Origin of the sequence: Pyrobaculum islandicum DSM 4184, assembly GCF_000015205.1 — an archaeon.
In the GTDB taxonomy this organism is placed as follows: domain Archaea; phylum Thermoproteota; class Thermoprotei; order Thermoproteales; family Thermoproteaceae; genus Pyrobaculum; species Pyrobaculum islandicum.
In genome coordinates, this window is sequence record NC_008701.1 from 1,398,270 (window position 1) to 1,508,857 (window position 110,588).

Consider the following 110,588-nt stretch of genomic DNA (forward strand, 5'->3'; position numbering starts at 1 on the left):
GGGCGCTAAATTGAAGTTGGCACTCCTAGGCATAGAAAGGCGGAGGGGCGAGGAGCCGGCCTATGACAAGTTGTATGTTGCCCGCGCCGTCGCCAGAGAGGTGGCAAAGGCCATAGACAATCCCAGGTACAACGGCGACGTCGTCCCCGGCCTAGCCTACAAAATCGTAGCCACATTCGCAAGACACCTCTACCCCCTCGCCAAGGCCTACGTCGAGAGGCAGCATCTGAAACGCACTACGGATCGCCCACAGCCCCCAAAATCTTCATAGCGAGATCCACAAGTCTCCTATACTCCCTCCTGGCCAAAATCCCGGCGACGCGGCCTACGTCCACCTCCAGATAGCCATGCACCACCACGTTCCTAAACCCAACTACAGCTCTATAGAACTTAAGATCTTCCTGCGAAAATACACCCCGCCGCGCCAACACTACGCCAGCCAACACGTAGCTATTGGTGGGCTCCCCAAGGAGAGCCGCAGCCCTCTGCGCCATGTCGATAAGAGCCTTTGACTGCATCTGCAGAACATGTAGAAACTTAAGAAGTTGGGAAAAGTCGCTAAGGTCAAATCCTCTGGAGACCTCCTGGTCTAGATACTCCGCCAACTTGGCGATATACTCAGCAAGCGTCCTCAGCCGCGCCATCTCCCCAACAGAATCTCGTGGATCTGGAGCTTCCTCGCGTCGATTTCCCAGTCCTGGCAGACGTTGAAAAACCTAAACACCAGATCCCAATCCTCCACGTAGAGGGGGACTCCCCGGAGCGCCTCAAGCACAATGGGACAGGGCGTCTCCTCCCAAATCTCCACAAGGTCGAGGAAGTCCTCATTGACGTCGAGCCAAACCGCCAGGTCCCCCAGCAACTCCGAATACCTCTCCAGGTCAAGCCTCGGGATGGCTATGTCCAAATCCCCCGCCGGCCCCCCAGACGCCGCCGATCCAAACAAAAAGGCAAACTTGACGTAACGCCCCCACGGAAACGCCTTAAGCCTATCCAGCGACACCCTATAGCACCTCCCCACCAAGATCTCCACATAAACCAACATTTCCCACCTTATAAACCAACCTGCCGTTAATACACGTCGGAAAACAGCGCTGGTCCAACTCTCCCACGTAAACAAACTCAGAGACATATAGAAATCCGACAAAACCTGAGACTCCTCTACACGCTCGAGGCGCCGCTAGACGCGGTATACAGCCCAGCCGTAGAGGGGGGCCGCATCTACGTAGCGGGACAGAAAGCCGTGAGGTACACAACCGCGGCGCTTGACGGCGGCGGCGCGGCTGAACTACCACTACCAGCCGCCTCCGCGGTACTAGCCACAGCCCTTCTCCTCAAGAAGCGCCGAAAAAGCCAGCCACAGAGAAAAACAGCCCTCTGAAGGCCCCAAACAAATGCCGGTTTTGCCCAGGTCGACTTGGCGATCCGTGCCCGGATAGCTTGGGTGTTGCGCAGTGCTTCCCGTAGAGAAGTGGGAGGCGCAGATGTCCTCCCGCCTCGCCTAGGCTTCTATTTAAACCGGGAGAGGAGCTTCCATATGCGTCTGTTGGAACAGCTTGATAGGGTGAAGAGGTATCTGGATCTGCTGAGGGAGAGGTTGGAGGAGGCGGGGACTTGTTTGCCCTCGAGCGACTCGCGGAGCTCGTGGCCCAGTCTGTTCTTGACCTGGCGGCTATGTGGGCGGCGGCTGAAGGGGGCGAGAAGCCGGCTACCTATAGGGATCTGGCGGCGTTCTTGGCCCGGAGGATCGGGGGCTATGGGGAGTTCCTGAGGCGCCTCGCCTCTTTTAGGAACATAATCGTGCACGGATACCACCAGCTGGACGAGGCTAGCGAGCTGGAGGCCTTCCACGAGATCGTCTCCACGATGCCGCAGATAGTGAAGGTCCTTGAGGCGAAGTTGCCGGCGATACCTGTATAGACGACGTCAAGAGGCTGAGAGAGGTGTTCGAGAGGCACGGCGTGGTGTACGCCGTCGTCTTCGGCTCCGTCGCCAAGAGGGGGTGCGGCCGCGATCTGGACCTAGCCGTCAAGTTCGCGAGGTCGATAGGTCTGTGGGATCTTACGGGCTTCGTGGCCGACGTGGCTGAAGCACTGGACCTCGACTACGGACAAGTGGACGTGGTGGACGTAGACGCGGCGCCCCCCGGCATCCTCCTATCTATCCTAGAGGGAATCCCTGTGTACAACGAGGAGAGGGCAAGAGAGGACTTGGCGCGGAGGCACGTAGAGCTTCTGGACGTCGGCGAGGCTTGGCGCGCCGCACAGCGAAGACTCGCGAGACAGTGAGGACGCGCACAGACAGATTCAGCCCCGACGCCCCACTCTTGATTAATCCGCCCCTAGCTCATCCACTATGTTTCCTCAGAGTAAGCCGGACGCCACATAGGTCCCTGCCGAGCTCGCCTGTGTGTCCGCACCGAGCCGGTGGTTGTGTGAATTCGCCGGCCCGCCGGACCTCTTGGCGGCGTACGTGACCCCCACTGCGTCGGGGGCAGGCTTGGAGGCGGCGAGGAGGGCGTGCTCCATATGTCTCCGACGCGAATTGGCTAGCCTCGTCTGGCGTTTTCCAGCGGCCTCTCTGAACCCCTTCAACTACGGTTCTCAAAGGGGGTGACTACCTTTACGCCGATTTTTGAGGCGATTTCTGCTTGTGTTTTGTCTAACGTGAGGAGCGGCACGCCCTTCCGCATGGCGAGGGATATGTAGAGCGCATCGTATATAGCGATGCCGTGCGTCAAGGCGATATCGAAGGCGTAGCCGAGATACGCCAACTCCGGCTCTAGCTTAATGTTCTTCTCTAGCAGGCTCAACAAGATTTGAAATAGCTTATAAGCCGTCTCTCTAGAGATTAGTCCCCTTCTATAGGCTTTCCATATTGTGTTGGCCGCCTCTTTCGCGGCCAAATCTATCGAGACAGATTGCCGTATGTACGCGGCTAGTTTTTCCCAGCTTGGCTCTTTTAGTAAAAACGCCGCGAGGACGGAGGCGTCAATCGCGATCACGATCCTCCCTGATGGAGGTCTGGGAAAACCCCGCTGGGACTTCTACGTCGAGGCTCTCCAACTCCTTGACAACTTTCTCCATATTCTCCTCGGCTTCTAGCTCTCTAATCTTCTCCTCTACAAATTTTCTCAACTCCTCTCCCCAATTCACCTTGTCTTTATACTTCTCCATCTTCTCTTTCAACTCGCGCCCAACTTCGAAACTCACGACGGCCACGGCTTAAGAGGCATACCTATTTATAACCTTTTTGGTCTACCCTCACCGCGCTTCCAACCCCAGACTTTGGTCTGCGCCCTCGAGCCGCCGTCTGCGCTTGGCAGCTACAACGCATCCGCGTCGCTGTAACGCCTGCGCGCTCACGCGGACGAAGTCGTCTAACCGGCGGCTTCGTGGTGGAGGGGCCGCCATAGCCCGCGTAGTCGGCCGAGATGTGCGGCAGGCTACGTCTGTCCTACAGCCGTCTGGCGGCAAGATCGGCGTTTGCCTGTGTTTTTCTCTAGCCCCCAGGCGGGGGTATGCGAAGCCGTGGAGGAGAGCCGCGTAGAGATCCACAGGGGCAAAACTGTGAGCCGCATACGCGCCAACTGCGTCCGCATCTACTACCGCTTTATACCGCCTCTGACGAACCACACTCACCTGGCATTGGACTAAGCCCTGACGATACCAACATAGAAGAGGCTAGACACACCGCCGAGAGGCAAGCGCCATACGCTAAATCACCTGGTCAATATTCTATTCCGCGGTGATGCCCCCAGCCGCCCTGGAAACTATTTAAAACACCGACACGGGTAGCTGACATGGAGTTTTTGACGTACGACGAGAGGAACATCCTCACAATGTTGGTGACTGAGAGCTGTGCCAGCTCCATTGCGAAGAGGCTCGGCGAGCCCCAGCAACCGGCCTGGTACACGCCTAGCAGGCTGAGGGAGGCGAGAGCCGCCGGCGAGCCCATGCACTACGTCAGGCCAGACCACGCCGGGCTTCACTACGCCTTTTTCCAAAGCCCCACAGAGCCGGGCGACGGCGCCGTCCCGAAGTTCGAGACACTGGAGGGGACATACATCTTCGCCATGCCGTTTAGAACTGAGGAGAGATGATCCTGCTTTTTTTATTAGTTTTATTTTTTTCCCTTATTGCTTTGGACAATGTGTTGTTTGCGTGGCGGATCTGCGGTGGACGAGGCGGCTTGGTCAGGGGGCACCTCCTCTTTGGCGTTCTCACCCTAGTGGTAAACTACGAGTTCGTTCTTATACTTATGTCTACTGGCATACTGCTCTACATGCCGCTCTCCCCAGAGGATTCCATCACCTACATCATGGTATATCTCGTTCCGCCGTCTCTCGCGCTTCTGCAGTCGGCAATTTCTATCGCCAGCTGGATATACGCCAGCAAATGTGTGGAGAAAGCCAAGCGATACGCCTATATAGCTTTAACTATCGCCAACATACCTGCAGTTTTAATTTACTACACTGCAGTTTTATTTTACTACATAGTATTCTCCAACTCTATCGAACCACTCGCCGTTTTCTGAAAGAGGCACTGTTAGGTGCTACTGCGCGAGGCACAGCTGTATAACAGTCGCCGTGCCTATAGCGTTGAAACTCGCCAGCGCCGTGTTCTGGACGTCTACGTAGAGGCTGATTAGCAACCAACTGAGAGCTGAATACCAACATCGCCTCTACATATGAACTAACCTCAAAAGTTGCCAGTGTTGATGGCCAGGGGCCTTCCGGCGGCGCCGTAGTTACGGTTTTAACACACGGCAGGTTCACGCCGATGTTTCTACTCTCCCGCATTAGCGCTCCACAGGACAGTTGAAATATTCTCTGTTAACGTCGCATTTCAACACACGCCGGGGATTCCCGCGGTGTTAGCTGGCACGAGCTAACACGCTCTACAAACACAAAAACACCCCCAGACAAATAAAAAACCACAAAAAACACATCCCACAACAACACAACACACAACCCACAAAAACCCAAAAACCAATAATACACAAAAAACACAAAACAACGACAAGGAAAAACAGACACAACACAGACAAAACAACCCAAAAAACACAGCAAAAACACTGACACAAAAACAAGAAACTCTAATTACACACCAAGAAAAACTCCCTAGCCGCCGTCTAGTATCTTTTTGGCGGCGCTTGGCCAGTACATTGCGAGGGCGGTGGCGGCGTACTCAATGGCTATTGCCGCCTCCCAGGCGCGTATCTTCCAACGCGGCGAGTCCCGGCAGCGGCTGGCGACGTAGTAGGCCTTCCTGAGGGCGTCCACCAACGCAGCCACGAGTTGCCTAACGGGGAGGGGCCTCGGGACGAGCCGCCTAACCCTCACGGCGACGCCAAGAAGATCGTCCACAGAGCCGAGGTAGACAGTGTCCCGAGGGCGCCAACTACGCTTCAGATAAAGCCGCCTGCCCAAAAGCCACAGGTACCCCACGAGAGGCCCAACCCTCACACGGCCGAAGTAGAGATACACACCAGCCACGAAACCACCCCATTAAAACATTCCCATATATGTCAGTAAAGGATGTAATATACTTTAGACAAGGGGCTAGACAGCCAAACGCGAAGAATGGCGCTGGGTTACGCAGTCTCTAAGGCGTGTGTATGATGGTAAAGGCGAAGAATGGCGCACGCCGGAACCCAGACAGGAGAATGTGTGAATGTAAAGGGGCGTTTGAAAGCGACCCCCGAGGGAACAAAAAACCACGAAAAAACTTAAAAACCCAAAAGATCCATAGACACAAGCCCCAGAAATCAAAAGATAGTAGAAACCAGAACACGTCTGGGAATATCATGATGTCCTCCAGTTCCCAACCAGAAATCAAAAGATAGTAGAAACTCAAAAAAGACGTGCTTGTCAGAGTACCCAACTATCCCCCTCCTCCAGAAATCAAAAGATAGTAGAAACATCATGTGCATAATCCACCTTAAGTTTGTCTTTGTTGTCAGAATAGTAGAACTGTGCGGTGGCAGTTTCTCAATTGGTGGTGGTTTAGCGCGGGGTGGTGTGTGGTTGTGCGTTGGGGGTGTTGGGCGTTTTTGTGTTGTGGGGTTGGGTGTATTGTTTTTATATGTGTTTCTTTGTTTGTATATGCGGGTTTGGTTTAGGGGGGTGCATAGGCTGCTGGATTCTTCGCTTCATTTTCGGGATCTGAGGGGGAGGAACGTCTTGCTTAATGTGGCTAGGTGGCTTGTGGCCGCGGCTTGTGGCGGCCGGGCCCACGTTCATGTTGACTGTGGGCGGGAGCCGCCGGGGGAGCTCCTCAGGGCTGTGTCGTACCTCATATATCCCGCGAGGCTGGAGCCGGGCGTGCCGTTTGACGGCTCGCCGGCGGAGGGTGGCGTATGTTCTCTCTGCGGCAGGGGGCCGGCGGCTGTGTTGACTGGAGGCCTGAGCTGTTTTCCGACGTGAAGGTGCTGGATTTCCCCTGCTATGCGGCTAGGTTGCTGGGGGAGAAGGCTAACAAGAAGGCCCTCCTCTTCGCCGTGGCCAACCGGCGCTGGGCGCGCAGGCTGGGGGGGAGGGTGGTCGGCGTCTACGGGGGGCTGGAGCTCGTGGAGGTGAAGGACGACATCCGCGACGCGGCGCTCCTGTGTTGGGAGTGCGCGTGCGCGGGGGTGGTGGCTGCGGCTGGGGAGAAAGAGGAGGGGCTGTCCTCCGAGGTGGAAAAGGAGGCTCGGTTCTACGTCGGAAGGGTTGGGGATCTCTTAAGGGACAACATAGGGCGGTGGGACATCTATGCTGTGCCTGGCGTCAGGAAGGAGTTCTTGAGATGGCCCGCGGTGGGCGACGACTCGTCCGTCCTTGCCTATCTCCCAGCTAAGGCGTTTCTGTCTCCAGTGGCTGAACCGTATCTTTACGCCTTATTGCAAGCAGAACTAAGTCTAGGTACGGCTTGGCTACACTGAGCAGTTTCAGTGCCTTATCCAGCTCTCTAGAACTGGGGTACAGCAAGATGGGGTCTTCACCGATGCCGAGCCGCTTCATTGTATCTATCAGCTTTTCCAGCTCGTCTTTTCTCCTTACACACACGTAGGCGTAATAAACCTTGAGCTGTAGACTTCGCTCACGTAGCCTGGTCGCCGGTGCCCTATGTTGCTTGATCTCAAGCGTCTCATATCTAGCCGCCAGCGAGGACAGAATATAGAGCTCCCTAGTCCACTCCTCAAGTTTCACGTAGGGCATCGTAAATGGATCCAACACCTTCTCAAAGATTTGGAAGTTCCAAGCGCTATATAGGTTCTTGAGATCAACCTGTGCGCCTCCGCACTCAGGAGGCTCAAGCGCGACGACGTCTGATTCTATAGCGCCAGCTGCTCTATACCTTTTCGCATGTAGCTCCAAGCCCTCTACTGCCCTTCTGTATAGATATAGGAGAGGCACGTGGTCGCGGTCTATAGCGGCAGATAGGGAAAGCGTAAGTGGGTAGAGAGCGGCCCTAAGAGAGCGGTGTAGCTTGGCAAGGTAGTAGAGCAGATGGCTCCACTTGCCATACAAGCTCAAGTCGTCCCCCCCTGCGTACAGGGGAATCACGTCGAGGAGCCTAAATCTCTTCGCGTTTTCGTTACGCCTCTTCACTTCATCGACAACGGTGAGGTACCCCTTGCCCATCAATACCATGTTGACGTAGTCCGACAGGGTAACCAACCTAGACGGAGAGAATGCATACATAAGCCTTACGTCGCCAAATCTATCAACATCCATCTTGGCAAGGCCAATTATCTCATATTCGTCGATCGTTACCAACTCGTATCTCCCCCTTTCCGCGTTGTAGACGGCGGGGTGATAATATGCAAAAAAGTCGAACCCAATCTCCACATCTGCAGAGCCCAGCAGATCCCTAATCTTTGCACTAAGCTCCTCAAATGCGTTCTTGACGTCAACGTCTTCTGCCTTGGTCAGAATAAAGGCGTGCGGGGCATTCACAATCTTTATGTCAATATACGTCCCCCAACCCCTCCTACCATCGGTAGCGGGGTTCCCATTCTCTCTAAGGAGCTGCGTAAGTTCATCAAGCAATTTGGCGATGCCCCTATAGGCGGCGGCCAACTGTTTTGGATCTCTTACGTCGTAGACAGGGCTGTTTCTCACGGACAGCAATAAATAGACCGACCTAACCGGCAACAGAGGGACAACGGCCACCTCAAACTCATCTACGTAGCCGTGAAGACACGTGTGACGACAGTTGCCGAACAGCTTACTGCTCAATTTCTTTACAAAACTTTCGACGTCATCCTCGGAGGCGCTTCCGAACAGGTGAATCCCGATAACTCCAGCGAGACCACGACCAGCAGAGCCGGCAGCTAGACTCATATGGGTAACACCGGCTAACACATCGCCAACCTGGAGCTTGCCGGGGCCCGCAACGCCGTCGAAATAATCACTATCCTCCTCGCCCACCTTGACGGAGAATTTATCGCCGTCAAGAATCGCCTCCTTAGTCAACGAATCATAGCCACCTACCTTCTTCCACCAACTCTCAGACCTCCTCAGAACTGCCTTCTTTTTGGCAAGCTCCCTCTCAAGCTCCGTCAAAACACTCATTATGCCATAGGTTCTCCTCCCGCGAGTTTTTCCCCCCTCCATGGCCCCGTAAAAACTAAGCCATGCCTTAAGGTATGTTATATGATTAAGGCCACGGGGTTTGGTATATGCGACAATGAATCGAATGTCGCTACCCAAGAAGTCAGAAAGCTTCGCTGCCACCTCCTCAAGGGTATTCAACCTCTCCCTGTCCTCCTTTGAAATGCTGTCTTTTCTCCTCCTTTTCTTTTTTGAGTTGTCGTCCTCCATCCTCCTTACCGGCAGAATCAGATCAACAGCACCGCCCTTTTCCACAAGCACATTTGTCTTTGGTACCTCGAAAAGATGAAGGGCATACTTCGTTAAGGCGTCGAGCGCCAGAATAACGATGAGACTACGCCCCCTCAAGATGCGGGATGCGGCGGCCGGCTCTCTCGGCGAGGCCACAAACCTCTGGACCCCCATCGTGTCTATAGTGAGCATAATAAACGAGTCTCTCATTTCACACACTGTACTAAACGCCGCCGTCAGTCTGCTGTGGCTATAGAGACTGATGTCCGGAACCAAAGCCGCCCAATGCGCAGATGGCACAAACATCGTAGTCGCCTTGAGGATGTTAAGTACCGTATTTATCAATCCATAGGAAACCCTTCTATTATAGACATTTCCAGCCCAGACAAGCATAGAAATCAGCCTCCTAGCCACCTCAGGATAGTCACTTCCATTAAGGGCCTCCTTGTAAGTCATACCTCTGAGGTTGATAATAAACTCCGGATCAAGAGGCTTCACAGGAACCCAGATCTCTTTATCAAATAAATAACATAATAATTCTTTATATTTTTCTAAGAATTTATCTTTATTAGACTTATTAAGATCTTTTAAGATCTCAAAGATATCTTTCAGGTTTTCTATGAATTCCTTTCTTCCCATTTCGTAGTTCCAGGACTTCTGTGAACTACATAGACCAACGCTGTTCAAATACTTCGTTTTCAAGAGCATCCACTGGGGTAGCAACATAGGAGTAGTTTCACCGTACTTAAAGCCAGATTCTTGCAGTTGCTTTTTCAATTCATCCATTACATCCCCAGACCCCACTCTTTCCATCGCGGCTTTCCGATCGGCCTTCTTAGTGCAATCCTTTTCAGGTTTTATTCTACTTGCCTCCTCTGGCGGAAGTAGCAAGTTCAATATTAGTTGTGTGAACTCTGTATGTGCAACAGATCTCTTTCCGATTTTACTTGCTGTATCATGTAAATTTCTAAGTTCAATATTTTGTGATTTTTCAATTTCTTTTATGTTTTCCAATAGCTTGTCTCTGTCTGCTAAGCCAGCTCTCCTTATTGGCTTACCTACGTCGTGAAGGAGCGCCCCCAATACCTTTTTTAGGTCAGGCATATTTCACACCAGCCAACTCCCAACTGTCTTCCATCTATTTCCACAAGCTTTAGGGTATTAAAGTCATGCCTCTTGTGAAAATGTTTCTCCAACAGCATCTCGTAGACATCCGGCATCTTCTCCCTTATGATTGATATAACCGTCTTAGAGTATATTCCGGTCATCCGCCCCATCCTCGCGATTACACACGCCTCGTCTGCTTTGCAGTATTTACTCCTCCACTTCTCCAGCGCCTCAACATAGGGGGCCAATTTCTTATGTCTCTTAGCCTGCTCTATTTCGTTTTCCAGCAACCTACAGCCGAACTGCCTAAGCGCCTCTCGGATGTGGTCTACGCCGAGATGAGGCAACTTTTCCAACAGCTTGATTGCGTTGGCAAGCTCTTCCGTTTGGCCTCTGACTTTAGGTCTAAAGGGCGTCAACTCTATGCCGTATCTCAGCTCGCCCCCCACTAAGGCAACCGCCGACACCTTTGCCACAGAGGAAAGGGAGGGCAACCTTTTCACGTGGATATCTACTATCGCGGTCTCCGCCTTGGCTTTAGTCTCCCAAATCCTCAAGCTTTGCATTACATCAACTCTTGGGCTTCGCATCCTCATAAGCCTATCCTCAAGTAGCGACCCGATCGGCCTCCGGTCTTGTTTCACCGCCTGTTCTATGAGCCTCATAGCGTCTTGCCGCTCGCCTAGCCATTTGTACAAGAGGGCGGTGCGGATGTAGCCCTTCAGCGTGGAGGCGGGGACGTACCACGGGCTGATGTCGTAAACTAATTTGCTCGACAAATCCGAGCGGAGCTTCAAGACACGGCTACATTTCACCTTGTCCGCGTATCTATCCAACGGAGCTAGGTCATCTGCCACTTTCTCGATAACCTCGGTGGGCAGTTGGTTTACGTCTACTATACACGCATCGCCATCCTTCACCACTATGTCGTATCCCACCACCAACACATCTCCGCTCCACACATGGACAGGCGTCAGGGGAGAGAGCTTAATCTCCATGCCTCTAAATGCCATACGTCAGCGGGTTAAAAACCACCGTTGCGCTTGACTCGGCCTTCTCCTCCCTCCACTCATCTCTGACGTAGCTCAAGACAACGCCATCGCACTTTTCCTTAGCTTTGACAACGCCTCCGGGCGATATGGCGCGTATCCGCGGTAGCATATAGCTGTTGTAGGGAGGCCCCGAGTACCCCTCAATCCACACCTCTCTCCCATAGGCCTTTTCTATACAGCCAAGGAAGGGGTATGAGCCCAGGAGGTACCTCCACCCCCCGTCGAGGCCCTCGAGACGGTATGTGCTGTCCAACCTCTCCACACTGAACCTTCCCCACCCCCTACTCCTCATGCCCCCCAGCCCCACCTCCCCCAACACCCCCAGGAGGGCATCTGCGTTATCGAGCCCCTCTATTGCGAGCCAGAGCTTAGTCCTAGGTCTCACCCACTCTACTATAAAGACGTCTGAAGCCGGGGTTGCCCGATCCAGTCTATTCCTGTACTCAACAACCACCTCGTAGAGTTCTCCGCTTACCTCGATATGCACGTCTTCGTCGTATACTACGGGGCCGGTTCGTTTCAATTCCAGCGTCTTCCTCTTTCCCAGATTCCTCACCTTAACCTTATCATCTGTGGTCTCTTTGACAAAGCAATCTTCGCTACCTGAGCACACCCTAAGCACCTTCTCGACAGCTCCCAGCGTAGCCCACAGATACCTCACCTCTTTGGACTTAGACGGTATATGGGGAAACGGGACAAGGGGCAGATTTTCTCCCACGACAGGAAAAAGACCCGTCGCCCTAACCTGACCCTCTTCGATTTTCTTCGCGGCGTCTAGATCGCCGATCATATGCGCCACATAGATAAGCGCCCTGAGAATCGACGTGTGATCCACAACCGGAGTAACCTCCCTCCACCCAACGTGATAACCCTTAAAGAACTCCACCAAGAAAAAGTCAGTCATAAACTACCTCGCTCAAAGACGCGCATAACAGCTTTAACTACTTTTTCTTCATCGTCGATACGATCCGTCTTAATAGGCTCCCCCTCCTTTTTTATCTTGCACTCACTTGGTTTTTGTTTCGTATCCTTTACCTCGCACTCACTTTTTAGTATCACAACATTAAAGTTTTTGAAGGCAACACGGCCGTATCCGCGGCTTCCCGAGGCGCCTAGATACGTGTTTTCAATCAATTCTATGCCGGCTTGCAGTGTCTGGAGATACTTTTTGACCATGTCTCTGTCGTTGTCGAACAGCAACATCCTGATGTACCCATAGAAAACTACGCCAGGCTTAACTCTGACAACGTTCCGCGGGTCAGCCGTAGCTGTCACTCTATCAATCCTATTCTCGGATTTGTCCTCTAAGAAGTCAGAAATTCCTACGAACCTGCCCCCCAGCTTATTAATCGTTTCACACGTTGGGAAGAAGTCGTCGAAAAGAAGACGTGTAATGCCGGCGTTTTTCCACGCGTTTTCAAATTTTTTACGGATATCCTCTTTTTTTACTTCTTTTATTTTTTCATCTACCTGTTTATAGCTGGTCGCCGCCCATCCAAAGAGCTCGTCAATTAGGCACCGGTTTTCTAGATCATCCAGAAAGTCTTCTAGCTGCATTGCGCTGAGCGACCTGACGTGTTGCCAGATTTTGTTATCTGTCGTGTAGAGAGGTAGCCCGTGGGCAAGCTCAAGTAGCGACCTCATCCTACCCTTGAGACTAGAGCCAGGTATGTACGGAACCTCTAACTCAACCTCCTCGCTCCCCTCGACGTTACATGCATCTTGGTTAAATCTGTATTTTTTCCTTGTCACCATTGGGTATATGTCGGCGCCGCCGACTCTGTAGCTCTGGGCGTGTATTGGCGTTCTGATAAGAAGACCGCTCAACGTCTCGATCTCTGCGTAGATAAGCACTATACCCTGAAGTTTCCTTATTATCTTACTCTGCATATTGATACACTACTACGGCCACCGCGTCAATTATAGTACGAGCGTTATCCAGAGCGCGCTTCGTAGCTACTTTATCCCACGCGCCCTGCTTTGCAGATTCTGCATTTTGTGACGTACGCTTTATTATGCTAATGAGTTCGTCCACAAGTGAAAGGAGATAGTTACCAAGTGCATGAGAAATTTGCTTTCTTCCCATTTGATACTTAATAAGTATCTTCACCTTTACCAAGTCCATGATATATCTATTTGAAGATACACTGAGTTTCTCTATATTCTCCATAGCTGAATCTATGATAGATGCAAGACGTTCATGTAATCTCCTATATGCAGTTTTCGTAGTATTACCTATAAAATTTTTTGATTGATCTTTATCTATATTTAAAATTTGTATAATGATATCCTGAACTTTATCGTCATTTGTGAGGTCGGGCACTTGTAATTGAAAAGTTCCCGAAATACTTCTTCCCACCATTATGTTTATAACAGTGGAAAATTTAAAATTTGTGCTACTTAAAACGCCGGAAGCTGAAGGAAGATCTGCAACCACAGCGCAATTTCTTTGGCATAAGGCGCCCGCCGCTTCTCTAGATCGGTGGTTAAAAGTCGCCATTGATAGCACATCCATGGACGAGTCCACCCCAGGTACGCTTGGATCAATTACTTACTGGAGTGGAAGTGGCTTGAGGAATGTCAAGGCAGACGGCATGAGGGTAGTGCCATATCCAATAGATGCCGTAATAACTGGCTTAGGTGATATACCTGTTTACAATGGAGGAATGAGGGTTCTGAAGCCGATACACTGGGCTGAGTCGTGACGATCAGGGCAGCGGTCAGGGTGATATCGGTAGGTGGCGGCTCAGCTACCGGCCCGTGCCAGGTGGTGGCGTTGCCGCCGGGAGAGATATGGCTCAGATGCGACTCTGTGGACGAGCTACTGCTCCACCTCGACGCCCTCCTGGAGGCAGGTCACGTCCCCATGGTCATAGCCTTCCTAGACGGTAGAAGGCTTCCAGTAACTGCAGTGTCGTCAGACATACTGGAGACACACGGAACATACGACGAAGAGCTCCAGCAAATCATCAAGGTAAAATTCTACACCCCGCCCTCGAGCTGGATCCCACACTTCCAACGCTCTAAGATGCGGCTAAATCCTCAAAAAAAGACGGCCGTGATACATCTAACTACGCCGATAAGACTTACACAGCTCTACGACTTAGGCTTGAGACTGCTCCAGCCCAAGAAAGCGCCATAGCCACGCCACGTGAGCGCGGGGGACAAAAACGGAAATCACGGGGCACACGAGGGCGCACCTTTAAGCCCCGTCGGCGGCGGAACTGGAGGATAGCCGACCCGTATCACTGCGCCGGAACACGCCAGCACATAACCCAACACCAGATGCAAGCAGACCGGCCAGCCCATGAGATGTACATAGTCCAACGGCCCAAGGCCCCGCGATGCGTCAAGCAGTCACAAACCCCCAGCGCCGTAACCGCAGGTAGCCCCCATCACTAGCCCCAAGTTGCGCACGCAAGTAAAGGAAGCCGACTAAATGGCGGGGAAAAAGAGGAGTCCCGCCGACGTAGTGGTGGACACCCTCGTGACGCGCAGCGGCGTGGAGACTGGAGGCTTCAGACTCCACCTCGTCTACGATGAGGCCGGCCGTCAGTGGTACCTCCACATTCACTTCGAGCGGTACTGGGGCGAGGCGCACGAGCTCTTGTCTATGCTATCGCTCGCCTTCCCCCGCGTCCACACCTCCTTCGGGGAGGGGACCAAGAGGCTGCACGAGTTCAAGACGGGGCTTGCGCACCTGCTCCTCACGAGGGCAGTGGTGGAGGGCGAGGAGCCTGAGGAGTGCGGCAGGGCGGATCCTCTGGCGCTGCTCCCAGTACACGCCGGGGCGACCAGGTTCGCCTACTCGTGGGCTAGCCGCGTCTACCCACAGATACCTGCGAGACAAGGGGGCTGGCGTGCTGGCGTTTACCACCGCCCTCATTGCGGAGTACGTCGAGCGGCTGGACGTACTCATGCCGGAGCTGAGAGAGACCGTGAAGCACCTCGACGCGGAGCTCAGCTCGGCCATCTGGCTTCAAGAGGGGGGCGCCGGAAACACGTGTAGGTGGTTCTTCGGGGCGTACGACGAGGCGTGCAGGAGCCTAAGCCGCTCCCCCGACGTCGACAGCTGTGAAGACCTCAAGAAGAAGGGGGTTAAGCTCGACGGCTGCCTGGTGCTGGTGGCCACCGAGACGTTCTCCCCGTATCTGTTCGGCGCGATCCCAGCCGACGAGTACCTGGTGGCGTACACCCCCAACTTCTACAGACAGGTGAAGTTCGCCCTAGACATATACAGGGCCTTCGGCGACGGCAAGGCGGTGAGGCGCGCCTTAGTCAGCAGAGACAACCCATACATAAGCTACCTATCGCTCAGGAAGGCCCTAGAAGAGAGGGGAGGCCAAGACCACTGCTACTACATACCAAAGCTCTCCGGGACAGGCGCCATATACCTAGCACTGAAAAAGCTAGAACGCGAAGGCCTACTCAAAAAACCCTAAAACCCCCAAGCCGAGTTGGATATGATCATGTTTCTACTATGCTTGATTTCTGAGTGGCAAACCCCCTCCGCTTGCTTGGGCCATATGACAGATCCGGTTTCTACTATCTTTTGATTTCTGGCCGCGATGGCCGGCTTCGCCCTCCTCCAGGCCTGGAAGGCGAGGTTTCTACTATCTTTTGATTTCTGGAGGGCGTAATCGTCTCTCTCGAACAGATGGCCTTTATGACGTCGTTTCTACTATCTTTTGATTTCTGACGCGGTCTTCAACGCGGTTCAGTCCGGCCAACTCCCAGCCTTGCTGTTTCTACTATCTTTTGATTTCTGGGGCTCGTATTTTCGGATCTTTTGGGTTTTTAAGTTTTTTCATGGTTTTTTGTTAGTCCGGCGGTCGCTTTCAAACGCCCCTTTACATTCATACATTCCTCTGTCTGGGTTCCGGCGTGCGCCGTTCTTCGCCTTACGATCGCAACCCCGCCTCAGAGAGGGCGTGGTAAAGCGCCGTTCTTCGCCTTCGGCCTTCTAAACCATTGTCTAAAGTATATTGTGTCCTTTACCGACATATATTGGAATGTTTTAATGGGGTGGTTTCGTGGCTGGTGTGTATCTCTACTTTCTACTTCGTGCTTAATCTCGATCCAGATAACTTATGCGTAAGCGTTGATGAGAGAAGCGATTACATATTCGTGAAGGCACCACTGCCATTACTACTACTTTTATTTTAAAAGGGGCTTGCGCTCGTGCATTATCGAGCCGGCCTCAGCGATTTAGAGAGCACCTCAGCCCAATCTATGGGTGGCGCGGCGGCTTTGCACGTGGTGAGGATACTTGCGATGTTAGGTACGATGGTAAGTACTTCCAACTCTACGTAAGCGGTAGATACGTAGGCAAGGTCGGGAAGCCCAAATCCCTAAAGAACATCCTCATACACTCCCTCGGCATTAGTAAAGAAGAGACCGAGCGCATAGTCAATGAGGCGCTTGAGAAGCTCAGTCAAATAAGGCATTGATAAAGCGAAAAACCAACGCTCTGACTCTACCTCCTGGATGAGCTCAAGAGCCTCGGGGGCTTGGCGTGGGCTTCGTTGGACTTGCTAGGCTGATCGAAAGTGAGTCTCTGGGGCTTTCGTAATCACAGCTTGGGTTTGGCCTCTATCGGTGGTTGAGGTATTTCGCCAGTGCTAAGCCTAGTGAGAATGCTAGTGTGGTGAAGGCTATGGTTTGCTCTGGTAACTGCGGATTGGGCGTAGCTCGTGCTTATGCTCCACCTCGTGTGCTCATCGCACCTCGGTATATACGCGATGCGCGGCTTGACGTTGCTTAATTCGCCGCTGAATGCGTTTCCGTGGTGGGGAGCCACCTCGACGATCACTCTCTTCTCGCCACCTCCGTAGTAGTTCCTCACGCCTTGCTAAGCTCGTCACCGTCTAAATCTCCTAGGTAAATCCCTCGCCTTACTCCATCAAGACACGAGCGCACCACCGTCAGTGACGACGCAGTACTCACTCCAAACATACACACCCATGAACCCCCAACCAACGGGTACTAGCGAAATCCGCGACATCGATAATCGCGCTTGCTCGTTTTTATTTACGCATTTCCTTCAGCAGGTTTAAGCTTAGTGGGTTAAGGCCTGGCGAGCATTTTAGGAAAGCTCTCAATAGGCTTAGGAACGCGAGGGATTGCATGGTGAGAAAACTGCTTGAGTAAGTACCGAAAGGCGCAACAATAAGACATATATATTGGTATAAAAAGCGAGGAAAATGGTCATCAACGACTTGGAGAAGTGCGTTGAGAGGGAGGACTTTGGCGAGTTTAAGCTTGAGGAGACGTGTTTGTACCAGGTCTTGAGAAATAGTAAAAAGAGCTACTACGCCGATGTGCTTAAGAGCGTTTTCGACGAGGTTGCCGATGCCCTCAACTCAATCAGTAGGTACTTCCCCAACTACACCAGGCACGACACATCGCACTGTCTCCACGTGATTAGGAATTATGGGCTACTTCTCACGCTCGATGGGCTTAGGAGGTTGAGCGAGGAGGAGCTCCTCATCCTCGGGCTTTCGGCAATCCTACACGACATCGGGATGCTACCACAGAGCGAGGAGGAAGTAGAAACACTCACCAAAGGTGGTGCTGAGGGGAGGAGGGTTAGGGAGGAGATTAGGAAAAAACACCACATTAGATCAGCGAGGGCTATACTGGGCTTGGCGAGCGTGTACTGGCAAAGCGGCTCAAGCGCAGGAGCGAGTGAGCTGAACATCGGCAAAGTGCTTGATGATGCGTTGAATAGGTTAGACACATCCACAGCTCGCTACGTTAAGTACTTAACAGCCTTCGTCTCGGCTAAGCATAGGGAGAGCGGGGATAAGCTCTTTGAGAGCATTGACTCAGACAGAATCGAGCTGAGCGAAGATCCGGATTTACAAAAGAAGCTAATGGAAGCCCTTCCTAGGATGAGCGGTGGTGAGATTTCATGGGCCACAGGCAAAGCCAGGCCCTGGCTCCTAGCCCTATTACTGGCTTTGGCCGATGAGTTCGACATTCGCAACACAAGGAGCTTTATAGCAATCGAGGACATGGGGCTTGAGTCCCTCGTACAAGCCTACATTGGATACTTACTAAGCAATGAGAGCGATAAGCAATCACCAATCCATCACATACTCAATCAATCACTCAACAAACCACGCCGTGAGGAAACCACCATTAGAATCGCCGGTTCATTAAGCGCGGAGAGCAGCGGAGTCGAAATCGAGGATGTTCTACGCTTAATGCAGAGAGTCGCCGAGAAAATCGACAACACACTAAACGTGGTGATGCACGGCCTGCATTATAAAGGCTCAAGCATTAAGGAGGTGCTCAGGAGCTTACCAGCTAGGCTTGTAATAAACATAGACGTTACGGTTGGAGATAAAATCTATAGATTATCATCAGACATGAGGATTGAGGCTGATCCGCACCTCTTTAAAGAGCTCCTCTCCAAGTACCTCTATGGTAGTGATGTTATGTATGTGCTTAGGGAGCTTGTGAGCAATGGTATCGATGCTTGTAAGGGGAGGTTTTGGGAGTTTTGGTGGAGGAGTGGTAGGCTGCCTGAGCCTCGTGAGTACGAGCCCAAGCTCTGGATTAGGCTTTACGAGGAGGGTGATCACTACGTGCTTGAGGTTGGCGACAATGGCTCTGGCATGGATGAGTTCGAGATAAGGAACTACCTGCTCAAGGCTGGCGCGAGCATGTACAGGGATAGGCTTGGCGAGATAAAGCCAATCTCGATGCACGGCATAGGCTTCCTATCAGTCTGGATGGTGGCCGACAAGGTCGTTGTCGAGACAACACCGGTGAATGGAGAGCTTAGCTACGTCGTAGAGCTCATAAGCCCATCAGCACCAGCACTAATAACGCACAAACCAAGGCAAGGCAGCGAGCCAGGCACAAAAGTCAAAGCCTACATAAGCAGGGACAAGAGAGAAATCGTAAACGAGATAGACCGAATACTCAGGTGGGTGGCTGAGAGTGGTCTATGGCCTATCGGCATAGCCCACACATACATACCAAAACCACCAAACCACGAATACGACAGCAACCACTACGTGAGGATTTACGTAAAGCCACTAGGCCAAAGCGAGGAAAAGGAGATTAGCAAGGAAAAACTTACGCCAGAGATAATTGGGCGCTTTGATGAAGTCAATGAGGGAATAAAGCTACCAGCATACTTAGTTAAGGCGGCGAGAGAAGAAATGCCTATTGAATTATTATTGATGAAATTGATGAAGATGAAATTATATCATATAGCGCCATCATTTCGCGGATTAATCATGTTTGAGACACCTATTAAAGGCCTGCGTTTTGAGCCGGAGGTTTTTATCGATTTTATCGAGCTACCCCAAAAGTGGTCTTTAGATCTAAAGAAGACCAAAATAACGTGGCGAGAAGACAAGCCCAAGCTCTATCAAACCATAGCTAGAGCTATCGATGCATTCCTCACCGGATGTGAGGGGCGTAAAGAAATATGCGGTGAGAATTATCACGTAATTCTTGATAGCGAGCTCCTACATGAGTGGTACGTAGTCGGTAGAAAGAGCTATGAGGAGTTCTTCAGCAACATCATTAAAAGTGATTTAACAAAGTGTAATAAAATAAAAATCTTATATAAAAATCTTTATGTTTAAGAGACTAATAGAAGCACAGATAAAAGTGAGCAGTATTGTTAAAATCGCTACTCAAGCGTCGAGAATCATCAGGATTGTTGGTGAGAATTGCAACATTCCCTTTATTGACTGGGTCTTTATTAAAGCCAAAGATGCTCAGGGAAGCATTAGAATTCTCACATCTGACGGAATGGGCTTTAAGTTCGTTGATTACATCGTGGCTCCGCGTAGATCGCATGATGGGGTTATCGATTTCGACGTTTGCAAGTTAGGCATCGGATTCGTAGCTAAGGCCAAAAAGAACACCAAAATTGGTTTTCTCGAGACAACTATTAGGCCATCGCGCAGAATATTGTTAACACGGAGTATATTTGCAACTAAGCCTAATTTGTTAGAGGAGTTTGGGCACGAAATTCGTAAGTTAGTTACGAACTATGATCTAAGTATTCCCGTGCTCATATGGCGTGAGGGTGATAAGAAAATTTTAAATGAGCCAGATGCTTGGAGGCAACACGTTGATCCTAGTGTTGCTAGTGAGGTTGAAGAAGTTATTAAGGAGGTTAGGGCTTATGTTGAGAGGAGGCTCAACGATGATATGGTTAGGAGTGAATTTGAACGGTTTAGGAATGAGCTTAAAAGCCTTGGTGTTTTTGAGTGGGTTGAGCCCGCCCTAGCAGTTGATATTGACGGTGTGGTTGTTTTCGTTACTTTAGATTCAAGTAAGCAATTGGTTTTAATATAGAAAGAAGTTTTCAGTTTTAGCTTAGTTCGTCGTCTTTGATAGTATTGCGCATTTCTGTGTCTGTAACAAACATCGCACAGCACTGACTCCCTACTCTATCGCAGACTATCGATAATGCTGAGGTTTACGTCAAGAGCCTAAAGCCTGACTTTCTACTCTATTGTGGATTATCGCGAGTGTTTATTGGGGTTTTGTAAATAAGCTTTGCCTGGGGTTTCTGTGCTTCGGTGGGGGCTATGGTGGTGTTTTTGCCTGTGTTTGTTGTGTTAGGCATTTTCTATCTACTGTTATTTTTCTGACTATCCAAGCTCTTTGGCTTATCTTTATTGGTTGTATTTCTTCGTTTATTACCGTTAGTGGGTCGTAGTCTCTCGTTAGGACTGTGCACCTGCCCTTCTCTAGGCACTGTTTGGCTGCTTTGATCTCGGCTGGCTCGTTTTGGGCTAGTGCGTAGTCTAGGGCTAGCTCCCTCATGATCGAAACCCACCTATAGCCACGGCTCTGTGCTCAGGCCTTGAGAAGTCAAGCACAAAAACAACGCCAACCCTCAAAAAGCCATAGTCAAGAGCGAGGCGAAAACTATACAGCAAAGCCCTAGCATCCCAACGCCAATACTCCCAAAATCAACCATCAAGAAATCGTAAAAACCATTAACCAAGTCAGGAAGAGGCTCACGAGTCAACTCCCTAACACACCTAGCGTAGGCTCTGCGTAGTTTGGGGTTCATGGTGCTATTGCTTGGTATGTCTTTGATATTGCGTATGCAAGCCCTGCGGCTATTGCTGTTGTTAGGGCTAGTACTATTGCGGTGTGTATGCAGAAGCTTTGTAGTGTGGCTGCTGTGTCGAAGCATCCTGTGAGTGTGTTTCCAAGTGTTGGCAGTGCTTTTGCTATGTCCTGTGGTATTGAGCATTTTATGTTCGGCATCACGGTGTTCTCTACGTACTTCGCGAGTGCCACTAGTGTTATTGGGTATGTGAGCGCTATTGAAACTACGGCTGAGCCTATTGCTCTTGTTTTGTCTAGGATTAGCAGTGTTGCTCCGAGTCCCGCTATACGTTACTGCGTAGGTCATTACCTCTGTCAGTACTTTGAGTGTGTATGCTTCGAAGAGTGCTGTGTTTGCTACCCATTGGTAGTACTGTGTTGCTTGCATTAGGTATATGCCCAGTGGTGCTGTTACTGGTATTGCCTGTGCTATGAGCATGGCTGCGTATATCGACTTCATGCCGTCTGCCACTCTGTGCCAGAGTGTGTTGAATGTCTCAGTTGCTTTTAGCAAATCCCCTCGTGAACGGCTCTCACAATTTTTTCCTGGGGGCTTGTATAGTTTGGCTCGCTGATGTCTATTACGTCGACTGTGGCGAGCCTCTCAAGCCCCCTTCTGAGGTGCTCGATGATTTTCGTCGGTGATGTGCCTGGTGGAACTCTCATGTCAAGCTCTGGCTCCGCGTAGTCAAGTACTACGTTTATCTTAGAGCCTCCTCTTATGACACCTGAGCCGATTTCGTGGGCTTTAGTCATCCTCATGTACACCTCGGCTGAGTTCTTAATGGCCGTGGATAGCTCGCTTGGGGTTTCCAACCTCTTGTTTAACTCCTCGATTAGGATTCTTCTTCTGGCGTTTGCGTTGGAGCGTGTGAGTAGGTTGACGTAGAGTATTGGCAGGTCTATCTGGACTATCCTCTCGGCGTGTTCTGCCGTGGTGTAGACTGCCTCTATTTTGGTGTTCCACAGCCTGACTGCCAGTAGCGCGGCGGTGTAGAGGCAGAGGGAGAGCGCTCTTACCTCTCCGCCTATGTCGAGGCAGTACTCGCCGTCTCTTTCGCTGAACAGCTCGGCGGCGTCGCCGACGCACTTCCAGAAGTCTTCGGGGTTTAGGGGGGCCTCCTCCAGCGCCGCCCTCCTCGCGTAGAGCCGCACTTCCTCCACGGCGTTTTTGTCCTCTAGTTTCCTGTCCAGTGACCAGGACGATTTTGTTTGTGATGCTGGCTAACGCGTTTGTGATGCTTGCTAGGGAGCGTGTGGGAGGATGTGTCCGCCGGTGGTGAGGTTTGTCGGGAACCTTCTTTCTTTGTAACGCTCTGGGCGGTCCTGGCCGGCGGCCGTACCGCCTCACGGCGCCACCTGCTCCTGTGAAAATTGTTGATTGTAAGTTATTATAACTGTGGATCAATTTTTTGATCGGGAGAGGGAGCTGGAGTGGCTTGAGGGGCTGTACCGTAGGCCGGAGGCTCAGCTGGTTGTTGTATATGGGAGGCGGAGGATTGGGAAGACTGAGCTTTTGAGGCGGTTTGCGGCTGGGAAGAGGGCGGTGTATTTCTACTGCGAAAGGACGTCTGTGCGGGAGAACTTGGCTAGGCTGAGGGATGCCTTGGCGGCGGGGCTGGGGGCGTCTTATCTGCGGGGGGCGGCTTTTGAGGGGGGCGCTTTTTAGGGCTGTGGAGCCGCTTCTGAGGGGAAGCGGACGGTGCTGATCTTCGACGAGTTTCCCTACCTGGTTGACGTGGATCCGTCCGTGTTGAGCAGGTTTCAGCGTCTGTGGGACGAGGTTCTTTCTAGGACTGATTTCTGGTGCTCTGCGGCTCCAGCGTGTCTGTGATGGAGGGGGAGGTGCTGGGGTACAGGTCGCCTCTGTATGGGAGGAGGACGGCCAGCTGGAAGCTGGGGGAGCTTCCCCTCTCCGCTGTGAAGTTCTTCTACCCGCGGCCGTGAGGGGCTCTACGTCTACGGCGTGGCGGGGGGCGTGCCGATGTATCTCAGGAGGTTCGACGCCTCTCTGCCCTTCTGGGAAAACGTCAGGAGGGAGTTCTTCACCAAGGGGGGCTTCCTCTACGAGGAGGCGGAGTTTCTCCTGCGGCAGGAGCTTAGGGAGCCGCGGAACTACTTCCTGGTCTTGAGGGCTATTGCAGACGGGAGGAGGAGGCTGGGGGAGATAGCCAGCGAGGCGGGGCTCGACAAGGCGGCTGCCTCCCGGTATCTGGCCACCCTGGAGCTCTTGGATCTTGTGGGGCACGAGGTTCCTGTGTTGGAGCCGCCCAAGGCGAGGAGGAGGCTCTACTTTATCCGGGATAACTACCTTGCCTTCTGGTTTGCCCACGTCCAGCCGCGTAGGGGGAGCAGGGGGCGGGCGAGGCGGCGCTTGAGGAGGCCTGGGGGCGGTTCCACCTCTACATGTCGCGGGTGTATGAGGAGGTGGCGCGGCGGGTGGTGCAGGCGCTTCACCCGGGCCGGCGGGTGGGGCGGCAGTGGGGGAGGGTGGGTAGGAGGACGTACGAGATCGATATTTTGGCCGTGGGGGAGGGGGATGCCTTCTACGGCGAGGTGAAGTGGTCTGACGGCGTGGACTGCCCCGGCGTCAAGAGGGAGCTGAGGGAGAGGGAGCTGGAGGGGGTCAGGGCAGAGGGGTTCTACGTCTTCGCGTTCGCGAGAAGGAGGCCGGCTACTTCGACCTGGGGGATGTGGAGCGCCTCGTGGAGATGTACAGCATCTAGGCCAGCTCCGGCGTTAGATACCATCTTATCCTCCAGGGCGGCCCGGCGAGGCAGAGGGCGGCTGAGTAGCGGAATTCCACGACGTCGGCCCCTAGGAGGAGGGCGGCGAGGCGGGCTAGGTGGGGGAGGTGGCCCACTATCATTGTGTCTTCGGCTATGGCGTTTATACGCTGCGCCCAGGGGGCCGGGTCGTCGTTGGGGTTTAGGCCCTGTGCCTCCTCCAGCCTGGCGGGCTTGAGGGCCTCTGCGAAGATCTCGGCTGTCTGCCTCGCCCTCTTCTTCCCGCTGTGGTATATCGCGGCGATTTTCACGCCGGCTCTCGCCAGCGCCGCGGCCACTCTCCTCGTCTCGTCGGCCCCCTCGGGCGTCAAGCTCCTCTCGGGGTCTACGCTCTCGGGGTAGGCCTTGCCGTGTTGGACTAGGCAGAGGAGGGGCATGTCACTCCCCACTCCCTCCTTTTAATTCTTTTTCGGCGTCTCGCCGCCCCCTTCCCGGGGGGCGTCTGGTAGACGCGGCGGCTGTCTAGTCATGTGTTACCGGCGCCGATGGAGCCGTGGGCTGAGGCCCCGCGTCTTTGTGGCCTTCCGCTGGGCTTTGATTCTACAACGGCGGTGTGGGGTCCGGCGGCGTCTCTCGCGTGCCTGCCTTCTAGGGCTTAGGCAGGGCGTGTCTCAGTTGTGGGGTCTTGTGCGCCTCTATGAGGCATATGTGGTCTAGGGGGGTTGTTGTGCAGGCTTTTATCTTTGGGGTGAGGCCGTGTTGGGCTAGTATTTTGGCGGCCTGCTTCATGTCGGTGAGTGTTGAGGCTGTGATGTAGAGTGTTCCCCCTGGCTTGAGTATGTGGGTTGCTTGGGCTGTGATTTCTCTTATGGCCTCTAGGTGGCGGCCGGCGCACCAGTTTTTGTCTTTTTCGTCTCTTGGGTCTAGGGGGAGGTAGGGTGGGTTTGCCGTAACTACGTCGTAGGGGGCCGCGGCTAGTAGGGCTTTTCTTGTTGGGCAGATTGCGACTTTGTGCGCCACTCTGTTTATCTCTGCGTTGACTCTTGCCGTGGCGAGGGCTAGGGGGCTTATGTCGTAGGCGCACACTGTCTCTACCTGGGGGCTTTTGGCTAGGGCTATGGCTATGGCGCCTGAGCCTGTGCCTAAGTCGGCTACTCTGCCTCTGGCGTCTATGTGGCTTATGGCGAGGGCTGTTGATACGGCGAAGACGGGGTTGAAGACGCCGCGTGGGATGTAGAGCGCCATGTCTCTAAATCTATACACCGCGGCTGGCGATGCGGCGTGTAAAATACGGAGGGCGGCTCTGGCTATCTCTGCGCGTAGCACATATATCTACCACTTCTTATATTTGTGGCTTGTGGCGAGGCGGAGGTGGTCAATACGCTGAGGGTTAGGCTCGGCTGCTCTGGGGGGTCTCCCATCGACCTGGGGTTTGCGAAGGTGGTGCCCGACTTGGTGTGTGGGGGTGTGCCGGTGGAGGTGGAGTGCCTCTCTAGCTTCTACTGTGGGGTGGGGCAGGCCCTGGCATATCTCTACGGGGTGGGGAGGGCGGCTCTTGTCCTCATCGCAGACGAGCCGCGGCCTGGCCTTAGGGATTTCCTGGGGTGGCTTTCGCAGCTCTTGGACGTATATCTCTACGTGGGGGGTGAGCTTATTCCACTTGGTAGGGCGCGTTGGCTTTTATGAACTCCGTTAGGCTCTCCATATACGCCGTGAACTGGGCCTTTATCGCCTTGTTGTTACTTTTCAGGGGGTGTCCGCTCTTTTGGTACTCCTCGGCGCCTAGGTCGTTTCTGAGCTTAAAGCCGTAGAAGGGGGTTTGGACTTCCCCGTAGTAGTAGTCGGCTTTGTCGTTGCGTATTACTGTGATGCCCGGGTACCTCTCGGCGAGGGTCTTGTAGAGGGTGTTCCACTCCCGTTCTATGTCTGCTACTTTGGTTGTCCTTATCTGGTTTAGGAGCACGGCGACGTATTTCTCTGGCTCTGGGATGGAGAAGTGGCGTTTGAGCATGGCGAATATCCTGTCTAGGAGTAGGGCTGTCTTCTCCCTCTCGGGCCCTCCGGGCCTCGTGAGGGCTATGTAGAAGGGGGTGAACATCACGACCATGGGGAAGTGCGGATACAGCCAGTTGGGGGAGTCTACGATTATGTAGTCGAAGTCCTCTTTTATCGGAGCTATTAACTCGTCGAGTAATATTTCCCACTTGGGCGTCGAAAATATCTCCATTGTTAAATCGTTGAGATTTCCGCCTGGCAGTATGTAAAACACGGCGTCTAGCCCCCTCACTTTATGTTTATGTAGACACTGTTTGACGTCTCTTATGTTGCGCGTCCTCCCGAGTCTATAGTCTAGGAGTTCTTTCATCAACGTCTTGATGTCGCAGTTCTCCTCTACGTTTTTGACTGTCCAGAGAGTTGCTGTGGCTGAAGAGTCTAGGTCTATTAGAAGCACTCTCTTCCCCCGCGCCGCTAGAGCGCCGGCTGTTAATATGGCAAAGGTTGTTTTTCCAACGCCTCCTGAGGCAGAGATAAAACTTAACGTGTGCATAATAATATTTTTAGCCATTATTTAATATTTTTACCTCTAGTCATTCTAAGCCCGCCTTAGTTCTTTTTAGGTGGCGTGGGTTTTCTCAAGAGCCGTGGAGTCTCTGCAGAGTGGCTTGGCTTCCGCCTCCGGCGGTCCTCGGCGTCTGGGTGGCGCGTCTGGACGTAGTGCTCATCTCCTCACGTCCTCCTCTGTGGGGGCGCCTGTGGCTTTTTCCAACAGCGATAGGAGCTCTGACGTGGAGTGCGTTGTCGGCTTGGAGCCGGTTGGCTTTACCGACGGAGGGGGGCTCCGTGGTAACGACTTTTGAAGTCTCTGTAAAGTTTATAAAACGGAAAAATTCAGAAGACCAAGGGCCCGTAGCTCAGCCTGGATAGAGCGGCGGAGGACCACAGGTCCGCCGAACCTTCTAAGCCGTAGGTCGTGGGTTCAAATCCCATCGGGCCCGCCACAAGTCTTGATAGAAAAGACTAAACAACCCGTTTTCCGATAACCATCACACTTTAACCTCGTAAGTTTCTTCACTTATGAACCCATCGGCCTTGGGGACCCGGCCGATTGCTACATTTGCCGAGCCCATCCGCCTGGGCACGGCCGGGCCCCCCGCCCCGCCCACCAGGGCGTCTGGCGGAGGCGAGTCCCGAGTCCCCGGGGAAGGCCGGCACCGTGAGGGGACACAATATACACCGTATATTTTTAAATACTGGACGTTTCTTTGTGCTATGGAAGAGAAGACTGAAGAGAAGACGAAAGAAGAGAAGAAGGGTATGAAGGTGATAAAGACGTACGAAACTACGAGAATAATGGTTAAGGTAGGTATTTTCTAAATTAAAGTTTTTTAGAAGTTGTTGGGTTTTGCCGTCGGGATTTCTACTATATAGTCTATCTCGGCGCCGTCTATGACGATTTTTATATGTCTCTTTCTAGTCTTGAGTTCTCTTTTTGGCTTGAATATGACTGTGTAGCTTCCGTCGGGGTTCTGTTGGTATGACTCGACTGTCCACTCCTCTCCGACGCATTCGCTGTACATACTGGCGAAGTCTTCGAAGTAGTCTATGGTGCCGCAGGTGTAGCACATGTTTCCGTGGAATCTCGCCGTTATGACTCCCTGTTCTGTCTGTAGTATGTCTACTAGAGCCTCTGTTCCAAATACTGTTCTAAACTTCTCTATGGTTTCTTTTAGACAGTCCATGGAGGCAAATCTATTTCTGTTTTTATGTCTTTATTGCTCTGTGACGTACGGCATTAGACATTCGACGAGTTTTCTGCCTTTGTCTGTGATTCTGACGAAAGTCTTTATGTCTAGGCGTTTTCTCTGGACGAGGCCTAGTTTTTCTAGTCTGAGCGCCGCCATGTAGAAGGAGGAGCCTAGGTAGCCGTAGTCGAGGGTGTCTATGAAGTCTGCCCATTTTATCCTCTGGTTTACGAAGTAGAGGACGAAGAGGACGCGGAAGCCGTCGTACCTCACTGTGTGTAGGAATTTGTCTAGTTTTTCAAGTACGGCGCGTTCGTCCATATCTATATCTACGTCTCTTTTTTATAGGCTTTGTATATTTTCACCACTTGTGTGGCTCCGCCTCGCCGGTTGCCGCAACTCTCAGTCTCTCGACGCCGCCTATGGCCTTTATTATCTGGGCTACTGACTTGGGGACGAGCTCCTCCCACTGGGGGTCCCCCCTTATGATAAGCTCTCTCACTCTGGTGGAGCTGTACCTCTCCCTCTGGTACATGGGCTGTTGTCTCACCTCGTACCCCGCCTCTCTGAAGAGGAGTGCGACGTATGGATTTCCGGTGTACACCACTTGGAAGGGGGGCGCGTATGATTTCACCCTCCCCAGCCACTCGAGGTTGTTTTCGACGTTTGGTATGGGGATTGTACAGACGCGGGATAGGTCTACGCCGGCCTCTCTGAGGGCCTCTCTGAGCATCCATATCCTCTCGCCGGCTGTGAAGGGGTCTTTTGCTATGTAGTTAAACTGGGCCGAGCCCACTGTTATAACTACCTCGTCTACCTCTTTCAATATCTCTCTTATGGCATATATGTGGCCCCAGTGCGGCGGCTGGAAGCGGCCGGGAAAGAGGGCTCTCATATTGTATACCGTATGCCTCTACTGCCGATGTTTCTTCTGTATTTAACCCAACGGCTGTAGTACTCCTGTAGCTTCTCTAGGTCTTTTGTAAATAGCTCTCTGATGTCGTCTATGCCGAGGATTATCATAGCTATTCTATCTAGTCCCCAGCCCCAGGCCAGCACTCTGCTCTTCCTCACGCCGAGGGGCTCAGTGACCTCGGGCCTAAATATGCCGGCTCCGCCGAACTCTACCCAGCCCAGCTTGGGATGCTCTGCGTATACCTCCACCGAGGGGGAGGTGAAGGGGAAGTAGGCCGGCCTGAACTTGACTCTGTCCATGCCCAGGGCTTTGGCTATCTGCTCCAGCTGGCCCAGGAGGTGTTTAAAGGTTAGGCCCGGCCCCACCACTATGCCGTCTAATTGGTGGAACTCCATGCTGTGTTTGGGGTCCAGCTTCTCTGGGCGGAAGACTCTGCCTATTGTAAAGACCTTGTACTCCCCGTCGCCTCTCTCTGCCAGCGCCCTTATCGTAGTGGCGGTGGTCTGTGTCCTTAGGACTAGGTTTAGGGCTTTTTTGGGGTCCCATTTGTATTGCCACTTTTCTTCATGTACTTTTTTCACAGCCTCCATGAGTTCGGCGGGCGGTTGCTCCACGGGGCCGTCCCACTCTACGTAGAAAGTGTCGTGTATTTCTCTGGCCGGGTGGTCTTGGGCTTGGAATAACGCGTCGAAGTTCCAAAACTCCACCTCTAGTATGGGCCCCCTTACCTCTTCAAAGCCAAGCCCCACCATGACCTCTCTCACGTAGTTTAGAAACTCGTTGAAAAAGTGGGGGACTGGGGCTGGATACTCCGGGGGCTCTATGGAGAGGTCGAAGGGTTTTAGAATATAGTCGCGCCATCTGCCGCTTGTGATATCTTCACTTGTGAGAGCTGTTTTTACTTCTGCAGGCCGTACGGCGTCTATAGGCACGGCCGCTTTGATAAATATCTGTGTTTTTTCAACCCGTTTTACAAGCTTCCGCCTGAGGAACTCTTGTAGAATTTCACGTGGCGCAGAGTCTAGAGCTGTTAAAAACCTCTGTCTCTCCTCTACTATCGCAAGCGCCTTCTTATATGTCTCTTCGTCTATTTCTAAGACGCGGCCCTTCGGCCTTATGCCTATTTTCGCAAGATTTGCAAGTGCTATCTCTACCTCAGGCTGCGAAAGGTCTATTACACACCTCCCGCCTTCGCAAACTGCGCTCTTCAACAGTCTATACTCCGGAAGCCCCTCTGCAACACGCCGCTGCCCCTCTTCCGTCAGTATAAAACTCTCTACGACTCTCCTATCTACATACAAAACGCCTCGCGCCCTCCCCTCCTCTATATACCTCATCAAACTCTCTGGCGGCGTCCCAAGCTCGCGTGCTATATCGTCTAAAAGTCGCCAGTCTTGCGCCCTTTTTAAAATCTCGTATATTATAGGGAGGACAAACATAGGCAGATTAAAAGCTGTGTATTAATATTTAGAATTGGGAGGGGGGTATGGCTATCTGCCTTTTATAAAAGGTATCTGAAGCTCTTCTTCTTTCTCCTCCTCTCTAGGCGCCCTTGCTTTAAAAACCTCTTTGTATAACAAGTCGCGGAGGGCGGCTCTTATAGCCTCGCTTCTATTGGGGAATATGCCCCGTCTCACTAACTCGTCGAGTTCCTCCAACATCTTCTTGGGCACGTGTACAGATATTAGCGACATCTTATCCTGGCTCTTGCTCCTCGGCATGGATATTGTAAATACCTGCGTTAATAAAGGTCTTCTCCAGGTATTATGGCCGTCATATCTCGGCCTCGGCCTTTATTGAAGAAAGCGCCTTGACCAATAAGTCGAGCACATAGTATTTAGGCAATGTCGAGAGTTTTTTCGCCAGTTTTCTCAACTTCTCCGCCTCTTGGGGTGTTATAGCCTTGGGTTTACCCTCGCCGTCGTATGATTGCCACCTGCCTTTTTCATATATATAGCCAATGTCGTCCATATATATCTCTGCGTAGAGCCCCTTCTTCCCAGCTTCTGCAAAAATCACCACGTCTTTCATTTCCAACTCCATGTAACTATTCCGTAGGATCATTCTGAGGAATGGCGCTTTTAACCTCACAGCTTATCTAAGCCACGTTTTTAAATAGATAACTATCAAGCTGCCACAAGCTCAGGCGGTTGGCCTACGCCGACTGTGTTGCCCACGCCTATTAATAACACAGAGTCGCCTATCTGTGTCTGTGTAACTATAAAGTCTAGCACACGTTTTGTAGTGTATTGAACCGCGTTGTAAATATCGCTAGTCATTATAGTTAACGCCTCAGACTGGCGCATCTTTATGAGAAATGCGTAGAGGGGCACTCCGTATTTTGTGGCGTAGGTCTCGATGTTAAATTTCTCCACCCCCACTCCGCCCATGGCCACGCCTATGCCCTCAGCTACCTCCCCAGTTTTCTCACCCTCTAGTCTAAGGGCGGCGTCTACAGTTATTATATATTTAGGCGCCGCCTTGAGTTTTTCAAATACATATTCAACCGCCTCGTCTAACCTCCCCACAGTGCTACCCGGCCCCTCGGCCTTAATTATATAAAGCCTCCGCCCCTCGTATTCACACTCGGCGATAACTGTGTCTTTTACCACGTGGTGATATCTACGTGGTTGACATCGGCTAAGTACGTTATATGCCACTAGGGGGCCTGCGCTATCGCCGATGGGCATACCCTTAATAAAAGAGTTGACTGCCTCGTTTACTGTATCTGTAAGTTCTTTAAGTAGTGGAAGTAACATCGTTAGTTGGATAACTAAGTAGAAGGCCTTGTACTTCTTGGCGGTTTTATAATAATGGTCTACTACTTTGTATATGAAGTTCATATATCTAAGGGCCTCTACTGCTGTGGCCATGTTTTTGACTGTGACGCCGTCTTCTACCAACCGGCGTATCTCCTGTTCGTAAGTCTCTACATATGTAGACAAAATGTGTTTATACTTTGGCACAATTCCGCTGGGGTCTAGCGACGTAGGTTCGATAACTGCAAAATCTACCATCTTTCTAAGGGTTTTCTCAAGGTCTTGTCTCTGGACCTCTCTTTTCTTGGATTTTTCAAGAGCTGCGAGCACGTTTGCAGACGCTGTGTTGAGGAGTTGGCCTAGGTATGATAAAAAGCCACTTACTTGACTTAGATATCTCCACATCTGGAGGTCTTGCAACATGAAAATTAACGCAAACCATATCAACATAGATAGTATATACCACATTGGGTCGTATCCCGTGGCTTGGATATACATCACAGTACAGTCCTTTTAGACTTAAAAAAGTTCGCCCCGGCTCGGCTACCGTGGGCAATGCGCTTGCAGTGTCTACAGAGTCAGCGATCGAGGACTTGCTCACTAATCGCAAATACATCCCCTCATCACGTCGGTATTATGCCTGTGGAGTTAAAAGCTAAACTTCTACTACATCGCGTTCTATTTTCTCTCTTGTAGCCCGGGGCTCTTTTCTCCTTAGGGCAAACGCTGTGGTTACTCCCACTGTCGTAGCCGCAGCGGCTATTTTTAGAAAGCTCTCTTGCGTAAGTGTCGGCACTTTTATCTCAGGCCGTATCTGGGCTAGATATCTAACGCCGTTTATCTCTACTGCCGCTCTCTCCTCTACGGGTATTATCTCCGCCACGCCGTTGTGTCCATAGAACTTGAGACTCCCGACGTATATTGTAAATGTGGTCAAGGGAGAGCCAAGCGCATCTACTACTTTTATCTTGTGAAATAGCGAAGAGACGTTTATCACTATTATTGGAGACGCCTTTTTTATAAACTCTGCTACAAAAGTGCCGTTGTAATATAGCCTAACTGTGACGTTAGAGCCTGTTTTTACCACGTCTGGCTCTACTGTGGCGTTAAAGCCGGGCGCTATGACTCTCGGCTTTACTAGATCGGTGAAGGCTTCTACAACGCCGTTTTTAACCTCGGCGGGGTATCGATATGTTGTACTATTTGTCTTTACGTAGACAAAATACGACACCCCCTCTACAACACATAGCCCAACTGACGCTCCGTCGTCTGTTGTTACTAGGTAGACGGGCAGGTTTTGTCCATCTATTGTTCTTGCTACTACTTCGCGAAGTCTCCACGTAGTTATATTATCGGGCAGATAATAGAAAGAGAGGGCGTATTCCTCTCCAGTCTCAAGTTTTACATAGACTCTAAGCGGTCTCTCCAACGGATTTACTACCGTGGCTACTCCTCTGCATTCGCCCAACACAGGTATTTTTATCTGTTCAACTACGAGGCGGGGTCTGCCGACTACTGTAGTTTGGTTAGGCGCGAAGTAAAGCTGAAAATCTGGGGCCCAGGGCTTTACGCCCTCTATCTTAACGCCTCTCGTTGGTATTTCCACATAGTAATCTGGCTTGTCGTCGGAAAGACTGATGTATGTAATATTGGCTATTCCGTAGGCTAGTACCTGTGCCGTGTCGTAGACGATGTACTTCTCGATGTATACTCCAAATGCTGATGTCGAGCCTACTTTGTATACATACCTCCCCTCAACGAGGGGGGGCGTGAAAGATTTTATTTTTATAACTGCCGTGCCATTTATCACATAGGGCACGCCTTGGTATAAATAGGCGGAGTCCTCCCCTTTTATAGATATGGGGACGAGGGGGGCTAGGCTCCTCCATCTGTCTACTTTAACTGTCACAAAGTCGCCGCAGATCCTCCCCCTTAAGTACTTCGGCGTTGGGTAGTGGTCTAGAGTCGGTTGTGTAAGAACGCCGTTGTTAGATATGGCGTATACAGACGCTATCCCCCAGGGCGTGAGGGGGTCTAGATATGCCGAGAAGTTGGCACAGCCGCCAAGCGACGTAGTGTAGATAAATGGGATAGATGTAATTGGCACGGCTATCGCCGTCGTATTTATCAAGATGAATAAAAAACCCAACATGTAACTACGCCGCCCTGTGGATATATAGGCAATGTACAAAACTAATACATCTCTAGCACAACTCTTAAATATAGACGTGGTGTCTGCCGTGTGAAGTGGTCTCTTTATGCAATTCTCTATTTAATCGGCGTGCTTACGTTAGGCCTCCTATTGATGGGGGCTGAGAAAACCGTAGCCGCCGCGTTAGATATTGTTTTTTTAATCATAGCCGTTGTGTTTTTTAGACTTGCTCTAAAAGACGTTTCTGCAGCATTAGACATAGCTTCTGAAGAGAGGGAGAGGGCAGAGTATAGGATGTTGCAGATACTTTTGATCATAGCATTTATTATGTCGGCTGGAGTTTTGGCCTATGGTTTTCTAAAGGCGTTGTTCCCCTTTGTGCCCTAGGACTTGTCCTGTCCCCCCAGCCGGCTTTTGCACTCCTCTAACTGTGCCTTTAGTTGTGTAAGCATAGCCTCTCTCAATAGGAGACTTCTGTAAAATGCTAGTGTTTCGCGTTCCTGCTCTAGGAGACGGCGCTCCCACTCGTTTAGTCTCTGTTCCTCTTCGATTAACTTCTTGGCAAATCTGCCTAAGTTGTCTAAAAGCTCTACTTCTTTTGCTCTCACAGCCTCTTCCAGCTTTTTTAACTCTTCCTCTTTTTTAGCCACGGCGTTTTCAAACATCTTGTATTTGGCAACTAGCTCCTCAAGCTCTTGTCTCTTCTTTTCTAACGCCGCCTGTACCTCGGCGAGTTCTCTCTCCTTCTGGGAGAGCTCTGCGAGTTTTTTCTCTACCTCTCCAGCCTGTGCAATAAGAGCTTTAGTCCTTTCCTCTTGCTCTGCCAACTGTCTCTGTCTTACTGCCAGCTCTTGCTCTGTTTTTTTAAGTTCAAACTCCTTACGGAGGAGCTCCTCTCTTAACTTGCGTAATTCCTCCTCCTTCTGCGCCAGTTCTTGACCTCTTGCAGATAACAACGTGAGCATTTTTTTAGTTTCTTCAAGAGCCGCCTTTGTGGGATCTGCCAGCTCTACTATCTTCTTTATATTTTCTAACATTAGCGCGAGTTCGCCCTCTCTTTTCTTAAGCGCTTCTTCTCTTGTTTTGAGTTCTGCCTCTTTGTAAGCAAGTTGTCTAATCTTTGTCTCATACTCTTGCATCTTGGCGCCGAAATCTCTCATCAACTCCAACATAGCCGAAGCGACAGATCTTATCTGCTCGCTTAAGTTCTTTATCGCATTTAATTGCTCTGCGAGACTCTCTACTTTTCCAGCTACGGCATCTAGCCTCTCGGCCACAGATATGAATTGGTTTGTGGCGTCTGTTACAGCTTTTGCCGACGCAGAGAGACGTTCGGCAACTGTAGAGAGCTCTGATAGCCTATTGGCAGAGACATCGAGTTGGCTAATCACTCTATTGAGTTGAGACGTCCCCTCGGCCAAGTCTTTTGAAATTCTGCTTAGAAGCGACGCCAAGCCTTCTACAGATTTTTTTAGATCTAGAGAGTTGGTTTTGACTTCGGCAATTACCGCGTTTCGCATCTCGTCTATACGAGAAGATAGAGTAGAGACGTCTGTGGATATTTTAGACAATATCTCGTCTATTTTTCTACTGGCGTCTTCACGCCTAAACACAATAGTAAGTTGGCAAGAGTATATATTTGTTTACTTTAAAACTTTGTTAAGAGTCTCTTGTAGAGCTATTAACTTCTCTAACACAGCCATACAAGTTTCGTCTCTTTTCAACCTATCTTCAGCTACTACAGCTCTTATCAAGCTTGCGTTTTCTATCATAGCAGCGGCGGCGGCGTTTAACTTCTCTACAGCTTCTCTAAGGGCGGATATCACGACGTCTATATCTGTGACACGGGGCTGCGGCTCAGCTGGCTTTTTGGAGAGCTCCGCTATCTCTCTCCGTAGGTTTACGACGTCTTGTCTCAACTGCCTTAACTCTGCAAGGACTTCAACTATATAATCCGGCACGCCGAGTTCGTCAGCCATGCCGTCTCCCTTGTGTAGAAATTTATAAGTAACGCATATTGGCGGCCTATGGGCTTTATCTCACCAAAGGCAAAGATCTATGCTAAATATGTCTCGCCTGATGCATACATATATGGCCCCAGTATAGTTGGGAGGGGTAGTTTTATAGATACAGCGGTTATCGGCTATCCAATACGTCAAAAGATACTACAGGGCTTTTCTACACCAGATGACGTCAGCAAGGGGGCGGTGTTGGGCGAGGCTGTTGTAGTAAGGACTGGAGTTGTTATCTACGAAGGCGTCGAGATTGGAGACGGAGTTGAATTTGGCCACAACGTGTTGGTGAGAGAAGATACGAAAATTGGGAAAAATGTGAGAATCGGCACACTGTCTGTAGTAGAGAGGGGGGTTAAAATTGGAGATGGGGCATGGATACAGTCCATGGTCTATATTCCAAATGGGACTGTTATTGAGGAGGGGGTCTTCATAGGTCCTAACACCGTGATTACAAACGATAAGTATCCGCCTAGTAAAAGACTAGCCCCCGTCATAATTAGGAGGGGGGCTGTAATTGGGGCAAATGCCACGTTGTTAGCTGGGATTGAGATCGGAGAGGGGGCTGTGGTAGCTGCCGGCGCTGTTGTAACTAGAGATGTGCCTCCAGGCGTAGTAGTGGCGGGGGTCCCCGCCAGAGTTATTGGAAAGGCTGAAGAATATCTGAGGAAAAAAGCTATTTACGAAGAGTCAGCGTAGCTCTTCTGAAATTGCGTTAAGGAGCTCAACAGTGTATCTAAGGTCGTCTTTGTGCACCATCTCAACTGGCGAGTGGGAATACTTGCTTAATATGCCTATAGATACGGCGGGTATGCCTGAGACAAAAAACGCCGCGGCGTCTGTGCCTCCGCCTCCCCCGCCTATTTGAATAGGTATGCCGCGTTTCTTTGCGATTTCTAAAATCCTTTTCGCCAGCTTATTGTTGTAGGCGCCGTAGTTATCAAATATCCTCAACACGGGGCCTTGCCCCGGTTTTGCAGAGCCCGTAAAATTGGGATGGCAACAAGCCGTCGTATCTACCACAACGACGTATTTACCCTCTAGTTTTTTTGAAAGCGCGCGGGCGCCGAGGAGCCCCAGCTCCTCCTGGACGCTCCATACATACGTCGCTTGGGCGCCCCTCCTATATGACTCCACAAGTGTCCAACACCCCGCTCTATCGTCTAACGCCGTAGCTGAGATATATTTGCCCATCTCCACATATCTCTTTGAAAACGCGGCGGGTGTCATAGGGCCTATACCCATGGACTCTACTTCTGCTCTGCTGGTAGCTCCTATGTCTATATATAGGTCTTGCCAAGAGATTTGAGTCTGTTGTTGCTGTTGGAAATGTGGCGGGGCTATGCCGATGACTCCCTCTACTCTAAACCCATCTCCATATAACACAACTGAAGATCCGGGGAGGATTCTGTCGTCTATCCCGCCTACTTTTCTAAACTTCATCCTCCCGTCTTCCTCTATGGAAGTCACTAAGAGACCTACCTCATCCATATGTGCTACAAAGGCGACTTTAGACTTATCCATAGCTATGACGTTGCCGAAGTCGTCGACCTCTGCGTTAGAGACTGCAGAGAGTATCTTCTGGCGGATGTCTTCTTCAAATCCCGAAACGCCAAATGCCTTTGTTAGAGTTTCTAAATCCATGTAGTTTTCGAAAAACTTAGATATAATACATTTTCGTTATATACTCCGATGTATACAACGACGTGCCATACCACATATGGGCTAAGCCGGGAGAGATAGCGCCTGTCGTAATAGGGGTGGGCGATCCAGCTAGAGCTAAGCTATTTGCCTCTCTAATGGAGGAGTCGCAGCTTGTTAATGAAAATAGATATTTGGTATATACTGGCAACGTCAGGGGGAGGGCTGTGTCTATAGTGGCACATGGCATTGGGGGGCCCTCTGTAGCTATTGCACTAGAGGAACTTAAGATGTTGGGTATGGAGGTCTTCGTAAGAATAGGGACTGCGGGCTCTTTTGGCGATCTAAAAATTGGCGATGTGTTAATAGCAGCAGCAGCGGCGGCGCCTGTGGGCGGGCTTTTAAACGCGTACTTCCCTGGCTATAGCCCTCCTCTTTCCGCAGATCCGTATCTCACAGTAAAATTAGCGCAGGCGCTCAACGCGCCTATTGGTTATGTAGTATCTAGCGACGCTTTTTATGCAGAAGATCCCCAATTTGTGGAATTTTGGCAGAGACGTGGCGCTTTGGCAGTTGAGATGGAGTGTGCGACAGCTATGGCACTGGGCTGGCTTCGCGGGTTTAAAGTCGGCTGTGTCTTAGTCATATCAAACATCGTAGGTCGACACGAGGTTATAGACCTCCGCGGGAGGTTCATAGAGGTTTTCCGCCGTGTTATAGAGACTATAACATAGTCATCATCTATCAGAAGCGACGGCCTCTTTCATAACTTCCTTGGTATACTCTATGTAGTCTCTTAAACATTTATCACACAATGCTAATTCAACAGTTTTTCCAAATCGTATATAGCCCAAGTTTCTAATTGTCAAATAGATATTACACATATTACATCTTACTTTATGTACAGTAAGTAAGATACTTAATTCTATTTCAGAAATCTCGCTATAAATATCTCTGCCTATTTTTAAAAACCGTTTTTTCCTGTTGATTAAAAGTTTTAGTGAACCCTCTCTCAGATGTCTCACGATTTTATATAACGTTTTAAAAGACACTGAAGAGGCTGTGGCGCATGATAGAAGTTACTAAATACATGTTGCCTATTGTTATCGGCTATATAGCGGGGAAGATTCTAAGGAGGAGACCGCCGGCGTTAATTTTTACAGCGCTTGTCGTACTGCTTGTGTTTGTCGTCGCCGCCAATACCGCAGACAAGGTGTTTGAAAGCGTAGGGGTTTTCCTCGCTGTGTCTATTCTCTACGCGCTTGCCTTGGTCTTGGTAACAGGTCTCCTCGGCTCTTTTCTTGACGCACCAAGCCGCGTTGGCCCCGTTGGTATGCCCTCTATTTCGGCGTATGTTTCTATAGCGCTGGCGGCAGGTTTTATAACAGGCATATTCATAAAAATTCCCTACGTCTTGGCGATAGATCCTCTTCTTCTAGTTCTTCTATTTACCGCTGGGATGGACATGGCTAACGTAGGCATTAGATTAGAAAAGGCTGTGCTTCTTGCGCCAGCGGCGGCGCTTCTCGGCGCAGGTATAGTAGGTTTCTTGTTCGCTACGACTCTAAATATAACACCGGCTGTGGCTTTTGGCATGGGTTGGTACAGCTTCACAGGGCCGTATCTTGCTAACGCCGGCGATAAAACCGGAGGGGCATACGGCCTCTTGACGAATTTCCTCCGTGAACAATTTACATTTCTCCTCGGGCCTATATTAGCTAGAAGATTTGGGAAGGTGAGTATATTGGCTATCGGCGGCGCGACGACTATGGATAATACCCTTCCTCTTTACATAGCGCTATACGGCCCCTCTTTTTCACTCTATGCTTTTACAAACGGTGTAATTTTAACATTTATAGTCCCAACACTTGTCCCTATAGTACATCAAGTCTATAGTTGTTGTAGATAGAGGGGGGTGTACCGATAGTTAATTAAAAAATGAAAATTCGAAAAAACAATGTTAAGAGTGCGGGATCTGCTAGGGGTTTCTGCAGTGTCTTTACTGCGCTACGGCATAAGACCAGATGACGACGTCTACTACGCCATTAAGGTTCTTGAAAAACAAGCTCCTCATATCGCCAGACTTCTAAAGGCTGTTGTCGGTAGCAACGGAGCCTCTTAGCGCCCTATTTCAAACTTTTCTCGTGTCTTCTCCACCTCGGCGTGAACTCGTGTTTTATCCCAAGGACATCTAACACGCGGCCTGCAAAAGTTGTTACTAACTCATCTAGATCCTTCGGCCTTGTGTAAAAACCTGGAGACGCCGGCATAACCACTGCGCCAGCCATAGTCGCAAGTTCCATGTTTTTTATGTGGATTAGAGAGAGGGGGCTTTCTCTAATGACTAACACCACCCTCTTCCTCTCCTTAAGCCCCACCTCGGCGGCTCTTGTAATTAAATTAAGTGTCACGCCGTTTGCAATTGCGGCTAGTGTCTTTGTGGAACAGGGCACTATCGCTACGGCGTCTATGCCAAAACTACCTGAGGCAGGTGGCGCTGTTAGGTCGTTTTCATCCCATACATAATCGGCGAGAGAAGTCACATATGCCGTGTCGTACTCTGTTTCTAACTTCAGTATTTTTTCTGCAGTCTTAGATATAGATAAGTGGATTTCCACGCCGGCTTTCCTCAATAGCTCTAACACTTTCACCCCGTATATTACGCCAGAGGCGCCTGTAATTCCTACAAAAACCCGCATTAGATGTATATATACACGTCGTTGTCTATAATAACGCCGTCGTCTTCTGCCCTACCTCCGTGGAGTATATAGATATCCTTTTTCTCAACTTTAACAACTCGTCTCTCAATGGGGGGTAGAGATGTCGCCATCTTTAGAATCTGCGCCACATGTCTCAAAAGGGGGCTAAATTCCCTTGGCGAGGGCGGTATTTTAAAAACAACGCCGTGACTATATTTCAAAGCCGCGGCGCCCTCAGGCGTGTGTGGAGATGGCGTAATTTTTCTAAGCGCCAAAGTCTGGGCTGCCACGTCTGTAGTAACGACAGCCTCAAACTCCTTACCGCCTAAAAACACTGCAACAACCTTCGGCCTCGCCTTGTGATAGAAAGCTGTAATCTCTCTGGTCTCGGGGCTCTTAAGTTCAAGAAAGTCAAAATATATATCAATGCCGTATGGAGATCCGCGGAGAGCTCTTTCATTGACAATAGGCACAGCGGCGATAGGCGGAAGATCTAACATGCCTTTTTTCCACATGTATAGCATAAGGGTGAGGAAATTTACCGCAGGCGAATCTTCTGGGTAGAAGCCTGACAGTGCCAATATGGGCTCGTCTCCTTTCCCAAATATGAGCGGGCCGCCCCCTAGGTATTGTGAAAGCAGATATCTGACGTATTTTACACATGTCGTATTTGACATCAAGGCTTTGTCAGGGCGGAGGAAATACATCAAGCGCCAAGATCTCTATAGTTTAAAAACTCGTAACATGACATTGGTAATGGGGCGTAGAAAGAGTAAAGTCCCCTTGGTACGCATAACAGTGAGACTTCCCACGGAGCTTTTGATGAGAGTAGATAGACTGGTAGAACGTGGCGTTTTCAAAAACCGTTCACATCTTGTAAAACAAGCGTTAGAAGAGCTAATAAAGGAGCCTAAGTATCAAGAAGTTTTAAATGAGAAAGAAGATAGCTTCCCCACTCTGAGAGGCAGATAAGAATTTAAGCATAGCGCCTATGGGACTTGTTGATGAAGGCAGGTGTGTGGCGACTTATGAGCGGTGGTGACAAAGCTGATTTATTTAATATGGCCGACACTTATCTTGTCCTTCATTCAACGAACTATATAAGAGGGGCAACGTTAGATGGGGACCTCCCCCTGCTTGCTCACAGCGTGGGGCTGAGGCAGAGCTTTACTCCGCAGACCCTCCAGTGCCCCTTGCGGGAAATAGGAGCCTTGGAGGTACTAGTCATAAAGCTGAGTCTACGGTATTTCTACGTTGGCATGTAGCTTTGCCATATCGCTTTCATTCTTGCCTATCCTTTTCATAAGTTCTGCAATAACTGCGTCGAGAACCACCATTGCTGTGTCTTCAAAAAGTGTGCCAAGTGGTGAAAGAGGCTCATGTATTCCGAGAATCTGGCGGGCGAAGTAGTCGTCCATGGCAGCTAATTTAGTCCTACCTGGGACGAAGAGCACGAGATCTGCAACTCTGGCAAGCGGCGAGTCGTAGTAAGAAGTAATGGCGGCGACCCTTGCCTTCATTTTCTTGGCAGCTTCTGCGGCTGCGACAACGACTTGTGTCGTGCCGCTTCCAGATATGGCAACTAAGAGATCGCCCTCTTCTACCGACGGCGTGATAGTCTCTCCGACGACGTAGGACCTAGCCCCTAGATGTCTAAGTCTCATTGCAAAAGCGCGCCCTACCAACCCGCTTCTCCCGACGCCTAAGACAAGAATCTTCTTATTTTGTCTATACATCTCTTCTATAGTCTTTACAAAAGTCTCGACTTCATCAAGTTTTATTTTATCTAGTGCATTTAATATAAAATTTGCAATTTCTAGGTATGCCTGTTTAAAGTATGTTACCATGGTATTATAAAAACGTCAATTTAAAAATTTACTCTTTATACATCGATCTATCTCCGAAAAACGCCTCGACTTTCTGCGGTTTCAGCTTTGATACTATATAGTCAAATGCTGCTTTAGGATCTGTATGATCGCCGCAGGTATAAACATCTACAGTAGCAAAACCGTACTCAGGCCACGTATGAATAGAAATGTGGCTCTCTGCAACTATTGCAAAGACTGTAAGACCTCCGTTAGGCCCAAATCTATATGAACCTACCGATAGAAGCATGGCGTTGGCTATCTTGGTTGCCTCCTTGATGATAGTAATGAGGGCAGACTCATCTCTCAATATCTGGGGGTCGCATCCATAGAGATTGCCGTAGATGTGTCTCCCCACTACTACCCTAGCCCCCACGCCCCCCGCCATGTTTTCTGCGCAAATTCGCAATTTAAAAAGTTAACCCCCAAAAACCCTTATACTACAGATTTGTTCTTGCAGACACCATACTTGTAAAATATCTAAAAGCTCGTTTAAAAAATTAGAGAGTTAAAACCGAGGACTTTTGAAAAATTTTACCACTCTTCTTCTTCCTCCCACTCTTCTTCAAATTCCTCCCACAGCTCCTCTTCTTCTTCCCATTCTTCCTCTTCTCTATACAAAATCGGCATAGACCCCCGAAATCTGCTATTTTTAAATATTCAGACATATGGCGAAGGTGAGAAAAGCATATGTTCAGGGCCTTTTACAAAGGCGTGTGAAATACCGCATAGATCTCACCGAGCCAGTTACAATAAAGCAGTGGCTGTCTGAACGCCTCTGCCAACTGAAAACTTTTCTCGAAGAGGAGTGGAACGCCGTTATGTGTCTATCGGAAACGCCGCCGAGTCTGGGTCTGTTATTAATAGAGTGGCATGGGGGACATATATTAGCAGACGTCTCAATTTGTGCTCCGATATCCCACCCAAATCCTCCACCTCTGGCAATCGAAGTTGCTGTAAAGAGGATAGATGTGTGTGTAGAGCCTATCGCGCCGATGTCGCCGCCTGTGGAATATGTAAAATTATATACGCCTGGTGTAAAAATGTTAGGTAGAATTACGCTGAGACAACGCTATGCGGTGATAAAACATAGAGGACTTCTATTTGCAACAGAGGTTATTTACACGCCAGATGTGAGAGGCGGTGTCGAGTTAAAATTGGCGCGGTATAAGTGTTCGTCTTACGACTTTGGAAAAGCTCTAAGAAAGCTAAAAGCCATTCTATATTCTAGGTATTGATGAGATATGTTGCTGTTGTGTGTCCTAAGTGTGGAAGAGCAAGCGCGACAAAAGCTACTGCACAACGGCATCAATGTCCCTATTGCGGCACTATTATCCGCATAAACGACGCCACGGTGATCACAGTTGGCGATTCAAAAAAAGTGAGAGAGGCCGTTGTTAGATACAATACACAGAAAAAAGTCTAGTCCAGACTTAGACAAGTATAGAAACTAGATAAAGCTTCCTGATAAAAAATCCATTTATTAAAGTAATACCCTTCTAAGCCATGCAACCCGAAAGGCTAGTTGTGGGAAGCAAGACTTACCGCTATTTCAGCCTCAAGAGTCTTGAAAAAGAGGGGTATGACATTGGGAGACTCCCCTACTCTATCCGCGTCTTATTAGAAAACGTAATGCGGAATTTAGATGGAAAAGATATAACAAAGGAACACCTCGAGAGATTAGCTAGATGGAATCCAAAGGCGCCGGAGGGAGAGGTTGCAATCAAAGTCTCGCGCGTCATAATGCAAGACTACACGGGGGTGCCCGCAGTTGTAGATCTGGCCACTATGCGCGACATCGCAGTAAAAATGGGAAAAGACCCCACAGTAATTAATCCACAAGTCCCCGTCGATTTAATTATTGACCATTCGGTGCAAGTAGACTTCTGGGGCAGTCGCGAGGCTCTTAGAAAAAACCTAGAGCTTGAAATACAGAGAAATAAGGAGCGGTACCGCTTCCTTAAGTGGGCTCAGCAAGCGTTTAAAAACTTTAGGGTATTTCCGCCAGGCACAGGCATTATACATCAGGTAAATTTGGAGTATCTAGCAAAAGTCGTAATGACGGAGGGCGACTTGGCTTACTTCGAGACTCTAGTTGGGATGGATAGCCACACTACAATGATAAATGGGCTAGGGGTAGTGGGCTGGGGCGTCGGCGGGGTGGAAGCAGAAGCTGCAATGTTGGGAGAGCCTATTACAATTAGAGTGCCTAGGGTTATCGGCGTACATTTATATGGCGAGCCCCGGCCGGGAGTCACGGCAACAGATATAGTGCTTGCAATTACTGAATTCTTGCGTAAAATAGACGTGGTAGACGCATTTGTAGAGTTTTTCGGAGAAGGCGTCAGAAAGCTCTCTGTGCCAGACCGCGCCACTATTGCCAATATGGCTCCTGAGTACGGCTCAACAGTAGGGCTCTTCCCCGTGGACGAAAACACACTATCTTACTTAAGGATTACCGGCAGACCAGAGGAACTCATCGCTTTAGTTAAGAAATACTACGAAGCACAGGGCGTCTTCGGCGGAGTAGAAGGCGCTGAGTATAGCCAAGTCGTAGACTTCGATTTATCTTCCGTAGAGCGTAACGTCGCAGGGCCGACTCTGCCCTGGCAGAGACGGGCGCTCTCCGAAGTGCCCAAGAGCTTCTCTAGTTTTCTACAGGAGAGGAAGAAAAGGAGTAGAAAGGTTGTTGAAATTGAGATCGATGGTAAAAGAGTACAGTTTGGAGATGGAGATGTCGTAATTGCAGCTATTACGAGTTGTACAAACACCAGCAACCCATATCTCTTGGTCGCGGCAGGGCTAGTGGCCAAGAGGGCGGTAGAACTTGGGATAAGACCTCCGCCGTATGTAAAAACAAGCTTCGCCCCAGGCTCTAGGGCGGCTGCGGAAATTTTAGAGAGAAGCGGATTACAGAAGTATCTTGACGAATTAGGCTTCCACGTAGTGGCTTACGGATGTACCACATGTATTGGAAATTCAGGACCTCTGCCAGAGCCAGTCGCAAAAGCTATAAAAGAACACGATATTCTTGCCGCTGCCGTGCTTTCTGGCAATAGGAATTTTGAAGCCAGAGTCCACCCAGATGTCCGCGCAGCGTATCTTGCCTCGCCTCCATTAGTAGTGGCCTACGCCTTAGCTGGCACAGTGACAAAAGACCTCGAGAGAGAGCCCCTGGCCTATTCTAGTGGAAAACCTGTCTATCTAAAAGACATCTGGCCCAGGCCTGAGGAGGTAAACCGCATAGTAGAAGAGTGGGTTAATCCCAATGTATATATTGAGAAGTACAGCAAAACCGGCGAACTGGTGCCCGAGTGGAACGCCTTAGAGGCCCCGGCGGGTATGTTATATCAATGGCGCGCTGATGACACCTATATACAGCCATCTCCGCTTTTCGAAGGCGAGGTGAAAATCGCAGATATAGTAGGAGCCAGACCGCTTTTAATTCTTGGCGATAGCATTACTACAGACCACATCTCGCCCGCCGGTAGCATAACGGCCGATAATCCGGCGGGCCAATATCTGCTTTCGCTAGGCGTAAAACCCTCCGAGTTTAACACCTTTGGCGCACGTAGAGGCAATTGGCAAGTAATGGTCCGCGGCACCTTCTCTAGCAAGGGTTATAAAAACAAAATCGGCAACTTAGACGGCGGGCTGACTATTAAGTTTCCAGAGGGCAAGGTAATGACTGTTTATGACGCCGCAGAGGCCTATAAGAGAGAGGGCGTGCCCATGATTGTAATCGCAGGTAAAAACTACGGCGCAGGCTCTAGCAGAGATTGGGCAGCTAAGGGGCCAAAGCTCTTAGGCGTTAGAGTCGTAATCGCAGAGAGTTTTGAGAGGATACATAGGTCTAACCTCACGATGGTTGGCATAATACCTATACAACTGCCGCCGGGCGTTACCGTCGACAGCTTGAAACTAGACGGCTCAGAGACCTTTGATATAATTGGCCTCTCAGAGGGCCTCGCGCCTGGCAAAGAGGTGGTCGTTAGGATACATAGGAAAGATGGGCGTGTAGATGAAGTTAAAGCTAGGTTGGCGATATATACCTGGGCCGAGGTCGAATATATTAAACACGGCGGAATTCTGCCCTACGTATTGAATAAACTTCTAAAGAGTAAATAGTTTTAAAATAGATACGAACCATCTTTTATGGATAAACTCCTCCCGGCTTTACTCATTCTTCTATCTCTGGGATACATAGGTATAAATTTCGTAGGTCTGCCACCCGCTTTGGTAGTTGAAAACATAATTTTAGCCGCTGTATACATAGCATTTGCAATACTGTTATTGTATAAGCCGACTAAGCCGGCGTATGTAGCGCTTGTGTTAGTAATTTCTTTCAACGCTGGCAGAGTCTCGCGTACGATATGGTCTCCTGTCGAGGGGTTTGGAAGACTTGCCATAGAACATGTCCCTCTCCTCTTGTATCTACTGGCAATTGCAACACTGGCGTTGTTGAAGACTATACAATTTAATAAGCAGATCGTTAGATAAGTTGTGAAGTTTCCAATACTAATTATAAATCTAAAAGCCTATGGCGAGGCTGCAGGCAAAAAGGCACTGGAAATAGCCAAGGCGGCGGAAAAAGTTGCTAAAGAGCTCGGCGTAAATATAGCTGTGGCGCCTAACCATTTAGAGCTCGCCCTAGTTGCGCAGTCTGTTGAAATACCAGTGTATGCGCAAGGCGCAGATGTAGAAACGCCAGGCGCTTATACAGCGCATATAGCTGTAGATAATATAAAAGCTGTCGGAGCGTCGGGGCTGATTTTAAATCATAGTGAAGCGCCTCTTGCCTTGAACCAACTCTCTAAGTTGGCTGCAAGAGCTAAGTCTATAGGTCTAGACGTAGTGATATGCGCCCCCGACCCTGTGACAAGTCTTGCGGCGGCTGCGCTAGGGCCCCACGCCGTAGCTGTAGAGCCGCCTGAGCTAATAGGCACCGGCAAAGCTGTCTCAAAGTATAAACCTGAGACAATAATCGAAACTGTAAGGCTAGTGACAAAACACTTTCCAAACGTCGTAGTTATAACCGGCGCCGGTATTGAAACAGGTGAAGATGTAGAGGCAGCACTTAAGCTAGGCACCAAGGGGGTGCTTCTTGCAAGCGCTGCAGTTAAGGCTAAAGACCACTACCAGAAAATTTTCGAGTTGGCAAAGCCGCTTACAGTCGCGGCGGAGCCGCCTTAGGTGCCCGCCGCTCATATGCCCCCAGCAGGGGGTCGTACTATTTGTTATAACTTATTTATATACTCGATCCAAAGCTCTAAATCTCTCAAATCTATTTTACCTCTATAGCCATATTGATCCTCTACGTATGCATCTATTATTTTTACCATATCGCCTTCTATAACACCTCTTATGACTATAGTTCTTCTCTCGTCTCCAAGCTCCGGGTCTGACGCCGCATCTCCAAGAGTTGGGGTGGTAAAAACCACTTCTACCTGACGTCCTCTTATTACGACATTATAGCCATTGCCGAGTTTTCTAAGCTTATCTAGCGGGAGCATATTGTGTATTTAGTTTTTGTTTTTAGCTTAAGTAACGTATATTAAATATAGTTTTATATTACTCCTCATGCTTCCGCCAGCAGTACTACGCCAACTATATGTACAGGGGAGTCTCACAAACACGCCAGAGGGGGTCTCCTTTAAGTTACGAAACTCTCTAGCGCCAGCTACAGTCGTTGGAGTAGAGGTAGCTGTTGATGGGCAGAAGGTACCCTCAGATAAAGTATTCATAATTGCAGGGGGACAAAAGCGGGGGGTCTCAGAGCTGGCATCTGTTGGGCAAAAGTTTAATGTGAGAGATGAAGTAACAATACTGCTCCAAGGACTTTCTCTATCGCCTGGAGCGCATAAAATAGACATAAAAGCTAAGACTAAAGAGTGGGGCGAACTTGTCTTCGACGTCACCGACATGTTGAAATAGTAAAAAACCTTGCTACAAATTCTTCCAAAGCTTTTTTAAGTTCCTTAAGCTCCGGCGTTAACTCAGATGCCGCTTGTGCAAGTAGCAATGCGCCAGCTACAGTGCGTATACCAGCAGATGCAACTTTTACGCCGCCCCATTCTACAACTACGCTTCCAATTGCCATAACTCTGCCTTTATTCTCTGCCGCAACTACGGCGTCCGGATATGGATATGCTACGTATGTTAACGTTAGGGCGTGGCCGCTATACGGCATATACACCTTTTTTAAATATCGTCTTAAAGAGAAGGGGCCAACCCTATCGACAACCTTACCCCATTTCACACTGGCCGTATCTATGAAGCTAATGTGGCTCTTGAGCCATGTGTATATATCGCCTTTTCCCGGGACGTACTCTACGTCTAATACCTTGCCTATTTCAGAGCCAAGCCAATCGTATAACTCCATATATGGTTTTACTATATCTACAACCTCTTCCACAGATATAGATCTCTCATCGTAGCCCTCTGCCGTGCGGCCTACTGCTAAAGTTTCGCCGTCTCTGATGATAAACGTAACCTCTTGGAACTCCCGCCATTTGTCACACATAGGCACTATAAACTCCACGTATTACTACAGAAAATGTTTTTAAAACCGTATCTCCTACGCGGCACATGCCGACTTTCAAACTAGTGCTTTCAGACCCCATCTCAGGCAAGGCCAGGCAGTTTGAGATAAAAGACCCACTGGCACAACGCTTCATAGGGCTTAAGATAGGAGACGAACTAGACGGCTCTGTGTTAAAAGACTTCCTAGAGTTGCCGAAAGGCGCTAAGATTAGAATTACTGGCGGTAGTGGAATTGAGGGCGCGCCTATGCACCCCGGCGTGCCGGGACCTGTGAAAAGGTATATTCTAGCTGACGGGCCGCCGGGCTACTGGCCGCCGAAAAGAGGTATGCGAAAGAGGAAATTAGTGAGGGGCAACACGATATCCGACTCTATTGTACAAATAAACGCAGTAATTGTATATCCACAAGGCTATTCCGGACCCCCCGCCATACCGCTAGGAGCTAAGGAAATAGAAAAATTAACAAAAGCCAAAGAGGGGACACCGGCCTAATAGCTATTTCACGATAGATTTAGCTATTATTAAAGTAGTTGTGCTCTTTATCTTTGGCATTTTTCTAATCTTCTCACTAATGAGTTTTCTCAAATTCTCAGCAGTATCTGTTGTAATTCTTATTACTAAGTCATAAGGCCCATAAACAATCATAGCCTCTTTGACCTCTGGAATTTTTACTAAAGCCTCCATGACCTCGTCTTCTGCGCCTATTTCTGTGTTTATGAATACAAACGCCTCAACCATAACTAAAAGTCTTTATCACTATTTAAACATTTAGAATTAAGCTTTAAGCGAGTGTCTAGTAAATGTACAAAGTTTAGGTTGGTGCCCCGGCCGGGATTTGAACCCGGGTCACGGGCTCGACTGGCCTAACCCTGCGGTTATGAGGCCCGCATCCTTGACCGGGCTAGACTACCGGCTGGGGTAGCCGGCTGGCTACGGCCCCCTCCACCGCCAGGGCGCCTTCAATTACCAAATTGTTTTAAAAATTTTTCTTCTTTAACCTGATAAAGAATTCTCCGGTTAAACAAGTCGCCTAGACCTCTAGGTTTCTTAACTGGAGGTTTGTTCAGAAAATGTTATTAAGGAAAAATGAATCATATTAAATGCAGATTATAACTAAATACCTAGAGAAGGTACCTCTACTAACTACATACATCCTTAACCTTGGCGATGTCAAGGTAGTGATAGACCCCGGTCCTGCATCACTACACTCCCCGCTTGACGTTGATGCAGTTTTATGCACACATATACACTTAGACCACTGTGGCTCAGCAGGTCATATAAACTCACCTGTTTATGTACATGAGAGGTATACTAAGTATGTAACAGAGCCGCTCAAACTTTATGAGGCGAGCAAAACTGTATTAGGTATTTTTGCAGAAAAATTCGGAGCCCCTCTCCCAAGTAGACAGGTAGTTGGCGTCAGAGATCAGACAAGACTTTTTGACGTAATTGATGTAATATATACGCCGGGACATGCTCCACATCATGTCGTGTATTATGAGAGAGATAATAAAACTCTATTTATAGGCGATGGCGGGGGAGTATATATACCAGAGTTGGGGGTTATCGTTCCCACAACGCCGCCCCCCTTTAAACTTGATATTTATCTCCAATCTTTACACAAGATAAAGTCGCTAGATGTTGATACAGTGTGCTTCCCCCATTATTCATGTACACGTAATATAGAAATCCTTAAGGTACATGAACAACAGATAAGAAGTTGGGCAGAAACTCTAAAAGATGTTGATATGCCAATAGATGAGGCGTTAAGGCTTTTAGCTAGAGTAGATGAAAATGTAGCAAAGATCTTGACGGTCGGCGGTTTCTACGCCGAATTTTATCTAAAAATTAGTGTGTTGGGCTTCTTAGATTATTTAAAATCTCAGAGAGCCGCTTCGTAAGCTTCGGCTATTGCTAGTAAAGTATCTTCGTCTCTAGCCGCCACTTGAAGGCCCACAGGAAGGCTGGAAGTGGCTGGCGCCGGTACTGAAATAGCCGGATGGCCTGTTAGGTTAAAAATCTCCGTATACGCGAGTAGTTTACGTCTCATTGTAATACTATCAGCTTGTTCTATAGGTACAGCCTCTATGGCTGTGGTTGGCGTAACTACTACATCGTATTTTTTAAATAGTATATTGAAGTATTGTGTGGCTTCCTCTTTTATCCTCTTTGCAACTATGTAAGCAACTGAGGGAAGAGCAACGCCGACACCTAATAAAGTCGCCACGTCGCGGCCCATATGTTCGCCTACGCTTCTCAAATAGTCATAGTAGTTGGCGGCGGCTTCGGATAGCAATAACGCAGCTCTAGCAGCCGAATATTTAGTAGAGTCTAGAAAAACTTCATCTCTAAAACCTCCTATATTCTCTAAAACCTCTACAGCTTTCCAAAATGCCTTCTCTACATATCTAGAAGGTTCTGTAATACCCATTAGTACCGCAAATCTAAATCTCTTAGGCGGCGAGAGATCTCGAGGTGCCCATCCCACAGCCGATAGTATATTTACAAGTTCTTTTACACTTCTTGCAATAAAACCGACGTGGTCTAAACTTTGTGAAAGGGGGTATATGCCGTCCATCGGAATTTTTCCATAGGGCGGCTTGTATCCGACAACACCGCATAGCGCAGCTGGTATTCTAACTGAGCCGCCTGTATCTGTGCCAATGCCTAGGTCTGCTACGCCTATGGCAACAGCGCCTGCACTACCTCCACTAGATCCGCCAGTTATTCGAGAGGGGTCGTGGGGATTTCGCGTCGGCCCAAAATGGGGGTTTATATTCGTAACGCCAAGGGCGAGCTCGTGCATGTTTGTTTTCCCTAGCACAACCGCGCCTTCTGCCATAAGACGTCTTACGACTGCCGCTGTTTTATCAGATATTTTCTTCATATATGGCGCTCCGTTTGTAATAGGCATGCCCATAACTTCTATGTTGTCTTTTACCGCAAGCGTCATGCCACACAGCGCCCCACACCTCCCAGCCCGCTTAAGAAATTCCACCTCTTCAACAACTTTCTCATTTAGGTAAAGGAAATAGTTTAAATCGGCATGTCTCTTAGCCTCTTCTATCTTCTTTTCAATTTCGCTCATACAAGCCCCAAGCCCTTTAATATTCTCTCAACTTGTCTCTTAACTTCCTCTACATTGATAGTGGGTACTTTAAGTTCTTTTAGTAGGATCTCGATATAATCCATAGCCGTATTATTCGACATCGCTCGTCTGTCTACACGTAGTAGCGTAAAATAGCTTTTCTGAAATCCAATTGGCTTGAGAGCCTACATAATCTACTTTTTTCCGCAACTCATAATCACGCGGCTCAAGCGCTAGGAGATCGAGGTAGAGGCTTTCTACAGCGTCTTTAAGTCTCTTCGCCCCCTCTATGTTTTTCTTTAACAACTCCTCCGTAGCGGATCTGCCCAACTCCCCTGCCACGTCTGCCACACCCATAAGGTATGTATATACATCAACGCCTAGCTCCTCTTTAGTGGGAAACCTACCCTCTTTAATGAATAAGTACAATGTGATTGCCTCAACATACTCTTGTAGTCCAGTTGCGGCGTTATTATAAAACATGGGCCATTCGTTAATTAATTTCTTCAACTTGGCAACAACATTCTCCATCTCACGTATAGCTTTTTCTGCTGAGACAAAATCTCTCCTAATTACGGAGTAGACTACAGCCTTAGAAAGCCGCGCAACTTTAATCGACGTCTGTATTACCTCGTCTTTCGCTTGTTCATATTGCCTTAATTCGTCGTATAAAGATTTGTTCTCTAACACAGTCGCGTTAGAGATGCAATATATAAACTATCTAGGCGATCCAAGCAAAAACCACCAGGGGATATAGAAGTAATATTGGAAACGGTAACGCGGGGCCGTAACCCCATCTTTTTAGAAATATCTTGACAGTTAGCAAAAGCCCTAGGTATATCAACGCCGCTCCTAGACCTAACGCTATAATAAATACCGCTCTTCCGTATTGTAGAAATCTCATGGCGATAAATGAAAGCGCCATGGAGTATACTACGAAATCCCCTACGCCAAGCGAAAGGTTGTCGAGTCTAACAACAAAGCCAAATAGGGGGTTGTCGGCCTTTCTCCCAGGCGTATTGACGGCGCCGTCTCTTAACTTCTGCACTATTCTGCCAAGAAGACCTTTGTTTACCATCAAGTAGTCGTAGATGGGTAGTGCGGTCAACAGAGCGACTATGGTTGTGGTTGGTAAAAGCCAAACAAACATAACTCCTGCAAGAGATCCGAGAAATCCAAGTAGAAGATCTCCTCTTCTCTTATGAATTAGATATACTGTAAAAATTCCGAATAGTAGGGAGGCCCACATTAGTCTAACTGCATTTACCTCATCTAGGAGGTTATTCCAATAGTATAGAATTACGTAAAACTGGAACACGCCAGTCGAAAGAACAAACCATATAATCGACAAGAGGAGTTTTAGTAATCTTCTACGTGGGAGAATTACATATATGAGTATAGTCGCCATTATGAGAAGGGCAAAGAATATAAAAGCGTTGTATAGAGTAGTTTGGTTATCCTCTGCGTTTACATATGGGGAGATCTCCACCGGCGGGCTCTCTATTCTGCCGTGAAGTATAGTAGGTGCTACGCCTATAAACACTGCTATAACCACGAGAAGCAACGCTGAAAGCACCACTATATGTCGTGGATTATTAATATGTTTTTAGACGGCGCTACGCAAAAATTTTTTAAGTTGGACTCTCGGCGTCTTATGCGGACGCTTTTAGAAAAGCTAGGGCCTCTCGCGAAAATTCTGGCAGAAATGGGTATAGACCCGCACCTACCCGTCTACTTACTAACGCCACGTATATTCACTATAGCGCCTAAGCTTGTGAATAAATTAGCAGACGCGTCATAGTTTAAAGCTTTTATTTCTTAACTAGCGGTGATGAAGAACTCGGGTCTGCGGATTTTGAAGAAGACATAGGCCGCTGAATGTTTTACACAATATATAGCGTAGCTATCTAAGTTTTATCTCAAACAGTACCCATGAAGTAAAGTATGGCTACAAGACAAGCCACGCCATTTAGAGTGTGGAGAGATTATAGGCTAGTTCATTGACGTCGGCAAGAGGCGGCCGTCGAAGTCCTGGCAGTGATAACTTTTAGAGAGGCCGTTATCTTAGTAATGCGTTGATTAGTCTAATTCCTTGTCTAGGCCTTTTGGCCAGTGCTATAAAGAGGGTTTTTGCGCCTAAGTTCTCCTCTATGAATTCTCTCAATATAGAATCCTCTATGAATTCAATAGGCGTGCGCCCCTTGGCTAATAACCTCTGGGCTAGTCTAAGTATCCTCTTTTGAAACTCCACCTGTCTAATTATTCTCCAGACTGCGCGGCGGTAGTTCCTCAGCGGATGTCTTGTCCCTAGCGCCTTGGCTAACTCTATTGCGGAAATTATGCCAGGTCTTATGCCCTCGCCTGTAAGAGGGTATATAAGCCCTGCGGCTTCGCCTATTCTGAAGCTTTCTCCATCATATAGCGTAATCTGCGGTACTATTGTAAGGGGGGCGGCTCTTATATCTATAACTCTACCCCCGCCCAACCACTTCTCTATAAACTCATAAATATATGGCACTGGGTTACTAACGCCGATAAATCCAGCGCCTATATTATAAACCCCGCCGTGTGGAAAAACCCAGTAGAAACCTATGGAGTCTTGTGGAAATATAAAGTAGGCTGTCTCGTCTTCGAGTTTTATGCCCTCTATGTAGGCTCTGGCAACATAGATTTTTTCACCAATGCTCTGATAGGGGCCGCCTGCCTTTACTAAAACCTCGGGCGTTTCTCCAGCTAAATTTTCGCCTCGCATAGACTCTACCCAAGCTTTTTTATTTACTATATACCACCTAGGCTTTAGATATGTCACCTCTCCAACTTCTTTACGCCAGAGGTAGAATTTGAACCGACGCACTTTGTCAACTACAAACTCTGGATCGACAAGCGGAGTTTCCACAGGCACAGCCTCGCCACACGCCTTGAAATATTGTCTAGATAATTCTACACCTACTGCCCTACTATATGTCTTTAAAAAGGCAGAGCCAGAGGGGCCTAGCCCAACTACTTTTACAACTGGCTTCATTAAGTAGACATTCCAGGCTCAAAAGTCCAGTCGTAATATTCTGCAAGTTCCTTCAATGCATTTTCCTCCTTGATTAAATCTCTAATAGAAAACACGCCATAGAGTCTACCGTCTTTAGTGACCACTAGATGTCTAATCCCATATTTTACAAACGCCTCTGCGGCTTTAGCGACGTTTTCATTTGCCTCAAGAGAAATCACGTTTTTTGAGGCTATGGTTTCACACGGCATGTCTAGATCTATCTCATGTGCCACAGCTCTGACAATATCACGTTCGGAGACCACACCGACTACTCTATAGGGGTCGCTGGGGTCTACAAGCACAACTAGGCCGACCTTCCTCTGCGCCATTAATTTAGCCACCTCTCTTATTGATGTAGACGGAAAAGCCTTAATTACGTCTGTCTTGGCAAAACTTCCGAGCATACATTTTATGTTTCTCCAGAGTTAAAAAAATTAGCTAGGCGGCAATTTCATTATCACCTTCCTAATAGTTTTTCCATCTGGTAGTTTAAAGAGGGCTATGACGACACCTGGTTTGCCAGGGGGCTGGAGAACCCATGCTTTAACTGGCTTTAGCCGGTATTTTCTCCCGCCGTATTCCACTTCGTATTCACGATCTAAGACCTCTTCCATACGTCAACTGCCATCTCTAGATATAAAGTTACAACCGAAAGTCTCGCCCTTTAGGACGGGGATGAGTTTAAGCTAGTAAACGTATTTTTCCATAGCAGAACAGTGAAGAAAAAGGCAAACAGCGGCGTATTCCAGATGGCGGGCAAGTCAACACGTAAGACTGCCCCAGCAGGGGGACGCCCCGGCGCGATACCCGCTCATTAACCCCAAAGAGGGACAACACCCGAGACCCCCATAGTGGAAATCCCGCCCTTTAGGGCGGGGAGGCGGGTCATTCTGTTTCTATAACGACGTCGGCTTCTACATCAGCTGGCTGATATATAGATTCTAATAATTCGCCAATGGGGCCTTTTATGTTTATTATAAACATTTTTTGTACGTAACGTCTGGCGTTAGAGATCGGCGTGCCTAAACACGCAACTCCTATGTCAAACGGCCCAAATTCTCTAGATACATCCTCCGCAGTCCAACTGCCCTCTAGCATAATCAACGCCACTCTATCTGAGAGAGATGCTACCTGATCTATAAGCGTTGAACCTTCAAAAGGCCCGACGATAACTAGATAGGGCGCTATGAATAACACATCGCCATGCCAACCACATGGATATGTAAATACCAACGCCCTATTTGGAGAGTATTGCATAATTTTCTCAAGGGCATAAGCCCGTTGTCTCTGGAGAAGTATAGTCATAGCCCGGTAGAGCTTTATAGTCTTTTCATCACGCCACTCCTTTGAATATAATATTCAGCTTTCTCACAAATCCCATTAGTACTAAAGCTTTATAATCATAAGCCACAACATTATACGTGTCTATTAGATCGCCATTTGTAGTAGTGATGGGACATGTCGACGTTGGAAAGACGTTACTACTTGACAAAATTAGGGGCACTTCTGTGGCGTATAGAGAGCCAGGCATGATTACGCAACACATAGGAGTGAGTTTTGTCCCATGGCAGGCTGTGGAGAGGTTCGCAGGTCCCCTAGTGGATAAGCTAAGGCTGAGAGGTAAGATCTGGATACCGGGCTTCTTATTTATAGATACGCCGGGCCACGCCGCGTTTTCAAACTTACGCAGACGTGGAGGTTCTGTCGCAGATTTAGCTATCCTTGTGGTAGATATCACCTCAGGGCTTGAGGAGCAAGGGGTGGAGTCTCTTAAGCTCATCCAGAGCAGAGGCGTGCCGTTTATAATCGCTGCCAATAAACTAGATAGGATATACGGCTGGAAGTCTGTAGAAAATAGGCCGTTTTTATTCGCAGTTGAACAACAAGAGTGGCATGCAATAGCAACGCTCGAGGAGGCCATTGGCAAATTGATAGATCAACTCTCACGTTTTGGAATAGAGGCTGATCGATACGACCGTGTTAGAGATTTTTCAAAACAAGTCCCCATAGTGCCTACAAGTGCTGTAACTGGCGAGGGAATTGCCGATCTGTTGCTAGTTCTAGCTGGAGTCAGCCAGAGGTTTATCCCTAGAGAAAAACTCAGTGTAAGCTACGGGCCTGCAAAAGGCGTCGTTATGGAGGTAAAGGAGGAAAGAGGGCTCGGCGTCGTGGCTGACGTGATTTTATATGATGGCGTGTTGAAAAAAGGCGATGTAATAATTACGGCGGGTATAGATGGGCCAAAGGAGACTAAGGTGCGTATGTTAATTATGCCTAAGCCTCTCGATGAAATGCGCGACCCAGAAGATCGTTATATGGCTGTAGAAGAGGTCAAGGCGGCCGCCGGCGTACGAATAGTAGCAGACGGACTCGACGGCGTTGTGGCAGGAGCGCCTATATTTGCTGTGTGGGATCTCCAAGATATTCAAAAAGTTGTCCAACTTGTCAGGGAGGAGATTTCGGAAATAAAAATAGAGACAGATAGAGAGGGCGTTATAGCTAGGGCAGATACCTTCGGCACTTTAGAAAGTATGGTTCTCTTCCTGAGACAACAGGGGGTCCCAATTAGGAGGGCAGATGTGGGACCCCCGACCCATAAAGATGTGGTGGAGGCTGTGTTGAGCAGAAGAAAAAATCCGACATATGGCGTGATATTGGCCTTTAATGTGAAGATACCCCCGGAGGTGGAGAGAGAGGCTATGTCGTCTGGCATAAAGATAATCAGGGGAGAGATACTATATCGGATATTTGACGAGTATATCAAATGGTCTCAGGAGGTTAAAACCAAGACTATAGAGCAGATACTGTCGCAAATGACTAAACCGGGCAAAATACAGATTTTACCTGGCTACGTCTTTAGGAGGAGTAACCCTGCAATTGTAGGCATTAAGGTATTAGCTGGCACAATTAAGCCAGGTGTGACGTTGGTTAAAGATGGGAAGGAAGTAGGTAGGATTATGCAAATTCAGAAATCTGGCAAACCCATAAACGAGGCTGTTGTAGGAGATGAAGTTGCCATATCTATCCACGGCGATATAATTGTGGGGCGGCAGATAAGAGAGGGCGATGTGCTATATGTCTATGTGCCAGATGAACAAATACGCCAATGGCTCTTTCAGTATAGGCAGTATCTACGGGATGATGAGCTGAAGGCTCTTGAAGAATATCTAAAGTTGAGAAAAAGGTAAAAAATACAACAAAGACTCCACAATGCTCAAAGAGTTTAAGCTCAGGTACGAAGGTGTTTTACTCCATTTTGGCACAGGAACAATAGAGAAGAGTAAGAACTACCTACACCAGTTTGAAAAAGTTGTAATCGTCACTGGGAGGTCGTCAGCTAAGACATCCGGCGCCTTAGATGATGTAGAGAGAGTATTGAAGGAGCTTGGCGTTAAGTATGTGTTGTTTAACAAAGTTTCGCCAAACCCCTGGGCAAGTCAAGCGGAGGAATTAGCTAAAGTCGTATGGGAAGAGGGGGCTGATGCAGTAATAGCCATAGGAGGCGGAAGCCCAATAGACGTCTCTAAGATTGCAACTATAATTGTTGCAAACGGCGGAAAGGTATACGACTATGTCAGAGGCGTTAAAAAAGCAAAAAGAATGATACCTCTGATAGCAGTAAATCTCACCCATGGCACAGGTACAGAGGTGGATAAATGGGCCGTAGTTACACTTGATGACACCAGAGAGAAAATAGGTATAGCGGCGCGGTACCCAGATTTGTCTATAGACGACCCCACATATACTTTAACACTAGACGAGAGACAAACGATCTATACATCTCTAGACGCCTTTTATCACTCTTATGAATCCGCCACAGCTAAGACTTCAAATCCTCTATCGCAGTCGCTTGCCGAAAGTGCAATAGGCACAATAGCTGAAACTTTGCCTAAGTTGGCAGAAAACTTGAGAGATTTAGCGCTTCGCTATAGAATGCTCTATGCATCTATGATTGCAGGAATTGCCATAGATATGGCGCGTACACATATAATACACGCCATAGAACATGTATTAAGCGGCCTAGAGCCCAAGCTACCACATGGCTGTGGATTAGGGTTACTGGGCCCGCGCGCAGTTTATTACATACATAAGGCGGCGCCTGAACTCTCAGCCCGTCTTCTCAGACATATAAACCCCCATATAAAGCCTACTATAGATAGCGCCGCTGAGGCAGAAAAAACAGTTGCAAAATTCCAGGAGGAGATAGGCCTTAGAGAGAGACTAAGCGACTACGGCTTCACCGAGAGAGATGTAGCAAATATAGCCGAGAGAGTCTTTACAACTTTTAGAGAGTGGATAAATACCACAGCTCCTTTAGAGGTGACAAAAGACGTAATAATCGACATATTAAAAAGCGCGCTCTAGTGCGGGGGGTGGGATTTGAACCCACGCAGGCCTACGCCACAGGGTCTTGAGCCCTGCCCCTTTGGCCTGGCTCGGGCACCCCCGCTGTATATTATATTTTTAGAGACTTATAAGCTTTCTATCGCTGCTTTCAACGGCTCAACAAGTTTTTCATAGGGGTCTTTTAATGCAGATATGTAGAAAACGCCGCATGCGCCTAGTTTTTTCACAACCTCGTCCCCTTTGAATATAAGCCCCTTTATCTTCACTAAATCTATTTTATTCCCAATAACTACAGATCTCCTATATGGCTTTACTAATCTACTTGTCAAATGTTTCTCAATATCTAACAACGCATATAGGGTACTTACATCCGTTACGTCATACATAAAAATAGCGAGATCTAAATAAAATGGCCAAGCCTTAGCAAGCGCCTCGGCTATCTCCGTTGCCGAGTCGCCTGGGATATCTAAAATACACATAACTACGCTATTTATAACTCCTCTATAGATCCCAGGCCTAAGCGTGGTCTTTGGCTGGACTGGGACGCCTATAAGTCTGTAGATATATGTTGTTTTCCCAACGCCGCCTACGCCGAGAACTGCCGCCAAAAGACATCTCATTTACAGACATTGCGTACAGTCGCCTCCAGTTCTAAAAGTGCGTAGTATTGTTGATCTGTTATAGAAATGGCGGGGTTTACTCTCTCAACACTTCTTATCGCATCGTCAGCTTTCATACATCTCTTAACTATTAGATAAGCTGCTAGTGCCGTCGGCGTCCTCCCCATGCCGCCGACACAATGGACGACTACAGACCCCCTCTTGATCTCCGTCTCTATCACTTCTACAAGCTCGTCGAGATCTCTAGGAGGATATCCGTCGGGAGTTGGCCAGTGGATCCATTTAACGCCTTTTTCTGCCAGCGTCTTTCGGAACTCTGGCAGAGACCACCTGCCGTAGTATTCAATCTCCCAAGACTCTGTGAGTGAGATCACAGTCTTAACGCCAAGCGAAGCCCATCTCTCTATATCCTCTTGCCTCGGCATACATGATCCAGCTAGTTTAGGCTCCACCCAGTAGGGACACTCCATCTTGGTCTTTTTCCTCAAGCCCATTTTATTAATTTCCTCTCTAGCAACGACATAAGAGCATATGTGGCTACACCGGCGCCGCTTAGCGTCAAAATTGCTGCATACATTTGTAGATAGTCAAGCCTATGCCAACTGTCGTAGATCAAGGCCCCGAGCCCGTCGGTTAAGGCAAGACTTTCGGCTATAAAAGAAACCGAATATGCTGTATTAAACGCAATTTTAAGACCAGTCAATATGCCTGGTAACGCAGATGGCATAACGACATATTTAACTATATCGCGTCGACCACCCCCCATTATATGTATCAACGTGGCTAGGTCACGTGGAAATCTCTGCGTCCACTCCATTACTGAAAGCGCAATGGGGTAAAACGCTATTAGTGACATAAGTACAATTTTACTTGTCTCAATACCAAAGAGGTGTAGTAATATTGGGAGTAGCGCAACGTGGGGTATTGGATATGTGAGAAGTATGGCGGCTCTTAATAGATTTGCGCTTACTCTCTCAGAAAGCCATGTAGCGGCAAGACCCCCCACAAAACCTATAACAAGCGCTATTGCTACCGATATAAAGACCCTAGCCAATGTTGCAACGAGGTTTCTTAACAATATCTGTGCATCCTCCGCCATATATATCACCACGTCTGTAAACAGAGGGAGATATGGCTTGTTTATCACATACGCCAAAATTTGCCATAGTATAAATAGGGCAACTAAAGCCGTTATATAGTATTTCATTTCTTAAACGCGGACTTCACAACCTCGGTCAGCTCCTCCGCTTTTGTATAATCGCCTGGCTTTAAAACCGCAGTAATTTTCAGCGGGGGGCCGTTGACTACATATATCTCACCGCCAAGATCTATTGCGTCTTGTACATTATGTGTTATTACAACCATGACTTTGCCAACCCCCCTAAGTATTTGTATAAGCTCGCGCCTGTAGTCTATATCGATCATTGAGAAAGGCTCGTCGAGAAGCCACACGTCAGCCCCAGAGGCCATCGCCCGCGCCAGTAATACCTTCTGTTGCTCGCCTCCAGAGATCTCGCGGGGATATCTCTTAAGGAGGTCCGATATCTCCAATATTTCAGAAACTTTGTGGACGGTTTCCCTTATTTCCCGCTCTGGCTTCTTGAGAAGCTTAAGTGGCAACGCTATATTTTCCTCTACAGTCATCCAGGGGTACAAGCCGCCGGATTGAGGTATGTAGGCGATTTTGCCACGTAATTCATCTGGGGGTTTTCCCAATATTTCGACAATGCCTTCTGTAGGTTTTAAAATCCCGGCGGCGATTTTTAACAACGTCGATTTTCCACATCCGTTAGGCCCCAGTATAATTGTCAAGCTGTTAGAAAACTGGGCTGTAAAATTTTGTAATACGACGGGGCCGCGCCTATATTTGAAGTAAACCCCTCTGAAGTCAATCACGTGACGCAAGCTTCATATCTAGGCGCTTGTTTTACAAGCCCCTTTTTCACAAGCCAGTTAGTTGCGTCGTCAAATATCTCACGAGGCATCTTAACTATATGCGCTTTCCATACTATTGTATGTTGTTTAAACTCCGCCGGCAGTCTCAACTTCTCTGCCAAAATATCTCTATACTTCTCAGGATTGGCGTTGTATAGATCAACTGCCTTGTTTAAAGCTGTGACAAGTTTCTCCACCGCCCTCCGCCCCTCTGGCGTATTTAGAAGCCTCTCGCTTGCCACAAGCACAACTAAGTCTCTATGTCTGGCTATTAAAGTGGCGTTTTTCATTATGGCCAAAGTGCCCCATGGGTCTGGTAAAACTGCGGCATCTACCTTACCCTCTATAAGGAGTTGATATCTATTGGCTATGCTTGGGACATCAACAAATTCAACATCGCCCTTGACGATTTTCGAAGCTACATATTCAATAATTGTATTTTTTGAAATAGCTACGGTCTTTATATTACGGACGCCGGGCGCTCTTACATAGTAAAATCCGACGTTAGAATCTGTCTCGTTTAGACAACAGACAAAGCCTACGATTTTTATAGGTACGCCATTTCCAATTAACATAAGCGCGCCGACTGGGTCGTGAACAGCGACGTCTACCTGCCCCGCGACAATAGCCGAATCTCTATCTCTGGCAGAGCCAAAGTATATAAGCTCGACGTCTAACCCCTCCGCTTTGAACAAGTTTTCTTTTTCTGCAACTACAAAAGGTAGCGCATCTACTATCGGCAATAAACCCACCTTAATCTTAGGCGGAGGTGGTACAAAAGGTTGGAAGAAAAATAGAAATAAAATAGCGGCAATAATTATAACAACTAGAAGAGATATCCACTTTGCCATATGTGGCGCTTGGTCTAGTTTTTAAAACTTAAAGAGCGTTGAAAAAACGCGTAGACCGGCGGCTTCTCCAACTAGCAACATCCCAAGAGCTATGGAGATAAAACCTACAGCGTATTCCAACCTCCTACCCCAAGAAGCCCACTTTATACTCTTTGTGGCACGGCTAGCCCCGCGTCTAAGCGTCTCTACAAGAAGATAAACTACGGTTGCAAGACCAGTAGCATATGCCAATGTAGAGACAAATAGCGCAAGATAATCTCTACTTAACGCAGACGCAACAAAATTTGCCACTACAACCGCTCCAAAAAACGGCGCTATGCACGGCGTCCAAACGGCGCCTAGAGACGCGCCAAGAGTTAAATCGCCTATCTTGCCAACGCCTCTTCTAGATGCCTTGTAAGCAGATGTCTGAAATCTAGAAGTCCACAGTACAAAGGCCTTATTTAACCTTTCAACAACTAACACCAAGCCCATGGCGATTAACACAACGCCGCCTACGGCGTACAGTACCGTGTTGGTAACCTCCCCTATCCAAGAGGCTAGAGCTGTAACAACAGTTGCCAAAGTAGCAAAAGAAAGAACCATACCTATTAACACCAGGGGAAGACTACGCCTCGCCAAATATGTCGTAGCTGCGATTGTAAGAACAGGCAAGACGCATGGCGAAAAGACACTCACAGCCCCCGCTATAAAAGACGCCGTGAGTTGTAAGACTAAAATAGGAGGTCGCATAGAAGGCGGGGAGGTTTGGAAGTTCTCGCCGTATGCCGCTTTTATAAACTTAAGGAATGTCGCCGGGTCTGTCGCGCCTATCATTATAAATGTGGTATGTATCTCCCCGCCTCTTACAAAACCCATTATGACTGTAGGGGTGCCAATCACCGGTATCTTCTGCGTGCCCGAAGTCTTTTGTACAAAGAGAGAACCGCCGTAGTATAAATATACTTGGCCGTCTGTCACTACATCTAAACTACGCAGAGGATATTTAGACAAGTCTATTGCGACTAGTTTAATATTTTCTAACGCCTTAACCACTTGGCCGTCGGTAAAAACCTGCGTTTTTAGATACATACAGCCGGGACAGTCGGGCTGATGTATAAAAATCAAGACAGGCCCCTCCCTAATCGCGTTTTTGAAATCTTGGCTTGAATAGACGTCTACAAAATGGAGCTGACCTATCTGTAGCGCTAGTATAAACGCGGATATTAACAATGGTACTATTAACGACTTCACATTTTTCAAACACGTCTACCATTTTTAAAACGTGATTGTAGAAAAAATCGTCACGGGGCCCTTAGCCACAAATTCATACTTGGCGTGTAAAGACGATGTATGCATAGTGATAGATCCGGCAGACGCCGAGCCTATAATACAAGCGCTGAGACGGAGAGGCATTGTCGCAGTGGTGGCGACGCATCTCCATTTTGACCATGCGGCTGGCGTTAGACGCGTCGTAGAGTTATTTAACGCCCCTTTTTACGCTCATCCAGCCGACTGGGCCGTATATAGGGAGATAAACGAGGTGGCACTTGAATGGGGGTTTGAAATCCCAGATATCCCAGAGCCAAAGCCCATCCCGGATAGACTCTGGATTTTTGAAGTGTGGCACACGCCTGGACACACGCCAGGGTCTATAACTTTGGTAGCCGACGGCGTTGTGTTTACCGGCGATACGCTCTTCAAGAGTTCTGTAGGTCGTACAGACCTACCGCTGGGAGATTGGGACGCTCTTGTACAGTCTATATGTAGGCTTTATACGCTCCCGAACTATTACGTAGTATACCCAGGCCACGGCCCTAAGACTGACATCGGCTCCGAGGCGTCTAAAAACCCCTTTATAAATATCTCCATTTGTAAAAGTGGGGTGCCCCGCAATCCATATTAACATTACTGCTATGAGAACACAATGCAGACCGCTGTGAGAGCAAAACTTTTGCAGTATCCTCCCCCTCCAATACTTACGCCACAGCTTATCACAGCCGTTTCGTTAATCTCGACAAGGCTTTACGGCCTTTTCGACCTCGGCGTCTTTATTGCAAAACTTGTTGAGTCGGGTATACAGAAATGACGAAAAACTCGACCCTTGCTGGCTATATATTGCGCTTCCAAACGGTTATAAACACTTCGCATATTTCTCAAACGACGTCCCAGACGCGGCAGTATATGCCACACTTTATCCAGACCCCTACTTAGGGGCATTATTTATCGCAGCCTCTGGCAGAAGAGCTGCCTTTAGGCCGCTGGGAAACGACTATCTAGACGGGCTGTTTGAAACGCTAGCCCAAAGCGAGGGCTAGAATATCCACGTATCTAACTACGTGGAGTATGAGGTATATCAAAACAAACACGTAGTAGACAAAGAGTATATTGTAAAGAGACTAAAGGCGATGTTACCCAGAGAAGCAACGTATGAAAAAGACGCCTTATTAGGCGTCCTTGTGCCAACTATGCCACAGGCCTTGCTCACAGACCCCCAGCTGATGAAGATGATCTCGTTGGGTTTAATGGAGTATAGAAAAACCACTATTGTGCCGACACAACTACTGGTCTCTTTACTTGGAATGCTTTTTTAAGAAGGTAAAGAAATAGTGACGTGAGAGTAGTCATCCTTGGCGGGGGGATAGCGGGCGTATTCACTGCATATTTCCTCAAGAGAAGGGGCTTCGAAGTTGTCGGAATAGGCGGCGAGGTTACATATCCCACGGCATCTTTAGTATTAACGCTATCTATGCCGCATAAAGAGGATGTGGAACTTGCCAAAAGAAGTCTCGAGATTTATAGAGAATTTGTAAACCCTAGAGAGGTTACGTCAGTAGATATCCTCCCGAGGTGGGTAGATTTATCTAAACTAGCCGTCCCTCACGAGGTTGTCGACGCGATAGACGGCATACGACTGAGCCAAGACGAGGTTGCTGTGATAACAAAAGACTATCTCATCCCTGTTAGAAAAGTCGTGACAAAGTTAAGGAGGGAATTAGGTTTTGTAGACTCCTACGGGTTGTTGAAAATCAAAGATAGAAAAGCCTATGTAGTTGTAGATGGGGAGAGAGTAGAGGGTGACGTAGTGGTATTAGCAGCCGGGTATAGAAACAATATATTGGCACAAGAGGCCGGCGTATCTCTCCCACTGGCCCCTTATGAATGTTACGCCGTGGTATATCTAGTTGGTAGAAAAGTGTGGAGATATAGCATCGGCGATTATATACTGGGTTGGTATGGAAGACCTCTTTCGCCTCCTTTATATATAGCTGGAGATGGCTGTGGACGCTATGGACAAGGGCCGCCTCCTGGCTATATGCAGAAAATCACTAACTTGATAAGACAGAGGGTGGGACATATATTTCCGCTCTACTTAAAGACTGGGTATTGTGAAATAGGCCCCCACGGAGGGCCCATCTATGGCAAACACCCGGAGGTAGAAAATCTCTATGTGATAGGGGGGCTCGATGGCTATGGCAGCATGGTTGGACCTGCGCTAGCGGAGCGGCTTGTGGAATTAATCGCCGGCCGTGGGGCGGAAGATGTCTATAGACTTGAGAAATACTTTGGTATACAAGTGTCTAACCCGTGCAATATAGCTGAACGACACGATTGGAGCGCCGTTTTACTACGTAATGCTTAAAAAGATGGAGAAAAAGTCCAACGTGGCTAAAGAAAGAGAAAAAATGATCCTTATCTCCTTCCACGTACCTCAATCATATGTAGAGATTTTAGACGAGCTTGTAAAAATGGGGTTCTACCCCAGTAGAAGCGAAGCTATTAGGGCGGCATTGAGAGAGCTTTTAAATAGATATAAACTAAACGGCGTCTAAAATTTATAGCCCCAACCTGTCCCACACCCGGTGAATGGGTTAGCATCGGCGCTTATAGCCACTCTGGCTTTTTCTATAAACGCGCCGCTTGTACACGCTGCGTCAAAGAAAGGAGCAAACTCATTTGCCCTAGTGGCCATAAGAAATATCACAGCGCTTTTATTACTTCTGCCATTTGCAGATTTTAGAGTGGCTCTATCTACCCTCCTTGTCGTTTTATCTTCTGCAATTTCCGGACCGGGCCTAGGCGACTACTTCTACTTTAAAGCGATATCGCATAGCGGAGTAGCTGTAGCTGTGACTATAGGCTACACCTATATTTTCACGACACAGTTTTTCTCTGCACTAATGGGGGTAGAGCCGGTGAGATCTGGCGCTTTACTAGGCGCTCTTTTGGCGTTTCTAGGAGTTGTGATTACATTAGGCGGCAGACCTAGAGGCCCTGGCGTATTATACGGATTTATAACATCGCTGTTATGGGGTTTTGCATCAGCTCTCTTAGGAATGGCGGCAAAGGAAACGTCGCCGTATACAATCGCCGTGGTTAGATCTGCCGTGTTAAGTCTAATCTTTATTCCGTTTTCAAAAATCCGCACTATCTCTACATCCGGCTTGATATATGCCGTCTTATCTGGCGCAATAGGCCTGGCCTTGGGCTCTCTTGCGTTTATCTACGCAATGGCTTACGTCGGAGTTGCAACTACCGTCATAACTACATCTCTAACGCCAATACTCTCTCAAATTTTTGACAGAGCTATCAACAAGACCTCTATCTCTCCGAAATATATATTAGGCGCTTTACTAGTCGGACTTGGAATTGCCACAACTGTGATGATTAACTAGACGGCTGATGTTTGAAGAACTGACGACGGGCTGAATATTATGTCTGTTTCTTTAACTCTGCTAATTTCCTGTTTATCTCGTCTAGCAACTGATCTTTTGTCTTCCCCTCGGTTGATATACCTAGGGATTTTGCCATCTCGACAATTTTCTGGTCTATCTCCTCCCTCTTTTCAACTTTCCTAGGCTCCTCTTCTACGCCAGAAGCGGCCTTTCTAAACTCCCTAATGGCCTCTCCCAACCCTCTCGCTAGAGAGGGCAGTTTGGAGGGGCCCCAGATGAGAATTATGACGATAGCTATAAGAACAACAAGCCACTCTTGTCCGGCTAATATTAAGTACATAAGCCTTAGTGAGTAGTCCTTTATTAATTTTATGCCGCCTCTCCCTAGGCGCAACAGCTTAGAGACTTTCTCCTAGCCCACGCCTTCACCGGTATCCAAGAGCGTGGGGGTCATCGGGCATGGGAGACGGCGATGTGGCCTTTTCGTGAGTGCCCTGAGATAACAAATCGGGGTACTTTCCGCGAAGCTCTTTGTAGAGGGCCTTCCTAAGCGTAATGCGGTCCTCCGTTCTGTTTTGAAAGTCCCACAAATTCGGCCACGATTTCCCTATACGCCCTTTCGAATCCTTAAGGGTGTTGAACTTACACCAGCCCCAGCCACGCGCTAAAGACAGCGACAGCGCGGATCAACGTGTACATACCCTCCTTCTATTTCTTCCGCCGTTTTTGTCACGGTTATGCTTTTTACCGCCTCCCTTCTCTTCTTCTCTCACGAGAAGATGTGGATTAAAAGGTAGCTGAAACGGCGGTGGGGCTTTTAGGGCTGGCGGTACACGCCGTCTCCGGCGTAGGAACGCTTGGGCTGGGCCGCTGGAGAGCAACGACACACTTACGCCGTCTATAACCCAAGTAGCTTTTTAATATCGACTTCAGTAAGTTTTGTGGAATCTAAACCGCCTCGCGACAAGGAAATGCCTCTGTGGGAACATTTAGCCGAATTAGGCACGCGGCTTAAACGTGTGCTTATAGCTTTTGCCGTAGTTTTTATCCTCATGTGGATGCCCGCCCCAGATCTAAGCGGAGGAAATCCGTTGAGTATAGCCACTTCTTTTTTCATAACTGGAGAGTATAACCCATTTGCATATTGGGTATTTATGCAATCTATTAACCCACTTTTAGAGGGTCTCAACAGAACTGGGTATGTTAGAATTGCTTTAATCGCCGGCGAGGTATGGAATCCGCTTGCGGCTGTAATGTACTCCTCGCTTTATCTAACGGCACTTGTGGTATTTCCATATTTCGTATATCAAATGTGGCTTTATATACAACCGGCTCTCTACCCACACGAAGAGAGAGCTGTGAAAAAGTATCTATGGATTGCCCTACTTCTGTTTTATGCCGGAAACCTCTTCGGGATATTGATCATATATCCCTCCCTCTTTAGATTTGTCGTAGGTCTGGCACAAGTGATTAAGGTAGAGCAGATCTTCAGCGTGGCGTCTGTGGTAAGTACTTGGATCCAGATTGCCTTCTGGACTGGAGTGATCTTCGAGACGCCCATTGTGATGGCTATATTGTCTGAGATCTGTCTCTTAAATCCCTGGACGTTAGCAGAATACAGGCCGTTAGTATATGCGGCGGCACTAATTTTAATTGCCATGGTGACGCCAGATACTACGCTCATATCTACATTTCTCACGTTTATACCCTTCGCTATACTTTTTGAAATTGGACTAATCTGGAGCAGGAGGATTGTCCGCAAGTGCCCCGATGTTCAACGTCGGCGGTAAAGGCCGTATAGATAGAGGAGTTTTGGCGTAGAGGACCAACCGCCGGGCACTTGTTTTATAAAGCCCCACTTGGCTAAATAGCCGAGTTGCCATGTCGTGATGTGGTCAAGGATATAACTATGGCTTAAAACGCTTTGAGAAGCCAAATCTTCGAAAAAGTCTATATCTAGGTTTAATATTTCGCCTACGCGTTTTAACGCATCCCAGAACCTTGGTTCTGTAGGTGTAGAGTTTTCTTCGACTGTAGCTTTAGAAAGCGTGATCTCGCCTCTTCTAATTGATACATCGCCTGGCGTTTTTATATAACGTTCCCTTAGATAGGGCGGGGCAGATGAGTGAAATATTATGTCGCCAGGTAACTCGAGGGGTTTTACAACTATTAACTGCACCTCTGCGCCGAGCTCTTCTGCACGTTCTGCCAAAAAATGAGCGTATTCCCCATAGCCATAGCGGAGATCCACCGCCACTGGGGCAATACCTACTGACAACACCGCAAGTGTTGCGACTATGGGGTCTGGGCGTGGGGTAAAACAACTTCCGGCGGCTACGCCGTATGGTAATATGCGGGCTAGCCACATATCCTCAAGTGGTAGTTGTCCAAATAACAAGACGTTGTCAAGGACGTCAAGTCCTAAGTCTATTTGGTCTTGTAGAGCGCCAAATATCTCCACGCCGTATATCCTCTTGACAGCTTTGGCAAGTATGCAGAAGGAAGAGAGACGTGGAGAGGGCGGCGGGTTTTTACAACGTGGCGAAACAATTGCGCGTACATCTCCCAAAGTATGTATTGACTCGCTATAGTCTACTATTTGTAGAATCACAGAGTTTTTATAAAGTCTCGCATTTTAAAAGCCATGAGTGTCGTAGGTATCAGGTTTGATTATATACATGCTGAGAGATTTGGAGCCCCGCCTCCAGGCGCCCAGTTACAAATGAATGTACAAGTTATGATAGAGGGAGAGAGAGCTGTAAAAAGAGGTGGCACGATAGAGTTACCATTTACGGTAAGCATAGCCTCTAGCCCAAGTGTAGTTACAGTGACTATCAGAGGCACTGCAGTGATACAGGGCGAGGTAGATGTGAAAAATCTCCCGCCGCAAGTGGCAGGGCCTATAATGCAAGCCGCCTTGTTTGAGGCGGCGCTTGTCATGAGGGAGTTGGGCTTTCCACCGCCGCTTCCCATACAGCCGCAGTCGCAACAGACGCCGCATTACGCGTGATGAGCCAACCCCGGCACTGAGTTGTGAAGTAGTTTTAGAATGCTGATATATCTCGTACTACTCTCGCGCGCAGTTTATGCATTAATGTGGTTCTACATCGCGCCTGTGATACCTATGATGTTGAGAGAGTTTAACGTAGACCCAGCTCTAGCGGGTGTTTTACCTGCGGTTTTTATAGTTGGCGCAAAACGGCACAGCTACCGGCAAGTTTTATAGGCGCTAAATTCGGCCATAATAAAATCGCCGGAATTGGCTTGATAATCTTCGGCATATCGTCTATAGCCGTCGGCCTCTCCCCCAGCTGGGAGTGGGCGTTGTTTTTTAGGGCACTGGGCGGCTTAGGCGCTGGCCTCTTTTTTTCTACAGCAGGCGCTGTGCTTAGTTCTTAAACCTGACGCCGTTGGTTCTATCCTAGGTTGGTATAACGCTTCTTTTAACCTAGGCGGCTTTCTGGGTTACTACTGGGGCTATGTAGCGTCGTTAGTCGGATGGCGTATTGCAATAGCAATACCAGGGGTTATTTCGGCGGCTTTCGGAGCTATGCTTTTAAAAAGCGCGAGCTTAAAAAGTGAGACATCTATCAGTTGGAAAACTAGTGTATTTGGCCTAGCATCTTTCCCCTTCTGGGGGGCCGTATATGCAGCTAATAGTCTCACAGCTACGTGGCTACATTTATTCCGCGGCATGGAAGAGAGTTATGCAGGCGCAATTTCGTCGGCGTCTATGCTGTCGGGATTTTTCGGCGGGGTGTTTGGAAGGCTTTACGATAGAACAAAAAACAAAAGACGCTTGCTACTCTACACTCCGATTTTTGCATCTATTGTATATTTAGCAATGCCAGATACGCCAATAGAGGCGGCGCCTCTTCTCGTATTTATATACGGGGCTTCATTTTCTGCATACATAACCGCTGTATATGCCACAGTATCAAAGGTTTCTAGAAATCCTGCATCTGCCCTAGCCGTAATCAATGTTATAAATATGGCTCTCGGTCTTCATTTTAGCTACGCTTTCTCTTTACTTATGGCCTTTTCGCCTACATATCCCTGGCTTCTACTTTCGGCACTAGCTTTTTTATCTGCTATAGCGACATATATAGTCATAAATATGCTAAAGATTTATTAATATTTCGATTAACACAGAAAGTGAGGGTAGTTATAGCGCTGGGGGGCAATGCGTTTAATCAACCTGGCGAGCCTATAAATCAGGAGACTCATTTAAAAAACGTCGATCTAGCGGCAAGAGTAATTGCTAAAGTCGTACAAGAGGGACATCAAGTCGTTATAACACATGGCAATGGCCCGCAGATTGGATATCTTGCCGAATTACAGAGGGGGGATGGGGCGTTTAAACTAGACGTCTTAAACGCGGCGACCCAAGGTATGTTAGGCTACTTTATAGTTTCTGCTCTCGACAGGTATTTAGGCTCTGGGAGGTCTGTAGCTATTGTTACCCGCGTGGAGGTAGATTGCAACGACCCCGCTTTTAAAACTCCGACAAAACCTATAGGGCCTGTGTATTCTGAAGAACAAGCTATTGAGTTAGCGAAGAGATACGGCTGGATATTTAAACAAGACCCAAGGGGAGGGTGGCGGCGGGTTGTGCCATCTCCTACACCACGTAAGATCTTAGAAGTAGATGTGATAAAACAGCTTTTAGAAAGCGGCTATGTCGTAGTTGCAACCGGCGGAGGCGGCATACCTATGTGTAATGGCGTAGGCGTAGAGGGAGTTATAGACAAGGATTTAGCTTCTTCATTACTAGCAATAGAGCTGGGTGCAGATTTCCTCGTCATACTCACAGATGTAGATGGCATTTATATAAACTTCAAAAAGCCTAGCCAGAGGAAGCTTGACGTTGTAAGAGTTGATGAGCTGGAGAAGTATATGTCTGAAGGACATTTTCCGCCGGGCTCTATGGGGCCTAAGGTACAGGCGGTTATAAATTTCGTACGTAAGACTGGCAAAAAAGCTGCTGTTGGCGCATTAGAAAGAGGCTATGAGGTGTTTAAGGGGATTAGCGGCACTCAAGTTGTGCCGTAGAATTCGCTAAACGGCTTCTCAAACTCCTCACGTCTTTGTAAATCTCTAATTTTCACAACGCCTTTTTCAAGCTCCTTTTTCCCTATAATTATCAAATACCTAGTGCCTATCTTTAGTATGTACTCGAAGACTTCTTTTAGGTTCTTCTCGCCGAGTTCTACCACAACACTGTAGCCGGCGGAACGGAGTCTCTTTGCTATAGCAACTGCGTATGGGTACGCGTCGTCGTCAAAGATATATATGTAGTAGTCCAACGGCTTCTCTACGCCTTCAAGTCCCACCGCCTCCATTAGTCTCTCCACGCCTATTGCAAAACCGAGAGCCGGCATTTTAACGCCACTGTAGAGCTCTAAAAGGTCGTCATAACGTCCTCCGCCTCCTACAGCTAGTTTGTACTCTCCAGCAAATGCCTCAAACACCATGCCTGTGTAATAGTCTAACCCTCTGACTATAGACATATCAAATCTAAATTTGTCTAGCGATACGGCAGCTTCTAAATATTTCAATAATTTGTTATAGAAAGACCCCAGGCCGCTGTCTAGTTTAGTTATGACATTAACCGCCTCTTCTATTGACATCTCCTCGGCTATGTCATATATACGCTCTGCCGTATCAAGCGAAACGCCGCCTTCAGCCATTAACTTTATCACCTCTTCTCTTGAGAGTTTAAGCTTCTTATCTAATGCACGGTAAATGACATCTCTATATGCAGAAACTCCTAATCTCTCAAGCAACTTGTCTACAACTCTTCTATCGTTGATTTTAACAATATAACTCCTTGCACCAACTGCGTCAAGAGCTTGTGTAAATACTTGAAGCACTTCAGCGTCCGCTCTAGGGCTCGCCGAACCTATTAGCTCTATCCCAAATTGATAAAACTCTCTATATCTGCCGTGTTGCGGTTCGTCGTAACGAAATACCTTAGTGAAATAGTACCACCTTATTGGTCTGGGAAGGCTGAGGTTATAAGAAATGACACGGGCAATAGGGACCGTCATGTCGAATCTAAGCCCTAGGTCGCGGCCTGCTTTATCTTTGAAGTAGTATATCTCATTCACCACCTCTTGGCCGGCTTTTTTCGCGAGTACTTCAAAATGTTCTACCACAGGTGTTTCAACTCTCCTGTATCCAAAGGCCTCAGCTACTTTAGACAACGTCTCCTCCATATGTCTAAGCGCATAAAACTGCGGCGGAAGCCAGTCTCGCATCCCGCGTGGGGGTCTTCTTAAATAGTCTGGAAGGCCGCTCATAAAACCACCCTCTCTACAACTTCTCGTGATATATAGACTCCATGTTGTTTCACAGTAGATATAATCCTTGGAAATAGCTTGTTAGACATGCCTATATACTCCGGCGGCGTAACACCAGGTTCTAGCTCTTTTATTACGTATTGCATAGCTATTGCAACGCTCCCAGTGGCTATCTGCATAGCTGTCCACCTGTCGCGAGACTTTACCAAGACCTCGTACTGTATCTTCTTGTCGCCTCTAGTTCCAAATACACGCATATATACTACGTCTGGGACGTCGAATTTAAGCTTGGAAAGAACTGTCGCAGTTACTAACCGCGGAGGTGGCTCTCCGCTTTCATCCATGAGGCCTAGGTCGCGGAGTAGGCGTATTTTTTCAACGTGGCCTGGCCACCTAAGCGTTTTTTCATACATTGTTGATACTCTGTCTGCTAGGGTTTTTAGGAGTGTACGAAGTCCGTCGGTATAAAAAGCTTCTAATTCGCCTATTGGTGAATGTATATACTCAACTTCGTTAAGTGGGTCGACGGATGTCACCTCGCCGTTTTTTAAAACTCTGGCTGGTCGTGTGTACTCCTCTACCAGATCGAGCGGGTTCCATGTAACCGAGTAGCCGAGTGGACCCACGGGCTTTTCAGGTATGCCACCTACGTAAATACCTAGTTCGTCTACTCTATCTAACTCGGCCGCGAGTCTCCCAGCCAATATGTTGCTAAGGCCGGGGGCAATTCCGGCGTCTGGTATATATCTCGCGCCACTTTTAACTGCGATTTGATGTAAAGAGAGGGGGTCCTCTGCGTAGTAGGAAATATCTATTGTATCAAGCCCAGCTTCTAGCGCTCTCTTTGACGCCTTATATGCGATACTGCCTGGCAACGCGTTTATCACTAAATCGTAGCCGCCCAGAGGCGTCTCTAACGCATCTTGTTGTAACGCATTTGGACACGCCTTTGCTTTATCAACTACTACAACATCGTGTTTTGTCGAGAGATAGTCATATACGTATCTACCTATATTTCCACAACCTAGAACTAACACTCTCACATTGCTGGAACTGGTTGTTAGTATTTATACTATCACAACTGAGAACTGCCCTTTAGGGCGGGAAGAAGTCATAACCAAAGCCGGCCCCTCTTTACCCCACGTCGAACAGCTTGATGACCCGACGAGAGACTCCGCTATGCAGATCCCGCTCTTCAAAGCGAGGAGGGGGACGTCATAAAGACTGTTAACTCAGAGAGAATGTAGTTAACAGCGTAGCCTGCTATAACGCCTATTAGATAGGCTATGTATACCCAGACGCCAAGTATATTTAACGCTAGCGTCGTTATGTAATTTGTCGCATTTCCAGCCGCCGTGGCCACGTGGTACCTCAGCCAACCTATTAACGCCGGCGTTTTTCTCTCTGCGAAAGTCCAGAGGCGGTTCAATAGATAGTTTGAGGTGAGGGACGTCTCTATGGCCGCGGCGACTGAGAGGTAGGGCGGCAGTGGGGACAAGAGGTAGAGGACTGCCCAAGCCACAAAGACGCCGCTGGCGCCCACCGCGGCGAACTTTAGGGGGCGCCACTTGCTTAACCTAAGTAGTTGTCTTAGATAGTCTAACATGTGTCTAGTGCCTAGCTTCGACCGGCCGCGCGTCCTTAGGCCAAAGATGTAGGGCACCTCCACGACGCACCTCGGCTTGCACTGGACGAGGACATCTAGCAAGATCTTGTAGAGGCCGGTGGGCTTTATCTGAGCTAGACACTCTCTACTGTAGGCAAAAAAGCCAGAAACCGGGTCGCGGACCGCCCTAGCCTCGGGCAGTAGAAGTCTCGCGAGAAAGACGGCGCCTTTAGACACAATACGCCTGTAGAGAGACCAACCCCTGACCCCGCCGCCTTTCACATACCGCGACGCCACCGCCAGACAACCTCTCTCAGCGATCTCCGCCAACTTAGGCACTAGCTCAGGCGGGTGTTGGAGGTCTGCATCCATGACGACTACGACGTCGCCGCTCGCCCACTTGGCCCCCTCCGCCACGGCGCTAGAGAGACCTAGGCGGTTTTTTCTAGTGACGACTTTCACAGGGTACTTCTTTGCCAGACTTTTTGCCACTTCGACAGTTCCATCTAAGCTGTTATCATCAACAATGACAACCTCGTAGTTGCTACCTAACGCTTTATGAAGCCTTTCTACGAGTTCTCTTATATTTTCAGCCTCGTTATATGTCGGTACTATAACAGATATCATATTTTGGCCTATTTTTAAATAGCTATATTTAGTTGATTCCTAAAGGCGTTTTTAAATGTAGTAACCGTAAAGTATTAATATGTTCTGTCCAACTACGCTGTGGATTTTAGACATATTTTTGCAGAAAGAGTTTCCTTTGTATACGGAGCGAGCGGCACTGATAAAACTGTGCTTATTTCTAAAGTGGCTTTTGACTTTGCAAAAGCAGGAAGGAGAGTTGTGTGAGTCACCTTTAACGAGCGGAGGAACACTTTACATGAGATGTGGAAAAGTTTCGGATGGAGAGTTGAAGACGTAGTAGTATATGACTACCCCTATGTGCCACAGTACAAAGAAACTCTCTTTAACCAAGTGATGGACTTAGCGTATAGGGAGAAGGCAGATGTCTTCATTATAGATGATGTCGATGCCGTGGTATTTGATAGAGCTACGGCGGATGCCTAGGCAAAGACGGGACTCTACAGCGTTATAGGTATAGAGAATAAGTACAACCCACTTGCCGATGTTGCAGACGTGATAGTAAAACTCGAAGCCAAATATGTAGATTATGCAACTATTAGGCGTGTAAAGATTCTAAAGGCTAGGGGGCTTGAAGTAGTCAAACCTGTCTACTACATGGTCCTTTCAACTGGCCCAGTTATATTAACCAATGAAGTTACGCCGTCTTCTGAACATAAATACGTCACGCCACCTGGTCTCATCTCGCATTTTGTAAAAGAGGTGCCTCTTGGGGCTCAAATTGCAGTATACGGCCCTCTCCAGAGTCTATCCGCCGCTGTTGTCGACTCTCCAAACGCCATAACATATGTACATAAGCCGTATCAACCGGCTTTCTTCAAGAAAGCCAAACCGCGCCTTGTTTCATTAATGGAACATATGCGCCTAGAACATTACGCTCAGAAAGTGCTGTCTACCTATGTTATAACACTTGACGCAGAAAATATACAAAGGTGGTTCAGATCGTTTAGAGGGCCGGGAGCTGTCTGGGTAGATATCTATACATCAGTGCCTAGGCCCTCTGACTCTGAGTACGACTATATATTTTATGTAGACAGAGAAAAAATACGCGTCGAACATTCGCCAGAACCATTGCCACAGACGGAGCTCCGTTTCCAGTTCTCTTCGGGGTGAACCATATATAAGCTTTACTAATCGAGTTCGTTCCCTTAGCAAACCAGTGATTCACTACATTTTCACGTGGTGAACTTAATTTGACCCTTAAAAGACGGCGCTTTGTCGAAGAACTATGGATATCATAGCTATAGCCCGCGGCCCCACTCGTGGTCTTTACTTCGTCGTATCTGGCCCCCCAAAGTGTGGCCAATTGCCGGTTAAACTAATGGAGTTACCAACAGACATGGAACCCCCCTTCAGGGCTAGACTAGTAAAGAGTAGATATGGGGCGGTTTTGACCAATATAACAAAGATAGACTTTAACGGTTTTCTCTTAGAGAACTATGACCAACTTATCGAGGGCGAAGTCCATGGGAATGTCCTAGAGGGTGTGGTGTGCAATAAGAGAGTTAGAATAAAAATCTTGGATCCTACAGTGTCAGGTCCCGTATTAGCAGTTATACCGACTATAGGGAGGAGAAAGACCTTGCCAAATGTTGCAGTTACACTATTCGCCTATAGATTGCAACTAGTCTAATATCTCGTCTTCTCTAAACCAGAAACGTATCTCTCTTTCAGCCTCGGCTACACTATCTGACGCGTGGACCAAGTTGTAGACGACTCTGTCCTCCTCAGCGGCTAGATCTGGAGAGTCGCACGAGTAATCCCCTCTGATTGTGCCAGGCGGCGCTATGTGTGGAGATGTAGGGCCTACTAATTTTCTCACTACCTCTACCGCTCTGTTCCCCTTTAGTACTAGTATAACTATGGGCCCAGAGGTCATATATTTAACCAAGCTCTCCTTAATCTTCTTGCCGACAAGCACCGGGTCGTCTGTACCGATCTTGCTACGCGGGTCTATTCCAAGCTCTTGGTAGGCCTTTAGGAGTTTACTCCCTGCAGATCTATACCACTCCTCTGAAGAGGGGTAGAATTTCTCTATTTGTTCCGGCGTTGCTTTAATCATCTTCATCGCTACGATCTTTAACCCAGCTTTTTCAAATCGTGAAATAATTTCGCCAACGAGGCCGCGTTGTACAGCATCCGGCTTTAAGATTACTAACGTCCTCTCAATGGGCATAGATCAACCTATTACACAAGCGTATAGACGATAAGCGGCATTATGACGCCAAGCGCTGTAGATATAAAAGCTGTGTAAGTCGACGTGATATTATCTGCCAGGGGGCCTGGCGCCTCTGCCACCATTCTTAAAACTCTCAAATAATACGGAGTTGCCATTGCGCTGTTTAAAACTACCCAAGCTACTAAAAATGCGACAAGCAAAGGCTGTGGATAGGCTATAATTAATAGCACCAGAAACAGTTTAGCCCAAAAGCCAAGTAGCGGGGGCAACCCCAGCAGAGAAAGTATGTTTAATATATTGAGGACGCTCTTCCTCGGGGGGAGTAGATCAGATATGTTTGTCGCTAGATAGCCAAAGACTCCGGCTTTTGCAAAACCAGAACTTAAAGCTTCAATCACTACCACAAGTGCGGCGAGGTCGACGGCTTTTATGGGCACGCCGAATATCTGTATGCCTGTGCTAGGTTCTCCAAGCCACCACACTAGGGCGACTGCGGCTAAGGCGTAAGACATATGAGCTATGGAAGAGTAGGCCATGATACGACCTAGTGTCTTAGCAGTTAGACCGGCTACATTTGCTACAAACATAGATGATAACGCTACTATTAACGCTACAAGACCTATTTCTCTAGTAGCAGAAACCGATTTAAATATCGCAAGTAGAACAAAAAGCGCCGTGACTTTACTAAAAGCGGCTAAAGCCGCAACTCCCCTAGGAGAGCCGAGGGCATAGGCGTCTACAACCCATGCATGGAAGGGCACGATGCCTAGTTCAAACATAAAGCCGAGGACTGTTAGATAGAGTCCCTGAGGCCAACCAGAGGCGGCAAGCATATAGCCTGAGACTATAAGCACCTTGCCCACGCCTGAAAATACCAAATATTTCACAGCGCCTTCTATATTTTCTTTGCTCTTATCCATAGCCAATAGGCCATATACCGCGGCGGTGACTAACGCCAACGCAACTAGCCCATAGACTACAGGCGCCGAGCTGTAGTAGACATAAGCCGCAAGCAACGCGCTTATAACAGAGACAGCCAAGGCGACTCCAAACGATTTTAAACGCCAGTCTAGAGATAGCGCAAGAGCCACAACTGAAATTATTACTCCCACGGGAAACCATAGGTATATAGATAGGACTAGTAAGATAGCCGATACGCCCGCCGTGATATAACGTCCATCTATTCTCAACGCCAGTGGAGATGTGAGAGACACTGCGAGTATTAGGTATGTGAGGAAGTCTATCATAGTACCACCAAGAGGAGTAGTGCTATTAATATTCCCACTATGGTGTAGAAGATGTAAATACTTATGTTGCCTGTCACTAATCTCCTTACACTGTTAGACAGCATTTCGAAAACTCCGGGAATTACAGTGTGATACAACCCGTCGAAAAGCCCCTTGTCAAATACTACATATATAAATTTGGCAAACCAAGTAAATAAAAGCGGAAATACTCCATCGTATAAAATAGGCAGATAAAATCTACGATACGCCACCTCCCACAGCGGCTGTAGTGTCTCAGATTTAAAGCCTGGAAGCAGTACATATAGTATTAGGCCAATCAAGAAGCCTAGCAAGACTGCTATCAAGGCTTCTGTCAATGGGAATTTTACAGCTACGGCGAAGTAACCTCCTAATGCCAAAGTAGCTATAGCTAGCGCCGTGTAGGGCAGCCACATTAAGACAGGCGCTTCGTGAACTTCTTCAGGCTCTCTCCCGTGGAGAAACGTCAGCCCTACCAGACGTAGACCATATATCGGTGTGAGAAACAGCAGGAGGTATAGTGCAGGCGCGAGAATATCTACGTGAGATATATGCACGACTTCAAACACGTTTTCAAGCGCCAGGTCTTTTGTTATATATCCCACAAACGGCGGTATGCCTACCAAGCTTAACATAGAGAGGGCCATGGCTATCGCAGTTATCTTCATGTGGCGCCATAGTTTGCCCACTTCGCCAATGAAGCGTGTGCCCGCTTCGTGTATCACAGCGCCAAATCCCATAAATAGGGAGGCCTTAGACACCGCGTGGCCGGCTATGTGTAAAAAGGCGTAGAAGAGGAGCGTATGTAGAAGCTTCTCTTCGCGTAGGCCTAGCAAGCCTGCGGCGCCTGCCGCCGCGGCGATTATGCCGAGGTTCGCTGCCGTAGAGCCAGCCAGTACAAGTTTAAACTCCATAGAGGTTAGGGCGATTATTGTAGCTGTAAGAGCCGTGATTACGCCAATCGCCGTCACTATCCAGAAGTACAACTCGGAGCCGTGTACTAAGAGGAATATCGGCGTTGTTATTATCAACACGTAGACCCCGGCCTTTACCATAGTCGCTGCGTGGATTAGCGCAGATACGCTAGTGGGCCCCGTCATTGCTGTAAGAAGCCATTCGTGAAATGGAAACTGGGCGCTTTTTGTAAATGGCCCCAGGGCGAAAAATATAAGGGGAACTACGCCCAGAGCCTTTAGACTCTCTGAATGGAGTAAACCTGTAAGCGAAGCGGTGCCTGTAACTACGTAGAAGAGAGCTATCGCCACGAGGAAAAAGGAATCTCCAAAGCGCACAGTTAATATGGCGCGTAGCCCGGCTTTACTCGGCGTCCACCAGTAAGGCACGCCAAATACTCTCTCCTCTCTGCCCACCCATTTATCGTATTCATCGCGATACCAATGCCCTATGAGAGCCCAGGAGGCAAGCCCAACGCCCTCCCAGCCGGCTAGTAGGAACCAGAGGTTCTCTGCATATACCACCACTAACATAGAGGTGGCAAAGAAGCCAAAGAAGAACCAATACCACCCTGGCCTGTAGTCTCCCTCCATGTATTTGACAGAGTAGAGCGAAATGGCGGCTATTAGCCAAGCTACTAAAAGGCCCATGGGTATGCTAAATTCGTCAAGCCTAACCTCTATCTTAGCCCCTATTGATTCAATCCAATCTACACCATATACGCCATGTGGCGCTGTGAAAAAGAGATATGTTGCTAATAACGCAGATACAAAAGTGCCAAATGTCACTACCCAAGATTTGAATTTCTCGGAGTAGCTAAACAGCGATATTATAGAGGCGAGCAACGGCGTAAAAATAGTAAAGAGGATTACTTCCATAACTTCAGCACTTCTATGGTATTATATACGTTGTCTGCTAAAGCGTTTGAAAATGGCGGCAGTAGAAATAATATAGAGAGAAGTGCCACAGCTACTATAGATGTCAACGCGATGTCTACAGGGCCTCTGCCCTCGTATTTATGAGGCCCGAAGAACACTGCGCGGATTGTGTTAAACGCGTAGATGCTTGTAACAAGCAACATAAGCGCGTACGGGATGTAGTATGCGTAACTAAAACTGAAATACTTGGCATAAGACACAGTCAATATAATTTCAGACACCATACCTATTGTCAATATGCCGGCTAGATTGAGAAAACCTACAATAGCGGCCCCTGCGAGCTCAGGCCGCCACCCATATAGGCCCCCCATTTTCTCTATGTCACGTGTATGTAAATACATAATGAAATATCCGGCTGTCATAAAGAGCACCGCTTTGCCCAAGCCATGGCTAAGGTAAAAAAGTGCTGCAGCTGTATAGCCATGTGGATTAAAGAGGGCTACCCCAAGGAGGAGGTATCCCATCTGCGACACTGTGGAGTACGCAAAGAGTCTTTTGATGTCTTTTTGGAGAAACGCCATCAAGCCACCGTATATGGCTGTTGCAAGTGCGTAGTAGATAAGCCATTGCGTCAGCTCTGGGCTCGGCAGTATATACATGCCAACTGCAGCTACTATATAGCCGCCTACGCCGACTAGCACAGGCGATAGGAGTGCTGACAATGGAGTTGGGGCTTCCGCGTGTACATATGGAAGCCACATATGGACGCCGAGGGCAGCCATTTTGACAAGAGACCCTATTAGTATCAACAGAAATGCTACATAATCGGCGCCAAGATGTTTGACATCTACGAGAAGTGGCACGTAGTAGATCCCCCTTAAGTAGAGAAATAGAAAGCCAGCGAGTACTAATAACGCCCCCACATGCGACCATATTAAATACATGATAGTTATTCTAACTCTATCTCCATATCCATAATAAAGAATTTGGAAAAGAGATGCAATAAGTGCGATTTCAATAAAGATGTATATCATAATTAAATTAACTGCGACAAAGGCTCCGGCAAGGCCGCCGAGGAAAAAGCCGTATGTCAAATAGAAAATTGATGTATCTCTCCCCAACTCGTGGCTTCTGTGCTCCATATAGGGTGCCGAATAAAGGGCGACAAATATCCCAACTAGTGCAACTGTAAAAGCGAAAACTCCATTGAATGGAGTAATCTTAAACGCCAATATATCAAAGCCTTGGAATGTGCCCTCTGTGTAAATAACGCCGCTAAACGTGGTGTATCCAGAGATTACTAAAAGCGGTACTAACGCAATGGCAGATATATAGCTTGCCAAATATGTAGATTTCTTTGCTACAATATATGCTACAAGAGATAATGCCATAGGTATGAGTAAAGAGACTAGAATCATCATATTTCCCTCCCGCTTTTCATCGCAGATATATCTGTTTCTCTTGTTAATATGTAATTGCGGTAAATTAAAGCAGCAAGTATTGACGCTTCAGATACAGAGATCATAACTAAAATTAAGACTCCGTAAAATGCCAATATTGAATTCTTTAAGACAATAGGTGTTAAAATGAGGAAAGCGCCTACTGTAGCGAGTTCCAAAGAGATTAAAATTCTCACTAGATTCCTAGTTATAGCTATACTATATAGGCCGAGAAGAATCAAAATAAATCCAACGACAAATGCCGCGTTCATAACTTTTTTGCAACTTCCACACTTACTACAAGCGAAACCGCAGCAACTCCAAGTAGCAAAATTATAATGCTATGTAAATCGCCTAATTGTATAGGAGTTGCTAAAGTCGTATGGGGCGTAAACCAGAGCCAAATTCCTAGAACTGAAGTAACAAGAAATACTATAGATACGACTAGGAGATATTTAACACCCCATCTCTGGACACCGCCGTACATGGCTGCTGTAATTATGACAAGCAACATGACAGCACCGATGTATATCACGAAAATTAAGAAGGCAGAAGCAAATTGTGCTAGATATGCATAATATGCGCCTACTGTTCCAGCAGTAATAGATAGACTAATAGCTGCGTATACGTTATCTCTAGAAAATACAGTGAGTAAGCCGAAAAATAATGTAGTAAATAGGATTAGCAAGTCTAGCATGATACGCGTCCTAATTCCAGTTTTAAAATGTTGTTACTTATACATAAGTTACCTTAACTTCATATACCTATCTAAATATAAGTCACGCTAATTTAACCTTCTTGGGAATTCCGCCGGCGTATTTTATAGCAACTTTTATAGGTTTGTGTAGCTGGTGTATTTTCGGCGGTTCTCTCTCCATTTCTGGTGTGTATAACATCTCTTTTGAGTCATACCACGTCAGTTCTTTTATGTCTGTTGGAAATAATGCTTCTGTTGGACACACGTCGATACAGAAGTGACACATAATACAACGACCGTAGTCTATGCCTGGATAACGCTTACCGTTTGGCGCAACATACATCTTTATGGCATTTGCAGGACATATACGGGCGCACATCATACAAGAGGTACATTTCTCAACTAACAGCCCTATCCACCCCCTTGCCCTCCCGTATTCGAGTTTCTCATATGGATAGTAAATAGTTATACGCTCTGGTTTTACAAAGTTTCTTGCCGCTATAGAAATGGCGTCGATTGTCGCCTTTATAATAGCACTATACGAGAGCTTTCCACTACTCATGGAACCACCCCTAAAATCCTTAGTATTATTGACCATACTACAGCTATAAATCCAAGTATTAGGAGACCTCTCCAACCAAGTATAAGCGTGTGATCAAGCCTAAGTACGGGCATTGCGGCTCTTAGAAATGCGAATAAAAACATCAATATTGTAACTTTTAGAAAGACCCATACTGCTAACACTAGGTGGCCTAACAAATCTTGTGGCCAGGGACCTACGACATAGCTAGGAAGAGCCCATCCGCCAAGGAATAAGAGCGTGGCGAAAAAAGAGAAGGAGAAGGTGGCATAATAGGTTCCGCCTGCAAAAGAAAGAACCAGAAATATGCCGCCGTAGTCGCTATAGGGACCTGTGGCTACGTCTCCTTCATAATCTGCTATTTCAAAGGGGAAGCGGGCCGTGGCCATAGCGGTAGCTATAATAAATACCAAAAACGCTAGTGGATTAAGTATAGCGCCTACAAGCAAAGACTGTTTATTTACTATCTCTATGGGGTTTAACGTCCCATATAAAATTGCCATAGCGAGAAAAGAGAGTATCAGCGGAATTTCATACGCCGTTACTAAAAGCGCCTCGCGTACTGCTCCAATATACGCAAATTTATTATTCACAGACCAGCCTATGATTACAACAGAGATCGATACTAGGAGAAGAATCACCAAAGAAAACACTAAGCCATATGGGAGTAGGTTGACGTCTTTAATCAGTCTTAACTCTGGAGTTAACGGAAGGAGAAGAGATGCGCCAAATGCGAGAGTTATAAAAATGGCAGGTCCCCAGACGAAGAGAATCTTATGCGCCCCTTTGGGTATAATCGGCTCACTTATTATGAATTTAAACGCATCTGCAAGTAGCTGGAGATAGCCGCCGAGCCAAGGCGAGACGTGGTAAGGACCCACACGCATCTGTACCCTCGCCGCAGCCTTACGCTCAAACCAAACTACAGTAAGTAATATAACACTAGATGCAATAAACATAATTATAAAGAACCAAAGACGCTGTGAGAGAAGGAGATTCCAGAGGTCCATAATTATGTTTAAACCTGACATATTAATTCATTACCTGTCTTGCTCCGGCGGAAAGTATCCAAAAGAGCCGTATATTGCTGGAAGATCCATAAGCCGTGCGCCAATAAAAGCCTTTATCATTGGGCGAAGGTTTTGCCAAGATGGTGTAGATATCCTAACTCTATATGGCTTTTCTGTCCCATCGCCAAAGACGTGGAAAAAGTAACGGCCGCGGCCACCCTCTGTTATCCCAACTCCCTCGCCTTGTGGAAGCATTGTAGTAAACAGCGCCCCTAACCTGATATATTCATTTGCTTTTTCTCTTTGTTTCGGCGGTATTCTATGTAAAAGAGACTCTCCTACCAGTGGCCCATCTCTTGGAGTCCTGTCTATGGCTTGTCTTATTATTCTTGCACTTTGTTTTATCTCACAGATTCTTACTAAAGTCCTAGCAAGCGAATCTCCTCCGTCCTCTACGCAAACCTCCCATTCGAATTCGTCATAAAGCCCGTATCTATACGTCTTACGGGCATCCCATTCAATGCCAGAGCCTCTGGCGCCCGGCCCAGTGGCCATGAGCTTTGCCGCATCTTCTTTGCTTAAGTAGCCGACGTCTTTAAGCCTATAGTAGCCGACAGGGTTCTTAATAACAAGTCTAATAAACTCATCTAATTTCTTCTCTAAATAGTTAAGAAAGCCCTTTGTCTGTTCATAAAAGGCGTCTGGAGGAGCTGTTCTCACGCCGCCAGGCAGTACCCAAGTTGGCGTTGTCCTAGAGCCCGTCACCATAGCCCACAGCTGTACCAACAGCTCGCGGAGACCGAAACACCACATAAACCCGGTGGAAGACCCTATCATAATAGAGTGAATACCCAGGTCGTATAGATGTGTTGAGATACGGCTTAACTCCCCCATTATAACCCGGAGATATTGCGCCCTGGGCGATACGTCATATTTAGTCAACTTCTCTATTGCAATTGCATACGCCCACGTTACATTTATTGCATCTGGTAATGAAAGTCTTTCAAATAGGGGGATGTTCTGTATCCAATGTCTTGTCTCGCCCAGCTTCTCCATAGTGCGATGAACATAGCCTGGGTCAGGCGTGACGTTTACAACTATATCTCCGTCAACCTCTACTATAAACCTGGTATGTCCCGAAGAGGGGTGTTGCGGACCCCAGAAAATATCTAAAATGCGGCGGCCGCCTTCTAACTTCTCTTCTTTTAAAATAAGTCCGTACTCCTCTGACTTAATCATTAGGGTTTTGTATTTCTGAAGTATTTATCTATGAATATCCATAGATGTTTCTCCTTATAGTAGCGGTAGCTCTTTACGATCTTATACATTTGATCTCTGAAATCTTGATAAAACCCAGCCCAGCGGCTAGTTGTCGTTCAGTACTAATACTTCCAACAAGAGAGACAACCTAGAGAAACGTAGAAAAAGCTACCAGGGTTGGACTTAGGCCTTAAATATAGTGACAAAGCGGGGACATTGACGACAGCTTTAGAGGATATTGAGACGGATCTATATGTGTTTATACTTGGCGGCTTTGATTGGATAGTGTGGAAGCAAACTAGATTTATGTATGGTGGGGCTATGTCTATACCTGCTGAGAAAAGGAAAGAGGCCACAGAGGCCTCAAGAGTTGTCCAGTTGATGATATGGCTATTACCGCAGTGGCAGACGATGTCAAAGTTTTACCCCATCTGGCGTCTGTGGAACCGGCGGGGATGCTTGGGAATTCTTTATCAGATAGGCGACAGCGGCTAAGATAGGCAACATAAAACTATGGGCTGTGGAGTTGTTCTACTAAGGGCTTTGGACTGCCGCAGCTTTGCTTTTTCCGCCACTCTTTCTGTTACACGCTGTGAGAACCGCAGTAAGATCGCAAAGGGCCCTGGGCAAGGTGGAGTGGGGTCAAGTTCTGTTATCGCCTATAGAGAGACCTCTATTTAATATTTTTAGCATCTTTATTTAAAAATGCTTTAAATGGCAAGAACAAGTGATATGTGGATGCCGGAAATAGCCTAGTCTACACAATCGAGTTATCATCTTTATATTGGCAATTCGGGGCGTCTATGTGACTTTGGAAAAAAAGATGTTAAAGCCGGAGGAGGGCGTTAAGATACTTCTAGAACATCTAGGGGAGGATGTCACAAGGCCGGGCGTTGTCGAGACGCCTAAGAGGTTTGTAAAAGCGTTATGGGAACTGACTAGAGGCTTAAGGGAGCCGCCTCCTGAGGTCGTGTTTTTTCCAATGGAATACGATGCAGAGCCGGGGCCTGTTGTGATTGAAAACATAAGCGCAGTCTCTCTCTGCGAACATCATCTGCTTCCCATATTCCTCAGCGTCTCAGTCGCCTATGTTCCCGGAGATGGCGTGCCAGGGCTTAGCAAGGTGATTAGGTTAGTCAAGTGGGCTGCCGCGAGACCTATAATGCAAGAGAGGTTCACCCAGTGGCTTGCCGATCTGTTAATGGAAAAACTCAAAGCAAGAGCGGTCGCGGTGAGGGTATGTGGCGTGCATATGTGTTCGTTTATCAGAGGAGTTCGCGACGAACATCACAACATGGTTACTGTAGCAAAGAGGGGGGATATCGATGTGAAACTAAGATGTAGAAGGCCGCCGCTGTGTAAATGAAAATAGTTGTCACAGGAGCGAGCGGAGGCATAGGAGACGCCCTTGTCAAGCTAGCCAAACGCCGTGGTGATTACGTAGTTGGCATTTCTAGAGGCAACTCTGAGGCTAATGTGCACTATAGTTGCGACGTGCTCAACATCGCTTGTCTAGAGAAGGCAGCTGCCGATGTGAGAGAGGTAGACGGCGTGGCTGTTGTACACGGCCATGGAGAGGCTTCTTTATGGACAAAAGGAGTGAAGGTGCTGACTGGCGAGGATTTTCTCGAGGTTTTTAGAGTTGATGTTGTTGGTAGCTTCAACGTCGTTAAGGCTTTTCTCCCAGCACTTAAGCCCACAGCGTCTATAGTATTGGTGTCGTCGACTCCGGGACTCCTCGGCGATAGATATGGTATTCCATATGCAGTAGCCAAAGGAGCTGTCATAGCGCTTGCTAGAAGCCTTGCAAAGACTCTAGCGCCAATTAGGGTAAACGCCGTGGCCTTCGGCCCCATTGAGACTAAGTGGACAAGTTGAGTTACATCAGAGGAATTTGAAAAGTTCAAGTTAAGGACTTTACTAAAGAGACTGGGACGCCCAGAGGAGGCGGCTGAGGCGATCTATTGGCTACTATCGCCGGCCTCTAGCTATGTGACTGGCCACGTCCTTGTGGTAGACGGCGGCGAGTCTCTTTAAGTACGACTAGGAGGGCAATTACTACCATAAGGAAGACTACGCCAATGAACATGTACAGTGTCGGAGTCTTCTCCTGCTGCGTCTGCGGCTTTGTTAGGCCTATGGTAAGATGGGCTATTTCTCCGGGCCTCAGTGTTATGGCATATGTGACGTTTCTGCCGCCTACCTCTGTATATATTTTATAAGTGCCTGGGGGTAGTTCCGCCCGTCGCGGCATTTGTGCCACCAGCGTATAGTTTCCCACTATATATACTCTATCAACAGCCTGTTGATAATTAAAGAGTATGTAGGCGTTTTCAACGACTATTATATAAGTCTCGGAGGGGTGAGACGCCACTAAGGTGACGTTTTTCTTTGTAAAGCCAGCGTCTACAGCCACGCTGTATACTACATGCGGCAAAACCCACAGCTCTGCCTGGCCTTTAAAAGCCCGGCCGGCGATATATATCGTCCAGTCTGTTCTCAATACGCCAAACGAATCTATAGCGCGTACTACTAGTCTAGTGGCGTTTATTGTAATTATACGGCCGCAGTAGTCTCCCGGGTGGAACTTAGCCTTATACGCCGTCCCGTTCGGCAGTATAACCTGAGTCTCCACTACGCCTAGGTATGTCGCCCCCTTTGTTAGAAAAACTGTAACATTAACTATGCCCGAGGTCAAGGTGCGGTTTCCCTGATATATTAAAATACGAGTTGCCGGAGGTTTTGCAGAAATTCTACAACGTGCGACTAAACCAATAGATTCTAGATCTATGCTTAAATCCCATACGGTTCTCTTGACTATAGATGCGTTTGGCAATTCTACACCACCTATATCCGTTATATATACTTCTACTGGATAGTTTATATTTCCCACGGGCAAAGGATGTGTTAATTTATTTTCGGCATATGGAATTTTTATATCTGCATATGTCCCATTTCTAAGCTTAGCCATTTTTATGACTATAAAGCCGCTTGTGTTTATCGGCAATATGTCTAAGTAGTGTATATATCTAATAGTTACAAGGTCGTAACCAGTGGCGTAGGTCTTCCAGACAAGTAAGTCTCCTATGTAGATCTCAATAGGTAGTCCCTGCGGCACCTTTGCTACACCTGAGGAATTTGTCAAAGTGCAATAATCTAGGTAACACACTGTGGCATTTACTACGGGGAACCCTAGACTATCTCGTATTTCTACTATAGCTCCTAGAGCTAGTATAGAAGCTAATAAAACAAATAGACTTTCTGTAAATACAAAGATGAGAACTCGAAAGTTAGCAACGTAAAGTATAGAGCTTGCGTGCACTGAACAAAAGTTTCTTGGAGGTTAAAAACTTGATCTAGAGACGATGTACATCTCTGTGAATTGTCTGCCAAAAGATCTATGTTCAAACTGCCTACTCCGATATATGTATTTATTCACTTTAGCTTTTATCGCCATAATGGTTAAAGAAAGGTTTTTATATATACAGAGATCTAGGTCATGCCGTTTTACACTTCACAATTTGCATCACTAGTCTTAACTAAAAAAATACAGGATGTCTATGCTTTCAATTTAGCGATACATTTAAATATCTCTAATTTGCTCAGTTACTATGACTGAGGAGGTGAAATTAACAGATAGACAGTATCAGTTACTAAATCACTTGCTTCAGAGGGCGCAACCAATGAGGGTTTATACAGTATATGGCGACCAAGATGAGATAGCTAGAGAACTTGGCATGACGCGGCAAGCCCTGGCAATACATCTAAAACGGCTTAAAGAACTTGGACTTGTGCGAACTGGTAGAGAGTTTGTAGATATCACTGAGAAGGCGGTTAAGTTGCTCAAAGGTCAGTCTAATGACGTAATTATACTTGTAAAAATAGAGCCAAAATATAGAGAGAAGGTATATGATGCCGCAAAGAAGCTTCCGATAGAAAAGGCTATGAGACTTGCGGGCGATTACGACTTGGCAATCATCACGCAGGAGACTGTGTTAGACAAAGTGCTAGATTCTATAAACAATATGGAGGGTGTAAAAGAGACTAAGACATTAATATCTATAGGCGCAATCAAGGAGTAGTTTCAAAACTTTTTTTAAAAATACTCTGTCGGTGCGTTAAGTATTGTAAAGAACGTAGGCGTGACATATTTCAACTCTTTCAACTTCATAACTTCCTGTGGAAGAGCTATGTCACGTGCTATGGCTTTGCCATCCTCTGTTAAGATGTATCTGTCGCCGTCTCTCATGACGTAGCCTCGCTTCTCCATAGCCGCTACTATTTGCCATACAGACGCCAATAACTCCGGAGTGGTATCTCCAAGAGTCTTCAAGATGCCAGCAACGATAGGTATTAAACTCTCTACTTCAACTCTGTCTGTTAGAATAGCGATTTCGGCAGGTAAAACGCCTCTCTCTACATAATCTCTAAGAGTAGACAAATTATAATCTCCGCGATCTATGTCGTAAAGCGCTAGTGTAAGAATGAGAGTGACATCTCCATAGTTTAGATATCTGGCTATATCATAATTATATAGCTTCATAAATGCTATTTCACAAAACTTTCTATCTTTTTTACTACACCACTTGTTTGCCATGGCCTTTGCATAGAGCTCTTTTAACGGAGGGAGTTTTTTATAATTCCTAACGCCTAGCATATAGAGTAGCCATGCGATTTGGTACGCCATCTTGGTCTTTAACTCGGTAGCAAACATAACCCCAGCTTAAGCAACGCTATATCCTTGAATTAAAGTTTTACGGTTTTAACGCAACGGTTCCCAACAGTGGTTTGACTTTGCAAACAGCAAGCCTCGCCCTTCAGGGCGGGGATGGATTTAAGCTTATCTATATTTTTTCATGGCTGAGCTAGTGAAGACAGCGGAAGAGAGGAGAGGGAGGGGCGGGCGCCGTGCGGGGGGCAAATCCAAGCGTGGGATGGCCCTGGCGGGGGGACGCCCCGCCCAGATGCCTCCCGTGCGGGCTGTCCGCCTGAGGCTCCTCCCCACGACTGCGCAGGAGAGGAAGCTACACAGGTTGGCAGACGCCGCGGCTAAGGCCTGGAACGAAGTGAACTACCTGAGGAGACGGCAGTTCTTCGCGAAGCAGGGCGTAGACCTAAGGGGCACGTATAACGAAATATACAACAAGTACAACCGTCTCCTCGCGCCCGCCGCCCTCCAGCAGATCCTCAACAAGAACGACGAGGCTTGGCGGAGTTTCTTCGCCCTCCTGGCCAAGCTGAAGGCCGGGGAGCTGCCGCCGCACATGAAGAAGGTCTCTCCTCCCGGCTACTGGAAGGACCGCCTGTTCGGCAAGAGGGTGAAACGCCTTATCGTCAGGAGCGACCGGTACTACGTGGAGCCTATCAACGACGGAGAAGGGTACATAGCCCTTAAGGACTTCGGCATGAGGATACGCCGGGGTGATAAAGTGGTCTAGAAGGCAGGGCCGCCTAGAGGTCATATACAAGCGGGGAGGTGGTTCGCATACCTCACCATAGAGGTCGGCGTCTGGTCGCCCGCCAGCAACCCCAGGGGGTATACGACCACACCTAGATAAAGCGGCTAAATCCACGAGAACGGCGGAGTCCACCGCGGCCTCTGCAAGAAGTTCAACATCGTGCTAAACGCCGACGTAAACGCCGCGAGAAACATAGCCGCGAAGCTCGGCCACAAGACGCCAACGCCGAGGAGGATAGAAGCCTACTATCCCACGTCGAACGGATTAACCCCGGAGAGGGGAAACGGCCGAGACCCCCACAGTGGAAACCCCGCCTAAGGGGAGGGGGTCATAAACCACTGGGCAAATATTTTTAACATGGAATGTCGCAACCCCTACAATGAAGTATCTTATTGGTAGAGATTTTGCATTTCCAGAGTATATGCCAAGATTTCCGCCATTTTACGAGTTTGATATTCTTAAAATGTACCTCAATATTACAATAAATATTGAACAAAGAGCTGTAGAGGGCTTAGTTAAATATAGAGTAAAGGCGAAAAAAGATTCTGCAAAGGTTTTACTAGATGCTGTTGAAATCGATTTACTAGACGTAAGCCACGAATTTTATTACGACGGAGAAAAGATAGAGATCAGGCCGCAGTGGAAAGCCGGCGAGGTTGTTGAAGTAGCGGTAAAATACAGAGCTAGGCCTCGGGCTGGGATGTACTTCGTCACCCCCCATGGCCAAAGGAGAAGCGTCTACGTGTGGACCCAGGGGGAGAGCGAGTACAACCGCTACTGGGTTCCGCTACCGGATTCCCCCAACATAAAGTTCCCGTGGACTGTGGCGGTGACGGTGCCTAAGCCCCTCGTCGCGGGAAGCAATGGGCTGTTGGTGGAGATCAAGGAGGGGGAGGACAGCCGGACCTACGTCTGGGAGATGAGACACCCCATGTCTCCATATCTCTTGGCCATAGCCGCCGGCGACTTCGAGATATATAGCGAGAAGTGCGGCGAGGTTTTGCTGGAGTACTACATCCCGAGGTACATAGGCGGCGAGTGGCGCTATAGCTTCTACAACACTTGTGACATAATGCGGTTCTTTTCGGAATATCTCGGCGTTCCCTACCCCTACGAGCGATATGCCCAGGTAGTGGTGCCAGAGTTCATATACGGAGGGATGGAAAACACGACATTTACCATACTTACGGACTGGACTATACACGACAAACACGCCCACTGTCCCTACGGCGAGTTCCCCTGCCCCGGCCAGGAGGACTTCTCCTCCGATCCGCTGGTTGCCCACGAGATGGCTCACATGTGGTTTGGCGATTTAGTCACGGCAAAAGACTGGGGGCACATAGCGATAAACGAGTCCTTCGCGACCTTCATAGAGGCGTTGTGGACCGAGAGGTCCAAGGGCCGGGAGGAGTACCTCTACGAGATTTATACAAACTTCAAGACGTATCTGGGCGAGTACTCCCGCCGCTATTCGAGGCCTATTGTTACCAACGTCTATAAGATCCCTGACGAGGTCTTCGATAGACATGCCTACGAGAAGGGGTCTGTCGTCCTCCACATGCTGAGGAGTCTCCTCGGCGACGACGTCTTTAGGAGGGGGCTGAAGGTATTTCTGGAACGGAATAGGTATAGGGCTGTGGATATAGAGGATCTCCGGAAGGCTCTAGAGGAGGCGGCGGGGAGAGATCTGGAGTGGTTCTGGAGGCAGTTTTTCTACTCGGCTGGTCACCCCGTGTTAAAAATCTCGTGGAACTATTCAGACGGCGTTATAAAACTACAAATTAAACAAACGCAAGGCGAGGACAGCTACCCGGTTTACACTCTCCCCCTCGAGATTAAGATAGTGTATGAAGACGGAAAGAGAGAAACTAGAGAAATTATGCTGGATGAAAAAGAGGCAACTTTACACATATCTGGAGGCAAGCCAAGGTATATATGTATAGACCCCGCTTTTAAAGTAATGAAAGCGCTAGATCTTCAGTATCCTCTGGAGTCTGCAATTGCTATGCTTGACGACGAAGATTTCTACTGCCGTATCCAGGCTGTAGAGGTACTTAAGAAAAATGGGAGTGTAAAAGCTGTTGATGCCTTAGCCAGGGCGTTACAAGATAAATTCTGGGGCGTGGCTACAGAAGCCGCCAAGGCCCTTGGGGAAATTGGAACAGCTTATGCAGTTACTAAACTAATAGAGAGTTATCACATAGTTTCTCATCCAAGAGTTAGACGAGCTATAGTCGAAGCCCTAGGCTCCTCAAGACGGAAAGAAGCAGCAGAATTTCTAGACAAAATACTGCATAACCAAAACGAAAGTTATTATGTGAGAGCAGAGGCGGCGAGAGCACTCGGCAAGATTAAGTGGGAGTTTGCCGAGCATAGTTTAAAAAGAGCCTTGGAATATACAAGCCACCTAGACGTGATTAAGAGGGGAGCTTTGGAAGGGCTTGCAGAGCTAGGGACAGACGATGCTTTAAAAATAGTATTGCGTCATACTGAACTAGACATGCCCACTTATGTTAGAGTAACTGCTGTACAATCTCTAGCTAAGTTTGGCCCACGTAGAGAAGTCCTAGAAACCATCAGAGCCGCTCTCCGCGATGAAAACTTTAGAGTTAGATATGCAGCAGTAACGGCAGCACTTGAGTTATTAGATCAGCGTCTCATACCGGATTTACAGGAGCGCATGGAAAGAGATGTAGACGGTAGAATTAGACGTGTGGCTAGGGAGGTTATTGAGAAAATCAAGAGGGCTATGGAGAGGGGGGCTGAGTACCAGAAGTTGAGAGAAGAGGTAGAAAAACTACGTGACGAATATAGAAAACTACTTGACCGAATAGGCAAACATTGATCCTATGCCTGTAAAAATCATCGATCATGTTTACGCCCAGTATCTCCTTACTCAATTAAGAAACAGAAATACAAAAGGTATTGACTTTAGAAAGGGACTTGTAAGACTAGGACGTATCGTAGGGTATGAGCTTGTAAGGTATTTCCCGACTAGAGAGGTAGAGGTAGAGACTCCTTTAGGCAAGGCTGTGGGTATTGAAATACTGGGTCTTGACAAAGTTATAATTGTACAAATTCTCCGCGCTGCCATGCCCTTTGTCGAAGGTCTATTAAAGGCTTTTCCACAAGCACGTCTAGGCGTGATAGCTGCAAGAAGGAAGGAGGAGGGGGGTGTAGTAGACGTGGAGGTTTTCTACTCAAAAATTCCAACCGTCGAAAGGGAAGACATAGTCATAGTAGCAGACCCTATGTTAGCCACAGGCATTACGATGACTAGAGCAATAGAGGAGGTTTATAGAGTGGGACAACCTGGAAGACTCATTGTAGTCTCTGTAATTGCCACGCCTGTGGGTATTGAGCGTGTTTTATCTAAATATCCGGAGACAGAGATCTTTGTAGTAGCTATAGATCCCACACTTAACGATAAAGCTTTTATAGTGCCCGGTCTGGGCGACGCCGGCGATCGTGCCTTCTCAACTTAGTGTCCGTATTGTGATATATGCCCAGTATCCCACGGCCAAATACGCTAGGTAGGGCAGGCCGTATCTCGCCTTAATCCACTCCTTTTCGGTTTTAATAGCCGTAGGATTGTATTTCTCCATATCTTTTACCTCTCCCACTATATATTTAAGCGGATTTTTTAAAAACTCTTGACGTGACACACAGACATGAGTTATTTTTTCCAAGGCCGACATTTGACACGGTCTCTTACGGTTTTTTAAGTACAGCCATAACATAGTTAGAGGTAGCAAGAGGGATCCGGCTATAACTACCACAAACGGAGTTGGCAAAAAGAGTACAGGTGGCGCGGCGCTAATAAGCGCTAGCGCTATAGAGTCGGCGTATCCGGCCCCCAACAGTCTCATAGACAGAGCCAATGCGGCGCCTATAGCAAGCGAGAAGAGGTAGAGCGGGCTCCCCCAGTTTAGGTATATCAACATGGCGGCAGGAGCCGCTGACGCTATGAAGATCCGCGGATCTATCTCCCTGGTCTTGAGGTCTTGTATTGCCGCAATCGTCAGCAAAATGCCGAGAGCTACCTCGCCTATCATCGCTGGAGTCTCCTCTTTAAGGCGTCGATCCGCGGAGTTGCCAGGGGATTCACCCCTTTGGTTTCCGCAAGTTTAACTGACGCTATACCAACTTCCCTAAGGAAAGAGAGTATACCTCTTGGGTGCATCTCCACTGTGTATTGTACCCCGCCGAGGATTTCTAACGTCGCTTTTACCCGCTCACGGTGTTCTGGCGGTATATGGGGACTTGTCAATGCCACCACGGGCCGTTCAGCTCCCTCAATCCAATTATGGTGAGCCTCTGGGAGGATCTCTACAGAGGGCTCTATCTTGCTATTTTCATTAAATTCGTTTTTTACGCGGTACGCCACGCCCCTCATGCTCTCAGGCGCTACAATAGTCGGTCTTTTTTGAAACTCTACAATCAAGCTTTGGACAAGGCCCTCGTTTATTGGCTCTAAGAAGTCAGGAATTTCAATATTTATACCATAGATGTGACGTATTACGTGGAGAGCCGCTGTAAATAGCTGTGGAAGCGCGGCGCGTGGCGCAGAGGCCTTTGGCACTATTACTGTTGGAATACCGGCTTGCGCAAGTCTGCCGCCCGTGGTTATGGCTATAGCCGGAATTCTCTTCTTTTTTGCATATTCTACAGTATATAGAGTTTCTACGGTGTTCCCAGAGTAAGACACAGCAATTAACAAACCGTCTCTAGCCCTTAAAAAGTAGTCTTTTACAGGTATCACTTCAAAATCCCAATTCCACACTATGGAAAGATCTCTAATAAGATCCCCCACTACGCCAGAGCCGCCCATACCGCTAATATAAAGCCTAGGCGTCGGCTCTATCGATATTTCCACTCCTTCTATACGGTAACTAAGCGGTATGTTGACATTCTTTATTATATAGCGTTCCCAGCTTAGGTAGTCTTCCAACATGTTCACATTACTCATTGAGACGGCTTTTAAAATATACAAAAAGTATAAGATGTGCCTCGCTTTAGCGTTGTCATAAACGGCGTTGAGATATCTAGAGAGTGGAATTGGGAGCAGATTTTAAAAGTCAAGGAGGAGCTAAAGAAGTTAGGGTTTCGATGGAACGGCTCGAGTTGGCAAGGGAGGACAAAAGACCTAGGCATATTGACGAGAGTTAAACACCTCCTGGAATTAAGCCACGAAGAATACATGTCTATTCTCTCAACTATAAGCCACAATGCTTCAGGCGGTGCAATTTTGATAATCGGATCACTACCCGATGAGTTAAAAAACAGCGTAATTACCAGTGAAGGTGATGTCCATCTTGTATCTTTAACAGGATTTCTCAGGAGGTTTATCGCCGAGAGTAAAGAGATAAGTCGCGTATCTAGTTTCGAAGAGTTAGTAGAGATAGGCGGAGAGAGGTTAAGAGAGACTCTCCGAGGAGTCCAGGTATTAGGCGACTTAGAGAGTGCCATAAGAAATGCAAAGGAATTTGTACTGTCGTCAAACAAACTGAGAGAACTCTTTTTAAAGAGGAGAAGTTGGAGAACGGCCTCTGTAGGACCAAATTACGCTAAAGTTAACTTTTTAGCGTCTGGCTTATTAAAGCGGCTTGGAGAAATTAAGCTTAAGTACAATATAGTCAATAAAGACGGCGATCTTGAAGAGCGCGATTTAAAACTTGTAAATATTTTGAAAAATGAGAACTACTATATAATTAGATTTCCTATATTTATAAGAGATAGAATTATAAAAATATTAGAGGAATTTGGTTATGTAATAGAGAGTTTAAATATGAGATATCCCAGTGTTGAATACAAAAAGTCGTTTTCCCTATACCCATTCCAATCGGAAGCTGTAGAAAGTTGGGTTAGGTACGGCATGAGAGGCACTGTCGTTATACCGACAGGCGGCGGAAAAACTTTTGTCGGCCTTGAGGCTATACGTAGAACTGGAGTTTCCGCCTTAGTTTTAGTAGTAACTAAAGAGTTGGCACTACAATGGGTTGAACGAATTAGGAAGTATTTAGGCGTCTCTCCCGGCATGCTTGGCGGCGGCGTAAAAGATTTAAGAGATGTGACAGTTGCGATCTATAACTCCGCTGTTAAATACATTGATGAAATCACAGGAAGATACGGCCTTGTGGTCTTTGATGAAGCTCACCACGTCCCCGCAGAGACATTTAAAGAAGTTGCGCTAAACTTAGACTCGCCCTACAGATTAGCACTTTCAGCAACGCCAGAGAGAGAGGACAAAAACGAGCACCTAATTTTTGAAGCCGTGGGGCCGATTGTATACAGGGTCTCCTATCGCTCAATGATAGAGGCTGGTCTAGTCGTCCCTGTGGAACACTACAGAGTTTATGTTAGGATGACAAAAGAAGAAGAAGAGACCTATCGTTCTCTGCCGGCTGACAATGCAATACTATTAAGAAACGCCGCGGCGAAAAGCAGTAGAAAAATAGAGGTAGCATTGCGTATAGTCTCTAGAGAGGTTGCGCTTGGTTCAAAAGTGTTAGTTTTTACACAATTTATAGACCAAGCAGAGGAGGTATACAGAAGGTTACGAGAAATGAAGATAGCCGCAGAGCTCATCACCTCAGAAGAGGGAAATCGCGAGATTGCGCTAAGGCGGTTTAGCTCTGGAATTAGTAACGTAGTTGTAACTACGACAGTTTTAGACGAGGGGGTAGATGTGCCAGACGCCGAAGTGGCTGTCATAGTGAGCAGCACGGGATCTAAGAGACAGATGATACAACGAGTTGGCCGTGTGGTCAGAGCGGCTGCCGGCAAAAAAGCCGCTAGAGTATACGAGATAATTACTAGAGGAACTATAGAGGAGGCGTTGTCAGAAGCGCGCCACTTTAACGATGTAGTAGAGGAAGTTATCTGCAAAAGAGTCTTAGAACAAGACCTAGACACACTTCTTAATAGAACTACGTCGTTAACTAAGTGGCTGAGAGGGGGAATCCATTAGATATTCTGTGCTAAGTATGATTCGTATTTCTCTATCAACTCTGGCGAATCTTTTTCCTCAGGTACTAATAGTATATACTCAATGTCCTCCTCTGCATATCTATAGCTTTTCCAATATCTAAACCTCAGTTCCTTAGGTAGGTACAACATAGCTAATCTCCTATCGCCGAAGGCGTGTCTCATTTTACAATCGCAACCGTCCACTGGTTGATCTGTAAGAATATGGTACCCCACGCCGCAATCACAGAGCCAATATTCTTTATTTTTTACATGGGTAAAGATAAAGGCGTCTACTCTATCTTGTACTCTTCTATATATTGGCTCTATTACCCCCTCTATATAGAGTATAGGCTCTACAGTGAAGTGTATCGGCATGATTGCGACATATCCCGTGGCTGTCCTCCAGTAGTATTTTCTATTCTTTTTCACCGGCTCAATTATGCCCTCAAAGTAGAGTTTGTTAAGTACTCTCAATACTTTATGTCGCGGCTGTTTAAGTAAATTTACAAGCTCTGATGTAGTCACCTCACCTCTCTCGCGTAATATACGCAATATCTCTTCTCTTAAATCCATGTCACTTTTTCAGTATATATATAAAAATTTTATTGTGATATACAAACAGCTTTTATATACTGAGGCGAGAAGCTCTCCGAAGATCAGAATGTATTACATAAGTTCTACTTTTGTCTCTGGCTTCATTCTTTAAGCTTCTGTTTTCATACGTATGTGATAACCACTCTACAGCGTTCCATTACGTTTCCCCCCATCAGGCTAAAAAAGATAGACGACTATGTAATATACATTACAACGCACGAAGTCTCGCTTGAAGAACTAAAAGAGAGAGGATTTGATATCGGAAAAGGCAAAGGAGATATCACAAGATTTCTAGAACGGCTAAAGATAGTTGAAGTACTGAACGGCTCTGTGCGACTAACTGCATTAGGTAGACGGTTTGTTACTCTTAAGGAGATTCTCGGCTTGTCTATATATCATGCGCTGTTTTTCCAAAGAGTTCCACAATATAGGCTTTTGGTAGAGATATTAAAGGAAGTTAGAGAAGTTAGACGTGAGGATTTATATAACCTTGTAAATGACCGTATATCGAAGATGTCGCCGACGGCATGGGTAAATAAAGTCGCGTTTAAAACCTTGTTACAAATTGCAGAAGATCTAAACGTTGCAAAGAGAAACGGAAATATCTATAGCTTCCTGGAAGATCCCGTAGAGAGATCAGTAATCGAGTACTATGAAAGATACGGTGTAAAAATAGGCCAAAGCTTCTACGTACGTCCAGATGCAGTAATAATAAAAGAATGTGGAAAAGAGGAGCCTCCATACGGTCTCTACAGAGTTGATGCCGTATGTACAGTGTCAAATATATATAACATTTTTACAGAGTGATAATAATGAAGAGAAGAGAGGAGAGACGTACCACCTTGTTTGACTTTATACAGCAGGAGAAGAAACTGGAAGAGCGCGCGCCAAGTAGGGATATATCTGAAGAACTATATCAAATGCTCAAAACTAGACGGCAGGTAAGTAAAGAGGAAGTTACAAAATGGGCAAAAGATAGGGGGGTGACAACCGTAGAGTTGATAAAAGCTATAGAGAAGCTTATAACAGAAAAAAAGATAAAAAAGCGGCTTGACGACGAGGGAAACTTAGTCTATGAGGTAATATAAGTGCTGATGTTATACAGGTTTACGGTTATAGTTCCGTTGTAACTCAGGTCTATACAGGAGGCAACAACGATAGGCCCTGATTTATTTGCCGACAGAAAACAACTAGTATGTCTTGTAGCTTCAAAGACAGATTTATAGTAAAGTAACTCCGACATAAGATATCCGGTATAAGTCGCCAATATAACGCAAATTGAAAAAAGAAGCGTTGCTATTACACCCTCTACTATATTCATGACGAGAAGATTTCGCGTAGCATCTCAATATGACTAAATGCATATAGTGCTACGTAAAGCGTTGCGAGCGCTAATACTGTCATTAACAAGTGGTACAAAATTCTCATAGTCGAGCTATAAATGTGTTCATATACTCTATATCTTTTAATACTCCCTTAATTATTAATAAAAGACTATCCCATGGAAATATTATTACAAATATTAATAATAATATAGAAACTACGGCGGCGACGACAGCACTGAGTAGAGTCTCTTCTAGAACTTTCACATATCTATCATGTAGTTTAAAAGCTAATGTATAAAAAGCTTAAAAAGCAGCACAATCTTCATGACCAATGGGGATTTTAAACTCCTGCCCAGTTATAATCCTCATAAAGTAGAGACAGCAGTACTAGAGTTTTGGGATAAGAACAGAATATTTGAGAAATGGAAGACTTGGCGCGGCGGCCCTATATTCGCCTTTCTAGAGGGGCCTCCTACCACAAACGGCATGCCACATGTAGGACATATCAGAGGCCGTACGTATAAAGACGTAGTATTGAGGTTTTATAGACTTTTGGGCTACGACGTATGGCCACAAGGCGGCTGGGATATGCAAGGCATGCCCGTCGAGTGGGAGGTAGAGAAGAGACTTAAGCTAAAGAGTAAGAAAGAGGTGGAACTGTACGGGCTTGAACAGTTTGCAAAAGAGTGCAATAAGCTAGTAGACGAATACCTCGCCTACTGGAGAGAGTGGGGAACCAGGAGACTAGGACTTTGGCTAGACATAGATAACGCATATGAGACTAGGAGACCTGCATATATAGAATACGTTTGGCGGGTTATTAAGAGGGCGTATGAACGCGGCCTGCTCGTAGAGGACTACAGAGTGTTGTGGTTCTGCCCCAGGTGCGAGACTTCGCTTAGCGACCACGAAGTGGCGCTTGGCTACGAGGAGAGGAAAGACCCCTCGATATACGTCAAATTCAAAGTAGAGGGGCGTGAAAATGAGTATTTAATCATTTGGACCACAACGCCTTGGACTCTAGTTGATAATGAGGCCGTGGCGGTCCACCCGGAGTATGCCTACGTCAAGGTTGAGGTGGAAAATGGGGAAAGGTGGTGGGTCGCAGAACAGCTAGCGCCTAGGCTGATGGAACTGTTCGGGGTAAAGAGGTGGCATATCGTAGAGGTGAGGAAGGGCTCCGAGCTCTTCGGCCTCCGCTACATGCACCCACTTGCTGAAGAGGTGCCGGAGAGGGCGGGGAGAACCTACACAGTGGTCACCGCAGATTTCGTGACGCTAGATCAAGGCACAGGCCTTGTACACATAGCGCCCGGCCACGGCCCCGAGGACTTTGAAGTTGCTAGAAAGTACGGTCTCAGGGTTACAAACAGCGTGGAGATCAACGGCATATACAACGAAATGGGTGGCAAATACGCTGGGAAGTATGTACACGACGTAGATAAAGAAATCATCGAAGACCTCCGAAAGAAGGGCCTCCTAGTCAAGGCGGAGGAGATAAAGCATGAGTACCCCCACTGCTGGAGGTGCGGCACCAAGCTCATACTTAGGGCAGATAGACAGTGGTTCATTGCGATATCTAAGATCAGAGAGCATATGTACAAGGAGCTGAGAGGAGTAAACATAGTACCTCAGAAGCTCAGGGACAGATTCGATATCTTTGTCCAAAACGCTCGCGACTGGAACATTTCAAGGAGTAGAGTGTGGGGTACCCCCCTGCCGATATGGCGCTGTAAAAAAGATGGGAGGATCCTCGTCGTAGGGTCCCTGGAGGAGTTGAAGAAGCTGGCTAAGGAGCTCCCGCCGGTAGACGACTTCTGGCTTGTGCACAGGCCCTGGATAGACAGAGTAGTGCTGAAGACTGAGGACTGCGACGAGTGGGTTAGAGAGCCCTACGTGATTGACGTGTGGCTAGACAGCGGCGTTGCCTGGATCGCGGCTGTAGACGGAGAGAGGAACAGAGAACTCTGGTCTAAACTGTTCCCATACGACTTTGTGACCGAGGGCATAGACCAGACCAGGGGGTGGTTCTACTCGCTACTGGCGTCTGCGATGGTATACATCGGGAGAGCGCCGTATAAAACTGTGTTAATACAAGGCCTCATCCTAGATAAATACGGCCAGAAGATGTCTAAGAGCAGAGGCAACGTCATCTGGGCCAAGGACCTCTTTGAGAAGTACGGCGCAGACCCAGTCCGTCTGTACATCCTATTGAAGGCGGCGCCTTGGGAAGACCTCGCCTTTGACCCCGACGAGGTAAAGATGGCTATAAGCAATTTAAACATACTATGGAACATCGTAAAATTTGCCGACATGTATATGTCACTTGATGGATTCTCTGCAGAGAAGTATCCGCTTGAGGAGTGGATAGACAAAGCTCTTGACGAAGATAGATGGCTATTGTCTGAACTCAACAAGTTGATAGAAGACTTTACGCAATATATCAGAAACTTTGAGTTTCACAAAGCGGCAAACCTCTGGAGGGACTTTATAGTTGAGACTTTAAGCCACCGCTATATAAGACTTCTACGTAGACGTGTTTGGACCGAAGAACCTAGCGCCGATAAATATGCCGCATATGCTGTCTTACACCATGTGTTAAAAAACGTGCTAATATTAGGCTCTATACTTGTACCATTTATCACCGAATATCTATGGCAGACATATGTTAAAAAATTCGAGAGAGAGACCGCAGAGTCTGTACATTTGGCGAATTATCCAACCGCAGGCCCCATAGATAAAGAGCTTATGGAAATCTTCCATGAGTTATTCACTGTCTTCTCTGCTTTAGCTGAGGCCAGAAATAAGGCTGGCATAAAACTCCGCTGGCCTATAAGAGAGGTTTACATAAACGGAGGGAGATATGTAGATAGATATAAGGAACTTCTAAAGTATCTAAGCAATGTAAAAGAGGTCAAAGTCGGCACATGTCCTAGCGAATATATAAAAGCTACAGAGGGCACAATCGAGGTTTGTATACCTGCTAAGCTAGAGCCTGAGCTTTACTATGAAGCGTTGGCAAGAGAAATCGTCCGTAGGATACAGGTCATGCGTAAAGAAGCTGGACTAGAGATAAACGACGTCATACAAATAGTAATAGACACAGAGTTGGAAGATGTTAAAAAAGCAGTAGAGATCTTCCAAGACTACATAAAACGAGAAACTCGCGCCATGGAGTTAAAAATTGCAAAAACGACAAGCGGCAAAGAGTGGGACATATTAGGCGAAAGAGTGACTATAGAAATTAGAAAAATATGACCGCACCGTCTGTCCCTAGGCTATTGCGCCTAGGGACTTTCTCCTCGTCTGCGCCTTCACCGGCGTCTCGGGCGTGGGGCCGGGTGGCCATCCTTGAGTGCTCGTTTCTCGATGTTTATGACGGCTGCCGCGTCTCTCCCCCACAGCTCTCATAGCCGTAGAGGCTATGACCGCACTCCCGCTCTAAAGGGCAGGGTTTTAAGTCGTAGTCAGTTGGTAGGGGCATGCTCATTTTCTCACTGAAGAACCACATCATCACCAATTATATTTACCTCTAAACCTCAAATTTATTCATGATGATAACGACCGCTTACGAATTGTGACGAGGGTATGCAGCGCTGACACAACTTTACGAAATATAAATGTAGTTAAATTGAGGTGTTGTGAAAGAGTACTTGGCCTTATTCGTAATTATCGCCGTGTTTCTCTATCTTACATATACCATAGCGTCTCTACCTGGATCAGACGGTTTGCCTGGTAATGGCGGTTATATAAGCGATGAGGTTTGGTATGTCACGTCGGCTAGAAACATACTGCACGACTTCTTTAAAACTCCAGCTAACTCGCCCTACTATACCACCACATTGGACTGTCTCACTAATGAGAGCAGAATTGTGAAAGAATATGTCAACATAAATGCAGTAACTGTTACAGGCAACGTCAAGTGTTACATAAGGAGGGGATTTCCATATCCAGACAAAGAGGGGATACTCAGCTACTACAACTTTGAACATCCTCCGCTGGCTAAATACGTAATAGGACTTATGGAGGCCATCCACGACGAGCCGCTCTTCTGGAGGATCCCCTCTATGGTGCTTGGAGCGGCCACGCTTATACTCGTCTTTCTCTCGGCGAGACGTGTAACGGGAAATCTATGGGCGCTGGCAGCTACGGCTCTCATGATATTCGACAACACCTTTAGAGCTATGTCCGGCATCGCCATGCTAGATATATATCTCGCGTTTTTTACAGCTCTGCTAGTCTACCTCCACCTCTCTGGGAGACTACTGGGAGTTGGAACGGCATTAGGTCTCGCGGCTTCTGTTAAATACTCTGGGGTGTTTCCCCTATTTGGACTTGCCTACTTATACGGAAGACGGGGGGTCTGGGGCTTCGTAGCGGTTTTTCTCATGGCTATGTCTGTGTTTACACTGGTCAACATGCCTATCGCCGGACAGTTAGGCATCCAAAGGTGGGTTCATGAGATTCTAGCCGCAATATCGTGGCATACTACCTCCAGACCGCCGGGCCCTATCGCCTCTAACCCCTTGGACTGGCTTTGTATGCACAATAGTTTCGCCCTATATACCAGCCCAGACATATATGCCTCAGGGACACCCGCATATCTTGTAGCGTTGGTTTATGCCTTATATAAAAGAGATGACGTTTCTATACTGTATCTTTCTACATATGGGGGCTATTGGCTGGTGTATTTGCTTGGCAACCACACGCTCTACAGCTTCTACACTACGCACTTCTCGCCGCTCGCTCATATACTAATCGCAAGGCTTTTATCAGACATAGCTAGGAGGAAGTAGATTGGCGTTTGCTTACTTCTGTATGGATACGACTTAGTCTTTCGTATATGTCGAGAAGTAGAGACATAGACCGTAGATGGTCTACCATTTCAGATGCCGTTAGCTTTTCTAACTCTCTACCAAGCTGTAGAATTTTGTCAAAAATTATTTTCCTGACTTCTCTTAGCTGAATTACCTCTAGCGCTTGTTGTGCCTCCTCTTCAGATTTTACAAGTACTACAGTCTTCTCACAATTGGCGCAGTAGAGCTCTCCCGTTTTTAATCTCACTAATACGGTACCGCAGACAGGACAAGTATACGGCGTAAGAGCTGCGCCGGCCCTAACTAGTTGGGCTATTTTTTTCACAACATCTCTCTCCACAGTGTCTGAACTGATAAAGAGAGTATAAATATTAGTGTTCGTAGCCAGTTAACTGCTTTAATAAAGCCCATATGAGAAAAACTTGTGGACGTCGTAAAAATACTGCTTCTCACCCTGGGAGGGGGGCTTGAACATGCACTTAACGTATACAGACAGTTGAAAGATCTACAACTTGAAATAGTAGAGGGGGGCAATGTGTTAATAAATGGGATATCTGTCGTAGGAAAGGGCACAAATAGTGTTGTCTTTAAATGTAGGCCGGAAATTACAAAAAACGTAGAGCTAGCTTGTAAGTTACGGAGGGGGGATTCCACAAGATCTTCATTTGCGCCAGAGGGACAGTTCCTACATCTTGCAAACACCGTCGGCGTGGGGCCTGAGGTTTATGCCTACTACAAGGACATTGTTATATACCGCTATATAGATGGCATACACATTGATACATGGTGGAGAGAGGCGTCGCCTGAGAAAAAACGCATAGTTGTGGAAGAGCTCATGAGCCAAGCCTATAAACTTGATAAAATCGGGCTGTCACACAACGAATTATCTAGACTTGAAAAGCATGTCTTAATAGAACGCGACTTGCCTGTGATAATAGATTTCGAATCCGCAACGCTTGGGAGTAGAAATAACGTAACCCAGGTGTCAAACGGTCTTATGCGTCTAGGGCTAAAGCCTCCTGCGGAGTCCTTGCGGACGTATAAAAGGTGTTTATGTATTGATGCCTTTAAAGAGATTCTAAGATTTTTCCTTGACCAACTTTAGGGAAATTTCCCAAATCTTATCACCTAGGTGATGTAAGTTTATCAAGACTTTACCCTTTTGCATCTGTTCAATTTCGGACTTCGAATATAGGGCTACTGATATAGCAATCACACGGTTTTTTTCGTCTGTTACAAATACAATATCCCCCTTATTAAAATCGCCAACAAAGCTCTTTATCCCAGGGCGCATAATATCTGCGCCTTTTATTATGCGAACAACCGCACCTTGATCTACCACGGCTTTGGGATACTGAGGGAGAAGCCTATTCTTTGAAGATTTGTGAATAAGATAGAGAGTGGGGACAACAAAAACCCCCAACTCCCCCTCTGAGACCTTTAAAAATAGAGGCTCTCCATCTACTAAATAGATATGTTGTTTTTCAGATACATGAGCCACTTCTACCACATCTGCCTCCTCTAATATAGACGTCATAAAGTTGTATGTCTCACGCAATTCTTTAATCTCCCTGTTGCTAAGCCTTGTGCGTTTCACACATAATTTTCTAGACCCTAGTAAAATATTTTATTACAACGCTATCTCAGCTTATGAATGTCTCGTCATCTATAAGCCTTGCCGGGTGTCGTCACAAGCATATGCATAATATAGTCTTTAATTTTTTAAGTTGAACAAATATATTACGTCGTGAATAAACTCGTGGAGGCAACTCTTAACATTGTTAGAAATATGGGAGAGTCTCTATTCGTAGATCTTTCTAAGCCATACGCCTATACCCTCGTGGCGAAGTTCGGTAATCAGAAATTCCTGATGCGTATCGCCTCAGACGCTGAAAACATATCAACAAGCGCAGTTCGTGACCTAAAAATACTAAGCGCGTATACAGATGCGATAAGTATATGCATAGTCTCAAGCGTAAGGGGACAGATACTTCAGAGGGGAACTGTGTATCTTAGGGATAACGTTAAGTTTATCTCTTTGTCTACTTTTGCCGATGCACTAAGAGGGAAGGGGCCGGTTTTTAAATTCAACCGTGGGATGTTTACCGCAGTTATAGATGGGGAGAATCTAAGGAGGAAGAGAGAGGAAAGAGGCATGAGCTTAGGAGTCTTGGCAGATAGATTAGGAGTAACTCGCGAAACTGTGTATCGCTACGAGAGGGGGGAGATAGAGACGCCTTTAAGGGTAGCGCAGAAACTTATTGAAATGTTCGGAGAAGACGTAGTACGCAAATTCGATATAAATGAAAAACCGGCTATAAACCAAGATGAGATTAGAAACAGAGAGATCGTAAGAAACACCTATAGACTGCTGGAGAGCCATCCAGATGCCATTAGAGCAAGCGATCGTACATTACTTGTGTCTAGGAATAAAGACAGAAGAGAATATGAGAAGACCGTAGAGTTGGCAAACGCGCTTAACGTAGAGGTAGAAAATTTGTGAAGCTTATCTTAAACAAGGAAGGCGCCGTAGAGTTCTACATTCCCGACCCCCAAACATATAGAAGCATATACTCTGCTCCAGTATTCTACAACCCATCTATGGAGAAGAACAGGACGTTGTCAGTACTCTTGTTAAAAACCTACGGGAGTGGTCTCACGGTTTGCGAACCTCTAAGTGGGACCGGCATAAGAGGTATTAGATATGCTATAGAAAGCAACGCAGTAGGTAGACTAATATTAAACGATATATCTAAAGAGGCTGTAGAATTGATTAAGAAAAATCTGGAATTGAATGGAGTAGAGGGAGAGGTATACAACGAAGATGCAAACGTCTTGTTACATAAGCTCAGAAATACATGTGATGTAGTTGACATAGACCCCTTCGGTTCCCCAGCCCCCTTTCTTCATGCGGCGTTTAGAGCACTTAGAGATGAGGGGCTTATTTGTGTAACTGCAACAGATACGGCAGTGCTAGTTGGAAGATATCCTAGGAAATGCTTCAGACGTTATAATTCTGTCATAAGGAGAACGCCGTTTTACATAGAGTTGGGGCTAAGAAACCTAGTAGGATACGTCGCCAGAGTTGCCGCCTCGGAAGACTTCTCTATACAACCTGTATTTTCTTACTGGGAGAATCATTACTTTAGGACTTGCGCTCTTGCGACAAGAGGCGCGAGAGAGGCAGATGATTCACTGAATAATCTAGGCTATATATGGTATCTGAAAAAAAGGAGAAAAATTGTACAAACACTTGACGAACATTCGTCAGGACCTCTCTGGATAGGTCCTTTAGGAGATCCACTCGTTGTGCACAAGATGTCACAATATGGGGTATACAGCGTATTTCTCCAAACGCTAGAGATGGAATACTCTATACAAGCCCCGTGGTATTTTAGACTGCCTGAGTTCGCAGTGGATGGGAAAAGCCCAACTCTAGAAAAGACACTAGAACTATTAAGACGGGGCGGGATATATGCAACTCGTACACATATGTCGTACGATGGTTTTAAAGCTGAGGCAAATTACGACGAAATAGCAAGGATACTGAGTATATAATACTCAGATCTTTAGTTAACGTGGCCAAGGTTATTGCAGTTGCTGGACTACCTGGATCTGGTAAAACAACTGTAGCAAAAATAATCGAGAGATACGGCTATACATATTACAGCCTCGGAGATATAGTTCGTGAGGAGGCCCATAACATGGGCCTTCCGCCAGATAAAGTCTCTGTAATCCTAAGACTTGAAAGTGGAAGAAGAGCAATAGTAAGTCGACTACTAAAAAACGTAAAGCCAAGAGAGAAGATTGTAATTGACGGCATTAGAAGCCTAGAAGAGGTAGAGGCAATAGAAGAGACGATGGGGCTTGTCGTTTTAATATATGTAGTTGCCTCTAGAAAGGTAAGGTATCAAAGACTAGCAAGTAGGGGTAGAAGCGACGACCCATCTACATATTCACAATTTTTGATGCGTGACATACGTGAACTCTGGTTTGGACTCGCAGATCTTTTAACTAGGGCAGATTATATATTAGTTAACGAGAGAAAAACTGTAGAAGAGATAGAAAAAGAAATAATAACGTTACTATGAGAATTGAGGCAGTTGTAGAAGTGAGATTCACAGAAGATAGAGGTAAAGTTCTGAAAGCGCTACAGAACGTTTTCACACCGGTATCTATAGAAGAGAAACCAAGCGAATCTGGCGTTCTAATCGTAGCTACGTGTGAAGGGTATACGTGTCTTGAAAAATTAAGAAGTGCCATTTGGCGCCAGGGGATACAAGATGCGGCTAGAAATGTGATCTCAAAAGGTATAGTAAGTGAAAATACCATAATTTTCTCCGTCAATAAACAGGCCGCATATGTTGGTGTTGTCAGTTTTGTTACTGAAACCAACGAATCGCCCCTGGGCCCGATTACATTTACAGTGAAGACAAACAATGTAAGACAATTTCTTGACTGGTTAGCGCCTAGGACTTATAGAGGCAGAGTATACTACGAAGCTCCGCCACCCGACTAAACTCTCTCTATGTATATAACTCTATAAAGGCCACCGTGGAGATACATAGTGCAACTCTTAAGAAACGGGATGTCTACATATATAGGCGATGCGAATACTATATAGCCGTTTCTTTTTATGTAAAGCGGTGCGACACTTATAAACATATATAAGAGCGCTCTTATCTCCATCATTGATGTAGAGAGACGGCCATATGGCGGATCGCCTACTGCAGCATCTACCTCTCTAAGCGGAGGATAGGTCACATCCCAAATCACAACGTCACCCCTTATATTACGTTGTGCAATTCTTAGTATTTTCTCGTCTATGTCGCCTCCTATTACATAACCTCCTACTCTTTCAATTTCATATGCTATGGCGCCAGTGCCGACAAAAGGCTCCCATACTCTACTATTAGGCGTCACGCGGGCTAAGTTTACCATTAGACGCGCTGTTATAAAATCCAGTGTTTTAACGCTTCTTTCAATATTCGGCTTCTCTTTTCTTATCCTTCTGCCATTTACCGATTTTACCAAAGCCGCCCTATTGAAAATATCACAAGACTCACATTGGAACACTGCAACTGTCTCGTCTAATTTAACTATTTCGCATTTCCCCAGTTCTGCAAGTGCAAAAGCCTCCTCTTTAGATAGGCATAGAAACCGGCGATTTAACTCAACTTCACAAATCACTTCCGTTGAATTACCAGCTTCAAAATATAAGTAGTTGCAATTACAATAAATGTAGAGGCCATAAATAAAGCCACCGCTATAAGGGTCTCTGCTAAGTCTTTAGAGGGCTTTACAAGCACCGGGAATAGAAAATAGAAAAATGAGGCAGTAGCTACACCAGCGACAATTCCGCCAAATTTTATCTTTCTATATATAAAGTATGCCTCAGTAAGATAAGAGACAAATGGTAGTATTGACATAACTAATACAACATATTCAGGTATCCACATAACGTGAAGAAACACAGATAGCATATATACTACTATTGTAAACAGAGAAATTACAGTTGTTATAAATGTTATTTCAAACTTTTTGAGTACTTCTCTTAGAAAGTCATAAATACCAAATCCGTAGAGCATAGCAAAAAACGCAAAAAATAGAAATACTATAGTCAGTACACCCTTAACAACTTCTAAGTTAAATAATGTTCCAAGCAACGTTATAAAAAGAAGAAACGATGGTATCCCCACGGTATACCGTCTATACTCAGGTTCCTTTAAAGCCTTGTTTAGATAGTATCTAAACAATGTAACGGTTTCTTCAACGCCCCTGGCTTGTTTCACCACGATTCGCTGGACAGAGATTACAGGCCGTTTGCTCTGTATTGCGGGAATTGCAGCTTCGTCGCTAGGACCGTCTGAGACGAAATATATAGCATCTGCATCGAACAATGTAAGTACTTGTTCCAGCTCTCTTAACAC

140 protein-coding genes, 3 tRNA genes and 4 pseudogenes (2 of these 147 cut by a window edge) are annotated in these 110,588 nt (G+C 47.3%); 71 read left to right on the forward strand and 76 right to left on the reverse strand.

What is annotated here, in order from left to right; translation table 11 throughout:
* Positions 1–271 carry the 3' end of a hypothetical protein gene (locus tag PISL_RS07865; protein ID WP_245218361.1) on the forward strand. 476 nt of this gene lie to the left of the window's left edge, so the window shows 271 of its 747 coding nt (coding positions 477–747); its start codon lies beyond the left edge, outside the window; the stop codon is at positions 269–271.
* Here the strand turns inward: PISL_RS07865 and PISL_RS07870 are convergent.
* Together PISL_RS07870 and PISL_RS07875 are read right to left on the reverse strand one after the other, a co-directional pair.
* On the reverse strand, positions 237–644 hold the full coding sequence (locus PISL_RS07870) for a DUF86 domain-containing protein (RefSeq protein ID WP_011763262.1): 408 nt from the start codon (positions 642–644) through the stop codon (positions 237–239). The genes PISL_RS07865 and PISL_RS07870 overlap by 35 nt on opposite strands.
* On the reverse strand, positions 632–1,132 hold the full coding sequence (locus tag PISL_RS07875; RefSeq protein ID WP_245218362.1) for a nucleotidyltransferase domain-containing protein: 501 nt from the start codon (positions 1,130–1,132) through the stop codon (positions 632–634). Before PISL_RS07875 ends, PISL_RS07870 begins: the two co-directional genes overlap by 13 nt.
* Before the next feature lie 111 nt (positions 1,133–1,243).
* Here PISL_RS07875 and PISL_RS11005 point away from each other — a divergent pair, with 111 nt between their 5' ends.
* The 3 genes from PISL_RS11005 (at position 1,244) to PISL_RS11370 (ending at position 2,288) form a co-directional block, all read left to right on the forward strand.
* Entirely contained in the window at positions 1,244–1,381 is a 138-nt protein-coding gene (locus tag PISL_RS11005) for a hypothetical protein (RefSeq protein WP_167827669.1), read from the forward strand.
* 233 nt (positions 1,382–1,614) lie between these two features.
* On the forward strand, positions 1,615–1,920 hold the full coding sequence (locus PISL_RS11365; protein ID WP_011763264.1) for a DUF86 domain-containing protein: 306 nt from the start codon (positions 1,615–1,617) through the stop codon (positions 1,918–1,920).
* Between the two features lie 23 nt (positions 1,921–1,943).
* Positions 1,944–2,288 carry a nucleotidyltransferase family protein gene (locus PISL_RS11370; protein ID WP_011763265.1) on the forward strand — a complete coding sequence of 115 codons (345 nt, stop codon included), beginning with the start codon at positions 1,944–1,946 and terminating at the stop codon, positions 2,286–2,288.
* Positions 2,289–2,590: 302 nt separating this feature from the next.
* On the opposite strand, the gene PISL_RS07885 is transcribed toward PISL_RS11370, so the two are convergent.
* Positions 2,591–3,004 (reverse strand): type II toxin-antitoxin system VapC family toxin, encoded by a 414-nt coding sequence (locus PISL_RS07885; protein ID WP_011763266.1) that lies wholly within the window; start codon positions 3,002–3,004, stop codon positions 2,591–2,593.
* A complete protein-coding gene (gene vapB, locus PISL_RS07890) occupies positions 2,991–3,221 on the reverse strand; it encodes a type II toxin-antitoxin system VapB family antitoxin (RefSeq protein WP_011763267.1) in 231 nt (76 codons plus the stop codon). The genes PISL_RS07885 and vapB overlap by 14 nt, the downstream gene beginning before the upstream one ends.
* A gap of 581 nt (positions 3,222–3,802) precedes the next feature.
* On the opposite strand from vapB, the gene PISL_RS07895 reads away from it, so the two are divergent.
* Positions 3,803–4,102, forward strand: coding sequence for a hypothetical protein (locus PISL_RS07895; RefSeq protein WP_011763268.1), 300 nt, complete (start codon positions 3,803–3,805; stop codon positions 4,100–4,102).
* A 50-nt stretch (positions 4,103–4,152) separates the two neighbouring features.
* Complete coding sequence (locus PISL_RS07900) at positions 4,153–4,536, forward strand: hypothetical protein (RefSeq protein ID WP_245218364.1); 384 nt, start codon at positions 4,153–4,155, stop codon at positions 4,534–4,536.
* A gap of 586 nt (positions 4,537–5,122) precedes the next feature.
* Here PISL_RS07900 and PISL_RS07905 read toward each other — a convergent pair.
* Positions 5,123–5,488, reverse strand: a complete 366-nt coding sequence (locus PISL_RS07905) for a hypothetical protein (protein ID WP_053240448.1) — start codon at positions 5,486–5,488, stop codon at positions 5,123–5,125.
* 618 nt (positions 5,489–6,106) lie between these two features.
* On the opposite strand from PISL_RS07905, the gene PISL_RS07910 reads away from it, so the two are divergent.
* Together PISL_RS07910 and PISL_RS11010 are read left to right on the forward strand one after the other, a co-directional pair.
* The gene (locus PISL_RS07910) at positions 6,107–6,427 is read left to right on the forward strand and encodes a hypothetical protein (RefSeq protein ID WP_053240449.1); all 321 of its coding nucleotides are present in this window, start codon (positions 6,107–6,109) and stop codon (positions 6,425–6,427) included.
* Positions 6,424–6,924, forward strand: a complete 501-nt coding sequence (locus PISL_RS11010; protein ID WP_167827670.1) for a hypothetical protein — start codon at positions 6,424–6,426, stop codon at positions 6,922–6,924. The genes PISL_RS07910 and PISL_RS11010 overlap by 4 nt, the downstream gene beginning before the upstream one ends.
* On the opposite strand, the gene PISL_RS07915 is transcribed toward PISL_RS11010, so the two are convergent.
* Genes PISL_RS07915 through PISL_RS07935 form a run of 5 tightly spaced genes read right to left on the reverse strand, consistent with a single transcriptional unit; the run spans position 6,836 to position 13,351 of the window.
* Complete coding sequence (locus PISL_RS07915; protein WP_011763271.1) at positions 6,836–9,934, reverse strand: Cas10/Cmr2 second palm domain-containing protein; 3,099 nt, start codon at positions 9,932–9,934, stop codon at positions 6,836–6,838. The genes PISL_RS11010 and PISL_RS07915 overlap by 89 nt on opposite strands.
* A complete protein-coding gene (gene csm5, locus PISL_RS07920) occupies positions 9,922–10,935 on the reverse strand; it encodes a type III-A CRISPR-associated RAMP protein Csm5 (protein ID WP_209319994.1) in 1,014 nt (337 codons plus the stop codon). Before csm5 ends, PISL_RS07915 begins: the two co-directional genes overlap by 13 nt.
* 4 nt (positions 10,936–10,939) lie before the next feature.
* Positions 10,940–11,893 (reverse strand): RAMP superfamily CRISPR-associated protein, encoded by a 954-nt coding sequence (locus PISL_RS07925; protein ID WP_011763273.1) that lies wholly within the window; start codon positions 11,891–11,893, stop codon positions 10,940–10,942.
* Positions 11,890–12,879: a type III-A CRISPR-associated RAMP protein Csm3 gene (gene csm3, locus PISL_RS07930; protein ID WP_011763274.1), complete on the reverse strand. Its 990-nt coding sequence runs from the start codon at positions 12,877–12,879 to the stop codon at positions 11,890–11,892. Before csm3 ends, PISL_RS07925 begins: the two co-directional genes overlap by 4 nt.
* Complete coding sequence (locus PISL_RS07935) at positions 12,869–13,351, reverse strand: hypothetical protein (RefSeq protein ID WP_053240450.1); 483 nt, start codon at positions 13,349–13,351, stop codon at positions 12,869–12,871. Before PISL_RS07935 ends, csm3 begins: the two co-directional genes overlap by 11 nt.
* 31 nt (positions 13,352–13,382) lie before the next feature.
* Here PISL_RS07935 and PISL_RS07940 point away from each other — a divergent pair, with 31 nt between their 5' ends.
* Together PISL_RS07940 and PISL_RS07945 are read left to right on the forward strand one after the other, a co-directional pair.
* A complete protein-coding gene (locus PISL_RS07940; protein WP_053240451.1) occupies positions 13,383–13,694 on the forward strand; it encodes a hypothetical protein in 312 nt (103 codons plus the stop codon).
* A complete protein-coding gene (locus PISL_RS07945; RefSeq protein WP_053240452.1) occupies positions 13,691–14,131 on the forward strand; it encodes a hypothetical protein in 441 nt (146 codons plus the stop codon). The genes PISL_RS07940 and PISL_RS07945 overlap by 4 nt, the downstream gene beginning before the upstream one ends.
* Positions 14,132–14,338: 207 nt before the next feature.
* On the opposite strand, the gene PISL_RS11015 is transcribed toward PISL_RS07945, so the two are convergent.
* A complete protein-coding gene (locus tag PISL_RS11015) occupies positions 14,339–14,557 on the reverse strand; it encodes a hypothetical protein (RefSeq protein ID WP_167827671.1) in 219 nt (72 codons plus the stop codon).
* A gap of 292 nt (positions 14,558–14,849) precedes the next feature.
* On the opposite strand from PISL_RS11015, the gene PISL_RS07950 reads away from it, so the two are divergent.
* Together PISL_RS07950 and PISL_RS11570 are read left to right on the forward strand one after the other, a co-directional pair.
* On the forward strand, positions 14,850–15,431 hold the full coding sequence (locus PISL_RS07950) for a hypothetical protein (protein WP_053240453.1): 582 nt from the start codon (positions 14,850–14,852) through the stop codon (positions 15,429–15,431).
* Positions 15,432–16,170: 739 nt separating this feature from the next.
* Positions 16,171–16,302, forward strand: a complete 132-nt coding sequence (locus PISL_RS11570; protein ID WP_280531760.1) for a hypothetical protein — start codon at positions 16,171–16,173, stop codon at positions 16,300–16,302.
* A gap of 259 nt (positions 16,303–16,561) precedes the next feature.
* Here PISL_RS11570 and PISL_RS07955 read toward each other — a convergent pair whose 3' ends face one another.
* Entirely contained in the window at positions 16,562–16,834 is a 273-nt protein-coding gene (locus PISL_RS07955; protein WP_053240454.1) for a hypothetical protein, read from the reverse strand.
* A 358-nt stretch (positions 16,835–17,192) separates the two neighbouring features.
* Between PISL_RS07955 and PISL_RS07960 the strand changes: the two genes are divergently transcribed.
* Complete coding sequence (locus tag PISL_RS07960; RefSeq protein ID WP_011763278.1) at positions 17,193–19,595, forward strand: HD domain-containing protein; 2,403 nt, start codon at positions 17,193–17,195, stop codon at positions 19,593–19,595.
* Positions 19,588–20,316, forward strand: a complete 729-nt coding sequence (locus tag PISL_RS07965; protein WP_011763279.1) for a hypothetical protein — start codon at positions 19,588–19,590, stop codon at positions 20,314–20,316. The genes PISL_RS07960 and PISL_RS07965 overlap by 8 nt, the downstream gene beginning before the upstream one ends.
* Positions 20,317–20,550: 234 nt before the next feature.
* Here the strand turns inward: PISL_RS07965 and PISL_RS11375 are convergent, their stop codons facing one another.
* The 3 genes from PISL_RS11375 to PISL_RS11380 form a co-directional block, all read right to left on the reverse strand.
* Positions 20,551–20,790 carry a hypothetical protein gene (locus PISL_RS11375; RefSeq protein ID WP_011763280.1) on the reverse strand — a complete coding sequence of 80 codons (240 nt, stop codon included), beginning with the start codon at positions 20,788–20,790 and terminating at the stop codon, positions 20,551–20,553.
* Positions 20,791–21,039: 249 nt separating this feature from the next.
* Positions 21,040–21,276 carry a hypothetical protein gene (locus PISL_RS11025; protein WP_167827672.1) on the reverse strand — a complete coding sequence of 79 codons (237 nt, stop codon included), beginning with the start codon at positions 21,274–21,276 and terminating at the stop codon, positions 21,040–21,042.
* Between the two features lie 315 nt (positions 21,277–21,591).
* Positions 21,592–22,248, reverse strand: a complete 657-nt coding sequence (locus PISL_RS11380; protein WP_011763282.1) for a peptidase dimerization domain-containing protein — start codon at positions 22,246–22,248, stop codon at positions 21,592–21,594.
* A gap of 235 nt (positions 22,249–22,483) precedes the next feature.
* On the opposite strand from PISL_RS11380, the gene PISL_RS07985 reads away from it, so the two are divergent.
* The 4 genes and pseudogenes from PISL_RS07985 to PISL_RS11730 all read left to right on the forward strand — a co-directional run.
* Positions 22,484–22,753, forward strand: coding sequence for an AAA family ATPase (locus tag PISL_RS07985; RefSeq protein WP_053240456.1), 270 nt, complete (start codon positions 22,484–22,486; stop codon positions 22,751–22,753).
* 155 nt (positions 22,754–22,908) lie between these two features.
* The gene (locus PISL_RS11575; protein WP_280531761.1) at positions 22,909–23,031 is read left to right on the forward strand and encodes a hypothetical protein; all 123 of its coding nucleotides are present in this window, start codon (positions 22,909–22,911) and stop codon (positions 23,029–23,031) included.
* A gap of 37 nt (positions 23,032–23,068) precedes the next feature.
* Positions 23,069–23,314 (forward strand): annotated as a pseudogene (locus PISL_RS11725) (helix-turn-helix domain-containing protein); the annotation flags it as partial.
* Between the two features lie 176 nt (positions 23,315–23,490).
* Positions 23,491–23,595: pseudogene (locus tag PISL_RS11730) on the forward strand (hypothetical protein); the annotation flags it as partial.
* Between the two features lie 211 nt (positions 23,596–23,806).
* On the opposite strand, the gene sixA reads toward PISL_RS11730, so the two are convergent.
* Complete coding sequence (sixA, locus tag PISL_RS07995) at positions 23,807–24,247, reverse strand: phosphohistidine phosphatase SixA (RefSeq protein ID WP_011763283.1); 441 nt, start codon at positions 24,245–24,247, stop codon at positions 23,807–23,809.
* A gap of 211 nt (positions 24,248–24,458) precedes the next feature.
* On the reverse strand, positions 24,459–25,136 hold the full coding sequence (locus tag PISL_RS08000) for a methyltransferase (RefSeq protein ID WP_011763284.1): 678 nt from the start codon (positions 25,134–25,136) through the stop codon (positions 24,459–24,461).
* Between the two features lie 24 nt (positions 25,137–25,160).
* Here PISL_RS08000 and PISL_RS08005 point away from each other — a divergent pair, with 24 nt between their 5' ends.
* Entirely contained in the window at positions 25,161–25,496 is a 336-nt protein-coding gene (locus tag PISL_RS08005) for a hypothetical protein (RefSeq protein ID WP_053240458.1), read from the forward strand.
* On the opposite strand, the gene PISL_RS08010 is transcribed toward PISL_RS08005, so the two are convergent.
* Positions 25,462–26,358 carry a ParA family protein gene (locus tag PISL_RS08010; RefSeq protein WP_167827674.1) on the reverse strand — a complete coding sequence of 299 codons (897 nt, stop codon included), beginning with the start codon at positions 26,356–26,358 and terminating at the stop codon, positions 25,462–25,464. The genes PISL_RS08005 and PISL_RS08010 overlap by 35 nt on opposite strands.
* 353 nt (positions 26,359–26,711) lie before the next feature.
* On the opposite strand from PISL_RS08010, the gene PISL_RS08015 reads away from it, so the two are divergent.
* Positions 26,712–26,809, forward strand: a tRNA-Arg gene (locus tag PISL_RS08015).
* 387 nt (positions 26,810–27,196) lie between these two features.
* Here PISL_RS08015 and PISL_RS08025 read toward each other — a convergent pair.
* The 8 genes from PISL_RS08025 to PISL_RS08060 form a co-directional block, all read right to left on the reverse strand.
* Positions 27,197–27,550: a hypothetical protein gene (locus PISL_RS08025; RefSeq protein ID WP_011763288.1), complete on the reverse strand. Its 354-nt coding sequence runs from the start codon at positions 27,548–27,550 to the stop codon at positions 27,197–27,199.
* Between the two features lie 30 nt (positions 27,551–27,580).
* A complete protein-coding gene (locus tag PISL_RS08030) occupies positions 27,581–27,874 on the reverse strand; it encodes a hypothetical protein (RefSeq protein WP_011763289.1) in 294 nt (97 codons plus the stop codon).
* A 40-nt stretch (positions 27,875–27,914) separates the two neighbouring features.
* Positions 27,915–28,448 carry a nicotinamide-nucleotide adenylyltransferase gene (locus tag PISL_RS08035; RefSeq protein WP_011763290.1) on the reverse strand — a complete coding sequence of 178 codons (534 nt, stop codon included), beginning with the start codon at positions 28,446–28,448 and terminating at the stop codon, positions 27,915–27,917.
* A complete protein-coding gene (gene pheS / locus PISL_RS08040) occupies positions 28,445–29,908 on the reverse strand; it encodes a phenylalanine--tRNA ligase subunit alpha (protein WP_011763291.1) in 1,464 nt (487 codons plus the stop codon). Before pheS ends, PISL_RS08035 begins: the two co-directional genes overlap by 4 nt.
* 51 nt (positions 29,909–29,959) lie before the next feature.
* Positions 29,960–30,190, reverse strand: a complete 231-nt coding sequence (locus PISL_RS08045) for a ribbon-helix-helix domain-containing protein (RefSeq protein WP_011763292.1) — start codon at positions 30,188–30,190, stop codon at positions 29,960–29,962.
* Between the two features lie 52 nt (positions 30,191–30,242).
* The gene (locus tag PISL_RS08050; protein ID WP_011763293.1) at positions 30,243–30,560 is read right to left on the reverse strand and encodes a hypothetical protein; all 318 of its coding nucleotides are present in this window, start codon (positions 30,558–30,560) and stop codon (positions 30,243–30,245) included.
* A gap of 35 nt (positions 30,561–30,595) precedes the next feature.
* Positions 30,596–31,726, reverse strand: a complete 1,131-nt coding sequence (locus PISL_RS08055) for a DUF1512 domain-containing protein (protein ID WP_011763294.1) — start codon at positions 31,724–31,726, stop codon at positions 30,596–30,598.
* A gap of 157 nt (positions 31,727–31,883) precedes the next feature.
* Entirely contained in the window at positions 31,884–33,380 is a 1,497-nt protein-coding gene (locus PISL_RS08060) for a hypothetical protein (protein ID WP_011763295.1), read from the reverse strand.
* A 90-nt stretch (positions 33,381–33,470) separates the two neighbouring features.
* On the opposite strand from PISL_RS08060, the gene PISL_RS08065 reads away from it, so the two are divergent.
* A complete protein-coding gene (locus tag PISL_RS08065; RefSeq protein ID WP_011763296.1) occupies positions 33,471–33,767 on the forward strand; it encodes a hypothetical protein in 297 nt (98 codons plus the stop codon).
* Here the strand turns inward: PISL_RS08065 and PISL_RS08070 are convergent.
* Both PISL_RS08070 and PISL_RS08075 read right to left on the reverse strand, forming a co-directional pair.
* Positions 33,764–34,993: a coiled-coil domain-containing protein gene (locus PISL_RS08070; protein ID WP_053240460.1), complete on the reverse strand. Its 1,230-nt coding sequence runs from the start codon at positions 34,991–34,993 to the stop codon at positions 33,764–33,766. The two genes, PISL_RS08065 and PISL_RS08070, sit on opposite strands and share 4 nt — an antisense overlap.
* Before the next feature lie 30 nt (positions 34,994–35,023).
* Complete coding sequence (locus PISL_RS08075) at positions 35,024–35,359, reverse strand: hypothetical protein (protein ID WP_011763298.1); 336 nt, start codon at positions 35,357–35,359, stop codon at positions 35,024–35,026.
* Between the two features lie 48 nt (positions 35,360–35,407).
* Here PISL_RS08075 and PISL_RS08080 point away from each other — a divergent pair, with 48 nt between their 5' ends.
* A complete protein-coding gene (locus PISL_RS08080) occupies positions 35,408–36,091 on the forward strand; it encodes an acyltransferase (RefSeq protein WP_011763299.1) in 684 nt (227 codons plus the stop codon).
* Here the strand turns inward: PISL_RS08080 and PISL_RS08085 are convergent.
* Positions 36,083–37,036 carry a M42 family metallopeptidase gene (locus PISL_RS08085; RefSeq protein ID WP_011763300.1) on the reverse strand — a complete coding sequence of 318 codons (954 nt, stop codon included), beginning with the start codon at positions 37,034–37,036 and terminating at the stop codon, positions 36,083–36,085. The genes PISL_RS08080 and PISL_RS08085 overlap by 9 nt on opposite strands.
* A gap of 62 nt (positions 37,037–37,098) precedes the next feature.
* Here PISL_RS08085 and PISL_RS08090 point away from each other — a divergent pair, with 62 nt between their 5' ends.
* The gene (locus PISL_RS08090; protein WP_011763301.1) at positions 37,099–37,767 is read left to right on the forward strand and encodes a phosphorylase family protein; all 669 of its coding nucleotides are present in this window, start codon (positions 37,099–37,101) and stop codon (positions 37,765–37,767) included.
* A gap of 3 nt (positions 37,768–37,770) precedes the next feature.
* On the opposite strand, the gene PISL_RS11385 is transcribed toward PISL_RS08090, so the two are convergent.
* Complete coding sequence (locus tag PISL_RS11385; protein ID WP_245218367.1) at positions 37,771–37,917, reverse strand: hypothetical protein; 147 nt, start codon at positions 37,915–37,917, stop codon at positions 37,771–37,773.
* Positions 37,918–38,102: 185 nt separating this feature from the next.
* Here PISL_RS11385 and PISL_RS08100 point away from each other — a divergent pair, with 185 nt between their 5' ends.
* Positions 38,103–38,942, forward strand: coding sequence for a LysO family transporter (locus PISL_RS08100; RefSeq protein ID WP_011763303.1), 840 nt, complete (start codon positions 38,103–38,105; stop codon positions 38,940–38,942).
* A gap of 48 nt (positions 38,943–38,990) precedes the next feature.
* Positions 38,991–39,155, forward strand: coding sequence for a hypothetical protein (locus PISL_RS11035; RefSeq protein ID WP_011763304.1), 165 nt, complete (start codon positions 38,991–38,993; stop codon positions 39,153–39,155).
* A 4-nt stretch (positions 39,156–39,159) separates the two neighbouring features.
* Here the strand turns inward: PISL_RS11035 and PISL_RS08105 are convergent, their stop codons facing one another.
* Positions 39,160–39,732 carry a UbiX family flavin prenyltransferase gene (locus tag PISL_RS08105; protein ID WP_011763305.1) on the reverse strand — a complete coding sequence of 191 codons (573 nt, stop codon included), beginning with the start codon at positions 39,730–39,732 and terminating at the stop codon, positions 39,160–39,162.
* Positions 39,732–40,439 (reverse strand): M14 family metallopeptidase, encoded by a 708-nt coding sequence (locus PISL_RS08110; protein ID WP_011763306.1) that lies wholly within the window; start codon positions 40,437–40,439, stop codon positions 39,732–39,734. The genes PISL_RS08105 and PISL_RS08110 overlap by 1 nt, the downstream gene beginning before the upstream one ends.
* Positions 40,440–40,488: 49 nt before the next feature.
* Here PISL_RS08110 and PISL_RS08115 point away from each other — a divergent pair, with 49 nt between their 5' ends.
* The gene (locus PISL_RS08115; RefSeq protein WP_011763307.1) at positions 40,489–40,704 is read left to right on the forward strand and encodes a ribbon-helix-helix domain-containing protein; all 216 of its coding nucleotides are present in this window, start codon (positions 40,489–40,491) and stop codon (positions 40,702–40,704) included.
* A 266-nt stretch (positions 40,705–40,970) separates the two neighbouring features.
* Here PISL_RS08115 and hxlB read toward each other — a convergent pair whose 3' ends face one another.
* Both hxlB and speD read right to left on the reverse strand, forming a co-directional pair.
* The gene (hxlB, locus tag PISL_RS08125) at positions 40,971–41,579 is read right to left on the reverse strand and encodes a 6-phospho-3-hexuloisomerase (protein WP_011763308.1); all 609 of its coding nucleotides are present in this window, start codon (positions 41,577–41,579) and stop codon (positions 40,971–40,973) included.
* Positions 41,580–41,607: 28 nt separating this feature from the next.
* Positions 41,608–41,985: an adenosylmethionine decarboxylase gene (gene speD, locus PISL_RS08130; protein WP_011763309.1), complete on the reverse strand. Its 378-nt coding sequence runs from the start codon at positions 41,983–41,985 to the stop codon at positions 41,608–41,610.
* Between the two features lie 280 nt (positions 41,986–42,265).
* On the opposite strand from speD, the gene PISL_RS08135 reads away from it, so the two are divergent.
* The 5 genes from PISL_RS08135 to tpiA all read left to right on the forward strand — a co-directional run bounded on the left by PISL_RS08135 (position 42,266) and on the right by tpiA (position 46,790).
* Positions 42,266–42,835, forward strand: coding sequence for a hypothetical protein (locus PISL_RS08135; RefSeq protein ID WP_011763310.1), 570 nt, complete (start codon positions 42,266–42,268; stop codon positions 42,833–42,835).
* Complete coding sequence (locus PISL_RS08140; RefSeq protein WP_053240462.1) at positions 42,835–43,023, forward strand: hypothetical protein; 189 nt, start codon at positions 42,835–42,837, stop codon at positions 43,021–43,023. The genes PISL_RS08135 and PISL_RS08140 overlap by 1 nt, the downstream gene beginning before the upstream one ends.
* A gap of 80 nt (positions 43,024–43,103) precedes the next feature.
* Entirely contained in the window at positions 43,104–45,725 is a 2,622-nt protein-coding gene (gene acnA / locus PISL_RS08145) for an aconitate hydratase AcnA (protein ID WP_011763312.1), read from the forward strand.
* Positions 45,726–45,752: 27 nt separating this feature from the next.
* A complete protein-coding gene (locus tag PISL_RS08150; protein WP_011763313.1) occupies positions 45,753–46,097 on the forward strand; it encodes a hypothetical protein in 345 nt (114 codons plus the stop codon).
* Between the two features lie 3 nt (positions 46,098–46,100).
* Positions 46,101–46,790, forward strand: a complete 690-nt coding sequence (gene tpiA, locus PISL_RS08155; protein ID WP_011763314.1) for a triose-phosphate isomerase — start codon at positions 46,101–46,103, stop codon at positions 46,788–46,790.
* A gap of 44 nt (positions 46,791–46,834) precedes the next feature.
* Here tpiA and PISL_RS08160 read toward each other — a convergent pair whose 3' ends face one another.
* On the reverse strand, positions 46,835–47,110 hold the full coding sequence (locus PISL_RS08160; RefSeq protein ID WP_011763315.1) for a hypothetical protein: 276 nt from the start codon (positions 47,108–47,110) through the stop codon (positions 46,835–46,837).
* A 67-nt stretch (positions 47,111–47,177) separates the two neighbouring features.
* On the opposite strand from PISL_RS08160, the gene PISL_RS08165 reads away from it, so the two are divergent.
* Entirely contained in the window at positions 47,178–47,531 is a 354-nt protein-coding gene (locus PISL_RS08165) for a DUF6379 domain-containing protein (RefSeq protein ID WP_011763316.1), read from the forward strand.
* Here PISL_RS08165 and PISL_RS08170 read toward each other — a convergent pair.
* Positions 47,512–48,138: a hypothetical protein gene (locus tag PISL_RS08170; RefSeq protein WP_167827676.1), complete on the reverse strand. Its 627-nt coding sequence runs from the start codon at positions 48,136–48,138 to the stop codon at positions 47,512–47,514. The genes PISL_RS08165 and PISL_RS08170 overlap by 20 nt on opposite strands.
* Before the next feature lie 47 nt (positions 48,139–48,185).
* Between PISL_RS08170 and PISL_RS08175 the strand changes: the two genes are divergently transcribed.
* Entirely contained in the window at positions 48,186–48,632 is a 447-nt protein-coding gene (locus PISL_RS08175) for a 30S ribosomal protein S6e (protein WP_011763318.1), read from the forward strand.
* 3 nt (positions 48,633–48,635) lie between these two features.
* Here PISL_RS08175 and PISL_RS08180 read toward each other — a convergent pair whose 3' ends face one another.
* Both PISL_RS08180 and PISL_RS08185 read right to left on the reverse strand, forming a co-directional pair.
* The gene (locus tag PISL_RS08180) at positions 48,636–48,878 is read right to left on the reverse strand and encodes an Lrp/AsnC family transcriptional regulator (RefSeq protein WP_011763319.1); all 243 of its coding nucleotides are present in this window, start codon (positions 48,876–48,878) and stop codon (positions 48,636–48,638) included.
* Between the two features lie 79 nt (positions 48,879–48,957).
* Positions 48,958–49,077, reverse strand: a tRNA-Glu gene (locus tag PISL_RS08185).
* A 163-nt stretch (positions 49,078–49,240) separates the two neighbouring features.
* Here PISL_RS08185 and PISL_RS08190 point away from each other — a divergent pair.
* Entirely contained in the window at positions 49,241–50,041 is an 801-nt protein-coding gene (locus tag PISL_RS08190) for an MBL fold metallo-hydrolase (RefSeq protein WP_011763320.1), read from the forward strand.
* Here the strand turns inward: PISL_RS08190 and PISL_RS08195 are convergent.
* The 3 genes from PISL_RS08195 to PISL_RS08205 form a co-directional block, all read right to left on the reverse strand.
* Complete coding sequence (locus PISL_RS08195) at positions 50,023–51,228, reverse strand: amidase (RefSeq protein ID WP_011763321.1); 1,206 nt, start codon at positions 51,226–51,228, stop codon at positions 50,023–50,025. The genes PISL_RS08190 and PISL_RS08195 overlap by 19 nt on opposite strands.
* Before the next feature lie 111 nt (positions 51,229–51,339).
* Positions 51,340–51,918, reverse strand: coding sequence for a translin family protein (locus PISL_RS08200; protein ID WP_011763322.1), 579 nt, complete (start codon positions 51,916–51,918; stop codon positions 51,340–51,342).
* Positions 51,919–51,949: 31 nt separating this feature from the next.
* The gene (locus PISL_RS08205; RefSeq protein WP_245218370.1) at positions 51,950–52,804 is read right to left on the reverse strand and encodes a hypothetical protein; all 855 of its coding nucleotides are present in this window, start codon (positions 52,802–52,804) and stop codon (positions 51,950–51,952) included.
* Between the two features lie 78 nt (positions 52,805–52,882).
* Here PISL_RS08205 and PISL_RS11040 point away from each other — a divergent pair, with 78 nt between their 5' ends.
* Positions 52,883–53,029, forward strand: a complete 147-nt coding sequence (locus PISL_RS11040) for a hypothetical protein (protein WP_167827677.1) — start codon at positions 52,883–52,885, stop codon at positions 53,027–53,029.
* Between the two features lie 258 nt (positions 53,030–53,287).
* Here the strand turns inward: PISL_RS11040 and PISL_RS08210 are convergent, their stop codons facing one another.
* The 4 genes from PISL_RS08210 to PISL_RS08225 form a co-directional block, all read right to left on the reverse strand.
* Positions 53,288–54,250 carry an NAD(P)/FAD-dependent oxidoreductase gene (locus PISL_RS08210; protein WP_011763325.1) on the reverse strand — a complete coding sequence of 321 codons (963 nt, stop codon included), beginning with the start codon at positions 54,248–54,250 and terminating at the stop codon, positions 53,288–53,290.
* The gene (locus PISL_RS08215) at positions 54,250–54,675 is read right to left on the reverse strand and encodes a CBS domain-containing protein (RefSeq protein ID WP_011763326.1); all 426 of its coding nucleotides are present in this window, start codon (positions 54,673–54,675) and stop codon (positions 54,250–54,252) included. The genes PISL_RS08210 and PISL_RS08215 overlap by 1 nt, the downstream gene beginning before the upstream one ends.
* 30 nt (positions 54,676–54,705) lie before the next feature.
* A complete protein-coding gene (locus PISL_RS08220; RefSeq protein ID WP_011763327.1) occupies positions 54,706–54,885 on the reverse strand; it encodes a chromatin protein Cren7 in 180 nt (59 codons plus the stop codon).
* Positions 54,886–55,156: 271 nt separating this feature from the next.
* Positions 55,157–55,576: a hypothetical protein gene (locus PISL_RS08225; RefSeq protein ID WP_011763328.1), complete on the reverse strand. Its 420-nt coding sequence runs from the start codon at positions 55,574–55,576 to the stop codon at positions 55,157–55,159.
* 116 nt (positions 55,577–55,692) lie between these two features.
* Here PISL_RS08225 and infB point away from each other — a divergent pair, with 116 nt between their 5' ends.
* A complete protein-coding gene (gene infB, locus PISL_RS08230; protein WP_011763329.1) occupies positions 55,693–57,459 on the forward strand; it encodes a translation initiation factor IF-2 in 1,767 nt (588 codons plus the stop codon).
* Between the two features lie 22 nt (positions 57,460–57,481).
* Positions 57,482–58,636, forward strand: a complete 1,155-nt coding sequence (locus tag PISL_RS08235; protein WP_011763330.1) for an iron-containing alcohol dehydrogenase — start codon at positions 57,482–57,484, stop codon at positions 58,634–58,636.
* Here the strand turns inward: PISL_RS08235 and PISL_RS08240 are convergent.
* The 7 genes from PISL_RS08240 to PISL_RS08270 all read right to left on the reverse strand — a co-directional run bounded on the left by PISL_RS08240 (position 58,637) and on the right by PISL_RS08270 (position 63,257).
* A tRNA-Leu gene (locus PISL_RS08240) sits at positions 58,637–58,721 on the reverse strand.
* Positions 58,722–58,743: 22 nt separating this feature from the next.
* Complete coding sequence (locus tag PISL_RS08245) at positions 58,744–59,238, reverse strand: Rab family GTPase (RefSeq protein WP_011763331.1); 495 nt, start codon at positions 59,236–59,238, stop codon at positions 58,744–58,746.
* Positions 59,235–59,732 (reverse strand): protein-tyrosine phosphatase family protein, encoded by a 498-nt coding sequence (locus PISL_RS08250; RefSeq protein WP_011763332.1) that lies wholly within the window; start codon positions 59,730–59,732, stop codon positions 59,235–59,237. Before PISL_RS08250 ends, PISL_RS08245 begins: the two co-directional genes overlap by 4 nt.
* Positions 59,723–60,445 (reverse strand): ABC transporter permease, encoded by a 723-nt coding sequence (locus tag PISL_RS08255; protein ID WP_011763333.1) that lies wholly within the window; start codon positions 60,443–60,445, stop codon positions 59,723–59,725. The genes PISL_RS08250 and PISL_RS08255 overlap by 10 nt, the downstream gene beginning before the upstream one ends.
* Entirely contained in the window at positions 60,442–61,134 is a 693-nt protein-coding gene (locus PISL_RS08260; RefSeq protein ID WP_011763334.1) for an ABC transporter ATP-binding protein, read from the reverse strand. The genes PISL_RS08255 and PISL_RS08260 overlap by 4 nt, the downstream gene beginning before the upstream one ends.
* The gene (locus PISL_RS08265; protein WP_011763335.1) at positions 61,131–62,024 is read right to left on the reverse strand and encodes an ABC transporter substrate-binding protein; all 894 of its coding nucleotides are present in this window, start codon (positions 62,022–62,024) and stop codon (positions 61,131–61,133) included. The genes PISL_RS08260 and PISL_RS08265 overlap by 4 nt, the downstream gene beginning before the upstream one ends.
* A 21-nt stretch (positions 62,025–62,045) precedes the next feature.
* Positions 62,046–63,257 carry a cytochrome c biogenesis protein CcdA gene (locus PISL_RS08270; protein ID WP_011763336.1) on the reverse strand — a complete coding sequence of 404 codons (1,212 nt, stop codon included), beginning with the start codon at positions 63,255–63,257 and terminating at the stop codon, positions 62,046–62,048.
* A gap of 31 nt (positions 63,258–63,288) precedes the next feature.
* Here PISL_RS08270 and PISL_RS08275 point away from each other — a divergent pair, with 31 nt between their 5' ends.
* From PISL_RS08275 to PISL_RS08295, 7 genes are read left to right on the forward strand one after another with little or no spacing between them, the layout of a single operon-like run.
* Positions 63,289–63,909 (forward strand): MBL fold metallo-hydrolase, encoded by a 621-nt coding sequence (locus tag PISL_RS08275; protein ID WP_011763337.1) that lies wholly within the window; start codon positions 63,289–63,291, stop codon positions 63,907–63,909.
* Positions 63,910–63,930: 21 nt separating this feature from the next.
* Complete coding sequence (locus tag PISL_RS11390; protein WP_011763338.1) at positions 63,931–64,092, forward strand: hypothetical protein; 162 nt, start codon at positions 63,931–63,933, stop codon at positions 64,090–64,092.
* On the forward strand, positions 64,070–64,321 hold the full coding sequence (locus PISL_RS11395; RefSeq protein ID WP_245218371.1) for a hypothetical protein: 252 nt from the start codon (positions 64,070–64,072) through the stop codon (positions 64,319–64,321). The genes PISL_RS11390 and PISL_RS11395 overlap by 23 nt, the downstream gene beginning before the upstream one ends.
* 21 nt (positions 64,322–64,342) lie before the next feature.
* On the forward strand, positions 64,343–64,597 hold the full coding sequence (locus tag PISL_RS11400; RefSeq protein WP_011763340.1) for a hypothetical protein: 255 nt from the start codon (positions 64,343–64,345) through the stop codon (positions 64,595–64,597).
* Positions 64,598–64,617: 20 nt separating this feature from the next.
* Entirely contained in the window at positions 64,618–65,646 is a 1,029-nt protein-coding gene (locus PISL_RS08285; protein ID WP_011763341.1) for an NAD(P)/FAD-dependent oxidoreductase, read from the forward strand.
* Between the two features lie 22 nt (positions 65,647–65,668).
* Entirely contained in the window at positions 65,669–65,836 is a 168-nt protein-coding gene (locus PISL_RS08290) for a ribbon-helix-helix domain-containing protein (RefSeq protein ID WP_167827678.1), read from the forward strand.
* Between the two features lie 30 nt (positions 65,837–65,866).
* The gene (locus tag PISL_RS08295) at positions 65,867–66,679 is read left to right on the forward strand and encodes a DMT family transporter (protein ID WP_011763343.1); all 813 of its coding nucleotides are present in this window, start codon (positions 65,867–65,869) and stop codon (positions 66,677–66,679) included.
* Positions 66,680–66,716: 37 nt separating this feature from the next.
* Here the strand turns inward: PISL_RS08295 and PISL_RS08300 are convergent, their stop codons facing one another.
* Entirely contained in the window at positions 66,717–67,019 is a 303-nt protein-coding gene (locus PISL_RS08300) for a Sec-independent protein translocase subunit TatA/TatB (protein ID WP_053240464.1), read from the reverse strand.
* A gap of 601 nt (positions 67,020–67,620) precedes the next feature.
* Here PISL_RS08300 and tatC point away from each other — a divergent pair.
* Positions 67,621–68,469 carry a Sec-independent protein translocase TatC gene (tatC, locus tag PISL_RS08305; RefSeq protein ID WP_011763345.1) on the forward strand — a complete coding sequence of 283 codons (849 nt, stop codon included), beginning with the start codon at positions 67,621–67,623 and terminating at the stop codon, positions 68,467–68,469.
* On the opposite strand, the gene PISL_RS08310 is transcribed toward tatC, so the two are convergent.
* Positions 68,454–69,290, reverse strand: a complete 837-nt coding sequence (locus PISL_RS08310) for a hypothetical protein (RefSeq protein ID WP_011763346.1) — start codon at positions 69,288–69,290, stop codon at positions 68,454–68,456. The genes tatC and PISL_RS08310 overlap by 16 nt on opposite strands.
* Positions 69,291–69,323: 33 nt before the next feature.
* Here PISL_RS08310 and PISL_RS08315 point away from each other — a divergent pair, with 33 nt between their 5' ends.
* The 4 genes and pseudogenes from PISL_RS08315 (at position 69,324) to PISL_RS08325 (ending at position 71,731) form a co-directional block, all read left to right on the forward strand.
* Positions 69,324–69,689 carry a hypothetical protein gene (locus tag PISL_RS08315; protein ID WP_011763347.1) on the forward strand — a complete coding sequence of 122 codons (366 nt, stop codon included), beginning with the start codon at positions 69,324–69,326 and terminating at the stop codon, positions 69,687–69,689.
* Positions 69,690–69,728: 39 nt separating this feature from the next.
* Positions 69,729–69,905 carry a hypothetical protein gene (locus PISL_RS11640; protein ID WP_342364421.1) on the forward strand — a complete coding sequence of 59 codons (177 nt, stop codon included), beginning with the start codon at positions 69,729–69,731 and terminating at the stop codon, positions 69,903–69,905.
* A gap of 32 nt (positions 69,906–69,937) precedes the next feature.
* Positions 69,938–70,814 (forward strand): annotated as a pseudogene (locus PISL_RS08320) (MFS transporter).
* A gap of 20 nt (positions 70,815–70,834) precedes the next feature.
* Entirely contained in the window at positions 70,835–71,731 is an 897-nt protein-coding gene (locus tag PISL_RS08325; RefSeq protein ID WP_011763348.1) for a carbamate kinase, read from the forward strand.
* Here the strand turns inward: PISL_RS08325 and hisS are convergent.
* The 3 genes from hisS to PISL_RS08340 form a co-directional block, all read right to left on the reverse strand.
* Positions 71,716–72,981, reverse strand: coding sequence for a histidine--tRNA ligase (hisS, locus tag PISL_RS08330; RefSeq protein ID WP_011763349.1), 1,266 nt, complete (start codon positions 72,979–72,981; stop codon positions 71,716–71,718). The genes PISL_RS08325 and hisS overlap by 16 nt on opposite strands.
* Positions 72,978–74,024: a saccharopine dehydrogenase family protein gene (locus tag PISL_RS08335; RefSeq protein ID WP_011763350.1), complete on the reverse strand. Its 1,047-nt coding sequence runs from the start codon at positions 74,022–74,024 to the stop codon at positions 72,978–72,980. The genes hisS and PISL_RS08335 overlap by 4 nt, the downstream gene beginning before the upstream one ends.
* 152 nt (positions 74,025–74,176) lie before the next feature.
* Positions 74,177–75,214, reverse strand: a complete 1,038-nt coding sequence (locus PISL_RS08340; RefSeq protein ID WP_011763351.1) for a glycosyltransferase — start codon at positions 75,212–75,214, stop codon at positions 74,177–74,179.
* Between the two features lie 99 nt (positions 75,215–75,313).
* Between PISL_RS08340 and PISL_RS11580 the strand changes: the two genes are divergently transcribed.
* The 4 genes from PISL_RS11580 (at position 75,314) to PISL_RS08350 (ending at position 76,865) form a co-directional block, all read left to right on the forward strand.
* Complete coding sequence (locus PISL_RS11580; protein ID WP_280531762.1) at positions 75,314–75,439, forward strand: hypothetical protein; 126 nt, start codon at positions 75,314–75,316, stop codon at positions 75,437–75,439.
* Between the two features lie 36 nt (positions 75,440–75,475).
* Positions 75,476–75,658: a hypothetical protein gene (locus PISL_RS11405; protein ID WP_245218372.1), complete on the forward strand. Its 183-nt coding sequence runs from the start codon at positions 75,476–75,478 to the stop codon at positions 75,656–75,658.
* A 69-nt stretch (positions 75,659–75,727) separates the two neighbouring features.
* Complete coding sequence (locus tag PISL_RS11410; protein ID WP_245218373.1) at positions 75,728–76,345, forward strand: hypothetical protein; 618 nt, start codon at positions 75,728–75,730, stop codon at positions 76,343–76,345.
* Positions 76,346–76,460: 115 nt separating this feature from the next.
* Positions 76,461–76,865 carry a hypothetical protein gene (locus tag PISL_RS08350; protein WP_011763352.1) on the forward strand — a complete coding sequence of 135 codons (405 nt, stop codon included), beginning with the start codon at positions 76,461–76,463 and terminating at the stop codon, positions 76,863–76,865.
* Here the strand turns inward: PISL_RS08350 and PISL_RS08355 are convergent.
* From PISL_RS08355 to PISL_RS08395, 9 genes are all read right to left on the reverse strand, one after another.
* Positions 76,857–77,408: a nucleoside-diphosphate kinase gene (locus PISL_RS08355; RefSeq protein ID WP_011763353.1), complete on the reverse strand. Its 552-nt coding sequence runs from the start codon at positions 77,406–77,408 to the stop codon at positions 76,857–76,859. The two genes, PISL_RS08350 and PISL_RS08355, sit on opposite strands and share 9 nt — an antisense overlap.
* A gap of 11 nt (positions 77,409–77,419) precedes the next feature.
* Positions 77,420–78,658: a proton-conducting transporter transmembrane domain-containing protein gene (locus PISL_RS08360; protein WP_011763354.1), complete on the reverse strand. Its 1,239-nt coding sequence runs from the start codon at positions 78,656–78,658 to the stop codon at positions 77,420–77,422.
* Entirely contained in the window at positions 78,655–80,508 is a 1,854-nt protein-coding gene (locus tag PISL_RS08365) for an NADH-quinone oxidoreductase subunit 5 family protein (RefSeq protein WP_011763355.1), read from the reverse strand. The genes PISL_RS08360 and PISL_RS08365 overlap by 4 nt, the downstream gene beginning before the upstream one ends.
* The gene (locus tag PISL_RS08370; protein ID WP_011763356.1) at positions 80,499–81,929 is read right to left on the reverse strand and encodes a complex I subunit 5 family protein; all 1,431 of its coding nucleotides are present in this window, start codon (positions 81,927–81,929) and stop codon (positions 80,499–80,501) included. The genes PISL_RS08365 and PISL_RS08370 overlap by 10 nt, the downstream gene beginning before the upstream one ends.
* Complete coding sequence (locus PISL_RS08375) at positions 81,926–82,219, reverse strand: NADH-quinone oxidoreductase subunit K (RefSeq protein ID WP_011763357.1); 294 nt, start codon at positions 82,217–82,219, stop codon at positions 81,926–81,928. The genes PISL_RS08370 and PISL_RS08375 overlap by 4 nt, the downstream gene beginning before the upstream one ends.
* Positions 82,216–82,644, reverse strand: coding sequence for a hypothetical protein (locus tag PISL_RS08380; RefSeq protein WP_011763358.1), 429 nt, complete (start codon positions 82,642–82,644; stop codon positions 82,216–82,218). The genes PISL_RS08375 and PISL_RS08380 overlap by 4 nt, the downstream gene beginning before the upstream one ends.
* A gap of 82 nt (positions 82,645–82,726) precedes the next feature.
* Entirely contained in the window at positions 82,727–83,206 is a 480-nt protein-coding gene (nuoI, locus tag PISL_RS08385; RefSeq protein WP_011763359.1) for an NADH-quinone oxidoreductase subunit NuoI, read from the reverse strand.
* A complete protein-coding gene (gene nuoH / locus PISL_RS08390; RefSeq protein ID WP_053240465.1) occupies positions 83,203–84,234 on the reverse strand; it encodes an NADH-quinone oxidoreductase subunit NuoH in 1,032 nt (343 codons plus the stop codon). Before nuoH ends, nuoI begins: the two co-directional genes overlap by 4 nt.
* A gap of 30 nt (positions 84,235–84,264) precedes the next feature.
* Complete coding sequence (locus tag PISL_RS08395; protein WP_011763361.1) at positions 84,265–85,473, reverse strand: NADH-quinone oxidoreductase subunit D; 1,209 nt, start codon at positions 85,471–85,473, stop codon at positions 84,265–84,267.
* Positions 85,474–85,710: 237 nt separating this feature from the next.
* Between PISL_RS08395 and PISL_RS11045 the strand changes: the two genes are divergently transcribed.
* The 3 genes and pseudogenes from PISL_RS11045 to PISL_RS08410 all read left to right on the forward strand — a co-directional run bounded on the left by PISL_RS11045 (position 85,711) and on the right by PISL_RS08410 (position 87,531).
* Complete coding sequence (locus PISL_RS11045) at positions 85,711–85,989, forward strand: hypothetical protein (protein ID WP_167827679.1); 279 nt, start codon at positions 85,711–85,713, stop codon at positions 85,987–85,989.
* 328 nt (positions 85,990–86,317) lie between these two features.
* A complete protein-coding gene (gene folE, locus PISL_RS08405) occupies positions 86,318–86,860 on the forward strand; it encodes a GTP cyclohydrolase I (RefSeq protein WP_053240567.1) in 543 nt (180 codons plus the stop codon).
* Positions 86,857–87,531 (forward strand): annotated as a pseudogene (locus PISL_RS08410) (SDR family NAD(P)-dependent oxidoreductase). Before folE ends, PISL_RS08410 begins: the two are co-directional and overlap by 4 nt.
* Here the strand turns inward: PISL_RS08410 and PISL_RS08415 are convergent.
* Entirely contained in the window at positions 87,479–88,816 is a 1,338-nt protein-coding gene (locus tag PISL_RS08415; RefSeq protein WP_011763365.1) for a hypothetical protein, read from the reverse strand. The pseudogene PISL_RS08410 and the gene PISL_RS08415 sit on opposite strands and share 53 nt — an antisense overlap.
* A 289-nt stretch (positions 88,817–89,105) precedes the next feature.
* On the opposite strand from PISL_RS08415, the gene PISL_RS08420 reads away from it, so the two are divergent.
* Entirely contained in the window at positions 89,106–89,576 is a 471-nt protein-coding gene (locus tag PISL_RS08420; RefSeq protein WP_011763366.1) for an Lrp/AsnC family transcriptional regulator, read from the forward strand.
* A gap of 14 nt (positions 89,577–89,590) precedes the next feature.
* On the opposite strand, the gene PISL_RS08425 is transcribed toward PISL_RS08420, so the two are convergent.
* On the reverse strand, positions 89,591–90,208 hold the full coding sequence (locus PISL_RS08425) for a helix-turn-helix domain-containing protein (protein WP_011763367.1): 618 nt from the start codon (positions 90,206–90,208) through the stop codon (positions 89,591–89,593).
* 142 nt (positions 90,209–90,350) lie between these two features.
* On the opposite strand from PISL_RS08425, the gene PISL_RS11415 reads away from it, so the two are divergent.
* The 4 genes from PISL_RS11415 (at position 90,351) to upp (ending at position 94,438) form a co-directional block, all read left to right on the forward strand.
* Complete coding sequence (locus PISL_RS11415; RefSeq protein ID WP_053240466.1) at positions 90,351–90,932, forward strand: helix-turn-helix domain-containing protein; 582 nt, start codon at positions 90,351–90,353, stop codon at positions 90,930–90,932.
* 180 nt (positions 90,933–91,112) lie between these two features.
* Positions 91,113–91,271: a hypothetical protein gene (locus PISL_RS11420; RefSeq protein WP_245218374.1), complete on the forward strand. Its 159-nt coding sequence runs from the start codon at positions 91,113–91,115 to the stop codon at positions 91,269–91,271.
* 61 nt (positions 91,272–91,332) lie between these two features.
* Positions 91,333–93,798: a M1 family metallopeptidase gene (locus tag PISL_RS08435; protein WP_011763369.1), complete on the forward strand. Its 2,466-nt coding sequence runs from the start codon at positions 91,333–91,335 to the stop codon at positions 93,796–93,798.
* A 4-nt stretch (positions 93,799–93,802) separates the two neighbouring features.
* A complete protein-coding gene (gene upp / locus PISL_RS08440; protein WP_011763370.1) occupies positions 93,803–94,438 on the forward strand; it encodes a uracil phosphoribosyltransferase in 636 nt (211 codons plus the stop codon).
* Here upp and PISL_RS08445 read toward each other — a convergent pair.
* Both PISL_RS08445 and PISL_RS08450 read right to left on the reverse strand, forming a co-directional pair.
* A complete protein-coding gene (locus PISL_RS08445) occupies positions 94,430–95,008 on the reverse strand; it encodes an A24 family peptidase (RefSeq protein WP_011763371.1) in 579 nt (192 codons plus the stop codon). The two genes, upp and PISL_RS08445, sit on opposite strands and share 9 nt — an antisense overlap.
* Positions 95,005–95,907: a bifunctional phosphoglucose/phosphomannose isomerase gene (locus tag PISL_RS08450; RefSeq protein ID WP_053240568.1), complete on the reverse strand. Its 903-nt coding sequence runs from the start codon at positions 95,905–95,907 to the stop codon at positions 95,005–95,007. The genes PISL_RS08445 and PISL_RS08450 overlap by 4 nt, the downstream gene beginning before the upstream one ends.
* Before the next feature lie 51 nt (positions 95,908–95,958).
* Between PISL_RS08450 and PISL_RS08455 the strand changes: the two genes are divergently transcribed.
* Positions 95,959–97,923, forward strand: a complete 1,965-nt coding sequence (locus PISL_RS08455; protein ID WP_011763373.1) for a DEAD/DEAH box helicase — start codon at positions 95,959–95,961, stop codon at positions 97,921–97,923.
* On the opposite strand, the gene PISL_RS08460 is transcribed toward PISL_RS08455, so the two are convergent.
* On the reverse strand, positions 97,920–98,495 hold the full coding sequence (locus PISL_RS08460; RefSeq protein ID WP_011763374.1) for a helix-turn-helix transcriptional regulator: 576 nt from the start codon (positions 98,493–98,495) through the stop codon (positions 97,920–97,922). The two genes, PISL_RS08455 and PISL_RS08460, sit on opposite strands and share 4 nt — an antisense overlap.
* Before the next feature lie 153 nt (positions 98,496–98,648).
* Between PISL_RS08460 and PISL_RS08465 the strand changes: the two genes are divergently transcribed.
* Complete coding sequence (locus tag PISL_RS08465) at positions 98,649–99,323, forward strand: hypothetical protein (RefSeq protein WP_011763375.1); 675 nt, start codon at positions 98,649–98,651, stop codon at positions 99,321–99,323.
* Positions 99,324–99,328: 5 nt separating this feature from the next.
* The gene (locus PISL_RS08470) at positions 99,329–99,604 is read left to right on the forward strand and encodes a hypothetical protein (RefSeq protein WP_011763376.1); all 276 of its coding nucleotides are present in this window, start codon (positions 99,329–99,331) and stop codon (positions 99,602–99,604) included.
* A 336-nt stretch (positions 99,605–99,940) separates the two neighbouring features.
* Here PISL_RS08470 and PISL_RS11055 read toward each other — a convergent pair whose 3' ends face one another.
* Positions 99,941–100,105: a hypothetical protein gene (locus PISL_RS11055; RefSeq protein WP_167827680.1), complete on the reverse strand. Its 165-nt coding sequence runs from the start codon at positions 100,103–100,105 to the stop codon at positions 99,941–99,943.
* A gap of 60 nt (positions 100,106–100,165) precedes the next feature.
* Between PISL_RS11055 and ileS the strand changes: the two genes are divergently transcribed.
* Together ileS and PISL_RS08480 are read left to right on the forward strand one after the other, a co-directional pair.
* Positions 100,166–103,099: an isoleucine--tRNA ligase gene (gene ileS, locus PISL_RS08475; RefSeq protein WP_011763377.1), complete on the forward strand. Its 2,934-nt coding sequence runs from the start codon at positions 100,166–100,168 to the stop codon at positions 103,097–103,099.
* A 383-nt stretch (positions 103,100–103,482) separates the two neighbouring features.
* On the forward strand, positions 103,483–104,637 hold the full coding sequence (locus PISL_RS08480; protein WP_011763378.1) for a glycosyltransferase family 39 protein: 1,155 nt from the start codon (positions 103,483–103,485) through the stop codon (positions 104,635–104,637).
* Here the strand turns inward: PISL_RS08480 and PISL_RS08485 are convergent.
* The gene (locus tag PISL_RS08485) at positions 104,624–104,998 is read right to left on the reverse strand and encodes an Sjogren's syndrome/scleroderma autoantigen 1 family protein (protein ID WP_053240467.1); all 375 of its coding nucleotides are present in this window, start codon (positions 104,996–104,998) and stop codon (positions 104,624–104,626) included. The two genes, PISL_RS08480 and PISL_RS08485, sit on opposite strands and share 14 nt — an antisense overlap.
* An 84-nt stretch (positions 104,999–105,082) precedes the next feature.
* Here PISL_RS08485 and PISL_RS08490 point away from each other — a divergent pair, with 84 nt between their 5' ends.
* Positions 105,083–105,763, forward strand: a complete 681-nt coding sequence (locus PISL_RS08490; protein ID WP_011763380.1) for a serine/threonine protein kinase — start codon at positions 105,083–105,085, stop codon at positions 105,761–105,763.
* On the opposite strand, the gene PISL_RS08495 is transcribed toward PISL_RS08490, so the two are convergent.
* Positions 105,737–106,255 carry an RNA-binding protein gene (locus PISL_RS08495; protein ID WP_011763381.1) on the reverse strand — a complete coding sequence of 173 codons (519 nt, stop codon included), beginning with the start codon at positions 106,253–106,255 and terminating at the stop codon, positions 105,737–105,739. The genes PISL_RS08490 and PISL_RS08495 overlap by 27 nt on opposite strands.
* A gap of 150 nt (positions 106,256–106,405) precedes the next feature.
* Between PISL_RS08495 and PISL_RS08500 the strand changes: the two genes are divergently transcribed.
* From PISL_RS08500 to PISL_RS08515, 4 genes are read left to right on the forward strand one after another with little or no spacing between them, the layout of a single operon-like run.
* The gene (locus PISL_RS08500) at positions 106,406–107,161 is read left to right on the forward strand and encodes a helix-turn-helix domain-containing protein (protein WP_011763382.1); all 756 of its coding nucleotides are present in this window, start codon (positions 106,406–106,408) and stop codon (positions 107,159–107,161) included.
* Positions 107,158–108,216 carry a tRNA (guanine(26)-N(2))-dimethyltransferase gene (locus tag PISL_RS08505; protein ID WP_011763383.1) on the forward strand — a complete coding sequence of 353 codons (1,059 nt, stop codon included), beginning with the start codon at positions 107,158–107,160 and terminating at the stop codon, positions 108,214–108,216. The genes PISL_RS08500 and PISL_RS08505 overlap by 4 nt, the downstream gene beginning before the upstream one ends.
* Before the next feature lie 20 nt (positions 108,217–108,236).
* Positions 108,237–108,749, forward strand: coding sequence for an AAA family ATPase (locus PISL_RS08510; RefSeq protein WP_011763384.1), 513 nt, complete (start codon positions 108,237–108,239; stop codon positions 108,747–108,749).
* The gene (locus PISL_RS08515) at positions 108,746–109,177 is read left to right on the forward strand and encodes an RNA-binding domain-containing protein (protein ID WP_011763385.1); all 432 of its coding nucleotides are present in this window, start codon (positions 108,746–108,748) and stop codon (positions 109,175–109,177) included. Before PISL_RS08510 ends, PISL_RS08515 begins: the two co-directional genes overlap by 4 nt.
* Here PISL_RS08515 and PISL_RS08520 read toward each other — a convergent pair.
* Together PISL_RS08520 and PISL_RS08525 are read right to left on the reverse strand one after the other, a co-directional pair.
* Complete coding sequence (locus PISL_RS08520; RefSeq protein ID WP_011763386.1) at positions 109,174–109,848, reverse strand: TRM11 family SAM-dependent methyltransferase; 675 nt, start codon at positions 109,846–109,848, stop codon at positions 109,174–109,176. The two genes, PISL_RS08515 and PISL_RS08520, sit on opposite strands and share 4 nt — an antisense overlap.
* Positions 109,845–110,588, reverse strand: the 3' portion of a protein-coding gene (locus tag PISL_RS08525; RefSeq protein ID WP_011763387.1) for a DUF373 family protein. It continues 255 nt past the right edge of the window; only the last 744 of its 999 coding nucleotides appear in the window; its start codon lies off the right edge, out of view; it ends in the stop codon at positions 109,845–109,847. The genes PISL_RS08520 and PISL_RS08525 overlap by 4 nt, the downstream gene beginning before the upstream one ends.

Bases quoted from the DNA above. Each gene is read 5' to 3' on its own strand.
- PISL_RS07870 (WP_011763262.1), bottom strand. From the start codon at position 644: ATGGCGCGGCTGAGGACGCTTGCTGAGTATATCGCCAAGTTGGCGGAG.
- PISL_RS07875 (WP_245218362.1), bottom strand. From the start codon at position 1,132: ATGTCTCTGAGTTTGTTTACGTGGGAGAGTTGGACCAGCGCTGTTTTC.
- PISL_RS07895 (WP_011763268.1), top strand. From the start codon at position 3,803: ATGGAGTTTTTGACGTACGACGAGAGGAACATCCTCACAATGTTGGTG.
- PISL_RS07910 (WP_053240449.1), top strand. From the start codon at position 6,107: ATGCGGGTTTGGTTTAGGGGGGTGCATAGGCTGCTGGATTCTTCGCTT.
- PISL_RS07915 (WP_011763271.1), bottom strand. From the start codon at position 9,934: ATGCCTGACCTAAAAAAGGTATTGGGGGCGCTCCTTCACGACGTAGGT.
- csm5 (WP_209319994.1), bottom strand. From the start codon at position 10,935: ATGGAGATTAAGCTCTCTCCCCTGACGCCTGTCCATGTGTGGAGCGGA.
- PISL_RS07925 (WP_011763273.1), bottom strand. From the start codon at position 11,893: ATGACTGACTTTTTCTTGGTGGAGTTCTTTAAGGGTTATCACGTTGGG.
- csm3 (WP_011763274.1), bottom strand. From the start codon at position 12,879: ATGCAGAGTAAGATAATAAGGAAACTTCAGGGTATAGTGCTTATCTAC.
- PISL_RS07935 (WP_053240450.1), bottom strand. From the start codon at position 13,351: ATGGTGGGAAGAAGTATTTCGGGAACTTTTCAATTACAAGTGCCCGAC.
- PISL_RS07960 (WP_011763278.1), top strand. From the start codon at position 17,193: ATGGTCATCAACGACTTGGAGAAGTGCGTTGAGAGGGAGGACTTTGGC.
- PISL_RS07965 (WP_011763279.1), top strand. From the start codon at position 19,588: ATGTTTAAGAGACTAATAGAAGCACAGATAAAAGTGAGCAGTATTGTT.
- PISL_RS11375 (WP_011763280.1), bottom strand. From the start codon at position 20,790: ATGAGGGAGCTAGCCCTAGACTACGCACTAGCCCAAAACGAGCCAGCC.
- sixA (WP_011763283.1), bottom strand. From the start codon at position 24,247: ATGCCCCTCCTCTGCCTAGTCCAACACGGCAAGGCCTACCCCGAGAGC.
- PISL_RS08010 (WP_167827674.1), bottom strand. From the start codon at position 26,358: ATGCACACGTTAAGTTTTATCTCTGCCTCAGGAGGCGTTGGAAAAACA.
- PISL_RS08025 (WP_011763288.1), bottom strand. From the start codon at position 27,550: ATGGACTGTCTAAAAGAAACCATAGAGAAGTTTAGAACAGTATTTGGA.
- PISL_RS08030 (WP_011763289.1), bottom strand. From the start codon at position 27,874: ATGGACGAACGCGCCGTACTTGAAAAACTAGACAAATTCCTACACACA.
- PISL_RS08035 (WP_011763290.1), bottom strand. From the start codon at position 28,448: ATGAGAGCCCTCTTTCCCGGCCGCTTCCAGCCGCCGCACTGGGGCCAC.
- pheS (WP_011763291.1), bottom strand. From the start codon at position 29,908: ATGTTTGTCCTCCCTATAATATACGAGATTTTAAAAAGGGCGCAAGAC.
- PISL_RS08045 (WP_011763292.1), bottom strand. From the start codon at position 30,190: ATGCCGAGGAGCAAGAGCCAGGATAAGATGTCGCTAATATCTGTACAC.
- PISL_RS08055 (WP_011763294.1), bottom strand. From the start codon at position 31,726: ATGTATATCCAAGCCACGGGATACGACCCAATGTGGTATATACTATCT.
- PISL_RS08060 (WP_011763295.1), bottom strand. From the start codon at position 33,380: ATGTTGGGTTTTTTATTCATCTTGATAAATACGACGGCGATAGCCGTG.
- PISL_RS08075 (WP_011763298.1), bottom strand. From the start codon at position 35,359: ATGGCTGACGAACTCGGCGTGCCGGATTATATAGTTGAAGTCCTTGCA.
- PISL_RS08080 (WP_011763299.1), top strand. From the start codon at position 35,408: ATGGGCTTTATCTCACCAAAGGCAAAGATCTATGCTAAATATGTCTCG.
- PISL_RS08085 (WP_011763300.1), bottom strand. From the start codon at position 37,036: ATGGATTTAGAAACTCTAACAAAGGCATTTGGCGTTTCGGGATTTGAA.
- PISL_RS11385 (WP_245218367.1), bottom strand. From the start codon at position 37,917: ATGTGTAATATCTATTTGACAATTAGAAACTTGGGCTATATACGATTT.
- PISL_RS08100 (WP_011763303.1), top strand. From the start codon at position 38,103: ATGATAGAAGTTACTAAATACATGTTGCCTATTGTTATCGGCTATATA.
- PISL_RS11035 (WP_011763304.1), top strand. From the start codon at position 38,991: ATGTTAAGAGTGCGGGATCTGCTAGGGGTTTCTGCAGTGTCTTTACTG.
- PISL_RS08105 (WP_011763305.1), bottom strand. From the start codon at position 39,732: ATGCGGGTTTTTGTAGGAATTACAGGCGCCTCTGGCGTAATATACGGG.
- PISL_RS08110 (WP_011763306.1), bottom strand. From the start codon at position 40,439: ATGTATTTCCTCCGCCCTGACAAAGCCTTGATGTCAAATACGACATGT.
- PISL_RS08115 (WP_011763307.1), top strand. From the start codon at position 40,489: ATGGGGCGTAGAAAGAGTAAAGTCCCCTTGGTACGCATAACAGTGAGA.
- hxlB (WP_011763308.1), bottom strand. From the start codon at position 41,579: ATGGTAACATACTTTAAACAGGCATACCTAGAAATTGCAAATTTTATA.
- speD (WP_011763309.1), bottom strand. From the start codon at position 41,985: ATGGCGGGGGGCGTGGGGGCTAGGGTAGTAGTGGGGAGACACATCTAC.
- PISL_RS08135 (WP_011763310.1), top strand. From the start codon at position 42,266: ATGGCGAAGGTGAGAAAAGCATATGTTCAGGGCCTTTTACAAAGGCGT.
- PISL_RS08140 (WP_053240462.1), top strand. From the start codon at position 42,835: ATGAGATATGTTGCTGTTGTGTGTCCTAAGTGTGGAAGAGCAAGCGCG.
- acnA (WP_011763312.1), top strand. From the start codon at position 43,104: ATGCAACCCGAAAGGCTAGTTGTGGGAAGCAAGACTTACCGCTATTTC.
- PISL_RS08150 (WP_011763313.1), top strand. From the start codon at position 45,753: ATGGATAAACTCCTCCCGGCTTTACTCATTCTTCTATCTCTGGGATAC.
- PISL_RS08160 (WP_011763315.1), bottom strand. From the start codon at position 47,110: ATGCTCCCGCTAGATAAGCTTAGAAAACTCGGCAATGGCTATAATGTC.
- PISL_RS08165 (WP_011763316.1), top strand. From the start codon at position 47,178: ATGCTTCCGCCAGCAGTACTACGCCAACTATATGTACAGGGGAGTCTC.
- PISL_RS08175 (WP_011763318.1), top strand. From the start codon at position 48,186: ATGCCGACTTTCAAACTAGTGCTTTCAGACCCCATCTCAGGCAAGGCC.
- PISL_RS08180 (WP_011763319.1), bottom strand. From the start codon at position 48,878: ATGGTTGAGGCGTTTGTATTCATAAACACAGAAATAGGCGCAGAAGAC.
- PISL_RS08190 (WP_011763320.1), top strand. From the start codon at position 49,241: ATGCAGATTATAACTAAATACCTAGAGAAGGTACCTCTACTAACTACA.
- PISL_RS08195 (WP_011763321.1), bottom strand. From the start codon at position 51,228: ATGAGCGAAATTGAAAAGAAGATAGAAGAGGCTAAGAGACATGCCGAT.
- PISL_RS11040 (WP_167827677.1), top strand. From the start codon at position 52,883: ATGCGGACGCTTTTAGAAAAGCTAGGGCCTCTCGCGAAAATTCTGGCA.
- PISL_RS08210 (WP_011763325.1), bottom strand. From the start codon at position 54,250: ATGAAGCCAGTTGTAAAAGTAGTTGGGCTAGGCCCCTCTGGCTCTGCC.
- PISL_RS08215 (WP_011763326.1), bottom strand. From the start codon at position 54,675: ATGCTCGGAAGTTTTGCCAAGACAGACGTAATTAAGGCTTTTCCGTCT.
- PISL_RS08220 (WP_011763327.1), bottom strand. From the start codon at position 54,885: ATGGAAGAGGTCTTAGATCGTGAATACGAAGTGGAATACGGCGGGAGA.
- PISL_RS08225 (WP_011763328.1), bottom strand. From the start codon at position 55,576: ATGACTATACTTCTCCAGAGACAACGGGCTTATGCCCTTGAGAAAATT.
- PISL_RS08235 (WP_011763330.1), top strand. From the start codon at position 57,482: ATGCTCAAAGAGTTTAAGCTCAGGTACGAAGGTGTTTTACTCCATTTT.
- PISL_RS08245 (WP_011763331.1), bottom strand. From the start codon at position 59,238: ATGAGATGTCTTTTGGCGGCAGTTCTCGGCGTAGGCGGCGTTGGGAAA.
- PISL_RS08250 (WP_011763332.1), bottom strand. From the start codon at position 59,732: ATGGGCTTGAGGAAAAAGACCAAGATGGAGTGTCCCTACTGGGTGGAG.
- PISL_RS08255 (WP_011763333.1), bottom strand. From the start codon at position 60,445: ATGAAATACTATATAACGGCTTTAGTTGCCCTATTTATACTATGGCAA.
- PISL_RS08265 (WP_011763335.1), bottom strand. From the start codon at position 62,024: ATGGCAAAGTGGATATCTCTTCTAGTTGTTATAATTATTGCCGCTATT.
- PISL_RS11390 (WP_011763338.1), top strand. From the start codon at position 63,931: ATGCAGACCGCTGTGAGAGCAAAACTTTTGCAGTATCCTCCCCCTCCA.
- PISL_RS08300 (WP_053240464.1), bottom strand. From the start codon at position 67,019: ATGTACTTAATATTAGCCGGACAAGAGTGGCTTGTTGTTCTTATAGCT.
- PISL_RS08315 (WP_011763347.1), top strand. From the start codon at position 69,324: ATGAGTGTCGTAGGTATCAGGTTTGATTATATACATGCTGAGAGATTT.
- PISL_RS11640 (WP_342364421.1), top strand. From the start codon at position 69,729: ATGCTGATATATCTCGTACTACTCTCGCGCGCAGTTTATGCATTAATG.
- hisS (WP_011763349.1), bottom strand. From the start codon at position 72,981: ATGAGCGGCCTTCCAGACTATTTAAGAAGACCCCCACGCGGGATGCGA.
- PISL_RS08340 (WP_011763351.1), bottom strand. From the start codon at position 75,214: ATGATATCTGTTATAGTACCGACATATAACGAGGCTGAAAATATAAGA.
- PISL_RS11405 (WP_245218372.1), top strand. From the start codon at position 75,476: ATGTGGAAAAGTTTCGGATGGAGAGTTGAAGACGTAGTAGTATATGAC.
- PISL_RS08350 (WP_011763352.1), top strand. From the start codon at position 76,461: ATGGATATCATAGCTATAGCCCGCGGCCCCACTCGTGGTCTTTACTTC.
- PISL_RS08355 (WP_011763353.1), bottom strand. From the start codon at position 77,408: ATGCCCATTGAGAGGACGTTAGTAATCTTAAAGCCGGATGCTGTACAA.
- PISL_RS08360 (WP_011763354.1), bottom strand. From the start codon at position 78,658: ATGATAGACTTCCTCACATACCTAATACTCGCAGTGTCTCTCACATCT.
- PISL_RS08365 (WP_011763355.1), bottom strand. From the start codon at position 80,508: ATGGAAGTAATCCTCTTTACTATTTTTACGCCGTTGCTCGCCTCTATA.
- PISL_RS08370 (WP_011763356.1), bottom strand. From the start codon at position 81,929: ATGATGATTCTAGTCTCTTTACTCATACCTATGGCATTATCTCTTGTA.
- PISL_RS08375 (WP_011763357.1), bottom strand. From the start codon at position 82,219: ATGAACGCGGCATTTGTCGTTGGATTTATTTTGATTCTTCTCGGCCTA.
- PISL_RS08380 (WP_011763358.1), bottom strand. From the start codon at position 82,644: ATGCTAGACTTGCTAATCCTATTTACTACATTATTTTTCGGCTTACTC.
- nuoI (WP_011763359.1), bottom strand. From the start codon at position 83,206: ATGAGTAGTGGAAAGCTCTCGTATAGTGCTATTATAAAGGCGACAATC.
- nuoH (WP_053240465.1), bottom strand. From the start codon at position 84,234: ATGGACCTCTGGAATCTCCTTCTCTCACAGCGTCTTTGGTTCTTTATA.
- PISL_RS08395 (WP_011763361.1), bottom strand. From the start codon at position 85,473: ATGATTAAGTCAGAGGAGTACGGACTTATTTTAAAAGAAGAGAAGTTA.
- folE (WP_053240567.1), top strand. From the start codon at position 86,318: ATGTTAAAGCCGGAGGAGGGCGTTAAGATACTTCTAGAACATCTAGGG.
- PISL_RS08420 (WP_011763366.1), top strand. From the start codon at position 89,106: ATGACTGAGGAGGTGAAATTAACAGATAGACAGTATCAGTTACTAAAT.
- PISL_RS08425 (WP_011763367.1), bottom strand. From the start codon at position 90,208: ATGTTTGCTACCGAGTTAAAGACCAAGATGGCGTACCAAATCGCATGG.
- PISL_RS11415 (WP_053240466.1), top strand. From the start codon at position 90,351: ATGGCTGAGCTAGTGAAGACAGCGGAAGAGAGGAGAGGGAGGGGCGGG.
- PISL_RS08435 (WP_011763369.1), top strand. From the start codon at position 91,333: ATGAAGTATCTTATTGGTAGAGATTTTGCATTTCCAGAGTATATGCCA.
- upp (WP_011763370.1), top strand. From the start codon at position 93,803: ATGCCTGTAAAAATCATCGATCATGTTTACGCCCAGTATCTCCTTACT.
- PISL_RS08445 (WP_011763371.1), bottom strand. From the start codon at position 95,008: ATGATAGGCGAGGTAGCTCTCGGCATTTTGCTGACGATTGCGGCAATA.
- PISL_RS08450 (WP_053240568.1), bottom strand. From the start codon at position 95,907: ATGTTGGAAGACTACCTAAGCTGGGAACGCTATATAATAAAGAATGTC.
- PISL_RS08460 (WP_011763374.1), bottom strand. From the start codon at position 98,495: ATGGATTTAAGAGAAGAGATATTGCGTATATTACGCGAGAGAGGTGAG.
- PISL_RS08470 (WP_011763376.1), top strand. From the start codon at position 99,329: ATGAAGAGAAGAGAGGAGAGACGTACCACCTTGTTTGACTTTATACAG.
- ileS (WP_011763377.1), top strand. From the start codon at position 100,166: ATGACCAATGGGGATTTTAAACTCCTGCCCAGTTATAATCCTCATAAA.
- PISL_RS08515 (WP_011763385.1), top strand. From the start codon at position 108,746: ATGAGAATTGAGGCAGTTGTAGAAGTGAGATTCACAGAAGATAGAGGT.